The sequence below is a fragment of the Rahnella sp. RcJ3 genome (assembly GCF_009498575.1).
GTDB classification, from domain to species: domain Bacteria; phylum Pseudomonadota; class Gammaproteobacteria; order Enterobacterales; family Enterobacteriaceae; genus Rahnella; species Rahnella aceris.
In genome coordinates, this window is sequence record NZ_QSNX01000011.1 from 18,509 (window position 1) to 133,851 (window position 115,343).

Sequence of the window (115,343 nt, forward strand, 5' to 3'; positions counted from 1 at the left end):
TTTAATGGAATTTAAGTATTCGCAAAGAGATATATGAAGGGAGATGAAGAAAAAAGGCGCAGTTGCCCGCGCCTTTACGATCACTTTTTACGGAATCAGATTACAACGCGACGTCTGCCACTTGTTTCTGCTCTTCGCCCTTTTTAGGAGCTGAAGAATTGTCCGCCGCCGGAGCCGGTTCCGCCGCTTTCGGTTGCGGGTTGTCGAGCATCAGAACGCGGCTGGTGTCGCCCAGTTCTTTCTCGGTTGCCGCCACGTTGCCGTTCAGTTCAGTGCCGTAAGAAGGGATGATTTCCTTCAGTTTGGCCTGCCACTCCGGTGTGGCGACTTTGTCTTTAAACACTTTTTCCATCAGGTGCAGCATGATCGGTGCCGCAGTGGATGCGCCCGGAGAAGCGCCCAGCAGCGCGGTAATGCTGCCGTCTTTCGAGCTGACCACTTCGGTGCCGAGACGCAGAACGCCGCCTTCTTTCTCATCTTTTTTGATGATCTGCACACGCTGACCGGCTTCCCACAGACGCCAGTCTTCTTTCTTCGCATCCGGGAAGTATTCACGTAATGCATCGAAACGGTCGTCATCGGAGAGCATCACCTGGCTGACCAGATATTTCACCAGATCAAAGTTGTCGATGCCCACGTGGGTCATCGGCATGATGTTGGAGAAATTCACGCTGCCGAACAGATCCCACAGGGAACCGTTTTTCAGGAACTTGCTGGAGAAGGTGGCGAACGGCCCGAACAGCAGAACCTGTTTGCCATCCAGAATACGGGTATCGAGGTGCGGAACGGACATCGGCGGTGAGCCGACAGACGCTTTCCCGTACACTTTCGCCAGATGACGTTTCACCACGTCCGGGTTTTCAGTCACCAGGAACTCGCCCCCCACCGGGAAGCCGCCGTAGTTATCCGCTTCAGGAATACCGGATTTTTGCAGCAGCGTCAGGGACGCGCCGCCTGCACCGATAAACACGAATTTCGCTTTGATAACGCTTTCTTTGCCGTCGTTTTTCAGGTCAGCAACGGTCACGTCCCAGGTGTTATCCGGGTTACGTTTAATGTCGCGCACTTCATGACCGAGGCTCAGGGAGAAGTTAGGCTTCTTCTGCAACGAGGCCACCAGCTGACGGGTGATTTCGCCGAAGTTTACGTCGGTACCAATCGGAATGCGGGTCGCAGCGATTTTCTGCGCCGGGTCACGCCCTTCCATCACCAGCGGGATCCACTGTTTGATTTGCGCCGGGTCTTCTGAATATTCCATGCCACGGAACAGCGTGCTTTGCTGCAATGCCGCAAAACGTTTACGCAGGAAATTGATGTTGTCATCACCCCACACAAAACTCATGTGCGGCGTGCTGTTGATGAAGGAACGCGGGTTGTGCAGCACGCCGTTCTCAACCTGATAGGTCCAGAACTGACGGGAAATCTGGAAGGATTCGTTGATTTCGACCGCTTTGGAGATATCGATACTGCCGTCGGCTTTTTCCGGTGTGTAGTTCATTTCTGCCAGCGCAGAGTGGCCGGTACCGGCGTTGTTCCAGCCGTTGGAGCTTTCCAGCGCTACGCCGTCCAGACGCTCAACCATATCGATGGACCAGTCTGGCTCTAATTCCTGAAGGTATGTCCCCAGCGTCGCGCTCATAATGCCGCCGCCGATCAGTAACACATCAACGGGCTTTTCATCTTCTGCCAACGCTGACTGGCTGAAAGCAACCACGTTAAGGCAGAGGATCATGGCGAGTATCTTTCTCATGACGTCTGTTTCTCTGAATGTTTAGTTTTAGTTTTGCAGGTGAAAGCTATCCAGATTTCCTCTGGATAAACGAAATCAACAACCCGGCGGTGCGGTGGGAAATAAGCGATTATTTCCACAGAGTATGAAAGGACAATAATGGGGAGCAACGAAAACCGCGGCGAAGAACGACAAATCAACCACACAAATGTTACCGAATACTCATATTATCGAGATTTCGTAAACAATTTAACATTATCGTTACGTGCATTAAAAATAGTTTAATACTTTAAATAATTACATAAGTTAGTGACGTGACGAAATCATTCAGGCCAGATTCGCCTGTAAAGCCGCGGCATGCGCGGCCAGAGCCGGTGCCGGACTGTGGCCGATCAGCATGAAGTTGTAACCGGCATTGCGCCAGTAAACCACGTTCATTCCCCGGCGGATTTCTCGCTGCAATGCCGTATTGTCGCGGTGCTCGCTGCGCGTAATACACAGCGCCATCGGGCCGTACCGCGCGTCAAGATAGGTAATTTGCGCGATGTCATATTCGTCATAATGCAACATACGGGCATCTTTCAGATCCGCGCCCTGCACCGCCAGCGCCGCCGGGCTCAGTGCAATGCCTAAGGTGTTTTGCACCCGCGCGAGCTGGATTTTTTGTTGTCCGGCAGAATCATCCACATCCGCCAGCGTCTGCGCGGTATACAGCGACATGTAATCCGCCACGCGCGCACGCCAGTTATCGTCAGAAGCAAAAAGCGTGGAATAACGTCCACCCAGCAGCCCGACGGCCAGAAAACTTAACGACGCGGCGAGCAGTGCGCGACGGCTGAATCCGGACGAACCGGCAATCCGTGCATCAGGGATAGCATCGAGCGCAGCCTGTAATTTCCCGACCGGCGCTTCCTGCAACATCGCGCCAAAGGCGTCGTGGAACGGTAAATTGCTGCGTGACATCTGCGCCAGCCGCTGCGCCAGCACGTCGTCCTGCGCCAGTTGTGCATCAAATTTTGCACGCTGAGATTCGCTTAGCTGGTTATCGAGGTATGCCACCAGAACTTCATCGGCGTAAGGCGCAGCCGGGATTTCACGGGTCATTTTTTCTCTCCCTGCTGCGGTTGGGTGGCTGTACCGGTGTCTTTTGCCAGCGTCAGCCGGGCGGTCGCCAGACGGCTCATGATGGTACCGATGGGGACGGAAAGCGTCATTGCCGCCTCCTGATAGGTGAAACCTTCGACATACACCAGAAACACTGCGTTGCGCTGGGCTTCCGGCAGCCGGTTCACCCGCTGCATAACCTGCGTATGCCAGTGACGTTCCTCGAAAGACAGCGTATCGGCGGGCGCCTGCGTTTCATCAACATCAGCAAAACCCTGCCCCTGACGGACGTACTGCGCCCTGAGTTCGTTAACCCATATGGAGTGCAGGATAGAAAAGAGCCAGCGGTCCACACCGGTGCTGTCCTTAATCTGCGCGCAGCGTTCCAGCGCCCGCACGCAGGTGGATTGCACCAGATCGTCCGCCACATCATGCTTGCGCGACAGTACCATCGCGTAGCGCCACAGACGTGACAGGCACTGGCTCAGTTCAGAACGTAAGTCTGCCGGTGAGATTTATCGATTCTCCGTGATCAGGATTCCGGATGACCGTCGATGGCGGCGCTCAGGTCGCGGTATTCTTCGCAGCCGGTGCCGCACAAGCCTTTGATGGTCGCTAACTGGGCTTTGGCGAGATCAGGACGCCCTTTAATCATATAAGCCTCGCCGAGATATTCCCGGACTTTGGCGTACTTCGCGTCAATCGCAATCGACTTCTGATAATAGCTGATACCTTCGTCGGTGCGCCCGAGTTTACGGGTGGCATAGCCGCGATAGTTCCAGGCTTCTTTGGTGTTCTGATCTTTCAGCGTATTCAGCACCGTCAGCGCTTCCTGATAACGGCCGGTTTTCGCCAGATGATAAGCGTACTGCGTTTTATCCTGATCGGAAATCATGCTGCCTTTATCCACCATGCAGCTCTTAGTTTTGCTGTCGTAGATTTGCCCCTTCGGGCAGTCCGGCGTTTTTTTAGCGTCGGAATCATCACCCATCGCGTTAGCGGCGGCGCTGAAAAACAGCAGATTGCCCGCCAGACACACAACCGACAGCGCCTGTATTACCGTTTTTGTCTTCATAATGATGTCCTGTAGGGAATTAACTGATGACTTACGGGCGGCTTGTGCTGCCCGGTAACATGCGGCGCAAAATGCCGTCGCGGAGAACGTAATGGTGGAACAGTGCCGCCAGCGCATGTATACCCGCAATAATGATCAGCGCCCAGGCGACGTTGTTGTGCAACGAACCGAAAGTTCTGGTCATCACACTGTCGAAATTGAACACGTCAGGAATGGGGAACAAACCGAAGAAGTAGAACGGTTCGGCCTGCGACCAGCGGAATAAAAAGCCCAGAATGATTTGCGCGACCAGCAATAGATAGAGCGCCAGATGGGTCAGGTGCGCGGCGGCTTTCATCAGCGTCGGCATGGCGACCGGTTGCTGTTTACTGCGACCGGTGCTGACGGTAAACAAACGCCATAAAAGACGCCCGATAATAATCGCCGCCAGCAGGATCCCCACCGAGATATGCACCGATTGCAGCCCTTTGCGCAGCGGCGTGCCGCGCTCCAGCACTTCCCAGATATGCGCGCTGGCAAACAGGAAGATGACGGCCAGCGCCGTCAGCCAGTGCAGCAAAATAGTCAGGCCGTCGTAACGGCTGCGAAGAACAGAAGATGAAGTTTGCATAAAAACCGTGCCCGTCAGTGTTCGATATAAAGGTAAACACCTGAGCAGCGATTTTTATTCGCCGTGAAGGGAAATAATTTTCTCCGGTGAGGTTTTAAATGAAAAAATTGAGGAGAAAATAGGCATCAGAACGCGAAAAGATAGCCTATATATAAATCAGAGACGCGCAAACAGCGCCCTGCGCGCCCGGATTGTCCCTTTTTGCGGGTCAAAATAGACGTTATTGCGCGATAAAGTTTTGCTCTGAGTGGCCGATAATCCGTATTGGGCGCCTTATACGTCAACGGCTGCGCCATAATTTTGCATTTATTTCTTATGAGGTGTGGCAGGTGAGCGAAGTATCGAAAGAGTCGTTTGCGAAGCGGAACACGCTGGCAATTTTGTCCGTTCTGCGAGACTTAAAGAAGAACCAGACCCTGGTCATGGTCAGCCATTCCCGCGGACAATTTATCAGTAAAATTCTGGACGTTGATGCTGACAACCATCAGTTCCTGTTCGATCTGGGCAGTTCAGATTACGAGAACACTCTGGCCGCTGAAGCCGGCACACTGACGTTTGTTGCGGAACCGGCCGGTGCCAAGGTTGAGTTTTCCTGCAGCAGAGTCCGCCAGGTCAGCTATGAAGGTTTGCCGACATTTACCTGCGATCTTCCGCCCGTGTTGTATTTCATTCAGCGCCGTGAGTATTTCCGCGTGAGTGTACCGCGGATGTCGGATTTCCGTTGCAGCGGAATATTGCCTGATTCCTCTGAGTTTGCTTATCGCGTGCGTGATATCTCACTTGGCGGGCTGGGGCTGGAGATTGAAGGGGCTACACCGCCGGAAATCACCAGCGGGTCAATGCTGAAAGATTCGCTGATTCAGCTAGCGGAGCTGGGAACCTTTACATTAGATCTGCAGTATCTCGGCGCGATGGTGCGTAAATCGGTGAGCAATAAAGGCGAAACCGTGACGTCGCAGCGGCTGAGTTTTAAGTTTCCGAATTTATCACCCGCGCAGGAACGCGACCTGCAACGGGCGATTTTTGAGCTGGAAAAACAGCAGCATATGAAAGCGAAGCGTTTCCAGCACGATTAACGTTTAGATAAACATACCGCCTGAGGCCTCAACGCGCTGGGCGGTCATCCAGCCCGCTTCATCACTGAGCATCAGCGCCACCATATCACCGATATCATCCGGCAAACCGGCGCGGCCCAGCGCAGTATTGCTGGCAACCAGTCTGTTCACATCCGGATTATCGCGCACCATACCCCCACTGAAATCCGTTTCAATTGCGCCAGGAGCCAGCACGTTGGCGGTAATCCCGCGTGCGCCGAGTTCTTTCGCCTGATAGCGGGTCAGCACTTCGATGGCCCCTTTCATCATGGCGTAAGCCGATGAGCCCGGCAGAGCAAAACGCGCCAGCCCGCTGGAGATATTCAGGATGCGGCCACCGTCGGCCATCAGCGGCAACAGTTTTTGCGTCAGGAAGAACGGCCCTTTCAGATGGACATTCATCATCAGATCAAACTGTTCTTCGGTAGTATCGGCAAAAGACTGATGTAAACCTACCCCGGCATTGTTGATCAGAAAATCAAAAGTATCGCGCTGCCAGACCTGTTGCAGTTGCGCTTTTACCTGCACAACAAAGCCATCAAAACTGCCGGACTCACCGGTATTGAGCTGCAACGCAACGGCCTTTCCACCCTGTGCTTCGACAGAAATCACCACTTCCTGTGCCGCAGCGGCCTGATTGTGGTAAGTCAGAATCACGTCAACGCCCTTTTTTGCCAGCTTTTCAATGGCATTCTTACCTAAACCACGGCTTCCGCCGGTCACTATTGCGATTTTACGGTTCATATCTGACCTCATTGGCTTTTTGTACCTTCTGCATCGGATGAAACACAGCCTATTGGATTACCGCAGAGTGATAAATGAGCCATAATGATTTTCACTGTCTCATTCTCAACAACAATCAGGCAAATTGTGGATAAAATTCAATCAATGCAGGTGTTTGTGCGCGTCGCTGAACTGAGTAATTTTACCCGCGCGGCTGAAAGCCTGGGATTGCCCAAAGGCAGTGTGTCGCGGCTGGTGCAGCAACTGGAAACGCGGATGTCGGCACGTTTGCTGCACCGCTCAACGCGCCGCGTACAACTGACACAGGACGGACAGGTGTTTTATCAGCGCTGCAAAGAGTTGCTGGCCAGCATGGATGAACTGGAATCGATGTTTCAGTCGAATCCGGCCAGTGTCAGCGGACGTTTGCGGGTTGATATGACCACCGGTATGGCGACGCATCTGGTGTTACCGCGTCTGGCGGAGTTTCTTAACCGTTATCCGGCGCTGGAAATTGAACTGAGCTGCACCGATCACCGCGTGGATGTGGTGCGGGAAGGGTTTGACTGTGTGATCCGCTCCGGCACCCTTAAAGATTCCGGGCTGATTGCGCGTCCGCTGGGGCATCTCAGCATGATTAACTGCGCCAGCCCCGGTTATCTGCGCCGCTACGGCACGCCGGATCACCCTGACCAGCTGGCACAACACGCCATGGTGCATTATGAACAAATCCTCGGCAGCCATACGTCGGCCTTTGAATATCTCGACGGCAAACAGGTGAAAACGGTCAAAAGCGGCGGCGCGGTGACGGTTAACAGCACCGAAACCTACGTCAGCGCCTGTATCAACGGCCTGGGCATCATTCAGGTTCCGCTGATTGGTGTACGTGACGCGCTGGCGGGTGGTCAGCTGGTCAGTATTTTGCCGCAGTTCCGTGCACCGCCAATGCCGGTGACGCTGGTTTATCCCCATCGTCTGAATCTGTCACGCCGCGTTAAAGTGTTTATGGACTGGCTGACCGATATCACCCAAACGTTCATTGCCTGAGCTTTCAGACGCCTCTGGCTTAGCCCTCACCGCTCAGGCGTCTATACTTAAGGCCGGATGAATTTTTAAGGACAACATGGATCAATGCCCATCATTTCAAAACAAGAACCGGCCACACAGGAAAAACCGACCCCGCTGATCAACATCAAAACCGGCAATCAGACGGTGGATAAAAACATCGGCAGATTTTCACGACTCGTGGAATACGTGCAGTCCTGGGGCTGGGTGGCACATTTGCTGCGTGCCACGGAACGCTTTAACGATCGCCTTGGCAGCCAGTTTGGCGCGGCCATCACCTATTTCTCCTTTCTGTCGCTGATCCCGATTCTGATGGTGTCCTTCGCTGCGGTCGGTTTTGTGCTGGCCTCAAATCCTGATTTGCTGGCAGAACTGATCAACCGAATCGTCAACAGCATCAGTGACCCGAATCTGGCGAATACGCTGAAAAGCACGGTAAATACTGCCATCCAGCAGCGTACTGCCGTGGGGTTATCCGGTTTGCTGATTGCGCTTTACTCCGGCGTGAGCTGGATGGGGAATTTGCGCGAGGCGATCCGTGCCCAGTCGCGCGATGTCTGGGAGCGTAATCCGCAGGATCAGGAGAAAATTTACCGCCGCTATATTCGCGATTTTATTTCCCTGACCGGGCTGGTGCTGGCGCTGATTATCACGCTGTCGCTGACGTCGATTGCCGGTGCCGCGCAAAAAACCATTGTCGATGCGCTGGGTCTGGGTGGCATTGACTGGCTCCGCCCGGTGATGACCAGTATCACGCTGGTGATTTCCATTGCCGCTAACTATTTGCTGTTCCTGTGGATTTTCTGGATGTTGCCGCGCCACAAACCACGCAAAAAAGCGCTGCTGCGCGGGACGTTGCTGGCGGCGATGGGTTTTGAGGTGATTAAATTCGTGATGACCATGACACTGCCGAAGCTGGCGACCTCACCTTCCGGCGCAGCCTTTGGTTCAGTGATCGGCCTGATGGCTTTCTTCTATTTCTTCGCCCGCCTGACGTTGTTTGTCGCCGCGTGGATAGCGACGGCGAAATACAAAGATGACCCGCCGATGCCGGATCCGAAGCAAAAAGCCGCCAAACACGCGAAAAATGCCACGGAAAACGACAGTGAATACACGCCGGACAACCTCATCGTGCCAGACGAAATGCATATATCCACAGTTAATGCTGAAGATGAAGTTAAAAAGCAGTGAATAATGCTAAGTCAGGCATGGCACCGCCGTGAAAACCAGAATAACTGACTGAGAGCCGTACTTTTATTTTGCGGTTTTGCAGTCAGTTGCTCTGCCTTTTACCCATTCGCCAAACTTATGACTGGCGAAATCCTGCCCTGATAAAATAATCCCCCGATCCGGCTTTAAACGCCTTTTTTCGCGGCTTCCGCTGCGTTGAAATACCGCCGCGCTCTGCATAAGATGCCTTTTCGATATACATTTATTTACATTAGATCCCTCCCACTCATTACAAATAAGAAACACTTATGCAAGCCACTATCACTCCAGAATTAGAAGCTGACGCGCAATTGGTGAGTCAGAACTCCCGCAGCAAAGTCATCGTGGCATCGCTTATCGGTACGGCCATTGAATTCTTCGACTTTTATATCTATGCCACTGCTGCGGTGATTGTTTTCCCGCACATTTTCTTCCCGCAGGGTGACCCGACGGCGGCCACGCTACAGTCTCTCGCGACCTTTGCTATCGCCTTTGTCGCCAGGCCGATCGGCTCCGCGCTGTTCGGCCACTTCGGCGACCGCGTCGGACGTAAAGTCACGCTGGTGGCCTCTTTGCTGACGATGGGCGTGTCTACCGTGGTGATCGGCCTGCTGCCGACCTACGCAACCATTGGCGTTTTCGCACCGATGCTGCTGGCGCTGGCACGCTTTGGTCAGGGTCTGGGACTGGGCGGTGAATGGGGTGGCGCGGCGCTGCTCGCCACCGAGAACGCACCGGCGAAGAAACGCGCCCTGTACGGTTCTTTCCCGCAGCTTGGCGCACCGATTGGCTTCTTCTTCGCGAACGGCATGTTCCTGCTGCTGTCGTGGCTGCTGACCGACGAACAGTTTATTTCCTGGGGCTGGCGTGTGCCGTTCCTGCTTTCTGCGGTACTGGTGATCGTCGGTCTGTATGTGCGCGTTTCCCTGCACGAAACACCGGTATTTGCCAAAATTGCCAAAGCCGGTAAACAGGTGAAAGTGCCAATCGGCACGCTGTTCACTAAATATAAAAAGGCGACGATTCTCGGCACCTTTATCATGGTTGCGACTTACACGCTGTTCTACATCATGACCGTGTATTCACTGGGTTACGGCACTGCCGCAAAGCCGGTCGGGCTGGGCATTCCGCGCAATGAATTCCTGCTGATGCTGATGATCGGCGTGGTCGGTTTCGGCGTGATGGTGCCGGTTGCCGGTCAGCTGGCGGATAAGTTTGGCCGTCGCAAAACCATGATTTGTATTACGCTGCTGATGATCGTCTTCGCCCTGTGTTTCCCGACCATTCTGGGTGCCGGTTCACAGGCGCTGGTGATGGTATTCCTGCTGTGTGGTTTCATGGTGATGGGGCTGACTTTCGGTCCGATGGGTGCGCTGCTGCCGGAGCTGTTCCCGACAGAAGTTCGCTATACCGGCGCGTCCTTCTCCTATAATGTGTCTTCGATACTGGGCGCATCTGTCGCGCCGTACATCGCCACCTGGCTGGCAACCCATTACGGGTTGTTCTATGTGGGCGTTTATCTGGCTTCAATGGCAACGCTGACGCTGATCGCGCTGCTGCTGTCCAAAGAAACCGCCCATCAGTCATTGTAACTGACCCGGATACCGTGCCCGGTTTGCGCCCGGCACGGTGCCTTCTGCGAAGGTCTCTTATGCGCTTGCGTCGATTTATCCTGCCTGTTCTGATCCTGCTTATCCTTATTACTGCGGCCTTTTGGTATTTCTGGCCACACACCTCCAATCCCAACGCTCTGTGGAACATCATCAGCAAAAAATGCGTGCCGAATCAGCAAAGCACGGGCAAACCTGAGCCCTGCGCGCAGGTCGATGAACAACAGGGTTTTGTGGTGCTGAAAGATCTGAACGGCCCGCTGCAATATTTGCTGATGCCGACCGCGCGGATCACCGGTATGGAAAGCCCTGCGTTGCTGGAACCGTCAACGCCAAACTTTTTCAGCCAGGCATGGAATGCGCGGCATTTTATGGCGGATAAATACGGTAAACCGATTGATGACAGCAATGTCTCGCTGGCGATTAACTCGCAATACGGACGGTCGCAGAATCAGCTGCACATCCACATCTCCTGTCTTTTGCCACAGGTAAAAACCACGCTGAGCAAAGATGGCGGGCAGATGGGATATAACTGGCAGGAACTGCCGGATAAGCTGCTCGGACACACCTATCTGGCGCGTAAAGTGACGCAGGCTGAGCTGAATGAGAAAGGCGCTTTCCGGCTTCTGGCCGAAGGTGTGCCTGAAGCCGATAAAAAGATGGGACATTTCGGCATGGCGATGGTCAGCCTGCCGGGCGGCGATTTCCTGCTGCTCGCCAGCGAGCGTGACTTACTCAAACTCAATAACGCCTCCACCGAAGAAATCCAGGACCACAAATGTGCGGTACTGGATCCGATGCCTCAGCCTTAAAACCCCCTTCCGGCCTTCCCCTTCGCAGGGGGAGGCGTTAATCCAACACGATTACTTCTGTTTCATCTGCTGCAAGATCGGGCCGCACTGGTTTTCTTCATTATCACTTGGAGAGATCAACGCCAGCAGCGCGGCAGCCGGGGCAACGACAGCGCCAAGCGCGACGGCTGCGGCACCGCGGGCAATCAGCGGCCCTGGTTTCACGCCGGCATCCGGATTTTTATAGGTGCCGCGAACATACAGCGGTGAACGTAAGGTCAGGATACGCACGCCCTTGCTTTCAGGGTTGATCGACAGATCCAGCCGTTCGGTTGCCATATTGGTGTTGCCGGTAATGTTAATCACCGCATTCTCAGTATCGAACACAAACAGCCGTGGCGTGACCAGTCCGTTCTTCACATTGACGTTGGCGGCCGCGCAGTTGATCGCCACTTCATCATCGCCGAACAGTTTACTCACCACGTAATTACCGACATTCAGCCCCGCCAGTTCCATCAGGCCACGGCTGATCACGCCATCGTTAATAAGGATTTTCATATCACCGTTGCTGGTACCGAGCAGCGCTGCGACCGAATTCCCGGTGCCGGTCAGCGTGGCGTCACCGTTCAGGTCGCCCAGACTGCGCTCCATTGACTGTACGTTTGGCAGCAATTGTTTGAGCTTCAGTTTACGGGCATGGATATCGGCGCGCGCCTGCATCGGCGATTTGTCACCTTCGAGGCGGATGGTGGAATTCAGATTACCACCAGCCAGACCGAAACGCAGCGGGTCGAGCAGGATCTCGCCGTCGGTCAGTTTCAGGTGAGTGCTCAAATCGCTCAGCGGCAGGGATTTACCATGCTCGATACGTTTGGCGCTGAATTTCACATCAGCGTCCATTACCCGCCAGCTTTTGGTATCGAATTTCTCCACCGGCAATACTTTGTCGGCAGGCTGCCGGGTAGTTTCACCACGTTTGGCTTTGTCCTGGTTAGAATCGGCACCAATCAGCGGAGCCAGATCAGCAAAGCGCAGCTGTTTTGAAACTACCTCACCGGTCAGTTTAGGTCGCGGTTTAACGGCCTGATAAGTCAGTGAGCCGTGAATATCGCTGTCGCCGATTTCACCGTTAAAGTTCTGATAACGGTAAATTGCGCCGTCTTTATCATGCAACGTCGCCGATAAATGCCCGTCGGTGGAATACGGTGGCGTTTGCGGCAGCAGCACGCCGGTCAGGCCATACAAGTCAGACAGCGTCTGGCCGGAGAATTTCAGACGTAAATCCAGCCCCCCGAGATTCATCGGATCCTGCAATGTCCCCGCGACGGCCACCCGCGTATTCCCGGAACGGACATCTGCCTGTAACGGGAACAGCACATCCGGGTCTTTCAGCGCCAGCATGCCACCGATTTTGCCGCTGCCGGAAAGCGATTCACCGTTGTATTTACCGTCAACTTTCCAGCCAAACACATAAGGCGGGGTTTTGGTTTTCGGTGCATCTTTCTTATCACCGACCACTTCCGTGAACGGCAGCGGTTTGCCCAGCGGATCAATCACGGCGCGGAAATCAGCTTTCAGTTTCGCGTCTTTATAGTCAATTTGCCCGCGATCAAACACGATATCATTGAGCGTGAATGACCAGGCAGACGGCGGCTGCGCCGGATCCTGCGTATCGCTGTTGGCGAGATTGAACGTCCAGTTATTTTTGCCATTATCCAGACGCAGCAATGAAGCATCAGGCTGTTTCAGCCAGATGCGCGGGATCAGCACTTCTTTATGCAGTAAGGCGAGTGGCGCAATGCTGGCGTCAACGCGGGCGAGTTTCACCATCTGCGCGTCTTTTTCGCCGGTTTGCACATCGGAAGGGTTACCGAGCACGATATCTTCAGCATGAATGTGCGGCCACGGCACCCACGCGCGCCACCCCGCTTCGTCTTTCTGACGCGACCAGTCCACGCCTAAATCACCGCGGATCGCGAATGCGCGGTTCAGTTCGGTGCTGACTTTTTGATTGATGGTCGGTTTGAGGCGGTTCCAGTCGAATGTCGCAATGAAAATCACGACAGCAATCAACGCAATGATAATCACACCCACAACCCAGGAAATCACTTTACCTGTGCGCGTCATAAATCTGTTCCTTTCAGACAGTTAACCAATCCTAAGTTTTAACCATAGTAGAATTCTCAACAGCTTGCAGGAAGGGGCATTCGTGAAGGGGGCATATCAGGCAGGAAGTCGGAAGGTAATGCTTTTTAAATCAGTGAAATGAAAATGCATCACACCACAACGAGTCACCAGCAACTTTGAGAGTTTGCCTCAGCAGGTCAGGCGTGATCCATTATCCTTTGAAGTGTATGGGCAGATTATCCAGATTGTCGAAAATGGTGGGGCGCGCCAGATAATAGCCTTGTGCCGCCAGCGCATCAGAATTGCAGACCATCGCCCATTCAGAGGCCGTTTCAACGCCTTCAATAATCACGCCTTTGCTATAGCGGTTCATCAGCGTCACCAGCGTGTAAAACAGCCGCGACCCCTCTTCACTCTGGCCAAGCAAAATAAACAGATCGCGGGCGATTTTGATGTATTCGTAATGCCAGGTGGTGAAGGAAGAGAAGTTAGCGATACCCTGACCAAAGTCATCGAGCCACAACCGGTCAGATTGCTCGATTTGCGACAGCGGGATACTCAGCGCATTTTCGGCGCTTTCAACCAGTTCAAAACGGACATACGGCATCGCGCTGATTTGCGCGCGCAGCGCCGAATCAGATTGCAGCATTTCCAGTACCTGACCATCTACGTTAATCGACGCCAGTAATTCGTTTTCAATGAACAGATGCTGCCAGCGCTGCAACAGGTCGAGCTGCTCCTGCACGATTTGCAAACGTTTGCCCACAGCGATCGCGACAAAATATTCTTCCGGCGAAATGAATTTGTGCGGGCTCGCAGGGTGAAAAATCCCTGTCAGCAATTCAATTCCCAACAGCTTTCCTGTGGTGCGATAAATAGGCTGAAAACGGTACACTCTCTGACACTGACGCCAGTAAGACTGTGCTTTTACGCGCTCTATGGCGGTAAAAGAAGGCGTAATCAGCCCTAACATCATCTTAGTTATCATATTTTTCTGCCGTCATGAATAAGAATCAGATTATCAGGGGGACATGCGGCAACATGTGTCGCGTGACTACAATGTGATTCATGTCAACAGCGTGTGTTCGCAGAACACTGTGTTTCATGGAGGCAAAGTAGCCCGGTTTCCTGGCTTTCTTTAGTAGAGTTATCTATCGGCGCTGCGCGGGGAAACTTTAATCACTCGATATAACCTTACAATCTGTGCGCCTAAATCAGCCAAAAAGCCGGGCTGGAAGTTCTTTTACACAGGCTCTACAGTGGAAGCACTGAATATTTTATTGACGCCTCATTCACAAGCCGGAGAAAAAAATGCCTTACGTTAATATCAAAATCACCCGCGAAGGCGCGACAGCTGAACAGAAGAAAGCGCTGATCGCCGGGGTGACACAATTACTGGTGGACACGCTGGGCAAAAATCCGGCGACGACCGTGGTCGTCATTGACGAGGTCGACACCGATAACTGGGGAGTGGGTGGCCGTCCGGTGACCGAACTGCGTCAGGAAAATAAGTAACTGCCTCAGGTGGAAGTGCTGACGCTTCCACTTTTCCCCTCGTTTTTTCTTCGTTTTTTTGCCTGCTGCCTACAAAAATAAAACCTTGTTTTAATTTATTTGACTGACCGCATTCTTATGAAGAGACTAGAGCGCAATAATGACGGTCTTTTCTTTCCTTTCGTTTTAATGCTTCAGACATAGGCCAGGTACCATGACCAGCAAAAACATTGCCGTTATCGGCGAATGCATGATCGAATTATCTCAGAAAGGCGATGCGCTCCACCGCGGTTTTGGTGGCGACACGCTGAACACGTCTGTTTATATCTCCCGCCAGGTTTCCCCTGATGCGCTGAACGTGCATTACGTCACCGCGCTCGGCAATGACAGTTTCAGCAATGAAATGTTGCAGGCCTGGCAGCAGGAAGGGGTTCACACGGATCTGACCCAGCGCCTTGAAAACAAGTTACCCGGTTTGTATGTGATTGAAACGGACAGCACCGGCGAGCGCACCTTCTATTACTGGCGCAATGATGCTGCCGCGCGCTACTGGCTCGACAGTCCGCAATCCGAAGAGATTTGCCGGAAACTGGCAGAATTTGATTATCTGTATCTGAGCGGTATCAGTCTGGCGATCCTCAGCGACGCAAGCCGTGACCGTCTGATGACCTTGCTGAAAGCCTGCCGTTCACGCGGTGGCAAAGTGATTTTCGATAACAATTACCGTCCGCGGCTGTGGGCCAGCAAAGAACAGACGCAGGCCGCGTATAACGCCATCCTTTCCTGCACCGACATCGCCTTTCTGACCCTCGATGACGAAGATATGTTGTGGGGCCAGAAGCCGTACGACGACGTGATTGCGCGCACCCATGCGCTGGGCGTCAGCGAAGTGGTCGTCAAACGCGGAGCCGACAGTTGCATCGTCTCCAGCGCTGAAGGCGAGTTGCATGATGTCCCTGCGGTGAAATTGCCGAAAGAGAAAGTCATTGATACGACGGCAGCAGGAGATTCCTTCAGCGCCGGTTATCTGGCGGTGAGGCTCACCGGTGGCAGCGCGGTGGAAGCCGCAGTGCGTGGACATGAAACAGCGAGTACGGTTATCCAGCATCGCGGTGCGATCATTCCGATGGAGTTTATGCCGGGGCGGGCATAAGGGGAGTTTTTCTTTACTCCTCCCCCTGCGAAGGGGGAGGCTGGGAGGGGGTTTTAATGACTAACTCTTTGCTAAAGCACACTTAAACTTTTTGATTTAGACCTTAATACCCCACCCCAACCCTCCCCTTCGCAGGGGAGGGAGCCGACCGAATTCTTACTCAACGATCTACTTATTGCGCAGTCGTCGCCGATGCCGCCGGCACATCCCCCGCAGGGGCATCAACCACAGGCGCGGTTTCCACCGGTGCCATTATCTTGTCATAAACCGCCCGCAGCTCTGCGGCATTCACCTCAGGTTCCCCTTTTGGCTGCGCCACTAATAACGCAGGAGCGCGGGAAAGCTGTTGCTTCAGTTCCTGATTCAGCACCGGCAGGGTCAGCGTGGAAAGGAACTGCTGACGCAATTGCTGATACTGTTCTGGGGCGATATCTACCACACCGTTTTGCTGGGAACGCAAACGCTGGCTCATCAGCACATCGGTATCGGTACGGGCGTAAGTCGCGAACAGTTTGCTCAGCTGATCGTTTTTCTGCGCAATCAGTGCGTCAAATTCAGCCAGAGAAATGCCTTTATCGCGAACAGCCAGGAGTTCTTCTGACAAACGTTTAAACAACTCCGTCAGCTTAGCCTGCGGTGCTTCAATGCGGATTGCACACTGCGCGCGCTGATATTGCACATTACAGTCGAAACCCAGCCCCGGGCCAGGTGCCGGGGTGTCTTTTTTGGTTTCAAACGCACTTTTCAGTTGTTGCTGCAAATGCCAGAACAACGCTTCGCGGGCTAGATCACTGCGCCAGTATGCGGCAAGTGCCTGTGAATCCTGAATGGGCTGCCAGGCGTTATCCCACATTAATGAGACACGATCCTGAGTCAGATTTTCATCCATGACGGTCATGGATTTTGTCGTCACTTCAGACAGCGTGGGCAACGTCTGCGGCGTCTGGCGGCTGCCTTTGAGTGACGAGAACGTGCGATTGATTTGTTCACTCAGGCCACGACTGTCGACATTACCGACGACAAATAACGTCATCGCATCAGGCGTATACCACTGATGATAAAATTTGATTAATGCCTCGATATTGACAGGTTTGGTCGGTAAATGGTTTGGATTGTGACCAACCAGCGTCGAACCGGCCATCCGCGCACGCCACCAGGCATCCTGCGTATTTTGAGGCAGAGAACCTACCGGATCCTGAGATTCCTGACGGGCTGCACTCACCAGCGCCGGGGTGACAGACACTTTGCCCGCCGTATTTGCCAGCCAGTTCAGAGCATCTTTCAGAAGCTCAGGACGGTTATTGGGCAGGCTCAGGTTGTACATCGTGAAATCATAAGAACTGACCGCTGGCGGCAAGGGCCGCTGCGGATTGATACTTTGCTGCCACAGAGACTGGAGCTGAGCCGTGCTGAAGCCTTCGCTGTGCATCAGCGCAAGGCGGGGAAGGAAATGGGCATAGCCCGTTTGCTGGGCTGATTCCGCCAGCGAGCCGGTGCGAACCACCAGGCGTAATTCAATGCGATCGCTCGGGCGTTGCGGCGTGGTCAGCAACTGCCAGGTAAATCCATTGTCCAGTTTCCCCTGCTGCCAGGCCGGATCTGGTTGTAATGCTTCAGCTTGCACATGACTTGCGGCTGCTGCCAGCAGCAATCCACCAATGAGTAAACGGATTTTGGTGCCCTGCATGTGAACCCCTACGTAATGACAATCCAATTTTCAATATGCTGTCCTGCCGGTGTCGGTCGACTGGCCCACAGGAATTGAATGCGTAAGTTTAAGGACGGAAAATACAGCCCTTCGTTAGACCGCGCATTTTTCGCAATGTCACGCAGCCCGCAAAAATATTATGGGAACGAACGCCAGATGAGGCATTTGAGGGACATATTATGAAGATAATCCACCGGTTGCATCAAGTAACCGGTGGATATTAGGTGGGTTTGGGGCTAAATAAATGCGTTTTTAGAAACCTTTCTCAATATTTTCATCCATTCAGCCACCATTTTTCAGAAATTTCAGGCGGACTTTTCAGCTTCTGTCAGACCTTTCTGGCCGTTTAAGGTCGCTTTTAACTGCCCTTCGTCCAGCTGATCACACCATTTTGCGACCACGATGGTGGCGACGCCGTTACCCACCAGATTGGTCAGCGCACGCGCTTCGGACATGAAACGGTCAATGCCCAGAATCAGTGCCAGTCCTGCAACCGGTAAATGGCCCACAGCAGACAACGTTGCCGCCAGCACGATGAATCCGCTGCCCGTTACGCCTGCCGCCCCTTTTGAAGACAACAGCAGCACCACAATCAGGGTGATCTGATGCCAGATATCCATATGGGTATTGGTCGCCTGCGCGATGAAGACTGCTGCCATCGTCAGATAAATCGAGGTGCCGTCCAGATTGAAGGAATAGCCGGTCGGAATGACCAGCCCGACCACCGATTTCTTACAACCCAGACGCTCCATTTTATCCAGCATGCGCGGCAGCGCTGATTCAGAAGATGACGTGCCCAGCACGATCAGCAGCTCTTCTTTAATGTAATTCACAAACTTGAAGATGCTGAAACCGGTGAAGCGCGCGATAAGCCCGAGCACCACCACCACGAACAAAATACAGGTCAGGTAGAAGCACAGGATCAGTTGTCCCAGTTGCACCAGCGAACCGACGCCGTATTTGCCGATGGTAAACGCCATGGCCCCAAATGCGCCAATCGGTGCGAGGCGCATGATCATATTGATGATGCCGAAAATGACCTGAGAGAAGCTTTCGATCACATTGAAAATCAGCTGGCCTTTGTGGCCCAGACGGTGCAACGCAAAGCCAAACAACACAGCAAATAGCAGCACCTGAAGAATGTTCCCGCTGGCGAATGCCCCAATCACGCTGGAGGGGATCACGTCCAGAAGGAACGGAATGATGCCCTGGCTTTGCGCCTGCTCGGCGTAAACCGCTACCGCTTTGGCATCCAGCGCGGCAGGATCCACGTTCATCCCGGCTCCCGGCTGTACAATATTGACGATCACCAGCCCGATGATCAGCGCCAGTGTACTGACAATTTCAAAGTACAGCAGCGCAATCGCACCGGTGCGGCCGACCGCTTTCATGCTTTCCATACCCGCAATACCGGTGACGACAGTACAGAAGATCACCGGCGCGATGATCATCTTGATTAATTTAACAAAACCATCACCAAGTGGTTTCATTTGAGCGCCAATCTCAGGGTAGAAATGCCCCAGAAGAACACCGACGGTAATAGCCAAAAGCACCTGAAAATACAGGCTTCTGAAGAGTGATTTTTTCATGAATACCCATCCTGAAGTGATTGCGCCGACTTCTATTTTTTGTAAGGTCAAAGGTAATGAGTGGCAGCAGGTAAATAACACAAGCACAACATGATGGAAATATTTCGTTTCCCTCCGCAATCACGAGTCATGAAAAACCGGAGCGGAAAGGATTCAGCAGGAAGTAATGTAAGTAAAAAAAGCGTCAGAAGGGGGAAATGCCGGACAAGAAGAGGTTTTCCTGTCCGTGGTACAGGTCAGGAAGGCTGGCAGAATTTCCGTTCGAAGTCAGTTTTGGAAAGCGGCGCGGAAAATAAATAGCCTTGTCCCAGCTGAATATTTTCCTTAAGCAGCCACTGACGTTGTTCCTCAGTTTCAACGCCTTCGGCCACCAGCTGAATATTCATGGCGCGACCAATCGAGGCCACAATATTCACCATCACTTCATCCTGCGGCAGCACGCTGACGAAGCTGCGGTCAATTTTGATGACATCAATAGGCAATGTGCGCAGCCGGTTGAGGTATTCCAGCCCGGAGTAACCCAGACCAAAATCATCAAGCTCGATGGAAACACCCACGGCGCGAAGTTCGCTGAGCAACAGCAGCGCGCGATCGAGATCATCAATGCGGGCCGTTTCCGTGATTTCCAGCACCAGTTGTCCCGGATTAATTTTGTAACGGCTCAGCAGGCTGCGCAGTTCCGGCAGGAAGTTACGCTGCTGTACCTGCGCGCCGGAGAGATTGACTGACAGCGGCAGGGGAATGCCTCGTTGCTGCCAGTCCGCCAGGATCTGACAGCCCAGCTCAAGAATTTTGTAACCCAGCTGACTCATGACGCCGATTTCTTCGGCCAGCACAATAAAATCGCTTTCCAGGCCGTAACTTCCATCGGCCATTTTACGACGCAGCAGGGCTTCCGCCCCGACCACCGTGTCGGTTGCCATATTCACCTGCGGCTGGATAAACAGCGTGAAATCATTCTGTTCCATCGCATGCAGGATTTCGTTTTCCTGCAGTAAGCGTTTCTGAATTTTTTCGGTCAGTTCCGGCTCGAAGAACAGGATTTGGTTTTTCCCCTGCTGATAGGCCGAGACTCTGGCCGCACGACCATTCACCATCAGTTGCTGCGCACTCACCGGGAATTCGCCGGTGTATTGCACGATGCCGATGCTGCCGGTCGGATGCAGAGACATATTGCCAGCATGACTTTCCTGCGGCGCATTGATGCGCTCCATGATTTGCCGCGCCAGACGCATCGCCATAAAGGGCCGCGGAATATCCGCCGCCAGCAGAGCAAATTCGTTATAACTCAGGCGCGCCAGCAGGCAGTTCTCAGGCAACACATTCATGATGGAAGAGATCAGCGGGCAATCCACATGGCCGTCATCGCGCAGGCTTTCAATGCCGATTAACAGCAGGTGGAAACTTTTTTGCGGTTCAGCGCAATGCAGGCGGTGTTCCAGATGCTGCATAAACTGTTCTTCATTATTCAGCATGGTTTGAGAAGGCAGCAGTCCTTCACGGGCAGTGCATTGCGGCTTCTCCCGCTGTTGCTGATTGCGGTTGTAGCTGCGCACCAGCATGCCGATCTCATCGTCTTCGTGGCGTTGCGGCAGGGTTAGCTGATGGCCTGGCACCTCGCTTTCCGGCAGGGATTCCAGATCGCTGGCAATCGCGCGAAGCGGTTTCACGATCAAACGGTTGATAACCCAGCTCACGGAAATGGTCAGGATCAGCGCCAGCAACAGATATGTCGTCAGCATGGTCGAGAGCGCGCTGATGATGAACTGATACATGCGGTAGGAATCAGCCTGAAGGACCAGATAAGCCAGGGGTTTGGGGGCTTTAGGGCTGGCAGCCGCAGAATAGAGAGGTACGGAGATCGTCACCGGCAGATTGAAACCGCGGGTCACCCATTGCGGCACCGGGCGGCCTGGTGGGAAATGCGTATGCAGTGCGGCGATCTGATTGGGTAACACGACGTCGGCACGGCTCAGAATGCCCACCGGTTGCAGCGTATTCAGAATGTCCTGCGTTTCTTCCAGATCAACATCCAGCACGGCTTGCGAGAGCGGAACCCGAACAGAATGCGCAATATTCTCAAGTTGCTGGGCGTAATCGTCCCTCCGTTGCTGTACAAAGTGGAACAGCTGGATGACGATAAAAATACAAATGGTGATGGCCGCAATGCTCGACACGGCCGCCATCTGTTTAATCGTTAATGAACGCCTGACCCGCAACTTAATTCTCCATCAACCACCGACATGATTTTCCGCGCCCATCCGGGCATAAACGGTACTTGTGCGCAGTATACCTTATAACGTGTTATTTCGAGGTTAAAGACGAAGTTTTGGCTATAAAAAACAACATGTTTGCCGGTACACACCTACAATGAATATTCTTTATGTTGTTCAACTTAGAGAAAACATACATTACTCAGGTTAATCGAATAATTCACAGCATAAGAACATCCTGAGCCCGGCGCACCTGATGAATATTATGTGCTATTCATCACATAAAAAACCAAACATTATACTAATTTAACAAAAACGCATCGCAAAACAACATCAAAAACCTTTTGCGCCAGCCAGTTATGCCCGTGTTGTTTTTTATGCGGGTTAATCCTATTTTTTGTAAAAACTGCTCTATGCTGTAAAAGAACTGATATATTAAGACGAGTCCTATTCCCACATAAAACTTTAAAAATATTCATCTTTTTACACTCTTTGTTAACGGCCAATCACAGTCGTTTTGACGTCCAGAAAACACCGAAATATATAATCCTATCGGGCGGGATTTATGAATAAATATGATGACATTAAACGTTTTATGGATAAGACGAAGTTGGAAAATCTTGATTATAAAGAGCTTAATGAAAAATCAACGGGAGAATCCATAACAGGTTCAATGAATCAGTGGACGTTGATTAAACAAGTCTCAGCCAGCGAAGAGCCTGCCGGTCCACTTGATAACGGCCGTACCACGCAGCCAACGCCACAATCCATTTCTGCGGACGAGTTTTCGCTTTCTGCTTCTCAGTCTGTCAATGAGCAGCAGAAACCGCATGCTTCTGCCGCACAGCCTGTTATGCACACACCAGCCACGCCGATGTCTTCGGAGGTTACTCCTCCGCCAGCCGGTTTTGGTCTGCTTGATGCCCTGCGCGAAACGCTGCCGTCCGCACCCGTTCAGCCAGCCCCCGTGTCCGTGCAGCCCGCGCAACATCAGCCTGTTCACACAGCACCGACATTGCACGCCCAGTCAGTCATTCCTGACAGCGGCTCAGGTTTACTCGATTCATTGCGTAAAGCAATGCCCGAAGCGCCTTCAAAGCCTGCACCTGCGCCGGTTCAGACGCCTCAGCCAGAACAACACCCCGCCGCGCCGGTTTACCACCAGCCGCCGGTACAAAATCCAGCGCCAGTGGTGCCCGCATCCCCGGCGTCTGCTGAGGTTAACCAGCGCTTTAAACAAATGTTTAAACAGCGAGCGCCGCAGCCTGCCAGCGCTTATTTACATCGCGACACACCGCTTCAACCCCTGTTAGAGATGATTGCCTCATGCCGTTAGTTTGCGTTTGTTCACCGAAAGGTGGGGTAGGAAAAACCACGGTGGCCTCCAACCTGGCCTATTCGCTTGCCCGCAGTGGCAGTAAAGTGCTGGTCATCGATTTTGATGTGCAGAACGCCCTTCGCCTTCATTTCGGTGTGCCTATTGCCGATACCCGCGGTTTTGTCGCCGGTTCGGGTAATGAATCCGACTGGAGCCAGTTCATCCTGAAAGCGGGTTCCAATACGTTTGTCTTACCTTATGGCGAAGTGACGGAAGATCAGCGGCTGGAATTCGAACATCAGCTTGCCAGCGATCCGCATTTTTTACAGCGCGGATTAAATACCGTCCTGAATTATCCGGGATTAATTATTATCGCGGATTTCCCTCCCGGCCCGAGTCCGGCATTAAAAGCCGTTCAGGCCATTGCTGATTTACATGTGGTGGTAATGCTGGCCGACACCGCATCATTATCTTTATTACCCTTAATGGAAAAAAACAAATTAATTGGCACCCCTTTGAATAACAAGTTGGGTGAATATTATGTTGTTAACCAAAGTGACACCCGCCGGACATTAAGCCGCGACGTCACCCAATTTTTCGAACAGCGTTTAAATGAAAGATTATTAGGCACAATCCACAGGGATGAATGTGTGCCAGAGGCCAATGCCTCGCAGCGCTCTATTATTGATTTCAGTCCGGTATCGGCTTCGGCATTTGATATTGAACTGATCAGCAAAAAAGTCGCCGCCATTTTAGGGATTAAAGTCGGTGATGGTGAATTACACGCCGCGCCTAAATCTGGCAGTTATTAGCTATCACTGTTAACAGCGACCCCAAAAGCGATGAATAAATTCCTGTTTTCTCTTCTTGTACTTCTGCTGCTGCCGGTGGCAGCAGTCATCATCATTACCCCGATGGACAGCCAGAAGCAGTACATTTTTGGCCTGATCAGCATCGGTCTGTTATTCCTGCTTGGCATCAGTAAAAGCCGACGGATTAGCGTGGTGATGGTCATCATGTCCGTCATGATGTCGACGCGTTATATTTACTGGCGCGCGACGGAAACGCTGCATTTTAATTCAACAATAGAAGCTATTTTAGGGATCGGCTTATTCCTTGCCGAACTGTATGTCTGGCTAATTTTGTTGCTGGGTTATCTGCAAACCACCTGGCCATTAAAACGCACCATCGAACCTTTGCCGGATGACACCACGCTGTGGCCAACCGTCGATGTGTATATTCCGTCTTATAACGAAAGTCTCGACGTAGTACGTGACACCGTGCTGGCGGCGCAGTGCATCGATTATCCGAAAGACAAAATCAAAATTTATGTTCTGGATGACGGTAAACGGGACGAATTTGCGGTGTTCTCCGCTGACGCCGGCGTGGGATATATCACCCGTAACGACAACTCCCATGCCAAAGCCGGCAACCTGAACCATGCAATGAAACTCACCAAAGGCGAGCTGATTTGCGTATTCGACTGTGACCACGTGGCCACCCGCGCGTTCCTGCAGGCGACGGTCGGCAGCTTCCTGAAAGACCCGCGTCTGGCGCTGATCCAGACACCGCACTACTTCTATTCACCTGACCCGTTTGAACGTAACTTGTCTGCGGGCCGCACCATGCCCAACGAAGGTGCCCTGTTCTACGGCCCGGTTCAGCAAGGTAACGACAACTGGAATGCGACGTTCTTCTGCGGCTCCTGTGCGGTTATCCGCCGTGTGGCCCTGGAAGAAGTGGGGGGTTTTGCGGTTGAAACGGTTACCGAAGATGCACACTCCGCGCTGAAAATGCAGCGTCGTGGCTGGAATACCGCGTTTCTGGATATCCCGCTGGCCGCCGGTCTGGCGACCGAACGTCTGGGTCTGCACGTCATTCAGCGTACCCGCTGGGCGCGCGGCATGACGCAAATTTTTCGGGTGGATAATCCGCTGCTCGGCCGCGGTCTGAAATGGCAGCAACGCCTGTGCTACCTGAACGCCATGCTGCACTTCCAGTTTGGTCTGCCGCGTGTGGTGTTCCTGACCGCACCGCTGGCGTTCCTGCTGTTCAACCTGAACATTATTTCCTCGTCCGCCAGCCTGATTTTTGCTTACGCGCTGCCGCACCTGGTGATGTCGCTGTACATCAACTCCCGCATGAACGGGCGTTTCCGCTACACCTTCTGGGGTGAGATTTACGAGACCGTGATGGCCTTCCACCTGATCCTGCCCACGCTGGTGACGATGTTCGCACCAAAACGCGGCAAGTTTAACGTGACGGATAAAGGCGGTTTGCTGGACGTCGGTTTCTTCGACTTCAACATCGTCAAACCTCACCTGATTGTCGCCATCCTGATGATTATCGGCATCGGTTACGGCATCGTGCGCGCCATCTTCCACAATTACTTTGCCATCGACCCAAACGTTATTGCGCTGAATATCGCGTGGGGCAGTTTCAGTGTGCTGATTTTGCTGGCAGCGATTGCAGTAGCGAAAGAAACCCGTCAGGTGCGTAAAACTATCCGTATCGATGTGGCCATCCCGGCGATTATTCATTACGCCAATGGTATTTCACTGCGCACCACTACTATCGATATGTCGATGGGCGGCGTGCAGCTGGTGACGCCGGACGTGCGCTATCTGGATGAAGAAATTGAAGAAGTAGAAATTCAGTTGTCTTCCGGCGCGGAAAGTTTCCCGGTGACACAAATCAGCGGAGACAAAGAGCGGTTGCGTCTGCAATTTGAAAACCTGCCGTTATCGAAACGCCGCGAGCTGGTTCGCGTGGTCTTATGCCGTGCTGATGCCTGGATTGGCGAAGAATACCCGCCGGATAACCCGTTCAGATCGCTGGTAAGCATCATCCGTTGCGTGTTCGAGTTGTTCTATAACACGTGGAAGGAACGCCGTGCTAAAAATAAACCCGCTGACGCCACCAGCAAGAGTGAAGCAGCATGAACCGACCTTATAACCTCATGAGTAAGCGCCGTTTATTGGCTGCACGGGGCGCATCCCTGTTCAGAAAAATCACCACCGGTTTGTTGCTGACGTTCAGCAGTCTGCCGTTGTCACAGGCGGAAGACGCGCCGGCACCAGCCGTTGATCCGGCAACCAGCCTGCCAGCCGCGCCGTCATGGCTACCGCCGGTCATGCCGATGCCGGGTGAAACGGCGCCAGCCGGTGACACAACGCCAGCCCCGGCCGCAGATGCACCACAGACGGATACCACGCCGGTGAATAACAGCCCGGCGATGCCTGATGTAACTGCCGATCCTTCCGCTGCCCCTGCGCCGGTAATGCCGCTGGTTCAGCCGGTGACCAGCAACGTCACCGTTGCCGAAATGGGCCAGCCAAACGGGCTGACGCTCAGCGGCGGCCAGTTGCAGTCCGGTATCATTTTCACCCTGCCTGCCGATGAAGTGGTGACTAACGCGCACCTGTCGCTGGCACTGAAAATTTCTCCGGCGCTGATTGCCCGCGATACCACACTCGAACTGATGCTCAACGGCCAGCCGCTGGGTAACCTGCCGCTGAATCAGAGCAGCAACGGCGGCGATGTTTACGATCTCGATATTCCGGCAGCCATGGTGGTATCCAACAACAACCTGAGCTTCCGCGTGCATGACAGCAACACCATGACCTGCGAGAAAGATCAGTCGGATAAATATTGGGTCACTATTTTGCCCACCACCAGCATCGGGCTGGAAGGTCAGCAACTGAATATTGGCCGTAATCTGGGTAACTTCCCGCGTCCGTTCTTTGATGGCCTGCAGATGCAGGAGTCCAAAATCACCATGGGCTTCTCTGCTGCCATGAAACCGGGCGATATCAGCGCTGCGGCGATGGTCTCTTCTTATCTCGGCATGTTGTCCGATTATCGCAGCGTCGATTTCCCGGTCATCCTGAATGATTTGCCGGATCAGAATGGCATTCTGTTCGGCAAGCCGGGGGATAAAATCGGTTCACTGACGTTGCCGGCGAGCAACGGCGCATCGATTCAGATTATCGATAACCCGATCAATCCGGTTTACAAGCTGCTGCTGGTACTCGGTAATGACGATAACCAACTGCGTCAGGCTGCGTATCGCCTGATCAGTGGCGGGATGCCGAACAACACCGACCATCTGGATGTGGCCCAGCAAACCATTCCGTCCAGCAAACCGTATGACGCGCCGCGCTGGATTGACACCTCACGGCCGGTGACGCTGGGTGAACTGGCGGGTAAAGATCAAGATTCGCTGATTTCAAACGGCATTTATCACGACGGCATTCAGGTCGCCTTCCGCGCTGCGCCAGATCTGTTCATGTGGGACGGACACAATATTCCGGTGCGCATTGATTACCGTTTCCCCACCGAAAACTGGATTGATGAAGACAGTTCAAGACTCAACGTCTCCATCAACAGCAACTTCCTGCGCAGCCTGACCGTCAACAAAGTGGGTCTGGTGGAAAATATCTGGCGTCGCCTGGGCGGTGACAGCCGTCAGGAACGCTACACGCTGCAACTCGCGCCCTACCTGATTTACGGCGACAACCAGTTGCAATTCTATTTCGACATCAAGCCGAAAAAAGATGCGCCGTGCAGCATTCTGACCAGCGACAATATTAAGAGCCGTATCGATCCAAAATCTTTCATCGATCTGAGCGGAAGCTACCACTTCGCCCAGTTACCGAACCTGTCGTATTTCGTCGGCGCGTCTTATCCGTACTCCAAACTGGCTGATTTCTCCGACACCCTGATGCTGTTGCCGCAAACGCCGACGGCGGATGAAATCCACACCCTGCTGAACCTGGCCTCACGCGCCGGTAAAGCCACAGGCATGCCGGTGAATCATGTGCAGGTGGCCTTCGGCCTGAACGGTGATGAACAAAATAACCCGCTGTTTGACCGCGATATTCTGGCCGTCACCACGCTGGGCGACACGCCATTCAACCAGCAGTTACTTGCGGACTCTCCTTTCAGCATCAACGGTGGCTCAATGGGCGTAAAAACGCCGACCGAAATGCAGCGCGTTGTCGCCTGGCTGACCGGTGACTGGTACCGCCAGCCGGTCGATGCAGACCGTTATCTGTCCTCAACCGGCGCATGGCGTGGCTTCGTCAGCTACCGTTCGCGCTGGTCTGCCGACCATGTGGTCGTGCTGGCAACCGGTACAGACGATCAACAGTTGCTGAAAATCCATAACGATTTGAAATCACCCAAAATCAACGCCAACGTGCGCGGCGATCTGGCGATTATTACCGATGAAAATGGCATCCGCAGCTTCTCAGTGGGTCAGCAATTCCCGACCGGGCAAATGCCGTGGTACATGATGGTGCTCTGGTATGCCAGCAAACACATCGTGATCCTGTCGTTGATTGCGACCCTGCTTTCGCTGGTGGTTGGCCTGAGCCTGTTCGTTGTCCTGCGTCGTCACGCGGCCAAACGTCTGGGTCAGAAATGAAAAGCATCGGCTTTAAAACAAAAACAATGAAGATCGCCCCGATTTCGGGCGGCGACTCTCTGGCGATTACCGGAGCTGGAAAATGAAGAAACATAAACTGTCCCTGGCGGTGATCAGGGCTATTTATCTGGTAGGGATCGCCGGAGTAGCGAGTTTTAGTGCCACCACCTTTGCAGCGGATACCACCAATCCTGCCATGAAGGCGTTGTTTGATCAGGCCGCTTACTGGCATGAACGCGCCCATGACGACCTGGCGAAAGACGCCTTACAGAAAGTGCTGCTGGTTGAGCCAGACAATGCGCAAGCGCTGTACCTGATGTCGCTGTATTCCATGCAAAGTGGCGATAAAACCGCAGCCAGTCAGTGGCGCGAAAAACTGGCCGCTGCCTCGCCGGACGATCCGCGTCTGACATCGCTCAACAGCGCCAAAGCTATGCAGTCAATCCCGCCGGCTCAGCTGGCTTCTGCCCGCCAGATGGCCGCGCAGGGCAACGTCAGCGGTGCGCTTTCGGCGTACCGCACGATCTTTAACGGCAACCAGCCACTCGACAGCCTGGCGACCGAATACTATCTGACGATGGCGGGCGACAAGTCGCTCCAGCCGCAGGCCATTGCCGGGTTACAACAGCGTGTCGCCTCGCGTCCTGACGACACACAGGCGCGCCTTGGTCTGGGTAAGGTGCTGACGTATCAGGAATCCACCCGCCGCGACGGTATAAAATTACTGAGCACGATGGCCGGTTCCAGCACCGAAGCCGACCGCTCATTACGTCAGGCATTATTGTGGATGACGCCGCAGGAAGCTGACCGTGATTTTTATCAGGGCTATCAGGCGCGTCACCCGAACGACACCGGCGTGATGACTTACTTCCAGAAAAACATCGGCGGCGCGGCGAAAGGTCAGGGCTTCACGGCACTGAACAGCGGCGACGTCAACAGCGCGAAAGCTAAGTTTGAAAGCGTACTGGCCGATAACCCGAATGACGCCGATGCACTGGCCGGTCTCGGTTATATCGCGCAGCGCAGCGGTAACTTTGAGCAGGCGTCACAGTATCTGAGCAAAGCTGCCGCACAGGGCGGCCCGAACAGCGCCCAGTTGAGCAATCAGGCACAGGATTCCGCGTTTTACGCCCAACTGGCGAAAGCCAAAGACGCCGCCGGCTCCGGCAGTTACGACGCCGCACTGGCTGCCGTCACTCCGCTGACGCAGGTCGGTGGTGAGAAAGGTCAGTCAGCCAGCCTGTTGCGTGCGGATATTCTGCGCCGCAAAGGCGATCTGGCCGGGGCTGAGCAACAATACAGCGCGCTGGGCGATAATGCCGATGCCCGCGCCGGGTTGTATTACGTGCTGCGTCAGCAGAACAAAACCGCCGAAGCCAGTCAGGTGCTGAAAACGCTGCCAGCCGGGATTCAGGCCAAAATGAACCCGCCGACCGTGGCGGATGTTATCGAGCCAATGCGCCGTCAGGCCGCCCAGGCCGTAGCGAACAACGATCCGCAGCGCGCACTGAATATTCTTCAGCAGGCACGGGAACGTCAGCCGTCAAATGTCTGGGTGAAACTGGATATGGCGCGCATCCTGCAATCGCAGGGGCAAACCGCGCAGGCACAGTCAATCATGGCGCCGTCTGCGCGTCCGGGTGCCTCTTCTGCCGATCTGTACGCCGCGGCCCTGTTCGCGTCAGAAACCAAAAACTGGTCAACCGCCAACGCCCTGCTCTCGCGTATTCCGCGCAGCAGTCAGAATCAGGGGATGCGTGAACTGGCGCAGCGCGCCAACTTCAATGCGCAAATGGCCGATGCCGAAAGCTATCTGCAACAGGGCAATGCCGCCGCTGCGTCTAACACCTTGCGTGCGCTGGCACAGAATCCACCAGCCGCGCCTGCGGATGTCGGCGCGCTGGCGAAAAACCTGGCGGCGGCCGGTCAGCTTCCGCTGGCGGTGCAACTGGTTCGCCAGAATATGCGTCAGGGCGTCACCGGCAATGCCGGGGATTACGCCGATCAGGTCAGCGTGCTGAATCAGGCCGGTCTGAGCAATGAGGCGCAAGCCTTCCTGCAAAATCCACAAATCCAGTCCGGCACGTCACCGACAGCGCTGGCGAGCCTGCGTAACGGTTTCGTGATCACCCAGGCTGACCAGTTGCGCGAACAGGGTCAGTACGCAGCGGCCTACGACAAACTGGTCGTCGCGTTGCAGGCTGATCCGCAAAACCGCGACCTGATGCTGGCGATGGCGCGCCTGTATCAGTCCGGAAAACTCAATAAGCAAGCCGGTCAGGTCTATAACTACCTGATGAGCAACGACACACCGACACAGGATGCACGCGTCGGTGCGATTAACGTTGCGCTGGGCGAAGGCGATAACCAGCGTGCTAAAACGCTGATGGAAGGCCTGCGCGGACCGCGTACGCCGGACCGTCTGTTACTCGAAGCGCGCGTCGCCGAAGCACAGGGCGATCATCAGCAGGCGCTGGCGTTACTGCGTTCTGCGAAGGGCAAGATGATCGGGCTGGAAGGCACAGACAGTCAGGCGCAGGTGGCCGGATTGCAGATCAGCGACAACCCGTTCATCAACCGCTCAACACGCACCTCCGCCTCACGACCGGCGACACAATCTTCTTACGGTGCCGTATTGCCGTGGCAGGTATCAGATCAGGTTTCCACGCCGGGAAATATTCCGGCGGCAACGACCGAACCGACAGCGGTCACACAGCGTAATGCCACGGAAAAACAGATCGACGACATGCTCGACGAGTTGCAGGGCAAGACCGCGACCTGGGCGCAGGGTGATATGTCGATCCGTGGCCGTGACGGCGAAAGCGGTCTCAGCCAGCTGACCGAAGCCAAAGCACCGATGACCTTTGCCTTCGTGCCGTTTGATACGTCCCGTCTGAGTATTGGCGTCACGCCGGTTTCTCTCAGCGCAGGCAGCCCGTCCGGTACCGGAAATGCCCGCTTCGGTCAGGGCGCACTGGCTGCAGCACAGTCGGCGCAGAAAGATGTGGCTGCCGCAGCCGCAGCGGCCGGTCTGGATATCGCCAGCTACAGCACCTTTGCGAAATTGCAGGCGGCTGCAGCGGCGAATTCCAGCACCAACTGTACGTCAGCTAACGCAACCTCCGATCAATGCGTGGCCTACAACACCATTACGGGTACGGATCCAACGACTTACGCAGCGCCAGCCGCAGGCAATCAAAGCGCAACCGGCGTAGAAGTGAACGCTGCGCTGACCGGTGACAGCTATAAAGCCGATATCGGCAGTACGCCGCTCGGGCAGGATCTGAACTCGCTGGTCGGTGGCGTGCAATGGGCACCGAAACTGACTGACTTCACAACCCTGCGCGTGACAGCTGAGCGTCGTGCTGTCACTGACAGTATTCTGTCCTACGTCGGCACCAAAGATAATTACAGCGGCAAGGAATGGGGTCAGGTCACTAAAAACGGCGGCAGCGTCAATCTGTCGTACGACGATGGCGACGCTGGTTTTTACGCCGAAGCGGGTTATTACAGCTATCTGGGTAACAACGTGAAGAGCAACAAATCGGTGAACGCCAATGCCGGTCTGTATGTACGTCCGTTCCGTTATGACGATCGTGAACTGAAAACCGGCATCAACGTCGGTTACATGGATTTCGACAAAAACCTCAGCTATTACAGCTTCGGTCAGGGCGGTTACTTCAGCCCGCAAAACTATGTCAGCGTCTCCTTCCCGGTGGAATACACCCAGAAATATGACGACTGGGATCTGAAACTGTCCGGCGCGGTGGGCTATCAGTCTTATTCGCAGGATAAGAGCGCCTACTTCCCGAATAACCCGGACCTGCAGAAACAACTGGAAGATCTGGTGGCTGAGGGCTACGGCACAGAAGCTTATTACAGCGGTAAAACGCAAAATGGCATCGGCTGGAATGCGGGCGTCGGCGGCAACTATCATCTGAACAAAAGCATGCAGATTGGCGGACAGGTTGGCTACGATACTTTCGGCGATTACAACGAAAGTAAAGCGCAGGTCTACTTCCGTTATCTGATGGGCCAAAATTAATCGCGGTGAAATAAAACCATGCAAGAACATAACTATACCCAGGTCGCGCAGGAATATTACCGCCAGCGCCACACCACACCCGGCTGGCAAAGCCTGGTACAGGTGCTATTTTCAGGTATTCTGGCGTCCGCCGATGACGAAGATGGCCGCCGCTTTCTGACCCTGATGGGCAATAACCTGGCACGCCAGCATCCGCTTCCCGCCTCTGCGACCCTTGGCGAACTGGAAGACAATATCAATCATATTCTCAGCCGTTTTGACTGGGGTGTCGTGAAGCTGGAAGCGACTTCGCAACAACTGGCGCTGGTGCACATTGCCTGGCCGGCATCACCGCAAGGGCAGGATGATGCGTTGTGGCCTATTGCGCTCATCGCCCTGTTTGAAGGGCTGTATGCTGAGTGGTTGTTATCACAAGGCGGGCAACCCTATGTTCCGCTGCGCTGGCAGGAAAGCACACCGGAAGGCGCATTCGTTTTCCGTTATCAAAATGGTTTGTAAGGAATCTCTATGTCGTTATTTCGGCGCTACAGCCTGGTGCTGTGGTTCGGCCTTATTTTCGCGTTTTTCAGTTCCGCTGTAATGGCTCAGGATGCTGGCTGGTCTGCGTATAAAAGTCGCTTTCTGATGCCAGATGGACGAATCATTGATACCGCCAATAAAAACGTCAGTCACACCGAAGGTCAGGGTTTCAGTATGCTGCTCGCGGTGTTCAATGACGATCAGGCGACGTTCGACAAGCTGTGGCAGTGGGCAAACACGACGCTCTATCGCAAAGATATCGGCCTGTATTCATGGCGGTATGACCCGAACAGCACTCCGCATGTGGCAGATATCAACAACGCCTCTGATGGCGATACGCTGATGGCCTGGGCGCTGTTGCTGGCGGGTGATAAGTGGAACGACAGCCGTTACACCAAAGCCTCTGAAAAATTGCAGACGGCGCTGATCAAATACAATGTGATTGATTACGCCGGTTACAAAGTGATGCTGCCGGGCGTGAAGGGTTTCAATCAGACCAGCAACGTGACCGTCAATCCGTCCTATTTCATCTTCCCTGCCTGGCAGGCATTTTATGCGCACAGCCATTTGAAAGTCTGGAAAGATCTGGATGAAAGCAGCACCGCGATGCTCAGTAAAATGGCGTTTGGCGATTTCCGCTTACCGACGGACTGGGTGGATATGCAGGCCGATGGCACCCTGAAACCGGCCAGCCGCTGGCCAACGCGTTTCAGTTACGATGCCGTGCGTATCCCGCTGTATCTCGGCTGGGCGCATCCCGGCAGCCCGCAACTGGCACCGTTTATTCTGTGGTGGCAAAAATCCCCACGCGACGCCACACCCGCCTGGATTGATGTCATGACCGGCACCAAAGCGGGCTACAACATGTCACCGGGATTATTAGCCGTGCGCGATTTCACCATGGCCAACGCTGGCGCCATCAGCCCGAACCTGGCACCGAAAGACGATTACTACTCTTCCACCCTGCAACTGCTGAGCTGGTGGGCAAGTCATAAAGGGTAAGCGTACTCTGAAATAGTAAGGCCAGTCAGTGGATGCTGACTGGCCTTTTTTGTTGTAATCGATTGCATATATACAATCGATTAATTCTAAAATGATTGTATATATACAATTGATTTATCCAAATTTGATTGTATATTTAATATTGAAAATCAATAAATCTATTGTAAATATGCAATTAAAAGGTTTCTCTATGTGGGATAAAGAATTAAAAATCAAACAGGTAGACAACCTTCTCAATGAAATGAAACCTCGACGCAAAGCCAAGCGCCCAAAAAAAGGATGGATACAACTTCTCAGAAGCGCGCTGGGTATGAGCACCCGCTCCCTTGCCGAACGATGTGGTTTAAGTCAGTCGCGCATTTCGCTGATAGAAAAAGGTGAAATTGAAGGGTCGCTAACGCTGAATACACTGGAAAAAATCGCTGAGGGCTTGGATTGTGAGCTTGTATACTTTTTGCAGCCAAAGCAAGGGCGAACGCTGCAAGAACTAAGAGAGCAGCAGGCCGGGAAAAAAGCGAAATTCCTTAATCAGTACACTGAAATTCATATGTCACTGGAACAGCAATCCACATCATCAGCGTTCCAAGAATCGACACAAGACAAGCTTAAAAGCGACCTATTACAAAAATGGCCTCGGGATTTCTGGGATGAAAAATGAGCGAAACCATCAATAATGGCCTTCCTGAAGGGGCAACGGAACTTAGCCCTGACGATCTGGCCGGTTTAATTCCCGACTACATCTTTACCCGGGAAGACCTGAATCAATTTGAAAAAACGAACATACAGCAGGCATTAGCGCATCTCAGCCGTCAGAAGCTGATTTACACAGAGATCTTAACTGTCGATTTCTGTCTTCGATTACACCGCAACATGTTCAATAAAACGTGGGAATGGGCGGGGCAACTCAGACGCAGAGAAGTAAACATCGGGAATACGCCGCCTTATATGATCTCAATGCGTGTCAGAGATACTCTCGATAATGTAATTTTCTGGATTGAAAACGAAACTTACCCACCCGATGAAATCTGCCTGAGACTTCACAGAGACATTGTATGGATCCACCCTTTTCCCAATGGGAATGGAAGGCATTCCCGGATATTTTGCGACGTGCTTCGTCGCGCGCTTGGAAGGGGGTTCTTTCCCTGGGGGATATCAGCAGGCGAACTCGTTTCACCAGATGCACATCGCGCTGAATACATTCTCGCTCTGAGAGAAGCCGACAATGGCGATTATAGGCGCCTTATCAGATTTGCTTCTGACTAAATATTACCCAGAAAAAAGCCCGCTTTCGCGGGCTTCGTTATAACGGCGGGGGATTACTGATTTACGGCGACCGTCTGCGTCGTACCGGTTTCATCCTGATCGACGGCAAAGCAGGCGACGAGCTGATCGCCGTACTGTTTCAACTGCGGCTGGAACTGTTTGCAGGTGCCGAACGCACGGCGGCAGCGGGCGTTGAACGCGCAACCGGCTGGCGGATTCAGCGGGCTTGGCAGCTCGCCGGTCAGTTTGATGCGCTCACGGCGTTCGTCCGGGTTCAGACGCGGCGTCGCGGACAACAGCGCCTGCGTGTATGGATGGCGCGGATTGCTAAAGATGGCGTCTTTCGGCCCCTTCTCCACGCAGCGTCCCAGATACATCACCATCACTTCGTCAGCGATGTGTTCCACCACGGACAAGTCGTGGGAGATGAAGACGTACGACAGCCCTAAATCCTGCTGCAAATCCATCATCAGGTTCAGTACCTGCGCACGCACGGAAACGTCCAGTGCGGAAACCGGTTCATCGGCGATCACCACGTCCGGATCCAGCATCAGACCACGGGCGATAGCAATACGCTGACGCTGGCCGCCGGAGAACATGTGCGGATAGCGGTCGTAATGCTCGGTTTTCAGGCCGACTTTCGCCATCATCGCCAGGGCTTTTTCGCGACGTTCTTCGCGGCTAAGTTTGGTGTTGATCAGCAAGGGCTCTTCGAGGATCTGCCCGACTTTCTTACGCGGGTTGAGCGATCCGTAAGGATTCTGGAACACGATTTGGATCTTCTGACGGCGCAGCTTTTCAGCGGTTGCGTCAGGTTTCAGCAAATCCTGACCACGGTAATACAGCTCACCGCCGGTCGGCACTTCAATCATGGTCAGCAGGCGGCCCAGCGTGGATTTACCACAACCGGACTCCCCCACCACCGCCAGCGTTTTACCGCGTTCGAGGGTAAACGACACGCCGTCGAGCGCTTTCACCGTGCGTTCCTGGCCGAAGATGCCCTTCTTCACCGGGTAATGTTTTTTCAGGTCAATCGCGTGCAACAGCGGCTGCGGTTGGGTGTTATCAGGACTCATAAGTAGGTCTCCCGGCATCATCCAGCGGATAATGGCACTTCGACTGACGCCCGTTCGCGAGGTCACGCAGCGCAGGTTCTTCTTTACGGCAAAGATCGGTTGCATACGGGCAACGCGGATTCAGCAGACAGCCGTTAGGACGGTCATATTTACCCGGCACCACACCCGGCAAAGATTGCAGACGCGCTTTATCTGCGGCGAATTCCGGCAGTGAGCGCAGCAGCGCCTGCGTATACGGATGGCGTGGCGCACGGAAGATTTCCGTGGCTTTTGCCGATTCCACTACCTGTCCGGCATACATCACAATAATGTGCTGCGCGGCTTCGGCCACCAGTGCCAGGTCATGGGTGATCAGCATCAGCGCCATGTTTTCGCGTTGTTGCAGATCGAGCAGCAGTTCAATAATCTGCGCCTGAATGGTCACGTCGAGCGCGGTGGTTGGCTCATCGGCGATCAGTAATTTCGGGCGACAGGCAATCGCCATTGCGATCATCACGCGCTGACTCATCCCGCCGGAAAGCTGATGCGGATAGACATCGAGACGCGAAGCCGGATCCGGAATACCCACCAGATTCAGCAAATCGATGGTGCGCTGACGACGGGTCTTTTTGTTGCCGCCCTGATGCACCTTGATGGCTTCCATAATCTGGAAACCGACGGTGTAACACGGGTTCAGGCTGGTCATCGGATCCTGGAAAATCATCGCGACTTCGGCACCGACAATCTGGCGGCGTTCTTTTTCGCTGATGCCCTGCAGATTACGGCCACCAAACTCGAGTTTTTCAGCCATCACTTTACCGGGGAAGTCGATCAGCCCCATCAGCGCCAGTGAACTGACCGATTTACCGGAGCCGGATTCACCGACAATCCCGACCACTTCGCCCTGTTTCACGCTGTAACTGATACGGTCTACGGCGCGGAACGGCGTCCCTTCGTCACCAAAGTGAACGGAGAGTTTATCCACGGTCAGCAACGTTTTGCCGACCTGAACATCATTCGTTAATGTTGTTTCCATCTCCAACCCCTTACTGCTTAAGTTTAGGGTCGAGGGCATCACGCAGGCCATCACCCATCAGGTTAAATGCCAGCACCGTCAGCAGAATGATCACGCCGGGGAAGGTCACGACCCACCAGGCACTTTGAGCAAACTGTAAGACGTCCGACAGCATGGTGCCCCACTCCGGCGTTGGCGGCTGTGCGCCCATACCGAGGAAGCCCAACGCTGCCATATCAAGGATGGCGTTGGAGAAGCCAAGCGATGCCTGAACGATCAGCGGCGCTAAGCAGTTAGGTAAAATATTGATGAACATCTGACGGGCAGAACCGGCACCGGCCACGCGCGACGCGGTGACGTAGTCGCGGTTCACTTCCACCAGCACCGCAGCGCGGGTTAAGCGGACATAGTGCGGTAAGGCGACGAAGGTCAGCGCCAGCGAGGCGTTAACAATCGATGGACCAAAAATTGCCACCAGCACCAGGGCCAGCAACAGGCTTGGCAGGGCCAGCATGATATCGACCACACGCATGATGATGGCGTCAACCACACCGCCGTAGTAACCGGCAAACAGACCGAACACCACGCCGAGGATCAGTGAAAGTACGACGACCAGGCAACCGACCAGCAGCGATAAACGCGCGCCGTACATCAGACGCGACAGAATATCGCGGCCGACGTCGTCGGTGCCCAGCAGGAATTTCCAGCTCCCGCCTTCCATCCAGACAGGCGGGCGCAACAGCGCGTCACGGAACTGTTCGGCAGGCAGATGTGGTGCAATCACGTTCGCACCAATCGCAATGACCAGCATGATAATGATGTAAGCCAGGCCGACAACGGCCCCTTTGTTACGCTTGAAGTAATGCCAGAATTCGCGCAAAGGCGGCATCGGCACTGGCGCAGCCGTCACTAACTCGTTAGCGACCGGCTCAGTGGTTTGAGACATTGTGCGCCCCTTATTTCTTGTGGCGAATACGCGGGTTGACCACGCCGTAGAGCACATCTACCAGCAGGTTAACCACGATGATCAGAGTAGCGACCAGCAACACCCCGCCCTGCACGACCGGATAGTCGCGGCGCTGGAGTGCGTCGATCAGCCACCGGCCGAGTCCCGGCCAGGAGAAGATGGTTTCCGTCAGAATAGCGCCGCCGAGCAGCGTACCAACCTGCAAACCAATGATGGTCACCACCGGCAACAGCGCATTGCGCAGCGCGTGGATGACGATCACCCGCATACGGCTGACGCCTTTGGCGCGCGCGGTACGGATGTAGTCTTCGCCCAGCACTTCCAGCATGGAAGAACGGGTCATACGCACAATCACCGCCAGCGGAATGGTGCCCAGTACGATGGCCGGTAAAATCATGTGCATCACGGCATCCACGAAATCACCCGGTTCGCCCCAGAACAGCGTGTCGATCAGCATAAAGCCGGTCAGCGGCAGGCTGTCATCCAGGAAGACGGTATCGCTTATTCGCCCCGATACGGGCGTCAGATTAAGCTGCACCGAGACCAGCATCACCAGCATGATCCCCCACCAGAATATCGGCATCGAATAGCCGGTCAGCGAGATCCCCACAGCCGTGTGGTCGAATATCGATCCCCGTTTTACCGCCGCCAGCACACCCACCGGAATACCGACAATGATCGCGAAGATCATCGCGCAGATGCCCAGTTCCAGTGTCGCTTTGAAGCGCGGTACGAATTCCTGCCAGACAGGGGTGCGGCTTTTTAAGGACGTGCCCAGGTCGCCATGCAGCACACCGTTCACGTAGTGGAAATATTGTTGGTAAAGAGGCTTGTCGAGCCCCATATCTGCCATCAGCTGGGCGTGACGTTCGGGGGAAACACCGCGTTCGCCTGCCATGATGGTGACCGGGTCGCCTGGTATCATGTGTACGAAGGCAAAAGTCAGCAAAGTAATGCCGATAAACGTTGGGATAACTAACCCCAGACGTCGGAGTATGAACTGCAACATATCCCGTACTCTCTGTATAAAATGCCCGGCGAACCGTAGCTCGCCGGGCTTATTGTGGCTCACATTTCTTTCTTGAGAATCAAGGCTGTACTGAATGGCCCGCGAGCAAGGCGGAGGAGCACAGCAATCAAGACATACCTTCAGGCAGGCGAAGATTGCGAGCACCACACAACGCAGCTCCCGGGTTATTCAGTAAGCGATCACTCCATTGAGACGTTTTCGAAGTGGTGTTTGCCGAGCGGATCGACGACATACCCTTTGACTTCTTTGCGAACAGGTTCGTATACGGTGGAGTGAGCGATGATCAGCGCAGGTGCCTGGTCATGCATCACAACCTGAGCCTGCTGATACAGCGCGGCACGTTTGGCGTGATCAGATTCAGCACGGGCTGGCTGGATCAAATCTTCAAACGGCTTGTAGCACCAGCGGGAGTAGTTGGAACCGTCTTTCGCCGCTGCACAGCTGAACAGGGTAGCGAAGAAGTTATCCGGGTCCCCATTGTCGCCGGTCCAGCCCATCATCACAGACTGGTGCTCACCGTTCTTAGCACGCTTGAGGTATTCGCCCCACTCGTAAGTCACGATGTTGGCTTTCACGCCAATTTTTGCCCAGTCAGCCTGGATCATTTCAGCCATACGGCGTGCGTTCGGGTTGTACGGACGCTGTACCGGCATCGCCCACAGGTCGATAGCGAAACCGTCTGCGTGACCGGCTTCTTTCAGCAGCTCTTTGGCTTTCTCAGGATTGTATTCGTAATCCACAACGTCTTTGTTGTAGCCCCACATGGTTGGTGGGATCAGGTTTTTAGCCGGCTGGCCAGCACCCTGATAAACCGCATCGATGATGGCTTTTTTGTTCACAGCCATGGTCAGTGCCTGACGCACTTTCACTTCATCCAGTGGTTTCTTCTCAACGTTGAAGGACAGATAACCTACGTTCAGGCCAGGCTGTTGCATCAGGTTGATGGATTTATCTTTCTTCATTGCCGCGATGTCAGCCGGGTTCGGGTATGGCATCACCTGGCATTCGTTTTTCTGCAGTTTCGCGTAACGCACGGAAGCGTCAGGCGTGATGGAGAAGACTAAACGGTCGATCTGCGGCTTGGTGCCCCAGTAGCCCGGGAAGGCTTTGTAGAGAATGCGTGAATCTTTCTGGTATTGCAGAAGCTGGAACGGACCGGTACCGATCGGATCCAGGTCGACTTTCTCAGGGGTTTTCGCTTTCAGCATGTTGTCAGCGTATTCCGCAGACAGGATAGAAGCGAAGTCCATCGCGAGGTCAGCCAGGAACGGAGACTCCGGGCGGTTCAGCACGAACTGTACGGTGTTGTCGTCCACTTTCACGATCTTGTTAATCAGATCGCCCATACCCATGCCTTCGAAGTATTCGTAGCTGCCGCCGGAAACGCCGTGGTAAGGGTTATTTTTGTCCAGCTGACGTTCGAAGGAATACACGACGTCGTCCGCGTTGAAATCACGGGTCGGTTTGAATTCCTTGTTGTCCTGCCACTTCACGCCTTTGCGCAGATGGAAAGTGTAGGTTTTGCCATCAGCAGACACGTCCCACTTCTCAGCCAGACCCGGCTGGATTTCAGTGGTCCCGATCTTGAATTCAACCAGACGGTTGTAGATAGGCACGGAGCTTGCGTCATACGTGGTGCCAGAGGTGAACAACTGAGGGTTGAAGCCTTCAGGTGAACCTTCAGAGCAATACACTAACGTTTTTGCCTGGACACTGGCCGCAACGGTCAGCGCAATCAGGCCCATACTGAATTTCAGTAGCCCCGACTTACCTAAAGAGATTGTCATCGCTTCTGCTCCATCGATTAATGGTGATGTGGATGTGTGTGTTGTGTATACAGCTCACGTCACCCTTTATTTTTATTTGCGGGTGACTGTGTTTGCTCGTGTGCTGCAATAAGTCCAACCAGAGCATGGTGAACTGCCATTTTTTTCCTTCGATCTGTAAAGCTGTCTTTACAAAATCTTACCGGAAATAATCACTGGTCTTCCTTGGGGCTATCAATTTGGCAACTCCTTTCCTTGACGTCAATATAACCATCAGGCATTTACACAGACTGTGAGTTACAACAAACAAACATAAAAAAACATTTTGTTAACCAAATCAGGATGAATGTTCAGTTTGCGCAGTGAATAACCAGACAATCCCCTTTGTAAAAGAATATTCCTGGGGGTTTCGCCCATTTTAAATCCCTAAAAATTTCTGGCTAAATGATGAATATATGAACGGTTATTTTTGAGATAGGGGTGGAAACCAGCGGAAAATGCTGACAAGTGTAGCAAACGGCGTCGACTCATCAGCGAAAGCGTTTGCGCTGGCACCCGCAAAATACCCCAAAATAGCGCAATTGCACGCTGGTGGTGCAGGTGATTTAGCGTACTGATGTTGTCTGTTTTTCCGGCATAAGCCGGGTTGCGGGCGGACATGGATTGAAACTAATATGTTAAGCAGTTTTTAAACTCTGGCGCATTTATTGCTTGTTATTACGGGCTTATTACCCGCCAGAGGTTTTCTGATGGAACTGAAGTGGTTTGAAGATTTTCTCAGTGTGTCTCAGTGCTATAGCTTTACGCGAGCCGCCAGTGAAAGAAACATCACCCAGTCCGCGCTGAGCCGACGAATTAAGCAACTGGAAGAATGGCTTGGCGTGCCCCTTTTTGACCGCAAAACCTACCCGATACGCCTGACGCCGGAAGGCCAGGACTTCCTGCATACTGCGGCAGATCTGGTGTTTTCCATGACACAACTGCGCAGCGACCTGCGTGAGCGCCATGCGCAGAAGCACGCCATCGTGCATTTTGCCGCGCTCAATACGCTCTCCCTGACCTTTTTCCCCGACTGGATCAACCAGATCGACCCGTCGCATCAGTACGGCTACATTCGTTTGTGCGATCAGCAGCCGTCATTCAGCGGCAATATTTCCCTGCTGCTGGATGGCGAAACGGATTTTCTGCTGACCTACGCCCATGATTCCGTCCCGCTGATGAAACAGCTCGAACGCTTTCCCTATATCGAACTGGGAAAAGAGAATGCGCTGGCCGTCTGTGCACCAGACGATGACGGCAAACCCCTGTTCCCGCTGAGCCCCTTTGGCGGCACCCGCGTCCAGCTTCCTTATCTCAGTTACGGCAATCGGTCCTTTTTTGCCCACGCGCTGAGTGCCCTGTTTGCGTCGCGCCCGCTGCCGCTGAAGCCGGTGTATGAAAATCCGATGTGCAGCGGCCTGAAAGCGATGACCATTTCCGGCTGCGGCGTGTCGTGGTTGCCCACCAGCCTGATCTGCGAGGAACTGGCGAACGGCTCGCTTATCCGCGCCGGAGAACGAAGCTGGGATATTCAGGCCAGCATCCGTCTTTACCGGCTGGAAAAATTCCGTACCCCGCAGGCCGAACGTCTGTGGAATAAAGCCAGCCAGTTGCACCAGACCCGCGCCGTCGCCTGACCGGTTCCGGCGGTAAAAATGTTCCCTTTCCACGCCAGGCTCCCGCGTGAGGCTCCCCGCAACCTGTAATTTCTCCTTTCTATTCAGAGAGTCACGCTGACTATTCTGTTTTCGCATATCTCAAAATATCTATGCGGTTTTGGAATGGGTCAGCTGAAAGACTCATTGGATCTTTGCCTTTTCTGCACACATTCTGAACAGGTTCCTCCGACACACTGACCTCATAAAACCGTAGCCACTGGCACAAGGAGTCTCCGTTGAATAACGCATCTGCGCAGAATAAAGAAACCGTCTGGAGCCTGGTCGACGCCAAAAAAGCCCTGTTCACCGCCCTGAGCGATCGCGTCTGGGGCATGCCTGAAATTTGCTATACCGAATACCGTTCCGTTGCCGAACACACGGCGATGCTGAAAGAACAGGGTTTTCGCGTCACTGAAAATGTCGCCGATATTCCGACGGCCGTGATGGGCGAAGCCGGTGAAGGCGGTCCGATCATTGCGATTCTCGGCGAATACGATGCGCTGCCGGGGCTGAGTCAGGTGGCCGGGATTGCCCGTCCTGAGCCGCTGCCGGGCAACGGTCAGGGGCATGGCTGCGGGCACAATCTGCTGGGTTCTGCCGCCATGCTGGCAGCTACGGTGCTGAAAGACTGGCTGGCACAAACCGGCACGCCGGGGCGCGTGCGCTATTACGGCTGTCCGGCGGAAGAAGGTGGCGCCGCCAAATCCTTTATGGCGCGCGCCGGGGCGTTTGACGGCGTGGACGTCGCCATCACCTGGCACCCGAATGCCTTTACTGAAGTTGCCCGCGCCGAATCGCTGGCCAATACCCGCATGGATTTCGTCTTCCACGGCCGCTCCTCGCACGCCGCCGCCTCGCCGCATCTTGGACGCAGTGCGCTGGACGCCGTTGAACTGATGAACGTCGGCGTTAACTACCTGCGCGAACACGTACCGCAGGATTCCCGCATTCACTATGCGATGCTCGATTCCGGCGGCATCGCGCCGAACGTGGTGCAGGCGCGTGCCGCCGTGCGTTATGCCATCCGTTCACGCGACGTACATGCCATGTTTGAACTCAACGAGCGCGTGAAAAAAGTCGCACAGGGCGCGGCGCTGATGACCGAAACCACCGTCGATATCAGCATCATGAGCGCCGTGGCCAACCTGCTGGGCAACCGCCCGCTGGAAGAAGCCATGCAGCGTAACTTCGAACTGCTCGGTCCGCTGGAATTCGACGCGGCTGACAAAGCCTTTGCCGCTGAAATTCAGGCCACGCTCAGCCCGCAGGATTTGCAAAGCGCCTACCGCCGCATCGGCCTCAAAAAACCGCAGGACGCCTCACCGTTATGCGAATTCATTGTCCCGCTGGAAACCTCCGGCGAACTGATGCTGGGTTCAACGGACGTCGGTGATATCAGCTGGAAAATGCCGACCGTGCAGGCGCATGTCCCGACTTACGCCATCGGGACACCGGGTCACTCGTGGCAGCTCACCGCGCAGGGGAAAATGCCTGCCGCGCATAAAGGGCTGGCTTACGTCGCCAAAATCATGGCCGCCACCGCCATCGACACCCTGACCGACAGCGCACTGATGGCAGCCGCCAAACAGGCGCATCAGGAACTGACCGCTGAAACCCCTTATGTGTGCCCGATCCCGCCGGAAGTCAAACCGCCGGTTCAGCCACGTCCTGAATAAAAGTTTGAAGCACCCTCTCTGATGACAGGGAGTGGGTCTGCTCCTCCCCCTGCGAAGGGGGAGGCCGGGAGGGGGTTTAGCAGGCAACTCCGGTGATGCCATTAATACCCCACCCCAACCCTCCCCTTCGCAGGGGAGGGAGTTGACCGAATACGCCTTCTCTTTCTGCGAAAGGGGCTGACAGAGATTCACTATTTTACGCTCGTTTTTTTTTAATCAAAGGAACCCGATTTATGCTCAACACCAGAACAAAAATCCTCGCCACAATGATTGGTCTCACATGGGGAAGTACGGCTGCACAGGCCGCGACGCCTGCGGATTCGCTGGTGATGGCATGGAATATTGACGCAATCAGCACCTTTGACCCGGCGCAGATTGGCGAAGTGGTCACTAATGAAATCATCAAAAACACCTGCGACACGCTGGTGGATTTCGATCCGAAAGACGAATCCCGCGTTATTCCGCGCCTGGCAAAAAGCTGGGATATCTCGCCTGATCGTAAACAAATCACCTTCCATCTCAATACCGGCATGACGTTCCCGTCCGGCAATAAAGCCACAGCGAAAGACGTCGCCTGGTCGTTGCAGCGCGTGGTGCTGCTCGGTTTCGGCAATTCCGCCACCCTGACTGAATATGGCTTTACCAAAGATAACGTCAAAGAACGCATTACCGCGCCCGACGACAACACGCTGGTGATGAAATTCGACCAGCCGTACCCGACCAATCTGGTCTTACAGGCTATCGCCGCCAATAACGTGTCGACCACGCTGGATCAGGCGCTGGTGGAGAAAAATGCCGTTGGCGACGACATGGGCAACAAATACCTGACCACGCACACCGCCTGCGTCGGTGCCTATCAGCTGATGCGCTGGAATGCCGGTGAAGGCGTGGTGTTGCAGGCGAATAAAGATTACTGGGGCGAGAAACCGAAACTGCAACGCATCCTGATCCGCCACGTTGCGGAAACCGGCACGCAGCGCCTGTTGCTGACACAGGGTGATGTGGATATCGCCCGTGACCTGGCGCCGGACGATTTACGTGATCTGGACAAAGGCGGTCAGGTGAAGGTGGAGAAAGTCCTCAAGCCGCAATTGTTCTTCTGGACCTTTAACAGCGAAGACCCGATTTTCAAAAACCCGAAAGTGCGCCTCGCGATGCGTTATCTGATTGATTATCAGGGGCTGGCTTCCACCGTGATGCCGTATCTCGGTGTACCGCGCGCCAGTTTCGCCCAGCTCGGCGCCTTTGGTGCGCTGGATAAAGATGCCGGACAGCCGTTCAAACTGGATCTGGCGAAAGCCAAACAGTTGCTGACCGAAGCCGGTTATCCCGACGGTTTCTCCGCCAAACTGATCATCGGCACCCTGCCGCACTCGGCGCCTATCGCCCAGAGCACGCAGGAAAATGCCTCGAAAATCGGCGTAAAACTCTCCATCGAAAGCATGGCCAATGCCCAGTTATTCAGCCGCGTGCGCGGGCGTGAATTCCAGAGCGCCATGATGGCATGGCAGACCTCGGTGCCGGATGCGCACGGTAACGCCTCGCGTCTGGTCTACAACCCGGACAACAGCAAAGAAGCCAAGAAAACCCAGTATCCGAGCTGGCGTGCTTCGTATTTCGATCCGGCGATGAATAAAAAAGTCACCGAAGCGCTGCTCGAACCCGATGAGCAAAAACGTATTGCCCTCTATCACACCTTGCAGGAAGAGCAGATGCAGCAAGGCCCGATGGCGATCATGTTCCAGATGTACAACACCGCCGGGCTGACCAGACAGGTCAAAGACTGGACGTGGAACGGCTTCCGCGTTTATTACGCACTGGCATCCAAATAAGCCTTCCATAAAAAACCAAGGAGCGCCCGATGTCGCACCTCGATCCGACCACAGCAGGCATAGCGCATGCTGAACCTCTCTGGCTGCGGCTGCGCGAAAGCGCCGCCCGGCTGAGTAAATTGCTGGTTTCCGTGTTCTGCACGTTACTGGGGCTGGCGGCGCTGACCTTTTTTATCGGGCGCTTGCTGCCGATTGACCCGGTGGTATCAGTGCTCGGCGATAACGCCAGTCAGGAAGCCTATCAGAAGATGTATCACCTGCTCGGGCTGGACAAACCGCTGTGGGAACAGTTTCTGATCTACCTGAAAAACGTCGCGATGCTGGATTTCGGTAACGCACTGACCACCGGCAATCCGGTCACCACCGACATTGCCCGCGTGTTTCCGGCCACGCTGGAACTGGCGACGCTGGCGGCACTGATCGCCACCTGTCTGGGCATTCCGGCAGGCGTGTTATCGGCAATGTACCGCAATACCTGGTTTGATCACTGCATCCGCTTTATCGGCCTGCTCGGCCATTCTGCGCCGAATTTCTGGCTGGGTCTGATGGGGCTGGTATTGTTTTACGCCGGACTCGGCTGGATCGGCGGGCCGGGGCGTATCGACTTTATGTATGAATTCGACGTGCAGAAAGTCACCGGATTTTATCTCATCGACACCGCGCTGACCGGAAACTGGGAGGCGTTTCGCAACGTTTTCAGCCACCTGATTTTACCGGCATCGATTCTTGGCCTCAGCGGGCTGTCGTACATCAGCCGCATGACCCGCAGCTTTATGATTGAACAACTCGGACAGGAATATGTGATCACCGCCCGGGTGAAAGGGTTGTCATGGGCACGCAGTGTGTGGATCCACGCCTTTCGTAATGTGGCGGTGCAGGTGGTGACGGTCGTCGCGCTGTCTTACGCCTTTTTACTCGAAGGCGCGGTGCTGACCGAAACGGTATTCGCCTGGCCGGGTTTTGGCCGCTATCTCACCAACGCCATGCTGGCGGGCGACATGAACGCCGTGGTGGGTTGCTCGTTACTGATCGGCGTGATTTTTGTGGCGCTGAACCTTATCTGCGACCTGCTTTACCGCATCTTTGATCCGCGAACCCGTCAGGAGCAATCATGACCGACTCCGCTAAACCTCATCTCACTGCGCGCCCGGCGTTTTCCCTGCGGGCATGGCTCGACGCGCCGGTTCCGGCCACACCGTGGCAGGCGCGTGTGCAGCAAAGCCTGAATCAGTGGCGGCGCTTTCGCCGGAATACGTCGGCGCTGTTCGGGCTGATCGTCATCCTGTTTATCGTCACAGTGGCGATTTTTGCGCCGTGGCTGGCAACGCACGATATTTATGCCCAAAACCTGCAACTGCGTCTGGCGCCGGTGAGCCGCGAATACTGGCTGGGGACCGACGAACTCGGGCGCGATATTTACAGCCGCCTGATTTATGGCGCGCGTATCACGCTCTACATCACCGGCCTGACGGCGCTGATTGTCGGCCCGCTCGGATTACTGGTCGGCACGCTTGCGGGCACCGTTGGCGGCTGGACGGACACCATTCTGATGCGCATCGTCGATATCTTTCTGGCGTTCCCGAGCCTGATTCTGGCGCTGGGTTTTGTCGCCGCACTCGGCCCGGGTATCGAGAATGCGATTATCGCGATTTCACTTTCCGCCTGGCCGCCGATTGCCCGTCTGGCACGCGCCGAAGCCTTGTCTATCCGCAAAATGGATTACGTCGCCGCCGTGCGTTTGCAGGGTGCGTCGCAGATGCGCATCATCCTGCGCCACATCATTCCGATGTGTCTGCCTTCGGTGGTGGTGCGCCTGACGCTGAATATGGCGGGGATTATCCTGACCGCCTCCGGCCTCGGATTTCTCGGCCTCGGGGCACAGGCACCCAGTCCGGAATGGGGCGCGATGCTCTCTTCCGGCCGCCAGTTCATGATGACTCACTGGACGATTGCCGCCATTCCCGGCCTGTCGATTCTTTTCACCAGCCTGGCGTTCAACCTGTTCGGTGACGGCCTGCGCGACGTACTGGATCTGCGCCATGACTGAAACATTGCTTGATGTGCAAAACCTGAACATTACGTTCAAAGGCCACCGGCAGGAAAACCACGCAGTGCGCGGTATCTCCTTCTCAGTTGGCCGTGAAAAAGTGGCGATTGTCGGCGAATCCGGTTCCGGTAAATCGCTCACCGGCCGTTCACTGCTGAAACTGACGCCGCAGGGTGCCAGCGTCAGCGCCGACCGCATGCAGTTTGGCGATATCGACCTGCTCAGTACCGGCGAGCGCCAGATGCGCAAAATCCGCGGCAAACGGATTTCCATGATTATGCAGGACCCGAAATTCTCGCTGAATCCGCTGATGCGCGTCGGTCATCAGATTAATGAGGCATACCGCATTCACTTTCATGTCAGTGAAAAAGAAGCCCGCGTGAAAGCACTGGCGATGCTGGAAGCGGTGAATATCCGCGACCCGGAACGGGTGTTTGACCTGTATCCGCACGAGATTTCCGGCGGCATGGGGCAGCGCATCATGATCGCCATGATGCTGATCCCTGAACCCGATTTGATTATCGCCGACGAACCCACGTCGGCGCTGGACGTCACGGTGCGTCAGCAGGTGCTGAGCGTACTGGATGCGTTGCTGGCACGGCGCAAAACCGGCCTGCTGTTTATTACCCACGATCTCGGGCTGGTGTCGAGTTTCTGCGACCGCGCACTGGTGATGTACGCCGGACGTATTCTCGAAGAAATTTCGGCAGATCAGCTGCATAACGCCAGACATCCTTACACCCGCGCCCTGCTCGCCAGTCAGCCGGATTTACAGCATCCGGTGGACATGCTCGCTATTCCGGCACGCGACCCGGCGTGGCTGACCGGCCCGGTATATCGCTACGGAGAAGCCTGCTGATGACCACTTTCATGAATCCCACGCCGCCGCTGACCGCCGACCGGATGCTCGAAACCGTCGATCTGAGCATCGCTTTCGGCAAAGGCACTCACAGCAAAACCGTGGTCGATAGCGTCACAATGCACATCGCCAGAGGCGAAAGTTACGGGCTGATTGGCGAGTCAGGCTGCGGAAAATCGACCATTCTGCGCACGCTGACCGGCCAGAACACCCGTTACAGCGGCGCGATTTTGTATCAGAACCGCGAACAACATCCGGTGCGCAATAAAGACTATTACCGGCAGGTACAAATGGTGTTTCAGGATCCGTATGCCTCGCTGCATCCGCGCAAAATGGTCTACCACACGCTGCTGGAACCGCTGGTGATCCACGGCATGGACCGGCGTGAAGCACGCATCAGCGACGTGCTGAATGCGCTTGGCCTGAGCGATGCCTTTCGTTACCGCTATCCGCATCAGCTTTCGGGCGGTCAGCGCCAGCGTGTGGCACTGGCACGGGCGCTGATCATTGAACCGCAGGTGCTGCTGCTTGATGAACCTACATCCGCACTGGATGTGTCAGTGCAGGCGGAAATCCTCAATCTGCTGAAAAAACTGCGCCGCGAACGCAACCTGACCTATCTGATGGTGACGCACGATCTGGCGGTGGTCGCGCACCTGTGCGACCGCGTCGCCATCATGCATCAGGGAAAACTGCTGGAAGAACTGACCGCCGCCGAAATCCGCAGCGGTGCGGCCCGCGAGCCGTATACCCAACAATTTCTTGCTGCCAGCCGCCACTGAAGCCGTTGAAGGAAACATCATGAATGTGATTGAAACCATTGCCCGCTGGTGTTGCAGCCAGCCTGATTTCAGCACCACCGCGCGCCGCAAAGCCCGGGAAGCGATCACCGATACGCTGGCCTGCCTGTACGCCGGACAGGATGATTTCTCCAGTCGTGCCGTGCGTGCCGCCAGCGAAAGCTATTTTACCCCGCAAGCCCGTTGCCGTTTAGCCGGTGGCGGACGCGCACCTGCGGCCATCGCCGCGATGGTCAACGGCACGGCCGCGCACGCCATCGATTATGACGACAACTTCGCGCCGGGCATGAGCCATGCGTCTGCGGTGCTGGTTCCGGCGCTGCTGGCGGTCGCTGATGATATCCATGCCAGTGGCGAACAACTGGTGAAAGCCTATCTGATCGGTTTGCAGGCGCAGGCGTTTGTCGGTTCCGGCGTCGCACCATCACATTACACCGCCGGCTGGCACGGCACCTCGACCGTCGGCTGCATCGGCAGTGCGGCAGGTGTCGCCTGGCTGATGGGATTAGATCAGGCAGGTATCGCCAGAGCGTTAAGCAATGCCGTCAGTTTTGCCTCCGGCACCAAAGGTCAGTTCGGCACGCCGATCAAACCGCTGCACGCAGGATGGGCTGCCCGTAATGCAGTTGACGCGGCGAATTTTGCCCGGCAACACATGCAGGGACGCATTGATATTCTGGACGCGCCGCAGGGTTTTCTGGAAATGTTTGGCGGCCTGACGCCGCCGGGCTGGAATATTCCGGCTATTTTGGGCACCCATTTTCACGTCATAGAAACCACCGGCGTGATGCCCAAACGTCACCCGTGCTGCGGCTCGACGCACATGATTATCGACGCCCTGGACGACCTGCGTGCGCAGCATGATTTCAGTGATGATGACGTGCTGACCGTTGATACGCTGGTTGGCATCGCCAATCTGCGCAATCTGGCGTATCCGCTGCCGGTCAATGAAATGCAGGCGCGCTTTTCGATGCAATACTGCGTCGATACCTGGCTGCGCAACGGCTCGCTGAGTGTCGCTGATTTCACGCCAGCGCGGGTCGCAGAACTCACTGAACCGGCACGTCTGGCGCGCATATCCCTGCGCTGCTATACGCCGGAACAGGAAGCAGAAACACCGCCGGGCGATCGCCTGACACATGAAGTAACGCTTACCCTGCGCGATGGCCGCACGTTACAGGCAGCCCGCAAACTGGCGAAAGGCAGCAACAGCGAGCCGTTCAGTGACGCCGACAGACTGCGAAAATTCACTGATTGTTGCACCACGATGAGCAACGCCAGCGACCTTTTTCGTCAGCTCAACCGGCTTGAGGAGCAGGAGGATTTAGGTTTTTTAGCCCCGTTGTTGGGTGAATCTTTGCGGGACGGTGCGCAGGGTTGATTGCAGGAAAAACGGCGTGCCGGACATTTTTACGTGATGCCTCGCAGGGATGAAAATCCGGCGAAAATGCCCCTTTCTTACGTGTGAGGCAACGCCTATTCTCGCGGCTCAGGGAACTCAAGAAAGGCGATCTCAGTTACCTGAGGGTGCATAAATTTCCGCTGGAAAAGCAGCAGGCTTTGCTGGGTTATTGCTGGCGTGAAGAAAAAATTGAACTATATCTGCTCAGCCTGGATTCGCATGAGAATTTCTATCAGGATCATAAAAATCACCGCAAAGGCGATGTGAAGATGATGAAGTAAAAAGCAATGCATTTGCATTGGCAATGCAAATGCATTACGCTGACAAAATTGCTCAAATAAGCATCATTATGGAGTCTCATTATGTCAGCCTCGGCACTATGGGGAATAAAATTCGAAGCCGAATCCAAAGTCACCCGCCGCTTCCAGACCACCATTCCGGCCACTATCCGTAAGGCATTAAATCTCACCGAAAATGATCGGATCCAGTACAAGATTTTGCCAGACGGGCAGGTGGTTATTTCGAGGCAACTCGAAGAAGCGGAAGACCCTGTTATCAGTGCTTTTCTCGGTTTTGTGGCAAAAGATATGCTCAATAACCCGGAAAATATGCAGCCGGTAACATTATCCCTGCATGAAAAAATCAATGTACTGACCGCCGGGATGGCTATCGATCTTGAGAGCCCGCTTTCTGACGATGACGAGTAAAGGATTATGCACAATCAGGCCATGGAGATTAACGGATGGACCCTTCTCGCTCATCCTCTGATCCTGCAACAAATACAGGCACTCACTGATCAGGTTGTTTTACTGCGCCGCAAAGATCCGGCGGGCTATAAAAGTAAGAACGCCACCAAACGGCTGGCTGCGATCAATAAGCTGATGTTTGACGTTATCCCGCAGGATCCGGCGCGTGTTGAATTCCGTCAGGGCGATACGTCAGGCGGGGAATTCTCACACTGGTTCAGGGCAAAATTCTTCCAGCAGTACCGTTTGTTTTTCCGCTACAACCTGAAAAGCCGGATCATTATTTACGCCTGGGTGAATGATGATAAAGAATTACGCGCCTACGAAAGCAAAACAGACGCATACCGGATGTTTCGCAAGATGTTGAAAAGCGGTGAACCGCCAGACAACTGGCAGGCACTTTGCGAGGCGTCAGGGAAAATAATGGCTCAGGAAGAACAGCCGTAGTCGGGCAAACTACAGACGAAAAAAAACCTGCTTTAAAAGCAGGTTTTTCAAATGTGGTCGGCGAGAGAGGATTCGAACCTCCGACCCACTGGTCCCAAACCAGTTGCGCTACCAAGCTGCGCTACTCGCCGAATGGGGCGCATCTTACTGCGACCCCCTCAGAGCGTCAACGGCTTTTTATAACATCCGAACTGACTGCCCATAAATTATCCGATACGTCGCCAAAATAACCTACAGCTTCTGTTCTGTCTGCGGTTTTGCACACCAGTTATTCGCCGGATTAATACCACCGTCCGGCGACGTATAACCCAGACAGCCTAAAATCGAATCGAATAACTCAACGTGACGTTTCTTCGCACCGACCCGCTGCTGCGCCTGCAACTGCTCAAACGCCAGCTTGTGGTCCGGCTGTTCAAGGAAACTGTCAGAAGCCCACACCATCATCGGCACGCGGAACTGCTCCGGTGGTGCCATCTCGCGCGGCGTACCGTGCAGATGCGAGTTCTCATCGATAGATTCGCCGTGATCGGAAGCGTAAAACACCAGCGCTTTCTTATCACGCAGTTGATCAATTACGCTGTCAATAAAGGTATCGGTGTACAACACGCTGTTATCGAAGGCATTAATCAGTTCCGCTTTGGTGCAGGTGTTGCTCTTACATTCCGGGGTATAGCGGGCATAACTGCGCGGATAACGCTGGGAATACAGATAGTGCGAGCCTTTGGTATGCAGGATCACCAGATGCTTGCCTTTCGGATGTGTTTTCAGTGATTGCTCTAACTCATTGACCAGCAACATGTCATCGACCGGCTTGCCATCGTTGCGTTTTTCCGAGGCGATAATTTCACGGAAGGAGAAATTATTGGTGTCAGCATTATTGTAGAACCACAGCTCGCTTTGCATCGCGAACAGCTCAGAAGTGAAGCCCAGTGATTTCATCACCGCAAAAATATTCTGTTCTTTCAGCGTACGCTGCGGATTATCCGCCGTGCCGCCTTCACGCACGAACATACAACGCAGTGACAACTTGGTGGCCGTATCGCAGGATGTCCCGCGAAACGCCACCAGGTTCTTCTCTTTGGACAGGCGCGGTGTGGTATCCCGCTCGTAGCCCAAAATCCCCATATGATCCCAGCGGGTGGTTTCACCGATGATAAACACCACGTAGGTATCGTCGATGTCAGCAGGTGCAACGTAAGTGAAGTTCTTCGCCGGATCAAAGTAATTACCGGCATCCTGACTTTCATCCACCTGCGTATAGGCATACAAACCCAGTGCAGCCAGCCAGTTAGACGGCAGATAGGAGTGCGCGACAACACCGCCGTAGCTTGGCAAATCGACGTTAGTTTTCTTCTCATTCACACTCTGCGCGTGATCCAGGGAACGCAGCGGCAACCACACCAGCAATGCCGCCGCCAGCAGCACCGCTAAAGGCAGCACACGCTGCCCCGGCGTTTTCATTTGTTCGATCAATGTCAGACGCAGATTATTTTTCCAGATGAGGAACAGCGGTACCGCGCTGACCAGCGCCATCCAGATAAACAGGTGATAACCAACGATCTCTTTGCTCAGATCGATATCGGTGGTCATCACCGACACCACGATGCCGTAGCCGATCACCACGTTGAACATCACCATGTAATAACTGGCGGCAACGGAAATCAGCACCAGCAAACTGGCGATAATGCGGAAGAACAGCCGCCCGCCCAGCGAGAGCAAGCGCAGAACAAAGAAGGTAAATAAGACGATGGCACAGACTTCGGTGACGGCCTGAACCAGTTCAGCCGACGTGAAATGATTGACCAATGCAGCAAAGCGGCGCTGGAACACAGAGACATTCAGAAAAATGCCAATGTAAATCGCTAACAATAAAGAGATATTTTGCTGCGATAGAGTCTTCACTCTATTCATGAAAAGTGACTTTCCTAACGTATTTTGAAAGATTTGGAATCATTGTGACATGTTTATGGCGGACTGGTTCACAGATTATGCTGAGAATGCGGTTTTATGCAGCTTTCTGGATTATTCCGCATGCGCAGCGACGTCGTATTTTCTTTCCGAATATTTTCTGTTGGTCTGTGGATACGCGCTGGCAATGCAAAAAGGAGGCCGAAGCCTCCTGAGATTTTTTGCTTTTATACATCACAACATTCCCCTGGTGAAGGCGTTGTGTATCAGAACATTATTTAACGTTCAGCGTGACGTCGATATTGCCACGGGTCGCGTTGGAGTACGGGCAAACCTGATGCGCTTTTGCCACCAGCGCTTCGGCTTCGCTGCGTTCAAAGCCCGGCAGGGTAATATCCAGCTGTACTTCGATGCCATAGCCGCCCGGGATAGCACCAATGCCTACCGCACCTTCGATTTTAGCGTCAGCAGGGATCTTAATTTTTTCCTGCGCGGCCACGGCTTTCAGTGCGCCGAGGAAACACGCGGAATAACCGGCGGCAAACAGTTGCTCAGGGTTGGTACCGCCACCCATACCGCCCATCTCTTTTGGTACGCCCAGTTTGACGTCAAGAACGCCGTCATCGGAAGTCGCACGGCCATCACGGCCACCGGTAGCGGATGCATGAGCACGATACACAACTTTTTCAATAGACATATTTCGTTCCTTATCTGTGATAAATACTTATTAGTTTCAAACGATTTAATCGCACACTACTTAATTAACTTTACCTGACGACCCGCAGAAGCACCTTCGGACTCGTCTGGTTAACACTCTTAAGACAATCAGCGCTACGCTTTATCCTGAAGTTTAGCCCGTAATACTTCGAGCTGCTGTTTCAGCGCCACGAGTTCGCCGATATCACATTCCGTCGCACACACAATGGCTTCGGGAATGTCCTGTGCTTTTTCACGTAGTGCCTTACCCGCATCAGTCAGGGAAATAATCACCTGGCGTTCATCTGCTTTGGCGCGCTGACGCACCAGTAAACCTGCCGCTTCAAGACGCTTTAACAGCGGCGTTAAGGTCGCCGAATCCAGAAACAGTTTTTCGCCGATTTCAGACACCGTGACTTCATCACGTTGCCACAGCACCAGCATCACCAGATATTGCGGATAAGTGAGCCCGAGTTCCCCGAGTAACTTACGGTAAACTTTATGCAGTGCCAGATTCGCAGAGTAAAGCGCGAAACACATCTGTTGATCCAGATGCAGCATGCGGTGTTGTGTTGGGTCGCTGTCTGTTTTCATGTTCATGCCGCCAATATATATAGTGCGCGATATTATCGCAAGCTATTTCCGTGAATTTAATCAGCAGAAATCAGAAACCTTCAATTCGCTGCAACATATACGGATAAAACGGATTGGATGAAACCCGCATCAGTTGATCCATGCTCACCACCAGCGCGCCATTTTCTCCACGGGCAGCCAGTGTTCCCAGCCGGATGCCAAACTGCGCCGGACCTTGCGGATTGCGCCCGTACAGCGAATCGTCCGTCGGAAAAGGCAGCGAAACATGCGACAGCGAATAGAATTCCGACGGATAATTCAGGCCGAGTGGCGTAACTGACGTGCTGTTTTGCCCCGCCGCAGTGGTTTTCGCGACAGCGGCGGCATCGTCCGGCGAGGCATTGGTGATAACCGTCGTCTGATAAGCGCGCGGGGGCGCAGGCAACAGGCGCTCTGCTGCTGTTTCAGAGGAAGGACGCAGCAACGGGCCGACATAGGCACTGCGGTTGATATCAAACAAAACCAGCTGGCTGCCATTGGCGGGAAGCTGATTAAACAACGCCGTCACCACGGCGCGGGAACTGACGGTGGAGTCAACAACCGACTGAAACGCCAGCAACGGTGGCAACTGCGCCAGCTTGCCGGATTGCGCATCCTTGCTGATCTGCTGCTGCAAAACATGGGTGAGCAGATAGGACTGACGGGCGGCTTTCACCGGAAAAGAATTGTATTTAAACGGATTAAATTCCGGCATCAGGTTCAGCCAGGCGGTTTTGGCAAAGGCCGGGAAAATTGCCGGCCAGCCCGCATATCCGGCAAAGCGCGCAAAACTGGTCACGCCAATCATCGGGGAAATCAGCACCACACGCGAAGGTTTCGCCAGCGCAGGGTCATCAAGGGAATCCAGCGTGTATTTCATCGCCAGCGCCCCGCCGTTGGAGAAACCCACCAGTTGCAGCGGTACATCTGTCCCGGCTGCGCGACGCGCTTCACGTACCGCCAGCCGCGTTGCCGCCAGCCACTGTTCCCAGTCCACCCGCGTCAGGCCGCCGGGCACGGTGCCGTGACCGGGCAGGCGGATACCGACAACCACAAATCCGCGGCGACGATAATCCTGCGCAATATGCCGCAGGCTGTAAGGGGAATCGGTCAGACCGTGTAACAGCACCACTGCACCGGCTGGCTTACCGTCGGGCATCAGCTCATAAGAGCGGTTCCAGTCCTGTGCAAAATGCTCGGGATAAATCGGGCTGCGATCGTAATAGCGGTTAAGCGGAATACGATCTTCTCTGTCGAGTTTGTCCGTCACCTGCTGCTTCACTTCAACAAACGCCTGCTGCTCCGCGCGCAGATACGCCGGCCAGTCGCTTTTATCCAGTTGCTCCGTACTCAGTTCGTCCGGCACCAGTTTGTGCCACGGTTTAAGCGGCGGCCCTTGTAAGGCGTCATAAGTACGCACAGCCAAAAGCGTGATAATCACCAGAACCAGCGCCAGTAACAGCTTTTTCAGGCGTTCAGAGAGATGACGAAGTTGCATTAAATAGGGGTTTCCTCTGGCCAATGCTGAGCGCTATGCACCAGCCTGATGATTTGAATTTCGGTGTCAGTCACGCGATATACCATCCTGAAATGCTTACGGATAATACATTCTCTGGTTCCGGTAACGCGTCCTGCTGCATACATGTCGGGACTTAGTAAAATGCGCTCTGCTGCGGCATCAAAATCATCATCCAGCTCAATAGCAGCATGAGGATTCTCACCCGCGACATAACTGAATATATGCTCGCGATCATCCTGCGCGTGTGGTTTCCATACCAGCATTTTGGTCATTCGTTACTTTTCCTGTTCCTTAAGTAACGCGGCTTTCCGGGCTGCAAACTCAGCCTTCACTTGTTCGTGAGGAATGACGGGGCGCGGATCATCCAGTGATTCCTGAACCCGTTTCCTGAACCACAGATCATAGGTGGCTTCATCCATCGCGGCAGCTTCATGCGCCCTTTTTAGCGCTGCCGACCGGTCGGGGCGAGTTCCTTTACCGCTCCCTACAGGATCATAGTCGGTAATATCCACTTCGAACTGGTTTATGCCCATGTCTTTTAAATAAGCCGCCAGCGTGTCGAAGCGCTTGAAAACCCGCACTTTACCGCTACGTTGTGCGATAAGGGTCCGCTGATGTTCGCCGTATCTGATCATTATTATCCACCCTCCCTGTTGTGCGACCACGCTGAGCTGGCTGACCGCGCCAGCTTCTGCCAGACAAATTAATGTTGAATGGTCGATAGTTTCTTTAGACATATCCCTGCCAGCCTTTCTGCAAATAATAATAAATCATCGGTTCATACAACTATATACCGATACCTCTACTGAGCCAGATTTATCTTTTTGATGCGAGCCATCGCGCAAATTTTCGCCCCATTTTTGTTCAGTTGCATTCCGTCCGTGGTGCAACAAATATACAGACCGGTCATACAACGAAACATAAACCCAGCAAAATCAATAGATAATGATTTGGCACAGGCTTTGCTTAGATGAATTCAATCTTGTATACCAGATGGGATTCACAATATGGCTTCAGCTTCAGAAACAGTCGCATCACCTTTTCGCGGTTTTACCCTGCGGGAATGGCAGCAGCATTACCGCAGTGCGCCCGACAGCCTGCGCACTACGCTTTCCCTGGTGTTGGGGAGCCTGAGTGACACAGACAATGCCTGGATTTATCTCGCCACGGCAGAACAGCTTGAAGCACAAATCACCCGTCTTGAAACCCTGCGCGATCAGGCTGAAGGCTCCCTGAGCGCCCTGCCGCTGTTTGGCGTGCCGTTCGCCGTCAAAGACAATATGGATATCGCTGGCTGGCCGACCACGGCGGCCTGCCCTGCGTTTGCTTATACCGCAGAAGCGGATGCCACCGTCATCGCCAATCTGAAAGCCAAAGGCGCGGTGGTGATCGGTAAAACTAATCTCGATCAGTTCGCCACCGGACTGGTCGGCACCCGCTCGCCGTACGGCGCGGTGCGCAATACGTTCAATCCTGATTACGTCAGTGGCGGCTCAAGCTCGGGTTCGGCTTCCGTTCTGGCCCGCGGTCTGGTGGCGTTTTCGCTGGGCACCGACACCGCCGGTTCCGGTCGCGTTCCGGCGGGCTTTAACAATGTTGTCGGGCTGAAACCGACCAAAGGCTGGCTGTCGAATACCGGTGTGGTTCCGGCCTGTCGCCTCAACGATGCCGTCTCGATTTTCGCCCTGACCGTCGCCGATGCCCAAACCGTGGCCCATGCCGCAGGCGGATATGACGCCGCCGATGCCTATTCGCGTAAAAACCCGCATACCGCGCCGGTGGCTTTTTCCGCACAACCGCGCATCGCCATGCCTGACCGTCTGGAATTTTTTGGGGACGATCTGGCACAGGCCGCTTTCAGTGAGGCGCTGGATCGCCTGCGCCACCATGGTGTCACGCTGGAAACGATTGATTTCACGCCGTTCCGCGAACTGGCTGAGCAGTTGTATTACGGCGCGTGGGTGGCGGAACGCACCGTGGCGGTCGGCGAAATTTTTGAAGAAAGCCCGGAAGCTATGGATCCGGTCGTACGCGGGATTGTCGCCAATGGCCTGAACTACACCGCCTGCGATGCCTGGCGCGCTGAATACTTACGGGCGGAGCTGGCACGCAAAATTAATCTGGCACTGGAAGGGTTTGACGCACTGGTGGTGCCGACGTCGCCGACCATCCGCACCCAGGAAGAGCTGGTTCGGGAACCTGTGCTCTATAACTCGCAGTTCGGTATTTATACCAACTTCACTAATCTGGCGGATTTGTCGGCGCTGGCGCTGCCTTGCAGCCTGCGCGCCGACGGCCTGCCCGCCGGGATCACGCTGATTGCCCCGGCCTGGCATGACGACGCACTGGCCAGTTTTGGCCGTCAGTGGCAGCGCAGCCTGAGCCTGCCGCTTGGCGCGACCGGGCTTACGATGAAACCTGAAGAATTCATGACTGCCGCGCCGGCCAGTGCCGCCAGCGTGCGCGTTGCCGTGGTCGGCGCTCATCTGACCGGCATGCCGCTGAATTTCCAGCTCACCAGCCGCCACGCGGTACGCGTCGAACAAACCACCACTGCCGCCACCTACAAACTCTTCGCCCTCGCCAACACTAAACCGCCGAAGCCGGGGCTGGTGCGGGCTGAGAGCGGCAGCGCAATTATCGTCGAATTGTGGGATATCCCGCTGGCGCGCTTTGGGGAATTCGTCGCTGAAATCCCGGCACCGCTGGGGATCGGTTCTCTCGAACTGGCCGATGGCCGCATCGTGAAAGGCTTTATCTGCGAGCCATGGGCGACTGGCGGAGCCACGGATATCACCGCGTTTGGCGGCTGGAGAAGTTACATCCAGAGTCTGAATTCATCACCGGTAAAAAGCTGAGGAACGCACATGTTTACCACCGTTTTAATTGCTAACCGTGGCGAAATCGCCTGCCGTGCGATCCGCACGCTGAAGCGTCTGGGCGTCACCAGCGTCGCGGTATATTCCGACGCTGACCGCAATGCCCCGCACGTCACACAGGCGGATATCGCCATCGCGCTGGGCGGCGAAAAGGCCAGCGAAAGCTACCTGATGATCGACAAAATTCTGGCCGCCGCAAAAGAAACCGGCGCGCAGGCAATTTATCCGGGGTACGGCTTTTTATCCGAAAGCGCAGAGTTCGCCGATGCCTGCGAAGTAGCGGGCATTGCGTTTATCGGCCCGACCGCCGGACAAATCCGCGAGTTTGGCCTCAAGCACCGTGCCCGCGAATTAGCCGGTGCCGCGAATGTGCCGATGACGCCGGGCACCGGTTTGCTCGACAGCATTGATGACGCGGTGAAAGCTGCCGCCGAAATTGGTTATCCCATCATGCTGAAAAGCACCGCAGGCGGCGGGGGCATTGGTCTGACGCGCTGTGATAACGAAGAGGCATTGCGTGCCGCATGGGACAGCGTGAAACGTCTCGGCGAGCAGTTTTTCCGTGATGCCGGTGTGTTTCTGGAACGCTTTGTCGATCGCGCCCGCCACGTTGAAGTGCAGATTTTCGGCGACGGCAAAGGCCGCGTGGTGGCCCTCGGCGAGCGTGACTGTTCGTTGCAACGCCGCAATCAGAAAGTGGTGGAAGAAACCCCTGCGCCGGATCTGCCGCAGGCCAGCCGCGAAGCATTGCATCGCGCCGCCGTGCAGCTCGGCAAATCGGTGAACTACCGCAGCGCCGGTACGGTTGAATTTATCTATGACGCCGCGCGCGACGAATTTTATTTTCTCGAAGTAAACACCCGTTTGCAGGTTGAGCATCCGGTCACCGAAATGGTCACCGGTCTGGACTTGATCGAATGCATGCTGAACGTCGCCGCCGGTGAATCGACGGACTGGCCAGCAATGGAAAAAGCCCCGCAGGGCGCGTCGATGGAAGTGCGTATTTACGCAGAAGATCCGCTGAAGAATTTCCAGCCAAGCCCCGGCGTGCTGACCGAAGTGTTTTTCCCCGAAGACGTCCGCGTCGATGGCTGGGTGTCTACCGGCAGTGAAGTGTCGGCGTTTTATGACCCGATGATCGCCAAGCTGATTGTGCATGGCACCGACCGGCAGGACGCGCTGGCGAAAATGTCCGTCGCACTGGCCGCCACCCGCCTGCACGGTATCGCTACCAACATTGATTATCTGCGTCAGGTCGTCGCCACGCCGGTGTTTCGCGACGCCAAAATGTGGACGCGCATGCTCGACAGTTTTGACTACTCGCCCAACGCCATCGAAGTGATCGCGCCCGGCACTTACAGCAGTGTGCAGGATTATCCGGGACGTCTCGGTTACTGGGATATCGGCGTACCGCCGTCCGGCCCGATGGACGATTTTGCCTTCCGTCTCGCCAACCGCATTGTCGGCAATCATCCGGATGCCGCCGGTCTGGAATTCACGTTGCAGGGACCCACACTGCGTTTCCATTGCGACGCCGTTATCGCACTGACCGGCGCACGCTGCCCGGCAACGCTTGATGACGAAGCTGTTTCTTACTGGCAGCCGGTGGATGTGAAAGCCGGTCAGACACTGACACTTGGCCGCGCCACACAGGGTTGCCGCACCTATCTCGCCGTGCGTAACGGTTTCGACGTGCCGGTGTATCTCGGCAGCCGGTCGACCTTTGCACTCGGGCAGTTTGGCGGGCACGCCGGTCGCACGTTACGCGTCGCCGATATGCTGACTGTTTCACAGCCGGAACTCGCGGCCTGCACCACGCCCGCGCCGGTCGGTTTACCGCAGGCAGCCGAAAATATCGTGCCGCCTTACGGCGACATCTGGAATATCGGCGTGCTTTACGGGCCGCACGGTGCGCCGGATTTCTTCACCAAAGACGCCATCGATACGTTCTTCGCCGCAGAATGGCAGGTGCACTACAACTCCAACCGTCTCGGCGTGCGGCTGGTCGGTCCGAAACCACAATGGGCGCGGCAGGACGGCGGCGAAGCCGGTCTGCATCCGTCGAATGTGCATGACTGCGAATACGCCATCGGCGCGATTAATTTCACCGGCGATTTCCCGGTGATTCTGACCCGCGACGGGCCAAGCCTTGGCGGTTTCGTCTGTCCGGTAACCATCGCCAAAGCCGAACTGTGGAAAGTCGGACAGGTGAAACCGGGCGATAAAATCCGTTTCCATCCGATCAGTTTTGAACAGGCGCAGGCGCTGGAACGGGCGCAACAAGGCACGCTCGATTCGCTGATGCCAGTCAACGCGATGGCGTTGCCGGTGCCATCCCTGCTGCCGGACACCACCGCATCCGCCACCATTCTTGCGGCATTACCGGCCACGGCAGAACGCCCTTCGGTGGAATACCGTCAGGCGGGCGACGGCTACGTGCTGATTGAGTACGGCGACAACGTGCTGGATCTGGCGGTACGCATGCGCATTTATCTGCTGATGAACGCCATCAAAGCCGCCGGTCAGCAGGGCATTGAGGAACTGTCGCCGGGCGTGCGTTCGCTGCAAATCCGCTACGACAGCCGCGTGCTGCATCAGACGGCGCTGCTTCAGCATTTACTGACGCTGGAAAACAGCCTGGCCGATGTCAGCCAGCTCAAAATCCCGACCCGTATCGTGCACATGCCGATGGCGTTTGAAGATTCCGCCACGCTCGGCGCGGTCGAACGCTATCAGCAAACCGTGCGCGCAGAAGCACCGTGGCTGCCCAATAACGTCGATTTCATCCAGCGCACCAACGGGCTGGCGAGCCGTGAAGATGTGAAAAACATCATTTTTGACGCCAGCTATCTGATCCTCGGGCTGGGGGATGTGTATCTCGGCGCACCGTGCGCGGTGCCGGTCGATCCGCGCCATCGCCTGCTGAGCTCCAAATACAACCCGGCGCGCACGTTTACCGCCGAAGGCACGGTCGGTATCGGCGGCATGTACATGTGCATTTATGGCATGGATTCGCCGGGCGGCTATCAGCTGGTCGGGCGCACGCTGCCGATCTGGAACAAGTTCCTGAAAAACGAGCAGTTCAAAAACGGCGAGCCGTGGCTGCTGCATTTCTTCGATCAGGTGCGGTTCTATGAAGTCACCGAAGCCGAGCTGGACATTCAGCGCGAAGCCTTCCGCGAAGGACGGGCGCAAATCCGCATCGAAGAGACGGAATTTGATTTTGCGCACTATACGCAATTTCTCGCCGACAACGCCGCCGACATTGCTGATTTCCGCACCCGGCAAACCGACGCTTTTACCCGCGAAGTGGCGCACTGGCATGAGGCTGAAAGCGCCGCGGTGGAAGCAGCAGCCAATGCCGTGCAGTTAGAGGAAGACGACGCGGATCAGGACGGCCATTTAGTCAGCGCTGACCTTAACGGCAACGTCTGGAAAATCCTGGTACAGCCGGGCCAGCAGGTCGAAGAAGGCCAGCCGCTGATCGTCGTCGAAGCCATGAAAATGGAACTGTCGGTGAACGCGCCGTGCGCCGGTACCGTCCTGAAAATCAGTTGCCAGCAAGGCCGTCCGGTCGGGCCAGGTGATGCGTTGTTGTGGCTGGACACAGCCGTTTAAAACTATCGGGAACAACAGGGAATATTTCATGCAACTCACGGGACCTAAATCTTCACGCAGTAAAAGCCGCCCGGAAGGGCTGGCGGAACGCATTTATCAGCAGCTGAAAGACGACATTTTCAGCTTCCGCCTGCTGCCCGGTGACCGGTTCAGCGAAAACGACATCGCTGACCGCATGGAAGTCAGCCGCACACCGGTACGTCAGGCGCTGTTCTGGCTGGAACATGAAGGCTATGTCGAAGTGTTTTTCCGCAGTGGCTGGCAGGTTCGCCCGTTCGATTTCGACTTTTTCGAACAGTTGTACGATCTGCGTATCGTGCTGGAACTGGAAGCAGTGAAACGTCTGTGTGCGTTGCCGCCAGCCGCTCAGCCCTTACAACTGGCTGAACTGAAAGCGTTCTGGATCGATCAGCCGCAACTGCAAGATGGTCAGGTGGTCTCGCGTTATGACGAGGAGTTTCACATGACGCTGGTGGCCGCGGCGGGTAATGCCGAAATGGCGCGAATCCACCGCGAGCTGACGGAGAAAATCCGCATCATCCGGCGGCTGGATTTCACCAAAGGTGAGCGGGTTAACGCCACCTATAAAGAACACGCGAGCATTTTGCTCGCCATCATCCAACAACAAACCGAGGAGGCACAGCGCCAGTTACACGATCATATTGCCGTCAGTAAGGCCGAGGTACGCAAAATTACTCTGCACATGTTGCACCGGGCCAGGGCGGAGAGTGACGAGGGCAACCCGTCATGACTTTTTTAAATGTTTTTTCGACTTTCTACATACCAGCGTTCTCTTAACTTTTCTTCAGAGGGTACATCTATGCAACGTCGACGTTTTATTAAAGCCTTTGCTCTTTCCGCTACCGTAGTCAGCATGGGCTTAGCCTGGAGCGCGCAGGCAGCCGAGACCATCAAAGTCGGTATTATGCATTCGCTTTCCGGCACCATGGCCATTTCAGAAACTCCGCTGAAAGACATCGCGCTGATGACCATTGACGACATCAACGCCAAAGGTGGCGTGCTCGGCAAAAAGCTCGAGCCGGTGGTGGTCGATCCGGCCTCCAACTGGCCGCTGTTCGCTGAGAAAGCCCGCCAGTTGCTGACGCAGGATAAAGTCGCAGTGGTGTTTGGTTGCTGGACGTCGGTGTCGCGTAAATCTGTGCTGCCGGTGTTTGAAGAACTGAACGGCCTGCTGTTCTATCCGGTGCAGTACGAAGGCGAAGAAATGTCGCCAAACGTGTTCTACACCGGTGCCGCGCCTAACCAACAGGCGATCCCGGCGGTGGAATACCTGATGAGTGAAGACGGCGGTGCGGCCAAACGCTTCTTCCTGCTCGGCACCGATTATGTCTATCCGCGTACCACCAACAAAATTCTGCGCGCCTTCCTGCATTCCAAAGGCGTGAAAGACAGCGACATCGAAGAAGTCTATACGCCGTTCGGTTACAGCGATTATCAGACCATCGTTTCCAACATTAAGAAATTCTCCGCTGGCGGCAAAACTGCGGTGATCTCCACCATCAACGGCGATTCCAACGTGCCGTTCTACAAAGAGCTGGCGAATCAGGGCGTGAAAGCGACGGATGTGCCGGTGGTGGCGTTCTCCGTGGGTGAACAAGAACTGCGCGGTATCGACACCAAACCGCTGGTCGGTGACCTTGCGGCGTGGAACTACTTCCAGTCGGTTGATAACCCGACCAACAAGAAATTCGTGGCTGAATGGAAGGCTTACGCGAAGGCGCACAAACTGCCAAACGCCGATAACGCGGTGACCAACGACCCGATGGAGGCGACCTATGTCGGCATCCATATGTGGGCGCAGGCGGTGGAAAAAGCCGGTACGACGGATGTGGATAAAGTCCGCGCCGCGATGGCCGGACAGACCTTCGCGGCGCCGTCCGGCTTCACGCTGACCATGGATAAAACCAATCATCACCTGCACAAACCGGTAATGATCGGCGAAATCGAATCCAACGGTCAGTTCAACGTGGTCTGGCAGACCGACAAACCAATCCGCGCCCAGCCGTGGAGCCCGTACATCGCGGGTAACGATAAAAAACCAGATACCCCGGTAAAAACGACTAACTGATTGTTTTAGCTCCTTCTTGCGAAGGGGAGGGCTGGGGTGGGGTATTAATGGCAACTGTGTTGTTTGCAAAACCCCCTCCCCGCCTCCCCCTTCGCAGGGGGAGGAGCAAACCAGCATCAACTTTATGCGGCGAGAACATTATGAGAATCCTCATCCGATCACTGCTTTTCCTGCTTTGTTGCCTTCCGTTGCTGGCAGAGGCGGGTGCGGCGAATGACTTTGCTGCCGCCAGCCGCAGCCAGCAGGCCACGTTATTACAGCAATGGGCGGCAGACCCGCAGCCGGAAAGGCTGCCACTGCTCGAGGCACTGAAGCAGGAAAACGTCGTCATCGACGAAGCAAAACATGCGTTTGCGCAAAATGGCGATCAACTGACGCCGCTGGAAGGCGACGTTAAACCGCAGGGTGACACCAAAAAAGTCTGGCTGAACAACCGCCTGCGTATTCTGATTGCCAATGCGCTTTCCGCACACCGTCTGGTGAGCACCGACAGCGCGGTCCGTTTACAGGCTGCCAAAGCCTTACAGCGCGAAGCGCAGGCCGATCAGTTGCCGCTGCTGACCCGTCGTCTTGAACGGGAAAAAGACAGCACCGTTCACGACGCCCTTTCCATCGCGCTGGCAAATTTACAACTGGCTGATGCCAGTCCGCAGGTGCGCCTGAAAGCCGTTGAACTGCTCGGCACGTCGGGCGATCCGGATACTCAAGGCCGCCTGCAAAGCCTGACGGATCCGAAAACCGAGCCTGATGCCACGGTGCGTAATGCCGCGCTCGCCAGCCTGAAAGCGGTGCAGCATCGCCTGATGATTGGCGATTTACTGGGTCAGGCGTTTACCGGCTTATCGCTCGGCTCGATTCTGCTGCTGGCCGCACTCGGACTGGCGATCACATACGGTTTGCTGGGTGTAATTAACATGGCACACGGCGAGATGTTAATGCTCGGCTCTTACTCGACTTACATGGTGCAGTCGCTGTTTCAGCACTATGCCCCTGGCCTGCTGGCGCTGTATCCGCTGGTGGCGCTGCCGGTAGCCTTTTTCATTACGGCGGGGATTGGCATGGCACTGGAGCGCACGGTCATCCGCCATTTATACGGTCGTCCGCTGGAAACCCTGCTGGCGACCTGGGGCATCAGCCTGATCCTTATTCAGGGCGTACGTATGCTGTTTGGTGCGCAGAACGTCGAAGTGGCGAATCCCGGCTGGCTCTCCGGCGGTATTCAGTTGCTGCCGAATCTGGTGCTGCCGTACAACCGCATCGCGGTGATCATCTTCGTGTTGCTGGTGCTCGGCCTGACCTGGCTGCTGCTCAATAAAACCCGGCTGGGCATGAACGTACGCGCCGTCACCCAGAACCGCGCCATGGCGGCCTGCTGTGGGGTACCCACCGGGCGCGTCGATATGCTGGCGTTCGGCCTCGGTTCCGGCATTGCCGGTTTAGGTGGCGTGGCATTATCGCAGCTCAGTAACGTCGGCCCGGAACTCGGTCAGGGCTACATCATCGACTCCTTCCTGGTGGTGGTACTTGGCGGTGTCGGACAACTGGCGGGCACCGTGGTGGCGGCCTTTGGTCTGGGCATCGTGAACAAAATTCTTGAGCCGGAAATCGGCGCAGTACTGGGGAAAATCCTGATCCTCGCGCTGATTATCCTGTTTATTCAGAAACGTCCTCAGGGACTCTTCGCCTTCAAAGGCAGGGTGATTGACTGATGAGCCAGCCTCTGACGATTACCGGCGTACAAAAAGCGCCTAAGATTGCGATTTCGGTGGGCACGCTGGTGCTCATCTTCCTGATTGTGATGCCGTTTCTGGCGCTGTTGCCCGCCAGTAATCCGCTGGCGATCTCCACGTACACGCTGACGCTGATCGGCAAGATCCTCTGTTATGCGATCGTGGCGATCGCGCTCGATCTGGTGTGGGGTTATGCCGGTTTGCTGTCGCTCGGCCACGGGCTGTTTTTCGCCCTCGGCGGTTATGCGATGGGCATGTATTTAATGCGGCAGGCCGCAGGCAGCGGATTGCCGGATTTTATGTCGTTTCTGTCGTGGACCGAGTTGCCGTGGTTCTGGGCAGGTACGCAGCATTTCGCCTGGGCGCTGTGCCTGATTGTGCTGGTGCCCGGCGCGCTGGCGTTTGTGTTCGGCTATTTCGCCTTCCGCTCTAAAATCAAAGGCGTGTACTTTTCGATCATGACGCAGGCGCTGACGTACGCCGGTATGTTGCTGTTTTTCCGCAATGAAACCGGTTTTGGTGGCAATAACGGTTTCACCGGTTTTACTACCCTGCTCGGCTTTCCGGTCACCGCCACCGGCACCCGCGTGGGATTATTTTTAGCCACGGTTCTGGTGCTGGTCGCCAGTCTGGCGCTGGGCTTTGCGCTGGCGAGAAGTAAATATGGCCGCGTGCTGACGGCAGTGCGTGACGCTGAGAACCGGCTGATTTTCTGCGGTTACGATCCGAAAGGTTTCAAGCTGTTCGTCTGGACGATTTCCGCCATGCTGTGCGGTCTGGCGGGTGCGCTCTACGTGCCGCAGGTCGGGATTATCAACCCGGGTGAAATGTCGCCGACCAACTCTATCGAAGCCGCCATCTGGGTAGCACTCGGCGGACGCGGCACGCTGATCGGCCCGGTTATTGGCGCAGGCATCGTCAACGGCGCGAAAAGCTGGTTCACCGTCGCCATTCCCGAATACTGGCAATTTGTGCTCGGCGGCATGTTTATTCTGGTGACACTGTTCCTGCCGCAAGGCGTGATTGGCCTGCTGCGCAAGAGGAAATCCTGATGACCATGACCGAAGACCTGTTTACCCAGCCGCAGCGGGCGGACCGGCACCGCGAACAAACTGACCCGATTTTGCAACTGGAAAACATCAACGTCAGCTTTGACGGATTTAAGGCGCTGACCAATTTGTCGCTGAACATCGGTGTCGGCGAACTACGCTGCGTGATCGGCCCGAACGGCGCGGGGAAAACCACGCTGATGGACGTGATCACCGGCAAAACCCGACCGCAAAGTGGCCGTGTTTTTTACGACCAGCGTACCGATCTGACGAAACTGGATCCGGTGCAGATTGCGCAGTCAGGCATCGGGCGGAAATTCCAGAAACCGACGGTATTTGAAGCGCTGACGGTATTCGAAAATCTGGAAATCGCGCAGAAAACCAATAAATCGGTATGGGCGTGTCTGCGCGCAAAAATGAACAGCGAGCAGCGTGACCGTATCGATGAAATGCTTGGCACGCTGCGCCTCGCCGCTGAGCGCCACCGACCGGCGGGCCTGCTTTCGCACGGTCAGAAACAGTTTCTGGAAATCGGTATGTTGCTGGTGCAGGAACCGCATCTGTTACTGCTCGATGAACCGGCGGCAGGCATGACCGATGCCGAAACCGAATACACCGCAGAACTGTTCAAACAACTGGCTGGCAGGCATTCGCTGATGGTGGTCGAGCACGATATGGGGTTTGTGGAAACCATCGCTGACCACGTCACCGTACTGCATCAGGGTCAGGTACTGGCTGAAGGCTCGCTGCGTGAAGTGCAGGCCAACGAGCAGGTTATCGACGTGTATTTAGGGCGCTGAGGAGTCGCATTATGTTGCAGGTAAATGAACTGAATCAGTTTTACGGCGGCAGCCACATTCTGCGCGGCCTGTCTTTTGAGGCAAAAATCGGCGAAGTGACGTGCCTGCTCGGGCGTAATGGCGTCGGAAAAACCACGCTGCTCAAATGCCTGATGGGGCTGATACCGGCGAAATCCGGCACCATCACCTGGCAGGATCAGGTGATCAATTCCCGCAAACCGCACCAGCGTGTACAGGCGGGCATTGCCTATGTCCCGCAGGGACGCGAAATTTTTCCGCGTCTGACCGTGGAAGAAAATCTGCTGATGGGGCTGTCGCGTTTTTCCGGCAGCAATGCTAAACAGGTGCCGGATGAAATCTACCATCTGTTCCCGATCTTGCTGGAAATGAAGCATCGCCGCGGCGGGGATTTGTCCGGCGGCCAACAGCAACAACTGGCGATTGGCCGTGCGCTGGCCTGCAAACCGAATCTCCTGATCCTCGACGAACCGACCGAAGGCATTCAGCCGTCGGTGATTAAGGAAATCGGTGCGGTGATCAAACAGCTCGCCGCCCGCGGTGACATGGCAATCCTGCTGGTCGAACAATTCTACGATTTCGCCGCCGAACTGGCCGACAGCTATCTGGTGATGTCGCGCGGCAGCATTGTGAAACGCGGGCGCGGGACAGAAATGGAGGCGGAAGGCGTGCGCGGGCTGGTGGCGATTTAGTCCCTGATAAAGTAACGCTCGCTAATTCATCCCTTCAGGTCTACCATAAACCTAACTGCTAGGTTTATGGATAAACTCATGCCCACAATTCTCCGCTTTTCAGGATAGTTGATTATGGTTTACAGCCATGATCACCTGCCGCGCCATGTTCATTTACGACGCGGAGATCAAAGCTTTGTTTCGTTACTTAGAAGCAAATATCGTCACGCTCAATGCTGAATGGGAGAAGATCCATGGCACCAATGACACGATTTGATGCGGCGTTAAAGCGCGGGGAGCAAACGGCTAATGACCCTTCCCGCCCTGTTTCGGTCGAATACCGTCCTGAACAACATGCCTTTATGATCATGCACGGCAACGGCGTCGGGTATCTTATTAACATTGATTTGATTGAAGAACTTCAGCACGCGACGCAGGAACAACTGAACACCGCAGCAGTCGATGGTTTCAGCAAAGCACTGCGTATTCCGGCCTGTAATGTGGATATTTACCTGCCGGGATTACTTGCAAAAATTCTTTTTGATGCCAGCGACTTACAGAAAATTGTTGCCTCAATTAACGGTGCCATGCGCAGCGCGGTTAAAGCCAGTGCCAGCCGGGAAAATGGTAAAAAAGGCGGACGTCCGCGTAAAAATACAGAGTTACGTTAATGCCCAAAATCAAAAGTCAGGAAGCTCTGATGCGTCAGCGCAAGCGCTGGATCATGCTGGCGGTGCTGTTGGCGGTGATCGCCGCAGGCCATCAGTGGTGGAAACAAGGGAAACTCGTCTCCGAGCAATGGAGCCCGAACAAACAGTATGTGGTGCGCGAGTATAAAACTTTCGAATTTATTCCGCGCATGACCATGCCGGGCGACGGCGGGCATTATTCCGGCTATATGCGTGTCTACAACCGCGACGGCAAACAATTTTACGAAGAGTATTCCGGCCTGCTCGACTTTATCGAAGGACCGTTCTGGGCGAAGGAAGGCGTTTACTGGATGGGTAATGATAATCAGGACATCGTACGGTTGCCGACGTCGCCGGTGGAGTGATTAACAGACACAAAAAAGCCGCGACTTGCGCGGCTTTTCACATCTCAACCTAAGGTCGACACCTTAGCTTCTGACTTTACGGTAGATAAACAGTACGACGATCGCACCAATCACGGCGACCACGAAGCTGCCGAAGTTGAATCCGTCTACGCGACCAAAACCGAAGAAAGTACTGATATAACCACCCACAACGGCACCTACAACACCCAGGACTACGGTCAGAATGAATCCGCCGCCATCTTTGCCCGGCATGATCCATTTCGCCAGAATACCTGCAATCAGACCAAAGATAATCCAGGATAAAATTCCCATTTTCGACTCCTCCGAATAAATTTCCGTTACCGTGAATATTGTTCAGCCAAATTAGCCAAACAAGAGCAGAACGTTTCAGGCTCTGCGAGCAGAACGTGTGTTTTGCACGAACGCCCTCTTCTTGAACTGCAGATAAAGTCTAGCACCCTTTCTACAAAACCGCCCAAAATCAGCAGGAAGGGAAGAAATGCAGAGAAACCTAAGGCAGTTTCAGGCTGTGTCAGCACGAATGCGGTTTCGTCAGCTACCCGCATTCGCACGTAAAATTGCGTAAAAAGTAGACCGAATATTTTGAACAAGATACTCAAATCAATCCGTTTTTCATCTCCGGGTATCACGCCTATTATACATTCATCGAAAGGCAACCACCTTTCACTCTCATAACCTGAATGGATAAATCATCATGAAAAACGTCAAAATTTTTGCTGTAGCTGCAACCCTTTCCCTGATTTCTTTCGGCAGCTTCGCGGCTCAGCAGATTACTCAGCCATCAAGTGACATGCAGAAAATTGGGGTGATTTCCGCCGCCAACTCCACCTCTATCAGTGGCCTGGAAGCGAAACTTTCACAACAAGCGAAAGATGCCGGTGCCTCTTCTTACCGCATCATCTCCGTGACCGGGAACAACAAACTGCACGCTGACGCTGAAATCTACAAATAATCGTCTGCGAGAAAACCCTCTGAAAAGCCTGTGGAAGCCCGACTTCCACAGGCTTTTTTATTTGCCAGTATTTTTATGCCGAATTTCATTTAAATTCGCGATTGCATCTCTGCCGTCCGCTTCACTATTCTGGTTTTTTCGCTCATCAGGAAAAGCCAATGACCGTTACCGAATCCCTGCTTTCTTACGCGCTTGCCGCTGGCATTTTAACCCTCACCCCCGGTCTCGATACCGCACTGGTGCTGCGCACTGCCGCCAGTCAGGGCAGTAAAAAGGCGCTGTCCACCGCTTTTGGCATCAGCACCGGTTGTCTGGTCTGGGGCGCGATGGTAGCACTTGGCCTCGGCGCCGTGCTCGCTGCCTCTGAAATCGCCTTCAATGTCTTGAAATGGATCGGTGCCGCGTATCTGGCCTGGCTCGGCCTGCAGATGTTGTTCAAACCCCGCAACGAAATGAACATGGATGCGCCGCAAAGCCGCCGCACCGCCTTACGCATCGGGAACTCGCCGTTCGTTAAAGGCCTTTTTGGCAACGTGCTTAACCCGAAAGTCGGTGTGTTTTATGTCTCTTTCCTGCCGCAGTTCGTCGCCACAGGCTATCCGGTCGGGCCGTACATTTTCGGCCTCGCGGCCATGCATGCGGTGATCGGGACGTTATGGTCGGTCACCATGATTTCGGCCACCCGCCCGCTGTCGCGCTGGTTGCGCCGTCCGGCAGTGGTCAGAACGCTGGACCGGCTCACCGGCACCGTGTTTATCGCTTTTGCAGTTCGCCTCGCTACGACAAAACGTTAACGGAAAAAGGAAAAATGTCATGAAGACTCGTCTCACCCATGCCCCGACCGAAAGCGATCTCGAGGAGATCAAAACGGCACTGCGGGATTTCAACAGAAACTTTATCCCGAAACCGACCTTCCGCGAGTTAGGCATTTTCGTGGAAGATGAGAATGGCAAGAAACTGGCCGGTATCGTGGCTGAAACCGTCGGCTACTGGATGTACATAAAGATGCTGTGGGTCGATGAAACGCTGCGCGGCAAAGATGTCGGCACGCAGCTCATCAGGGAAGCGGAAGAGGAAGCCAAAGCACGGGGTTGCCGTTACTCGCTGGTTGATACGTTCAGTTTCCAGGCGCGGCCTTTCTACGAACGTATGGGCTATAGCATGCAAATGGCGCTGGAGGATTACATCCCTGATTCCCGCGCGCCGGACGATGCGCCCTCGACGCATACGCGGTTCTTTCTGACGAAAACGTTAAGCTGAAAGCGCCAGCCATTCCTTCACCGATGGCCGCTGCCATTGCGCCTCTGCGTAAGCGGCCAGTTTCTCCGGCAGCGGATCGCCGTTCAGATGCAGACGATTAAGCATCAGCGCCAGATCCACATCCGCAATACACCATTCGCCAAATAAATATTCTTTGTCGCCCAGCAAAAACGCGGCGGCGGCATACAGTTTTTCAGCCGCCTGCTGTCCGCTTGCACTGAGCGCCGGACGTTTCGCACCGGCAAAAACCACTTCCGTTGAACGCTCTTCGCGAATAGGCATCAGATCGCTGCGCAGCCATGCCTGTACTTCACGGGCCTTGGCGCGGTTTTCAGGGTCAGCCGGGTAAATGGCCGGGAACGTGGGCGCAGGGAACAACTCTTCGACATATTCATCAATCGCAGAAGACTCGGATAACACAAACGTGCCATTGGTTAATGTCGGTACGCGGCGGGTGACGGAAATCGCCGAATAATTTTCCTTCAGGTTTTCCGCGTTAGCCAGATCTACCTTTTCCAGTTCAAAGGGAATGCCTTTTTCGGTCAGCGCGACAAAAGCAGACATCACGTATGGGCTGAAAAAATTGGCATCGGAATACAAAATCAGCGAAGGCTGGCTCATGGCAAACTCCTGAAAGAAATAAAACAAAGGAAGAAAAACATAGCGCAGAAAACAGTTTGTGTCGCCCGGTCAGGTAAAAGAGTACCCCGCAAAGATAAACGTTCGCATCCTGCGCACGTCTCCCTATACTGCTGTTATGTCGGCTGATTCAGCACCTGTTCAGGAAACTCCTATGAAGTCATGGCTCTTACCTCTTTTGCTGCTTGCACCGCTCTGCTCGCAGGCGGCATCTACGCCGAAAGAAATCAAAGCGCGGTTCAGCCAGTTTAAGGTCGGCGATAAAACCATTTGCCTGGATGATGTGACTTACGCCAACAACAGCAAAATGAAAGTTATCGAGAACGGCTTCGTGGTTTCGAAACGCAAGAATGTGCTGGTTTATCAGAGCAACACCTTATTTCTGCTCGGTAATGACATCACGGTGAACATCAAGGCCGTGATTGAAAGCAAGGCGGGGAAAACAGGATTCCGTAATCAGTTTAAACAGGCGATGATCCGGGTCGACGGGATGGATGATCCGACGCGCGCCAGTGAAAAAGCCAAAATCATTCAGTCTTTTGAAGACGTGATTTCAGATAAAAATAATGAAACGCCCTACAGTTCAGTGGCGCTGACCGATAAAGGCTACATCATCACGCAGATGGAAAGTCATTCCACCACCATCAGCGAATGCTACGTCACGCCTTATAAGAAGCCGGAAAACAACAAATAAATCAGAGGGAAAGGATGACTATTTTAGCGCCGATGAGTGCTGCGTTTTACCAGGGTTTCGCAGAACAGCTGGCAAAAGATTATGCAGAAGAGAACGTAACAGCCGGTCTTTGGCAGGCGGATACCGCGCTGGAACGGGCTCGCAGTTCTACGCAAAGTGCACTGCCGCAAGGTATTGATACACCGGATCAGTATCTTTTTGAGATTAAAACCAAAGAGAACGGCGAAACAGCGGGCTATTTATGGTTTTCCAATGTGGAACGTTATGGCGTGCGCAGCGCGTTCGTGTACGAACTGACGGTGTATCCGCAATTTCGCCGTCAGGGTCATGCAGCGGCAGCGTTCAGATTGATGGAAGAACGCCTGCAGGAACAGGGTTGTGTGGCAATTGAACTGAATGTCTTTGCCAGCAATCCCGGTGCGCAGGCGCTGTACGCCAGCCTCGGTTACGTCACAACGAAAATGAATATGCGTAAACCACTTAACGGGAATATTTAATAAATTCGGTCAGCGTACCAATACGATCATACAGTTTGCGGGCAGTATGATTTGAGGTCTGGGTAGTCCAGTAGACGTTGGCTTTATTGTTTTCGTCGGCGTAAGCATAAACCGCTTCAATCAGTTTTTGCCCGATCCCCAGTTTGCGGGCGCGGTCGTCAACGTACAAATCCTGCAAATACACCACCTGCTGCATGTGCCAGCCATGATCGTGATTGATACAGTTCACCAGCCCGACCAGTTTTCCCTCGTACTCCGCCACATAGCCAAACATGCTGGCGTAATCAGGCTGTGATAAACGCTGGAAAGTGTAATCAAATTGCGCCGGATCGAGCTCCGACTGGTAAAAATCCAGATAATCACGCCATAACGCTTCCCAACCTTCGCGGTCTGCGGGGGTTAACAGACGGATCATCACATCGTGCGGCTGGCTCATCGGGCATTCTCCTCAGGAAATGAAAACGTTACGGGCGTGACTGCGGATAATGTATCAGGTCGTGGAAACGCACGGAATGACCGCTTTCATTGCGGTAAGCGTGCGGACAATCGGCAACAAAACGCAAAGCTTCACCGGCGCTGAGCACGCGCGTCACGCCGTCAACCGTCAGCGTCAGTTCACCTTCGATAACAATCACATGCTCAATCACTCCGGCTTCGTGTGGTGTGGATTCGCTGCATCCGCCCGGCTCGAGATCGATAACAAACATGTCCATACGCAGCGTGGTATCGAACGGAAACAGCGGCACCACGCGCATGCCCGAAGTGTCACTGTTGAACGTAGTCAGTAAGCCGTGGCGATGCAACGCCGCTGACTGCGCGGGCGGCGTTTCGAGAAATTCCGAGAACGAAACATTCAGGCCGCTGGCGATTTTCCACAGCGTCGCGACGGTCGGGCTGGATTCGCCGCGCTCGATTTGCCCGAGCATCGCCTTGCTGACGCCGGTATGTTCTGCCGTCTGGCTGAGACTCCAGCCGCGTTCGCTGCGCACGGCTTTCAGCTGGCTGCCAATATGGTGGGTGAGTTCCTGCATCCTGACTCCTCTGGCAATCGTTTTTACCGATCGCGATTGTGCGTTATAACGCACAGTGATATCTTGAGCGCAGCAGATGTGCGCTATAACGCACAACAGCATACCGCCAGCGTCCGCTAACCAGAAGGAATTTCGCCCATGGCCTCGCGTCTCAGTTTGCAGAATTTAACGTTTTCGGCGGTAATCGCCGGATTTGTCGCGGTTTTAGTCGGGTATACCAGCTCCGCGGCGATTATCTTTCAGGCGGCGGAAGCGGCGGGCGCCAGCGTAGCGCAGATTGGCGGCTGGCTGAGTATGCTCGGGCTGGGCATGGGCGTTACCAGCATCGGGCTATCGTTGTATTACCGCACGCCGGTGGTGACGGCCTGGTCAACGCCCGGTGCGGCGCTGCTGGTGACCAGCCTGCCCGGCACTTCGCTTAACGAAGCCATTGGCGTATTTGTGTTTGCCACCGGGCTGATCCTGCTGTGTGGCGTGACCGGTTTATTCGCCAGACTGATGCATTACATTCCTCAGGCGCTGTCAGCGGCGATGCTCGGCGGTATTCTGTTGCGTTTCGGGCTGAACGCCTTTACCTCACTGCAAAGCAATTTTGCCCTCGCAGGGACCATGTGTCTGGTGTATCTGCTGGCAAAACGCGCCCTGCCGCGCTATGCGGTGGTAATGGCGCTGGTTGCCGGGCTGATCGTCGCCGCATTACAGGGTGATATTGCCCTGCACGGTCAGACGCTGACCTTCGCCGCACCGGCGTTTGTGATGCCGCATTTCACACTTTCCACCATTATCGGCATTGGCATTCCGTTTTTTGTGGTGACCATGGCCTCACAGAATGCGCCGGGCATCGCCACACTGAAAGCGCACGGCTACCATCTGCCTGTTTCGCCACTGATTTCCTGGACAGCGCTGACTGCGTTAGTTTTAGCGCCGTTCGGCGGTTTTACCATCTGTATCGCCGCCATTACCGCCGCGATTTGTATGGGTGAGGATATTCATCCTGATCCCAAAAAACGCTATATGGCGGCCGTCTCGGCAGGCGTTTTCTATCTGATTGCGGGCGTGTTTGGCGGTTCCATCGGCATGGTCTTTACTGCGTTACCGGAGGCGCTGATCCACACCATCGCCGGGCTGGCGCTGCTCGGCACCATTGCTGGCAGCCTGTACCGCGCGCTGGAAAATGAGCGTCAGCGCGACGCGGCAATCATTACGTTTCTGATCACTGCTTCCGGCGTCACGCTGCTGGGAGTCGGTTCGGCATTCTGGGGGCTGGCCGGTGGTGTGATAACCCATCTGATCCTCAGCATTCCGGCGCGCAATCGTGATAAATCTGCCGGGAAAAGTTGAGTCCGTTCAAGTTATGGGTAACAGGTTTTCGTAACACGACGCAAAGTGACGACGATCACATTTTATGACCGGCAAACCCTCTTTACTGGGCGCAATCAGGCCCTTTAAAGAGCGAGAATTCCATGACTATTGCCACACAATCCTGCGTCGTAACCGGGAAAAAAGACGTTTCGGTGATCAACCAGACCCTCGACTACACCGGAGCAGGTACGCTGGTGAAAATCACCCGCGGCGGCATCTGCGGCTCGGATCTGCATTATTACGAACACGGCGCGGTGGGTGATTTCAAAGTGCGCGAGGCGATGGTACTCGGCCACGAAGTGGTGGGTGTGGTGGAGAAATCGGATACCCCGCGTTTGCAGCCTGGTCAGAAAGTGGCGCTGAACCCGAGTAAGCCGTGCAAAGCCTGCAAATACTGTCTTTCCGGCGACGAAAATCAGTGCACCACCATGAAATTCTTCGGCAGCGCGATGTATTTCCCGCACATCAATGGCGCGTTTACGCAGTATAAGATCGTCGACAGCGACCAGTGCATTCCTTACGACAATCAGGTCAGTGACCGTCTGATGGTGTTCGCCGAGCCGCTGGCCGTCGCCATTCATGCCGTCAATCAGGCAGGCGATATTCATGGCAAAACGGTGTTTGTTTCCGGCGTCGGTCCGATCGGTTGCCTGATCGTGCTGGCGGCGAAAGCCAAAGGCGCCGCGCAAATCGTGGTGACGGACCCGAGCGAACGTTGCCGCACGCTGGCACTGGCGGTGGGTGCAGGTAAAGCGCTGGACGCCGCACAGGGTGATTTCAGTGAATATCAGGCGGAGAAAGGCTTTTTCGATGTCTCCTTTGATGCCTCCGGCCATCCGTCTTCCATCCGCCGTTGTCTGGAAGTGACCCGCGCGCGCGGCACGCTGGTTCAGGTCGGCATGGGACCGGTGGTGAATGAATTCCCGCTGATGATGCTCATTGCCAAAGAAATTAACTGGGTCGGCAGCTTCCGCTTCACCGAAGAATTCAACACGGCGGTCGAATGGCTGGCGAATAAAACTGTCGATCCGATGCCGCTGCTGTCGGCGGAATTCCCGCAGGAAAGCCTGGTGGAAGCGCTGGAGTACGCTCTGGATAAATCCAAAGCCTCGAAAGTGCAACTGGTTTTCTAGTTCACTCTGCAACGCCACTCACAATATCAAAACACCGTTTCATTTTATTATGTCCTCTGATTTTTATCCTCAGAGGACATTTGCATTATGGTAAAGGACAACGCGAAAAAGCAGGTCGCTCTGCTGCTGGCCGACGGATTTGAAGAAGGTGAAGCGGTAATTGTGCTCGATATTCTCGAGCGGCTGGAGATTCAGGTCACCACATTAGCCTGCCAGAAAAGCCTGACGCTGCGCACCTATCACGGCATTCAGATGCAGGCCAACGAACTGCTGTCCGCGCAGGGTGATCGTTTATTCGATGCCGTGGTAATGCCCGGCGGGCCGGAAGGTTCAGTGGCGCTGGCGGCCAGTAAAGAGGTGGTGGAATTTGTCCGCCGTCATGACAACGCCGGGAAACTGATTTGCCCGCTGTGCTCCGCTGCCGCGCGCGTACTGGGCGGAAACGGGCTGCTGAAAGGTCGTCGCTATGTCTGTTCCGGCGATTTATACAAAGACGTGAAAGACGGCGTTTACCTCAATCAGTCGTTTGTAGAAGACGGCAACTTACTCAGCGGCAAAGGATTAGGGCTGGCGTTTGATTTTGCGTTTCAGCTTGCGTACCGCCTGACCGGCGATGCTGAAACGACCAATTTCCAGGCCGACCATATCGACTATCACCACTGGCGCGCCGATCAGAAGCTTTGATCAAAAAATTCTGAACCGACGGCGGATGGCGCAGGTCGTCCGCCCTGGTCAGCATCATGTCCGTTTTTGGCATTCTTCTCATTTCAATTCAGGCGCACACTGGCTTCACACTCACCAGATGGAGTCCGGAAATGACCCAAAGCGCCCTGTTAAATATCGACGTTCAACGTTCCTTCGAACATAAAGACTTCTGGCAGCAGGATGATTTACCGGCTTTCAGCGCAGCCTTAACCCGCCTGATTGATGGTTGTCAGGCCCGCAACGTGCCGGTTATCGACGTGTTTCACGTCAATCCTGATGGCGACTTTTCGCTGGCTTCCGGTCTGGTCACGCCGATGACGTTCCTCACACACCAGCCGCAACATGTCGTCCATAAACACGTCCACAATGCCCTGACGGAATCCGGCCTCGACGGCTGGCTGCGCGATAAAGGCATCACGCATCTGATTATCGCCGGTATGCGTACCGAGCAGTGCTGCGAAACCACGGCCCGCGTGGCGTCCGATCTCGGCTATTCAGTGACTTTTGTCACCGAAGCGACACTGACGTTCCCGATGATCCACGCCAGCGGACTCACGCTGAGCGCGCAGGAGATCAAATTGCGTACCGAACTGGTGCTCGACGACCGCTTTGCCACCCTCACCGACGTGACCGGTGCGCTGGCGGAACTTGACCGCGTTGTGTGAAGATAGCGTTTTCCCCTGCGGACGGATGAAGCACTATGCAGCGAAATGTCTACTTTGTGACGCTCCCCGGCGTGATGTCGTTAGATCTCACCGGCCCGGCGGAAGCGCTGCGCCTGAGCGGGCAATTCCGGCTGCACTACATCGGGCCGCAGCCGGAAGTCATGATGTCTACCGGCCTGATGGTCAGCCATTTACAGCCACTGCCGCAAAGCCTGCCAGAGGGCAGCATTCTGATCATGCCGGGCGTGGCGGAATCCGCTGAAAACTTCAGCTCAATGGTGGCGCAGACGACCTGCGACTGGCTGCATCAGCAGAAAAGCGCCATTGAAGCGGGGAATTTAACGCTGGTGTGTATCTGCTCCGGCAGCCTGCTGGCCGGAAAAGCCGGGCTGCTCGACGGCTATCAGTGCACGACACATCACGACGTGATCGGGCAGTTGCGCCAGCAGGTCCCCGCCGCACAGGTAAAAGATAACCGGATATTTGTTGAAGACCGTTCCGTGCTGACCAGCGCGGGCATCAGCGCCGGTATCGATCTGGCACTGCACCTGATCGCCACGCATCTGGGGCCACAGGCGGCGCTGGATGTCGCCCGCGAAATGGTGGTCTATTTTCGTCGTGGCGGTGATGATCCGCAACTCTCTCCGTGGCTGCGTTACCGTAATCATCTGCACCCCGCCGTTCACCGCGCACAAAATCTGATGGCCGCCGAACCGGAATCCGCCTGGCAGGTGGAAGAGGTCGCTGCCAGAGCGCACATCAGCGCACGCCACCTCACCCGTTTGTTCCGCCAGCATCTGGGTATCAGCGTGCGTGACTACCACGAGCAACTGCGTATCGCCGTGGCACAACAGCGCCTTCAGCAGGGATCAGGCATCGAAAAAGCCGCCCTCGCCGCCGGATTTTCATCCGCAAGACAATTGCGCCGTGCGCAGGAGCGGTGGCGTTAAACGCAAGGCTGATTGCAAGTTGAGCATTAATTGAGTAAAATTTTATCCGCTGACGATTTGTGGGACTGAATGGCTACGCTAAACAGTACGTCGGTGTCTGCCTGTAAAGGCCGCTGGCCGTGCCGCGATAAGATGAAAATCCAAAGACCTCCGCCTGAAGCTGTAAAAACAAAAAAGCGACCCCGTGTCGCTTTTTTGTTATCTGCGCCTTGTTGGTAATTTAAGACCTTTCATCCTCGCATCAAAAATATGCCAAAAACTGAACCATCCATTTACGCCCACCGGGCCAGCCCATTTCTCTCTCGGGTAACTTGTCATCACTTTTAATCGTATGTCACCCACCGGATGTTTATTTTTTGTTATTTCAAAAAACAAACAATAATCCACACCCATATAATGTGTTTCCAGATAATAAAATGTTTCCTGATGCTGATGCAACGCCCGGCCTAATAACGCATTTTCATTAATGAGTTTATTTATAAGCTCGGGTAAGCGGAATGAATATGAATGACGTTGCGGACAAAAATATCGCTGATGCTTTCCGGGAGCATGAGGATAAACCCACAACTCAGATTCTGCCTGATGCGCCGTGAAACAATGATCAGTGTAGACCACAAAAATCCGTAACTTACGGGTTGGAAAATCGTCACTGGCTGGCCTGACAGCAACAATTGTCGATGCCCGAAGATGATCAAGCGTATAAATCACACCATTTATTTGAAAGGGCGGCCAGAATGTCATGATAATTTGCCTGGATAAGTGAAGCGAAATAATATCCGGAACAAAATGACAAAGATAATGAAAGAGATTAATCGTGACGTGCCGATTTAATAAAATAAGGGGAAATAAATTGATAATATCATGCACAACCATTCATGATGTGTATAAATAATCAATATTGTTTTCAGCTCACCCAATTCCGCCGGTCTATTTTCCCCAACCCCATCGCCAGTAATAATCCGCCACCCAGTCCGCAGATAAACAAAAAGGCGATGTTCAGCAGCGGATATTGCGGAAAGTCGAGATGCTGGCTGCGCAGGCCAATGATGATCAGTGCATGAAAGCCGTAGATGGCCAGGGAATGACGGGAGATCAGGGCAAATCCCGGCAGCATGCGGTGTGTCAGCGCGTTTTTGAACACCACGAACAGCGCGATGGCGGAGATAAACACCAGCGGGCCGCTGTAGACGTAAAAAGTGTCGGCGAAATTCTGGTTAATTTGCATCTGCCGGTACGTACCCGTGGCAATCGCCAGCGTGCTGAGGATAAACAGGGCGCTGGCGGTAAGCGTGATTACCATTTTTTCAGTATTGAGCTGGCTGATGGCGCGGCCCATCAGGGCGTAAAGCACGTAATAGAAGGTATCGCCACTGATGTATAAATCCAGCGGCAAAAGATGGATTTTCTGCCATGTCACGGCAGGCATTTGCGGATTCGCCAGGACGCCAAGCAACGTCCCGGCGATCAGCAGGTATCTGCCGGATACGGCTTTAACGTTAATCAGCGGGGAAATCAGGTAAATCACGATAATGGCGTAGAAAAACCAAAGATGGTAAAACACCGGCTTTTCCACAATCAGACGCAAAGACGGCCAAAATCCTATTTTTGTCATCGTGAGGATATACATCAGCGAGACGGCGCTGTAGAACAGCAAACATAATGTGACGCGCCAAAAATGCCGTTTTTGCGCACTTTTTTCACCCAAAAATAGCGCACCGGAAATCATAAAGAACAGCGGCACACAGACGCGCGAGGCGGAATTGAGCAGGTTTGCCACTGTCCATTCAGCGGTATGGACCGCAGCGAAATTGACCACCAGCGAGGTGCTGGCGTGGATCATCACCACCATCATGCAGGCGAGCGCACGCAGATTATCTATCCAGCTGATTTTTTGGCTCATTCCCTGCAATTTCCTTCTTACCGATGGTTGTTGGCAGCGTAGCCAGCTTTTGGAGGGCTAACAAGGTAAAAGTGCCGTTCTCAGATTGTGCTGAACGTGAATCTGAAGATTGCGTTGCGCTCAAATAATCGGCAAAATAGCCAGCATTACTGCCTCGCTTGCGAAACCCGCCCGGACAGTCTCTTATTTTCTGCTAATTTTCAACCGATTAGCCTTACGTCTGTGAATAACTAAAATGCATAATTCTCCAAATACTGCGTCCCTTCTGGGTCGGCAGGCGCTTTTGTTCCCTCTGTGCCTGGTGCTGTTCGAATTCGCGACTTATATCGGTAACGATATGATCCAACCGGGCATGCTGGCCGTCGTGGCTAATTTTAATGCCGGGGAAGAATGGGTGCCAACATCCATGACCGCTTATCTGGCTGGCGGCATGTTCCTGCAATGGCTGCTCGGGCCACTGTCAGACAGGCGCGGGCGTCGTCCGGTCATGCTGGCGGGCGTGAGCTTTTTCATCATCACCTGTCTGGCCATTTTGTTCGTACAAAACATTGAACAGTTTATGGTGATGCGTTTCCTGCAAGGCATCAGCCTGTGCTTTATCGGCGCCGTCGGCTACGCCGCGATACAGGAATCCTTCGAAGAATCGGTGTGTATTAAAATCACGGCCATGATGGCGAATGTCGCGCTGATTGCCCCGCTGCTCGGGCCGCTGGCCGGTGCGGCGCTGATCCACATTGCCCCGTGGCAGTCGATGTTTGTAATTTTCGCCGTGCTCGCCGCTATCGCGCTATGGGGATTGTGGAAATCGATGCCGGAAACAGCTTCCCGCCTTGGCGAACCGTTCTCGATGCCAAGCCTGCTGCGCGATTACAAGCACGTGCTGAAGAACCGTCAGTTCGTATGCGGCGCGCTGGCGATTGGTTTTGCCAGCCTGCCGTTGCTGACATGGATTGCACAGTCGCCGGTGATTTTAATCAGCGGCGAAGGCTTAGCCGCTTACGATTATGGCCTGTTACAGGTGCCGATTTTCGGCGCACTGATTATCGGTAACGTTACGCTGGCGCGCCTGACGGGCAAACGTACCGTCGAATATCTGATTAAACTGGGCGCAGGCCCGATGGTGGTCGGTTTGCTGATCGCTGCGGTGGCTACGATGTTTTCTGCGCATGCCTATCTGTGGATGACCGCCGGTCTGAGCCTGTATGCGTTCGGAATTGGTGTGGCGAATGCCGGTTTGTACCGCCTGACGCTGTTCTCCAGCGACATGAGCAAAGGGACTGTCTCCGCCGCCATGGGCGTTATCAGCATGATGATTTTCACGGTTGGGATTGAGCTGGCAAAAGTGGCTTATGTCGAAGGCGGTGCGGGGATGTTTAACATGTTCAACCTGATCAGCGGCCTCGCCTGGCTGGCGCTGGTGGTGGTTTTCCTGCGCAGCCGTCAGGTGGTGCTGCCGCCGAACAGCGTGGTGTGATTTCGTACTGAGTCGCCTGCAAAACCCCCTCCCCGCCTCCCCCTTCGCAGGGGGAGGAGTAAAAACGCCGACCTGCCCCCTCCCCTGCGAAGGGGAGGGCTGGGGTGGGGTATTAATGGCAACTCAGAATCAGAAAAGCCCCATCGGTTTACTCGAATAACTCACCAGTAAACATTTCGTTTGCTGATAGTGATCCAGCATCATCTTATGGGTTTCTCGCCCGATACCGGATTGTTTGTAACCGCCGAACGCCGCATGTGCCGGATAGGCGTGATAGCAGTTGGTCCAGACACGGCCAGCCTGAATGTTGCGCCCCATATGATACGCCACGTTGCCGTCACGGCTCCAGACACCCGCCCCCAGCCCGTAAGCCGTATCGTTGGCGATTTGTAACGCCTCATCCATATCTTTGAATGTCGTTACCGCCAGCACCGGTCCGAAAATTTCTTCCTGGAAGACGCGCATGTTGTTTTTACCCAGCAAGATGGTCGGTTGCAGGTAATAACCCTCGTTCAGCGAACCTTCAAGTTTCTTCTTCGCACCGCCGGTCAGCACTTCCGCGCCCTCATTTTTACCGATTTCGATGTAATCCAGAATGGTTTTCATCTGTCCGGCAGACACCTGCGCGCCCATCTGGGTTTCCATATCCAGCGGGTTACCGGTTTTGATCGCTTCCACGCGTTTGATTGCCCGTTCCATAAAGCGTTCGTAGATGGACTCCTGCACCAGCGCACGGCTCGGACAGGTACAGACTTCGCCCTGATTGAAGGCAAACAGCGCGAACCCTTCCAGCGCTTTGTCGAAGAATTCGTCCTCTTTATCCATCACGTCGGCGAAGAAAATATTCGGCGATTTACCGCCCAGTTCCAGCGTAGCCGGGATCAGGTTTTGTGCAGCATAGCCGGCGATCCGCTGGCCGACTTCCGTCGAACCGGTGAAAGCGACTTTGGCGATACGTTTGGAGGTCGCCAGATATTCGCCGATTTCCCCGCCCGCGCCGTTGACCACGTTAATGACGCCAGCAGGCAGAATGTCCTGCACCAGTTCCATCAGCAACAGAACCGACAGCGGCGTCAGTTTGGCCGGTTTGAGTACGATGCAGTTACCTGCCGCCAGCGCCGGTGCCATTTTCCAGCACGCCATCAGCAGCGGGAAATTCCACGGGATAATTTGTGCCACCACGCCCAGCGGTTCGTGGAAATGATAGGCCACGGTTTCGCTGTCGATTTCGCTGATCCCGCCTTCCTGTGCGCGTACGCAGGAGGCGAAATAACGGAAATGGTCGATGGCTAACGGCACGTCTGCGCCACTGGTTTCGCGGATCGGTTTGCCGTTATCCCAGGTTTCGGCATTTGCCAGCAGTTCAAGATTTTGTTCCATGCGATCGGCGACTTTCAGCAGTAAGTTTGCACGCTGCTGCACCGGCATTTTTCCCCACGCGTCTTTGGCTTGATGGGCGGCATCCAGCGCCAGATCGACGTCATCGGTGCTGGAACTGGCCACTTTACACAGCACTTCGCCGGTAACCGGCGTCAGGTTGTCGTAATACTCTTTTTTTACCGGCGCGACCCATTCACCGCCAATAAAGTTGTCGTATTGTTTTTTGAGTTTCAGCGGGAAACCGTATTCTTCCGGTTTGACGGCATGAGGATTTTTATCATAGGCCATGATGGAACTCCTTTATGCAACAGGGATTAGCAGAGCGCTGCACAAAGCTTAGGCTTTAAAAATCTCACCGGCAGATTGTAAAGAGAAGTCTTCGAGCGGCCTCACACCTTTTTCGCTGCAAAGCTGGCGTTACCACTTCCGGGGGGTGTGGTGCGCGCAAAACTCTCGCGCTGGAACAGGCGTTCAACCAGTTTTACCAGTTCGGGATGCTCGACACACCAGCCCGGCGCAATACGCCGGAAGTTGAGATAGCCCAGACAACAGGCGACGGCAATATCGGCCACGTTGAGGCTTTCAGAATTGAGCAATGTGCGGTTTGCCGCATGCTTTTCCAGCGCATCCAGCCCGCGCAGCAGTTTTTCCCGCTGGCGCAAAACCCAGGCTTCGTTACGTTTATCGGCATCGCGGCGGCCTTCCAGCACCAGCGCCACGGCAGCATCAGTGACGCCGTCGGCCAGCGCTTCAATTTGCTTCACGCGTAACGCTTCCAGCGGCTGCCACGGCAACAGCGTGGGCGCGACATTCATCAGTTCGATGAACTGCACAATGATCGGGGAATCATAGAAAATTTCGCCATCATCGGCGACCAGTGCGGGGACTTTTCCGAGAGGATTGTACTGCGTGATTTTGCAGCCAGGTTCGTGGGGGGTGTCATTAATGAAATCAAACGGGATGCCTTTTTCCAGCAACATCACAGAAATTTTGCGTACATACGGGCTGGTATAACTGCCGATCAATTTCATCAGACCCTCCTCGTTTTCGCCGGAACCTCTTTTAAAGCTAGCAGCCATGCCGGGGTTTACCAGTCACGGCTGCCAGATTTACAGGTTACCCGGCGGGAAACAGGAACGGGTTGATACCGCTGCCGGAAAAACCTTTATCTTCCATCCGGTCATCGAGCAGCAGCGTGGCGAGGTCGTCCGCCACAGCGTCAGCCTGCGGGTCTTTATCCTGATAAATCAGTTTCAGATACGCGCCGCAATCGTCACAGGCTTCGGCTTTCACCGTTGCCTGCTCATCGTCGATAGACCAAAGGTTCAGATGCTCCATTTCATCACAGTTGCTACATTTGGCGCGCACCACATGCCACTGGCTTTCACACAGATTGCAGTGCAGATAGCGCAGGCCACCGGCATTGATCACCGCAGACACAGGAATACTGCCGCAGACCGGGCAGAACTGACGATTTTCGCCATAATCCGCCCGCCCGACACCCCGCAACTGCGCCGCCATCTGCGCCCAGTACAGCGACAATGCGGCCCAGATAAACGGGGCTTCATCGGCCGGAACGTGTTTGAAATCCTGATTCAGCAACTGCGTCGCCATCATTTCCCGCTGCAGGCTCGGGGAATGTTCGAGGCGCTCAAGTACGCCGGACACCGGCTCTGATGCGCCATGTTTGAGCACCAGGATCAGCGCATCCAGCAAGGTCAGCCAGTGCGGCGTGCGCGGAAACAGACGGCAGTCGAGTGGCGGTTTACCGGCAGCTTTTTCTAATTCGCCACTCAGGTCGATACTGAGCGGAAACTCTTTCAGCACGCGCTGCTGGGCGTCGCAAATCGCCGCAGCAAAGTTCAGATATCCGTCGAGCGGGCTGTTTTCAGCCAGCGCGCGCAGACGATCGGCGCGGCGCTGATACCGTGTTTTCAGGTTGGCGAACAGTACCGGCGGGATGTTCCCCGCCGTGGTTTTACCGTCTGTCAGTTCGTCCTGTTGAACAATCTGGATGCTCATCCGGCTTTCCTCTTATCTTGTTCTTTTTTCAGCTCTTCAGCACGCACCTGACGATACCAGCGCGGATGGTGATACTTCGCCCATGACGCGGGCACTTTGCCGCCGGTCATGGCCGAAATCGACCCTTTCGCCCAGGTCGCCGCGTAGACGTGCATGATGATCACCAGAATCAGGCCAATACCGGCCAGTGAATGCACCAGCAGCGCCAGACGGATCAGCGGGATCGGGAAGTAACCAGCAAACCACGGACGCCAGATCATGACGCCGCTCGCCATCAGCAGCACAAGGCAACTGATCGCCGCCCAGAACACGCATTTCTGGCCGAAGTTATAGCGGCCTGTGTCGCCGACTTCATGATTGGTCAGCACTTTGCCGATATTTTTCGCCCACACAATGTCATCTTTTTCCGGCAGGTTGTGCTTCCAGTAGCGGAAGAACATACCGAGGAAAGAGACGAACATCACCACGCCGAAAAACGGGTGCAGGATACGCGCCAGTTGCGGGGTGCCGTAAACGTTCATCAGCCAGTTAAACGACGGGAAAAAGAAGCCGATGCCGCTGAGCGCGAGCGTCACAAAACAAAACGCCACGATCCAGTGATTGAGACGTTCCACCAGGTTATAGCGCTGGATTAACTTCTCTTTTTTCATGAGCGTTTCTCCTCATCGTCATGTTTATCTTCCCCTTCCGTATGCTCTTCCTCTTTCACGTAATTCGGCCCCACGCCGAGGAAGTGGAATGCCGCCGCGGCGAAGGTCACTGCAAAGCCGACGGCGGCCAGCGGTTTCCAGACACCTTTCCACAAGGTAACCGCCGCGCTGATGGCCGGATCTTTTGGCAGGCCGTGATACAGCTCAGGATTGTCGGCGTGATGCAGCACGTACATCACGTGCGTGCCGCCAACGCCCTGCGGATCGTATAAACCGGCATGTTCAAACCCGCGGCCTTTCAGCTCGCTGACGCGTTCTGCGGCCAAATCCTGCATCGCGGTTTTAGTGCCAAAATGAATCGCACCCGTCGGGCAGGTTTTCACACAGGCCGGTTCCTGGCCGACGCTCACACGGTCAACGCACAGCGTGCATTTGTAGGCACGGTTATCCTGTTGGTTGATGCGCGGAATGTTGAACGGGCAACCGGCGATGCAGTAACCGCAGCCGATGCAATGTTCTGACTGAAAATCGACGATGCCGTTGGCGTACTGCAAAATCGCGCCTTCCGCCGGACAGGCTTTCAGGCAGCCCGGATCGGCGCAGTGCATGCAGCCATCTTTGCGGATCAGCCATTCCAGCTTGCCGTTTTGTTCCACTTCGGAGAAACGCATCACCGTCCAGGATTTCGCACTGAGATCCATCGGGTTATCGTAAACGCCAGTATTAAACCCGACGTCATCGCGCAGGTCGTTCCATTCGGAACAGGCGACCTGACAGCCTTTACAGCCGATGCAGGTGGTGACATCGATGAGTTTCGCCACTTCCTGCTGATGATCACGGGCACGCGGCGCTGGCGTGAACCCGTTGGTTGCGGACTTACGAAGTATGTCCTGTGATTGCATTGCCATAATTCGCCTCCGTTAGACCTTTTCCACGTTAACCAGGAACGCCTTAAACTCCGGCGTTTGCGAGTTAGCGTCACCGACTGACGGCGTCAGCGTGTTGGCTAAATAACCTTTACGCGTCGCGCCTTCAAAGCCCCAGTGGCAAGGGATGCCAATGGTATCAACGTGCTTACCGTCGATGGTCAGTGGCCGGATGCGCTTGGTCACCACGGCTTTCGCCACGATGAATCCGCGCTTCGAAGACACTTTCACTTCATCGCCCTGCGCAATGCCCTTCGAGGCGGCCAGACCTTCGCCGATCTCGATAAACTGTTCTGGCTGCGCAATGGCGTTCAGCAACGCGTGTTTGGTCCAGTGGCGGAACAATTCGGTGATCGAATAGGTGGTCGCCACATACGGGAAGTCTTTGGCGGTGCCCATATTCGGCAAATCGCTGGCAAAAATGCGTGCGACCGGATTGGAAATCACCGCCGGATGCAACGGGTTAGTGCCAATCGGCGATTCGATCGGCTCGTAATGCTCAGGGAACGGGCCGTCGGCCATTTTGTCAGTGGCAAACAAACGGCCGACGCCTTCCTGTTGCATGATGAACGGCCCGACGCCGGAGCCCGGTGCGGCGGTGCTGTAATCCGGGACATCAAAACCAATCCACTTCGCGCCATCCCAGCGGATGATTTCGCGTTTCGGATCCCACGGCTGGCCCTGCGGATCAGCGGACGCACGGTTATACAGAATGCGGCGGTTGAGCGGCCAGCACCACGCCCAGCCGGACGTACAGCCCAGACCGGAAGGATCGGCGTTATCGCGGCGCGCCATCTGGTTACCGGCTTCCGTCCAGCTTCCCGTGTAAATCCAGCAGAAACTGGCGGTGCTGCCGTCATTTTTCAGATGGGCAAACGTCGAAAGTTGCTGGCCTTTTTTCGCCAGCAGATTGCCCTGGTCATCATGAATATCAGCCAGCGCATTGCCGTTGGCTTCGCGGGCGATTTCTTCCGGCAGCGGGTCGAGCGGATCCTGATAATCCCACGCCATATTCATTACCGGCAGCGGATTGGCACCGCCCTCTTTCTGGTACAGCTCACGCAGTTTCATAAACAGACGGGCGATAATTTTGCCGTCGTGCAGCGCTTCACCCGGTGGCTCAGAGGCCTGGAAGTGCCATTGCAGCCAGCGACCGGAGTTCACAATCGAACCGTTTTCCTCTGCAAAACAGGAAGACGGCAGACGGAACACCTCGGTCTGAATATCGGCGGTCTGCACGTCGTTCATTGCACCGTGGTTTTGCCAGAAGTTTGAGGACTCAGTCACCAGCGGGTCGATCACCACCATGTATTTGAGTTTTGAGAGTGCACGCGAGGATTTGTTTTTGTCCGGGAAGGCCGCCAGCGGGTTGAAGCCCTGCACGATATACCCGTTCAGCTTGCCTTCGGTCATCAGCTCGGCCTGTTGCAGCACGTCGTAGCTTTTGTCCCATTTCGGCAGCCAGTCAAAGCCCCAGTCATTTTCCGCCGTGGCGTGATCGCCCCAGAAGCTTTTCATCATACTGACGAAAAAGTTCGGCGTGTTTTTCCAGAAATTGACCTGTCCATCCACCAGCGGTGCGGGCGTAATCTGATGCAGATAATCAGTGAAATTAGTCTGTTTTTCCGACGGCAAAGGCATGTAACCCGGCAGATTCAGCGACAGCAAACCGAGGTCGGTATAGCCCTGAATATTGGAGTGACCACGCAGGGCATTCACGCCGCCGCCCGGCATACCAATGTTGCCAAGCAGCAACTGGATCATCGCCGCACAGCGGATGGTTTGTGCGCCGCCGGTATGGTGCGTCCAGCCCAGCGCATACAAAATGGTCGAGGTTTTATCGCGCGCGCAGGTTTCCGCCAGAATGGAGCTGATCAGCAGGAAATCTTCTTTCGAGGTACCGCACAGACGTTCCACCAGTTCCGGCGTGTAACGGGAAACATGCTCTTTCAGCAAGTTCCAGACACAGCGCGGGTCCTGCAACGTTTTATCCTGTTTCGCGAAGCCTTTTTCATCCAGCTGATAGTGCCAGCTTTCTTTGTTATAGGATTTTTTCGCCGCGTTAAAACCGCTGAAAAGACCGTCGTTGAATTCATAATCTTCACGTACCAGCAGGCTGGCATTGGTGTATTCCAGGACGTATTCGGTCTGAATTTTATTGTGGGTGATCAGATAGTTGATCATGCCGAGCAGGAAGGCCGTGTCAGAACCAGCGCGAATCGGCGCGTAGATATCGGCCACCGCAGCACTGCGGTTAAAACGCGGATCGACGACGATGACTTTAGCGTTATTTTTGGTTTTGGCCTCAATCACCCATTTGAATCCGACCGGATGCGCTTCTGCCGCATTTCCGCCCATAATTAAAATCACATTGGCGTTTTTGATGTCGACCCAGTTGTTCGTCATCGCACCGCGACCAAAGGTTGGCGCTAATGCCGCCACGGTCGGGCCATGACACAGACGGGCCTGACAGTCGATCGCCACCATACCCAGTGCGCGGGTGAATTTCTGATCCAGCAGACCGGTTTCATTACTGGCCGCAGAAGAACACAGCATGCCGGTGGTCAGCCAGCGGTTGACCGTCACGTTGTTTTCATTTTTCTCGACGAAATTGGCGTCGCGGTCATCTTTCATCAGGCGGGCGATACGGGAAATCGCCTCGTCCCACGTGATGCGCTGCCATTTATCGGAACCGGGAGCGCGGTATTCCGGATATCTGAGACGGCCTTCGCTGTGGATGTAATCCAGCACGCCTGCGCCTTTCGGGCACAACGAGCCACGACTGACCGGATGATCGGCGTCACCCTCTACGTGGAAGATATTTTCAGTGACGTTTTTCGCGCCATCGCCCTGGCTGTAAATCAGTATTCCGCAACCTACGGAACAGTAAGTGCAGTTGTTGCGGGTTTCACGGGAGCGAAGCAGTTTGTATTGGCGGGTTTCCGCCAGCGCCATGGTAGGAGTAAATCCTAATAATGCCGCCGTGGTGCCGGCCATACCACCCGCACATATTTTGAATAATTGTCTTCTGCTGACTTGCATGAAAGACTCCTTCCCATCATCTGTTAACACATTGCTTTTCAAATTGGCGCTTTCCGCAGCTGATGCGGAAGCGTTAAAATTAAAGCCAAGTACCCATAGTTTTTGTACGGCTTATGTAGCCGGAATGTTTATAAGGTTATTGCTAATGGATGTCCATCAAGTAAACGAACTGGGCGAAAAAGATGACAAAAAAGTGACTCAGATCATCGGAGCCAGCCAAAAAACGGTGATGCAGCGCGCACATCTCAATGAGCCGGAAGATGACTGGATTGCTCAGGAAGTGCCCGTTGCGCTGGTTTATAACGGCATTTCGCATGTGGTCATGATGGCTTCACCGAAAGATCTGCAGGCCTTTGCGCTGGGCTTTTCGCTGTCAGAAGGGATTATTGAATCGGTCAGTGATATTTACGGGATGGAGGTGACACCAAACTGTAACGGGATTGAGGTTAACATCGAATTATCGAGCCGCCGTTTCGCCGGGCTGAAAGAACGCCGCCGCGCCATGGCGGGCCGTACCGGGTGCGGCGTCTGCGGCATCGAACAGTTAGGCGATTTATTCCGCCCGCTCGCGCCGCTGCCGTTCAGTCAAACCTTTGATCTGGCAAATCTGGACAACGCGCTGCACCAGCTGAAATCCGTGCAGGAAATCGGCCAGCTCACCGGCTGTACCCACGCCGCCGCGTGGATCACGCCGGAAGGTGAATTACTGGGTGGCTGCGAAGATGTGGGCCGTCATGTGGCGCTCGATAAAATGCTCGGTATGCGTGCCAGACAAAACGACTGGATATCCGGCGCCGCGCTGGTATCAAGCCGCGCCAGCTATGAAATGGTGCAGAAAGCCGCGATGTGCGGCATCGAAATCCTGTTTGCCGTCTCCGCCGCCACCACGCTCGCAGTCGACGTTGCCGAAAAATGCAATCTGACGCTGGTCGGTTTCAGTAAACCGGGACGGGCAACGGTGTATACGCATCCGCAGCGGTTACGTTAACTCTCTCTAAGCACCGCGTGCCTTTAGACAATTTAGGATTGTTTGCGGTTATCTGGTTCTAAGCCCCGTATAACAGGCGCTTACGAGTACCCGCACAAAGCATGGAGCATAGATAATCATTTTCAATATCATTTAATTAACTATAATGATCCGACTGATTACGCGGTGCTCACAATGACGGTGCCGCCCTACACTATGGAGACGATGAACATGAGTTATTCACTGCCATCACTGCCTTACGCATACGACGCACTCGAACCGCATTTCGACAAAGAAACGATGGAAATCCATCACACTAAACATCACCAGGCTTACGTGAACAACGCTAACGCTGCGCTGGAAAGCTTGCCGGAACTGGCTGCACTGCCGGTTGAAGAACTGATCACCAAACTGGATCAGGTTCCTGCAGACAAGAAAGTTGCACTGCGTAACAACGCAGGCGGCCACGCTAACCACAGCCTGTTCTGGAAAGGCCTGAAAACTGGCACCACCCTGCAGGGCGAACTGAAATCTGCGATCGAACGCGATTTCGGCAGCGTTGACGCTTTCAAAGAAACTTTTGAGAAAGCAGCGACCACTCGTTTCGGTTCAGGCTGGGCATGGCTGGTGCTGAAAGACGGCAAACTGGCGGTTGTTTCTACTGCTAACCAGGACAGCCCGCTGATGGGCGAAGCCATTTCCGGCGCTTCCGGTTACCCGCTGCTGGGCCTGGACGTGTGGGAACACGCTTACTACCTGAAATATCAGAACAAACGCCCTGACTACATCAAAGCCTTCTGGGCTGTTGTAAACTGGGACGAAGCAGCAAAACGTCTGGCTGAAGCGAAGTAATTTCGCCCTGCCGCCCTTTGCGGGCATGATGATGTTTTCGCCAATGGCGGGTCAGTGACCCGCCTTTTTTATGTCCTGAATTTGTATGCATGATCACTGTTTTACAGCGAATTATTCTTCCGTTTCCCACCATTATTAGACCCCGCTCGCATTAATCAAAAATACGCCACAGATCCTATAAAGTTTATTAAACAACCTACCGATAGATTGTTCACAAAGGCGTCACAAAAACGCATGTCTATTTAAAAGGGATGTTTGACGGAGAATGATTATGAGTAACGGATCGGGTCTTTCGCAGTGGATGAACAATCTCAAGGTCGGCACCAAACTGGGTCTGGGTTTCGGGCTGGTGCTTTTGATCGCGGCCGTCATTACCACTGCGGGAATGATTAAATTTAACGACATCAGTCAGCGTGCGGAAAAAGTCGATTTCAGTAATCAGATGAACGCATTACTCAATGATGCCCGCCTCAGCCGTACGCTTTATCAGCTCAATTACAATCCGGCGTATCTCAAAAAAAATCAGGACAACATTGACGCGCTGTCGCAACTGATTGAGCAGTCGAAAGACAAGCTGAAATGGGATGCCGCTGGCCAGGCAGAACTGGAGCAGGTGCCGGTAAAAATTCATGAATATCAGCAGGCACAAGCCGCGTTTAAAGAAGCCGTCGACCGCAAAGATGCGGTACGCGCCAGCTGGAATCTTTCCGAAACCGAAGCCGTTGTGAAACGTTTACAAGATCAGCTGCGTGTGGAAGATGCCGATCCTTCCATTCGTCTTTCACTGGCCGAAGTCATTCAAAAACTGATCAACGTGCGTTATGACGTGCGCGGCCTGTTGCTCAACATCAACAAGGAATCGGAAGCCAGGCTGTTAAAGTCAATTGATGATACGCAGGCCAATGCTAAAAAGCTGAACGCATTACTGTTGCCGGATCAGCAGGCCACACTCGCCCCGCTGATGAGTGCGCTGGCGACCTATAAAGATCACGTTATGGCCTACATGCCGGCTTACGAAGATGAACAAAAGAACTCGCAGCTGCTGACAGTAAAAGCCGCTGAGATGAACACACTGGTCGCAAAAATATTCAAAAATGAACTGGATAACACGCATAAAGACATCACTAATGCGCAGATGATCATGATGGTGATTACGCTGATCGTAATGCTGGTGGGGATTATCATTGCATGGCGAATCACCCGCCAGATTGCCCAGCCGCTGCGCGATACGCTGAAAACGGCGGAGGCGATTGCGCGGGGCGATCTGACTGTCGCGCATCCAACCACACGTCGCGATGAGCTGGGTATGCTGATGAACGCGGTGTCCGCGATGAGCCAGAATCTCAGTACGATGATTTATGAAATCCGCTCCGGCGTTTCACAGGTTTCTCACGCGGCGGCTGAAATCGCCGCCGGGAATACCGATCTTTCCTCACGCACCGAACAGCAGGCCGCAGCGGTTGAAGAAACCGCCGCCAGCATGGAAGAACTGAGCGCGACGGTGAAACAGAACGCCGATAACGCCCATCACGCCAGCAAACTGGCCAGCGAGGCTTCGGGCACCGCAACGCTCGGCGGCAAACAAGTCGGCGAAGTGGTCGACACCATGCAGCAGATTTCCGGCAGCTCAAAACGTATCGCCGAAATTACGTCCGTCATCAACAGCATCGCGTTCCAGACCAATATCCTGGCGCTGAACGCTGCGGTTGAAGCCGCGCGTGCCGGTGAACAGGGCCGCGGATTCTCAGTCGTCGCCTCGGAAGTCCGCATACTGGCACAGCGCAGTGCGCAGGCAGCGAAAGAGATCGAAGGGCTGATTGCCGAGTCGGTTGAACGTGTTAACACCGGCGCGAAGCTGGTGGAAAATACCGGACGCACCATGCAGGACATCGTGAAATCCGTCTCGCATGTGCGCGATATCATGGGTGAAATCGCCTCTGCTTCTGACGAGCAAAGCCGTGGTATCAGCCAGATTTCGCAGGCGATTGTCGAAATGGACAGCACGACACAGCAGAACGCCGCGCTGGTTGAGCAGTCATCCGCTGCCGCCGATTCACTCGAAGATCAGGCCGCGACGCTGACGCAGGCAGTCTCGGTATTCCGCCTGGCCGATAACGGCGATATGCTGGCCGCACCGGCATCCGCCGCGCTGCGCCGTCCGGCCCTGCCGCTGCCAGTTCAAGGCAAAACCAGTCAGGATAACTGGGAAACGTTCTGACTGATGAACCTGCGCACCCCGCATGTGCGCAGGTATTCCTTCTACTCCCGCTGCCGAATGCAGGTTATGCTTGAGCGAGTGACATTTCAGCAGCGGAGAGCTTATGCATTATCCCGACGTGTACATCGGTACCATCGAGCATTATCCCGACTTTTCACCCAGTGCGATTGCCAAACGTCAGGTTGATGGCGCTGTCGCTCTGACGCCTCTCGGGCTGGAGAACGATCAGCAGGCCGAAAAGTCTTATCACGGTGGCGCTGACCGCGCGCTGTGTCATTTTCCCCGCGAGCATTACGCCTGGTTGCGCCAACAGTTTCCCGAAGAAGAGGACCGTTTTCATCCGCCTGCGTTTGGGGAAAACCTTTCGACACTCGGCATGACCGAAGATAACGTGTATATCGGCGATATTTTCCGCTGGGGCGACGCGCTGATTCAGGTCACGCAACCCCGTGCGCCCTGCTACAAACTGAACCATTTTCTCGACTGCAAAAACCTGTCGCCGCTGTTACAACAAAGCGGCCGCTGCGGCTGGTTATATCGGGTGGTCAGTACGGGGAATGTCAGTGGCGACCGGCCGCTGGAACTGCTGACGCGCAACAGTGAGGTGTCCGTCGCAGAAGCGATTTCTATCGCCTTCAACATGCCGTTTGATGAGGAACAGTATCGCCGTCTGATGTCTGCTGCAGGGATTTCAGCGAGCTGGAGTAAAACCATGCAGATGCGGCTGGTAAATCGCAAGATCGAGGATTTTGGGCGGAGATTGTTTGGGAAGTAAGAAACAGAACGGGTATGGCTGGAGGGGTTTTTCTTTGCTCCTCCCCCTGCGAAGGGGGAGGCTGGGAGGGGGTTATAAAGACAAAACCCGAGTCAAAGCACACTTCAACTCTTTGATTCTGCTTTAATACCCCACCCCAACCCTCCCCTTCGTAGGGGAGGGCGTGTTAGTTCAGAATTCTTTCTTAGCGAAACCGGTCACCGCTTTCAGGCCCATTTCGCGGCCCAGCGCAGTCATCGGGTGAACCACCACGATACCGCGAACGGTTTTCTTCAGCGTGCCCATATCAGCCTGTTCTTTCTTGGTGATTTCACGGCTGAACAGCTTTTCCAGCTTCTGCGCTTCGGTGCTGAGTTTTTTCTCACGCACTTCTTTCAAACGCGCGATCTCGGCAGCCAGTTTTTCTTTCTCTTCTTCGTGCTTGGCGATTAACTCAGCATTACCTGCCTGAATCACGGTCGCATCTTTGTGATTAAGTGCATCCAGCATGTCGCTGAGGCGTTTAATCTCGGCTTTTTCGACTTCTTTCATGGTTTCAGATCCGTTCATGCCGCAGCGGGCACGACTGTAAATTGGGAATAATAAACGTCAGTGTATCAGGAAGTGTGCGATTCTTCAGCTTGCTCCTGCGTTTCTGCCAGCCCCGGCGGCAAACCACACATCTCACACGCCCGCTCACCGATGCGGATCATCGCCGAAATATAGCGGGTATCGAAAACATAACAGCACGATAAACGCAGGCCATTGGCGTAGCGACCGCTCGGTGAATACAGTTGTCCCGGCGTCATGCAGATTTTATCTTTCAGTAACTGGCGGAACAGCGTGACGCAATCGACGCCCGGCGGGAAATCCACCCAGATAACAAAGCCGCCTGCCGGTTGCGTGGCGCGGGTGCCCTGCGGGAAGTGACGGGCGATCAACGCGCGCGCCTGTTCCACCTGCGACGCGTAGCGTTTGCGTAAAACCCGCAGATGATGATCGTAACCGCCCGATTCCAGAAACAACGTCAGCGTTTGGGAAAGCAAGGCGGACTCTGCCATTGACGATACCGCTTTCAGTTTATGCAACTTATCGGCAAAGCGTCCGCCGTCCACCCAGCCGATGCGAAAATCAGGTGCCAGCGTTTTGGTAAAGCTGGTGCAAAACAGGATCCAGCCGTCCCGGTCAAAGGCTTTTACCGCCGGAGACAGCGTCGCGCCAAACTGAATTTCTGCGTAAAGCCCGTCTTCAATCAGGGGGACCTGGTGATCGTTCATCAGCCGCGCCAGCCGTTTTTTCGCCGCCAGTGGCATGGTAAAGCCCAGCGGATTTTGCGCCGTCGGCATAGCGATCACTGCATTCAGCCGTTTCTCGGTCAGCAGCATTTCCAGCACATCCAGCGACAGGCCGGTTTGCGGATCGGTGGGGATTTCCACTGCTTTCAGTCCGAGACTCGCCAGCATCGGCAGCAGATAAAAATAGGTCGGCGTTTCCAGCCCGATACTGTCGCCGGGTTTGGTGGTAACGCGCAATGCCAGCTGTAACGCCTCCATACAACCGTGCGTAATCGTGATATCCGCAGGCTCTAAAATCATGCCGAGCGTCAGTGCACGGCGCGCAATTTGCTGGCGTAACGCCGGGCTGCCCGGCGGCAGCGCGTATTGCCCGATCAGATTGGGCTGACGACGCAGCAGTGACGACATAATCCGCCCCAGTTTTCCGGTCGGGTAAAAATCGTTCGACTGCGGACAGGCTAGCGATAAGTTGGTGTAGGTGGGGTCAATTTGCGAGGCGAACACTTTGTCGATCAGATCCAGCACTTCATCTGCCGGTTCTGCGGCGGGCGTCTGCGGCTGTTCCTGCGGCTGATGGTCCAGCGCGGGCAACGCGGCACGCACATAAAAACCGGACTGCGGACGTGCCTCGATAAAGCCGCGATCTTCCAGCCGCCGGTAAGCAGCTACCACGGTGTTGATACTGACTGACCAGGTTTGTGCGCTGCGTCGCACGGACGGCAAACGACTGCCCGGTGCGAGTGTGCCACGGCGGATAGCGTCCGCCAGTTGTTCCGCCAGTTGGTTATATCGCGTGTCGCTGAAATCCGCTGTATCAGTCATGGTGTCAGTTCCGTGAAAAGTCATGGGTACAGTTTTTGGTAATGCTATCTGTAACCATAACAATAGCGTATTTCTGGTTCTGTTACCTTTCCTGTGCAGTGTTTACTCTGGTTATCTGGAAAACAGGGGATGCAGGAAAACAAAATGATCGATACCGCTTTTGTCAGTTACGTCACCGTGATGTCAATTACACCCGGCCCGAACAATCTGTTGCTGGCGGCTTCCGGGGTGAATTTCGGGCTGCGCCGCAGCGTGCCGATGATGCTGGGAATTACGCTGGGCTGCGTGGTGCAGTGTGCGCTGATGACCTCCATGCTGGCGATTCTGCTGAGCTGGATGACCGTTGTGCGTCTGCCAATGGCGGCAGTGGGCTGTGCGTATCTGTTCTGGCTGTCGTGGAAAATTTACCGTTCCGGCTCGCCGAAAGAAGGCGCAAAACAGCAACCGATGAACATGATTAATGGCGCGTTATTTCAGGCAGTGAACCCGAAAGCGTGGCTGATGGCGACCAACGTGGCGATTCTGTTTACCCCGCCGGATGGCAACATGCTGCATCACACGCTGCTGATTTGTGTCGGCTTCGCGCTGATCAATCTGCCCTGCATTCTGGTGTGGGTCGTGATGGGTGACAGATTACGTCAGGCATTACGTGTGGAATGGAAGCTGAAAATGTTTAACACAATCATGGGCGGCATGATGGCATTAACCGCGCTGTGGTTGCTGGTCGGCGAAGTGCGCCATGCGCTTAACTAAATCCCCAAAATAGTTCGGGTTGCAGGAAGGCGGCAAGTGATGGAGTCCCGATGAGCTTACTCATGTAAGTGATTCGGGTGACTGAACGCAGCCAACGCATCTGTGGCTCGAAGTATGACGGGGATTTATTTTTGCACCGGAGAAAGCCTGGAAGGCTGCTGATTACTGATATGGGCGATCAGCCCTGTCACGGAAAGGACCATGGTGGAGCGGACGATTTGTTGATAGCGCTGACGTTGCATGGCGATCAGCGACTCGTCGGCTTCGCCCGGTTTCAGGAAAGTGGGCGCTGGCGGCAGTTCTGTCACGCAATGCAATTCACCGAACGGGCCGAGAATTTCATCATCGGTAAAACGATACTCTTCGCCGTCGTAATTCAGCTCTTCACGCAGCGCCATCAGTAATTCTGCATCTTCGTATTCATGACGGCTGATCACGCCCAGCGCATAAATCAGTTTGAGACGTACAGACAAATCACCGAGCGGTCCGGTGCCGGTCAGTAACGGTTCGACTGCATATTTCACCGCATAATCATCTTTACGGAAAACCTGCACCACCAGAATATCCAGCGCTTCGGCCAGTAACTCCACAGCGGTCATTAAAAAGCTGCGCACGGTTTTACCCGCATTAAGCTTTTCAAGTACACGGTTTTCAAACGCCTGAGCTTTTTCCATAGGGCTTACTTGCATTAAAGAGCCGATGCTGACAGCGCCCCTGGCGTCATCCATGATGCGCGCATGTCGGGCAGAAACATCCCGCCCGACAGGGCTTTCTTTGCCTGGTGTTGGCGAAATCAAAATAAACGCAGTATCAGTGCATCGATTCGTAGAGAGCGACGGCTTTCGCCACAACTTCGCCATCTTCTGGCAGACCTGAAATCTGGGCAAGGGCGGCTTTTGGCCCGACTTTCTCCAGCAATTCTACCAGTTCTTTAGCTTGCGGATCTTGCTCGCTGCGATAATGCATCGCGGCCGCAATCCCTCTCACCAGATTGTCGTTCGGCAGGCGATATTCCTGCGTGCCCAGCAAGGGTTTGATCAGACGATCACCCGCACTCAGTTTACGCAGTGGCTGACGGCCAACGCGCTCAACATCGTCATGCAGGTACGGGTTTTCGAAACGGGTCAGGATTTTTTCGATGTAAGCGAAATGTTTTTCCGGGTCAAAACCGTAACGGCGGATCAGCACTTCCCCGCTTTCTTCCATGGCACCGCGAACCACCAGACGCACTTTCTCGTCGAGGATCGCATCACGAATTGTCGCGTGGCCTGCCTGCTGGCCGAGATAGGCGGTGATGGCATGACCGGTGTTGAGGGTGAACAGTTTACGTTCAACAAACGCCATCAGGTTATCCGTCAGTTCCATGCCTGCGATTTCCGGCAATTCTCCTTTGAACTGGGTTTTATCCACAATCCATTCGCTGAAGGTTTCAACGGTGACTTCCAGCGGATCGGTGGTGCCCGCTGCCGCAGGGGGAACGATGCGGTCTACGGCGGAATCGACAAAACCGACGTGCGCTTCAACCCAGGCTTTTTCATCTTCCGGCAGGGCGTTGAATACGTGCTGTTTAAACTGGCTGGTACCGCGCACCATGTTTTCGCAGGCGATAATGTTCAGCGGCTTTTCGTTGCCTTGCTGATGACGCAGCACCAGACCTTTAGCGACGTTCGGCGCGATTTTTTCCAGCACGGTCGGACCGACGGCGGTGGTCACCAGATCGACTTCAGCGATCAGGTTGATTGCCTCCTGACCGGCGCTGTTCACGGCATTCACATTACTGACAGGCTCAACGGTGGCCTGTTCACCGACCACGTGCACGTCGTAACCTTTACGGCTGTTCAGCGCATCCAGTAAGGCAGGGCTGACATCCGCAAACGTCAACTCAATCCCGGCATCAGCAAGTAATTTACCGATAAAACCGCGACCAATGTTACCTGCACCAAAATGTAATGCTTTCATAATATTTCCTTCAAATCGGGGGCCATACTTTATGGTAAAAAGCTTTGGGTAAAGCTGGGAGCCGCCCGGCTCCGAATCAACAAGCGGGTCTTTTATCAAGACCCGCTTAGTAACGCTCTACTGATTACTCAACCTTAGCCGCGAAGAATAGTCAGAACTTCTTCAACGCTGGTGGTGTTCGCCAGACGTTCGATAACACCTTCTTCGTCCAGCGCCGTGGTCAGTTTGGTGATCACGTTGATGTGCTCATTATTGCGCGCTGCGATACCGACGACCAGGCGTGCACGGTCATCTTCATCATCGCCCCAGCGGATACCCGCCGGATACTGGCAGAACACGATACCGGTTTTCAGCACGCGATCTTTCGCTTCGATGGTACCGTGCGGCACAGCGATGGATTCGCCCAGATACGTCGAGGTCAGCTGCTCACGAGCCAGCATCGCGTCGACATATTCTGCCTGAACATACCCGCCTTTCACCAGTTGTTCACCGGCAAAACGAATCGCGTCTTCTTTGGTCGCCGCGTTCAGGCCGAGGAAGATGTTGCTTTCGCTAATGCGGAACAGGTTTTCGTTTTCATTGTCAGTCACGATGCTGTCGCCCAGCGTGGTGGTCACTTTCTCTTTGTACTGGCTGGCTTTGTTCACTTCAACCAGACGTGAAGTCAGGTCCGTGTACAGGCCGCTATCGAGGAAGTTGGTCAGCGAAATGTGCTGTGCGTGTGGCACCTGGCGCATGGCGCGTTCAGTCAGGTCACGGTGAGTAATCACCAGATCCACATCATCAGGCAGGTTGTTGATCGCGCTGTTGGTGACGCTGATGTTGGTCAGCCCGGCATCCTGCACTTTTTTGCGCAGCACACCGGCACCCATTGCGCTGGAACCCATACCGGCGTCACAGGCAACGATGATTTTACGTACGGTAGACAGGTCGCCCGCCACGCCTGCAACAGCAGGTTTGCCGCCTTTAGACTGGGCTTTCATATCCTGCATACGGCGTGTTGCTTCGTCCAGATCGTCGCCGTCTTTCGCTTTGGTGGTTTTCAGCAGGAAAGAAGAGATAACGAAGGACACCGCAAAGGCTGCCACGATAGCCGCGATGTTAGCGAAGTACGCACCTTTTGGTGTCATCGCCAGAACCGCCAGGATGGAACCCGGAGACGCCGGAGACACCAGACCGCCGTTCAGCACAGTCAGGGTGAACACGCCAGTCATACCGCCCAGAATGACTGCCAGCAGCAGACGTGGGTTCATCAGAACATATGGGAAATAAATTTCGTGGATACCACCCAGGAAGTGGATGATTGCCGCACCGCCAGCTGATTGTTTAGCACTGCCACGACCGAAGAACATGTACGCCATCAGGACGCCCATACCCGGACCCGGGTTCGCTTCGATCAGGAAGAAGATAGATTTACCGGTTTCAGTCGCCTGCTGGATACCCAGCGGAGAGAAGATACCGTGGTTGATAGCGTTGTTGAGGAACAGGATTTTCGCCGGTTCAACAAAGATAGACGCCAGCGGCAACAGGTTATGAATAACCATGATGTGCACGCCTGCAGCCAGCACTTTAGACAGTGCTTCTACCAGCGGACCGATTGCCAGGAAGGCCAGAATGGCCAACAGCATACCGATAATACCGGCCGAGAAGTTGTTGACCAGCATCTCGAAGCCACTTTTGATTTTACCGTCAACCCAGCGGTCGAAACGCTTGATGCACCAGCCGCCCAGCGGACCTACAATCATTGCGCCGAGGAACATTGGCATATCCGCACCAACGATAACACCCATTACGGTGATTGCGCCGACCACACCACCGCGATCACCACCGACCAGACGACCACCGGTATAACCGATGAGCAATGGCAGAAGATAAGTGATCATCGGGCCAACCAGTTTCGCTAATGTTTCATTAGGGATCCAGCCGGTAGGAATGAACAGAGCAGTAATGATACCCCAGGCGATAAACGCGCCGATGTTGGGCATTACCATGTTACTCAGGAAGCGACCAAAGTTTTGAACTTTGATCTTAACGTCTGGTGAAAACATAAAACGCACCCCTATTGATACGCGCTGACAATAGAGCGCGTGATATCAGTTAATTATCGGTGACGGTTGTTTCGGTTTTTGTGCCACTGCTTTAAAAATCCGTCCGTCGAATTGCTGTCTGCGAGGCGGACTCTACCACGTGATTATAGGCCTCGCGTAGCCACCCGACAGCCCGTGACGCAGATCACACGTATACAGCCTTCACCCCCTGCATTTTGGTGATCATCATCACAAAAACAGCCTGTAACCGAGCTACACTGACGATTATTTGAGCGTGACCCTGCCAAATATGTGACTTAAGTCACTTTTTGTTAACGAGTCTTTATCATTAAAACGTGATATTGATCACAAAGTATTTTTCGCCGGACTTGTGTATTTCGCTTAAAAAGCATTCAGACGTGTCTGAGGAAAGGAAAACTGAGTTTACGGGAGAGATGTTGAAAGAAAATTACAGGGGGAGCGGGTATCCGGAATACCCGCTTCTTCTTTAATCGGGGACAGGTTCATCACGAAGCTTATGAGTAACATTCAAAATCACTTTTGATTCAGAATCACCATAACTATCCAGATATTGTGGATCAACGTGATGGGAAGCAGGGATTTCATAAGAAATTGGCTTGCCTCTGTCATCTTTTCTCGGACGGCTATAACCGAAAAATTTTGTATACCGTCTCGGTGCCGTTCCCTCAAAATTCTCGAAAATAACCTTTTTAGTTTTATCCGTACTGTCGGCATGAGCTATCGAATCACCGTGAAGGTCTTCAGCCAGACTCTTGGCATAAGGTTCGATATAAACCACCCTCTTCAATCCAGCGGCAACAATATGTCGTGCACAGTTGTGGCAAGGATAAGTTGTGCAATAAAGTGTCTTATCACAAGTACTTGCATTCGCAAGACGCGCCATCGTAGTAATTGCATCCATTTCGGCATGAATAGCACGCGAGTATTCAATCAGGGACTTTATTTTTGGGGTTTTCATAATCTGTATTGCAAGTTCATTCGCCCGTGACGGATCACTACGGGCGATCACTGCTTCGACCTCACGCCTGACTAAATCCTTGTGCATATCACTATGGCAGCCATCGTTGTTATAACAGCGTTTATCGCTCTTGCTTTCACAGGAATAGAGCCCACCACCTGCAGCAGGTACATCGTTGCAGCCAGTGGAGAGGATATTGCAATTATCATCCGTAATAGCAGCCCCCACCTGACGCGATAAACAGGCAGAGCGTAATGCGGCTGAATTCGCGGTGAACATGCCGGTTTCATCCTGGCTGGGACTCACATTATTTGCGCCATGTACAAGGTCGATAAATCGGGCTATCGATTTTTTAATCTGATCATTATTTATGTTCCTGATAAAATAATCGGCACACTGCAATGTGTCCTCGACATGTTGACCATAAGGGTACTCGGAACGCCTGTCGCGCCTGATTATTTCGGCAATCTGATGATCGTTAAGAAAATCCTTTTTCAAATTAATAACTCTTTCATTAATCGTTCTCACTAAGCCGATCAGATAAAAATTATTACGATACACCTCACGAAAGAGATCAACTTCTTCAGGATGTTTTAATTGATCGACAATGTAAGCTATTTTACTGGTTGATTTTCCTGAGGCTCCTTTAAAATCTCCCGTATTTAAATTTGCCGTCCTGATAACTTTTATTTTCCGGATAACCAATTCGGAGTTAATGATATTGCCATGTTTTTCACGCAGAGTATTACCGAGATTTTGCAACTGGATAAAATGCTCATAACCTTCAAGTTTCTTTAACTCTGCCGCTTCAGCAGCTGACAGGGTGTCTGCCATTAAATCGCTAATTCTTATATGCACAACATGATAATTACAGGCTTTAAGTTTAGTGATGATTTTTTCTTTAAGGGTTTTAACCCCTGATCCACTCGCCCCACAAAGTCCGATGACCAGTTCTTGTGAGCGGCGCTCACGAATATCATCAATGCTGTTATTGTTGCCGAATGATTGATTTGATGCAGGTAATGAAATGATTTTTTTTGCCGGTTCAGCCATAGACACTCCAATGACTGGACAGCCTGAATGTTACCAGTCTAGCTTGGCTGCTTCTTCCAAAACCTGAGCCATGGCCTTTTTATATGCAGCAGACTGACGCCGGGCCGAAAGATCAATAACGTGCTCTGATCCCGTGCTCTCCACTGCTGAGAATTCGGAATGCTGTTCATCCGTTTTCAACGCAGCATAATCAGCGAATTGAACAATCATAAGCTATCCATTTAATCAGTAAAAAATTGAGTAAACTCTGCTGGCAGATCCCAGAATCAGAGATTGTTTCATTGGATGAATATCCATGAAGAAAAGAAGGTTACCACGTCAAAACCCACGAAGTGAGTAAAAATTTACTCAGTTTCAGCCGTTACATTCGATACTGAGAAGTGCTTTCCAAACTATACCTGAGAAGAAAATCCGACAGCACAGGCTGCCGGATTGAAACAAAAATTACTTCCCGCCCTGCGCCTTCATAATGGCTGCCTGCAATTCTTCAGCAGACACAGCACCAGGCAGAACGCTGGTGTTTTCAGCGGTCGCGCCGCTGGTTGGCATCACCACGAACCCTGGCGTACCGCTGAAGCCCAGCGTACGGGCCAGCTCATCGTTAGCGGCGATGGCTTCGTGCGTCGCTTTACGCTGTGCATCGGTTGGCGCTGTCGCTTTCGCGGCTTTCACTGCACCGGCGATATCGGCATCCGTAAGCTTACCTTCGTCATGACCGGTGCGGTAAATGCTGTTGTGGTAATCAAAGTACGCCTGAGCGCCTTTTTCTTTCCAGATAGCCATACCGGTTTCAGCCGCAGTGATGGACGCTTTCCAGCGGTCACCAAAGATTGGCCATTCTTTGAAGACGAAACGTACGTTCGGATTGGCTTTCACGGTCTGCTCAACAACCGGCGCCATGTGGCTGCAATACAGGCACTGGTAATCGAAGAATTCCACGAACGCGACTTTTGCATCTTTCGGGCCGTAGCTTGGGGTCGCAGGGTCGTTCAGCAGAGCTTTAGAATTTGCCAACACCGCGCTCAGGGTTTGCTGTTGTTGCTGATCAGCCTGCTGTGCCTGCAATTTCTGGCTGACCTGCACCAGAATTTCCGGGTGCTGCAACATGTAATCCGCCGCAATTTTACCAATGGCTTCCTGTTGCGCCGGGGTGAAATCTGCGGTTGCGCTGTCGGCAGCAACCGCCAGCGTCGGTGTCAGCACAAGGGAAGCCAACAGAGTCATCATCTGACGTTTCATCAAAAATCCTTAAAGTGAAAGACGGGAAAAAACTGACAGTTACCTTCAAAAGTAGAGGAACTCAGCCGGATTTGCAGGCAAAAAATTGTCATTTTTTATAAACAGGCGGACAGGATCTCAGTCAATAAAAAAGCCACGTACAAGATGACGTGGCTTCGTTGCTGATATCAGTCAGGCTTAGTTGCTAAAATCGCCCTGTGCGACTTTTTGCGCCTGAAGCAATGTCTGCTGTTTACCCACCAGATTCGACATCATGGTGTTGTACTGCGTGGCCTGTTGCTGCGTCGGGAACTGCACGCCGCCGTTGGCGAAAGCAACCTGCGTGCCCTGCTGTTGCAGGAAATCACCCACAGACGCGATATCCTGCGTGAAGCTTTGCAGCGCAGGCACCAGTGGTGTCAGCACGTTAGCAGGCTGGGTCACCACGCTGTTGTATACCTGGCTATAAACCGCTTTCAGATCGTCCGGTTGTTTCAATGCCGCCATCGCGGTGTCGGCTTTCACTTTTGAGTCACGCAACTGCGCATTCAGCAAGCTCAGCGTGCTGGCCGCCTGTTGCAACGCGCTGCGCTGAGTCATGTAATCCTGCGGTGTACGCACCTGACCAATCGCGCTCACCACCGGCACCAGGCTACCTTCAACGGCACCTTTCATCTGGCGGGAGAATGACAGAATGATGCCGTAGTCATTCGCGTAATTACCAAAACGTTGTTTCTGATCTTCACTCAGCGACGGCAGATTTTGCCCGCTACGCATCACGGTATTTTGCAAATAATCGATAAAGGCTTTGCGTTGCTCCGGTTCTTTATCGCCGCATGCAGTGAGCTGAAACACCACCAGCAGTGCGATAAACGGCGCCAGCCAGCGAGAAAATGCACCGCTTCTGATCCCTACAGCCATGAGTCCTGACTCCTGATTTCAATGTTCTTCTTCCGGCCAGTTCCCTGCCGATGCTGTGCATTCCATGCGGGTTATAGGATAGAACAATTGGGGGGAGAACGCTTTTTAAAAAAGCGTAGAAATTGGCATCCGATAAGCTGCCTTGCTCCTCCCCCTGCGAAGGGGGAGGCCAACCCTCCCCTTAGCAGGGGGAGGGAGCAAAAACTTAACTTACTGAAGCAGCGAAATATCCGCCACCTGCAGGAACAACTCCCGCAGTTTGGAGAGCAGCGTCAGGCGGTTGATACGCACCGCTTCGTTCTCATCCATCACCATCACGGTATCAAAGAACGTATCGACGGTTTCACGCAATGCAGCCAGTTCCACCAGCGCTTCTTTGTACTGACCGGCGGCAAACAGCGGTTCCAGCTTGTCGCGCAGAACCACCAGATGCGTCGCCAGTTTCAGCTCAGCAGGTTCTTTCAGTACGGACGCGTGGACGTGATCCAGCAGAACATCCGTGGATTTCGCCAGAATGTTGGACACACGCTTGTTGGCCGCCGCCAGCGTGGCCGCTTCATCCAGCGTACGGAAGTAGCTCACCGCTTTCACGCGCGCATCGAAATCAGCCGGTTTGGTCGGACGACGTGCCAGCACAGCCTGAATGGTATCAACTGCGTGACCTTCTTCCTGATACCACGCGCGGAAACGACCGAGCATGAAATCAACCACATCATCTACTACCTTCTCGTTAGTCAGCTTGTCGCCGTACAGACGCACCGCTTCTTCGGTCAGGGTTTGCAGATCAAGTGGCAGGTTTTTCTCAACGATAATACGCAGAACACCCAGCGCGGCACGGCGCAGTGCGAACGGGTCTTTGTCGCCTTTCGGATGTTGACCGATGCCAAAAATACCGGCCAGGGTGTCCATCTTGTCAGCGATTGCCAGCGCGCACGCTACCAGCGAAGCCGGTAACTCGTCGCCCGCAAAGCGTGGCTGATATTGCTCGTTCAGCGCAACCGCGACTTCTTCCTGCTCGCCGTCGTGACGTGCATAATGCATGCCCATCACGCCCTGCGTGTCGGTGAACTCGAAGACCATGTTGGTCATCAGGTCACATTTAGACAGCAGACCGGCGCGTTTTGCGTTCTCAACGTTGGCACCGATTTTCTCAGCGATCCAGCCAGACAGCGCCTGAATACGGTCGGTTTTGTCGCGCAGCGTACCCAGTTGCTTCTGGAACAATACGGTTTCCAGACGCGGCAGGTTATCTTCGAGACGTTTCTTGCGGTCGGTATTGAAGAAGAATTCGGCATCGGCCAGACGCGGACGCACCACTTTCTCGTTACCGGAAATGATTTGCTGCGGATCTTTCGATTCGATGTTGGCGACAAAGATGAAGTTCGGCAGAAGTTTGCCTGCGGCGTCGTACACCGGGAAATACTTCTGGTCGCCTTTCATGGTGTAAACCAGCGCTTCAGCCGGAACAGCCAGGAATTTCTCTTCGAATTTCGCGGTCAGCACCACCGGCCATTCAACCAGAGACGCGACTTCTTCCAGCAGACTTTCACTCAGATCAGCGATACCGCCAATTTCTTTTGCCGCTTTTTCCGCGTCACGTTTGATCAGCGCTTTACGCTGCTCGTAATCGGCAATGACTTTGCCGCGTTCCAGCAGAATTTGCGGATACTGATCGGCATTATCAATCGTGAATTCAGGCTCGCCCATGAAGCGGTGACCGCGAAGAGTGCGGGCAGAATCGATACCGAGAATTTTCGCCGGGATCAGCTCATCGCCTAACAGCAGGGTGACAGTATGCACCGGACGCACGAACTGCACGTCGGAATCGCCCCAGCGCATCAGTTTAGGAATTGGCAGTTTAGACAGTGACGTGGCGATCATCGCAGGCAGCAGTTGTTGCGCGCTTTCACCTTTGACGTGCGCACGGTAAACCAGCCATTCGCCTTTGTCAGTGACCAGACGATCGGCCTGATCAACGGTGATACCGCAACCGCGAGCCCAGCCTTCAGCGGCTTTGCTGGGTTTGCCTTCGGCATCGAATGCCTGCGCCACAGCCGGGCCGCGTTTTTCGACTTCGCGGTCAGCCTGGGATTCATGCAGACCAGAGACTTTCAGCGCCAGACGGCGCGGTGCGGCAAACCATTTTACGTCGCCGTGTGGCAGATTCGCCGCATCCAGCTCCGCAGTCAGGTTAGCGGCAAAAGATTCAGCAAGGCTGCGCAGAGCCTTCGGTGGCAGTTCTTCCGTGCCGATTTCCACCAGAAATGTTTTTTCAGTCATGGACTTTTCTCACTTCTCGTTCTTTTTGCACATCGGGAAGCCCAGCACTTCGCGGGAAGCGTAATACGCCTCAGCTACCGCTTTAGTCAGGGTACGGATGCGCAGAATGTAGCGCTGACGTTCAGTCACAGAAATCGCTTTACGCGCGTCGAGCAGGTTGAAGCAATGGGCCGCTTTCAGGATGCGCTCGTAAGCAGGCAAGGCCAGTGGATTTTCGAGTGCCAGCAGGGTTTGCGCTTCTTTCTCGTGCTGTTCAAAACAGGTGAACAGGAAATCGACATCGGCGTATTCAAAGTTATACGTCGATTGTTCCACTTCGTTCTGATGGAACACGTCGCCGTAGGTGGTTTTACCCAGCGGACCGTTGCTCCACACCAGATCGTAAACGCTGTCCACGCCCTGAATGTACATCGCCAGACGTTCCAGACCGTAGGTGATTTCACCGGTCACGGGTTTACACTCCAGACCGCCGACCTGCTGGAAGTAAGTGAACTGCGTCACTTCCATGCCGTTCAGCCACACTTCCCAGCCAAGACCCCAGGCGCCGAGCGTCGGGTTTTCCCAGTTGTCTTCAACGAAGCGGATATCGTGGATCAGCGGATCAAGACCCAGCTCTTTCAGTGAGCCGAGGTACAGCTCCTGAATGTTTTCCGGTGAAGGTTTGATCATCACCTGAAACTGATAATAGTGCTGCAGGCGGTTCGGGTTCTCGCCGTAGCGGCCATCGGTCGGACGGCGTGATGGCTGAACATAGGCTGCCGCAAAAGGCTCAGGGCCGAGTGCGCGCAGACTGGTCATCGGGTGCGAGGTCCCCGCGCCGACTTCCATATCCAGCGGTTGAACAATGGTGCAGCCCTGCTGCGCCCAATAATCTTGCAGTGTCAGGATCAGGCCCTGAAATGTCTTGGTATCAAACTTTTGCATGTTGGATTCGCACGCGAGAAAGTGGGTGTAAAGAGAGTGCGACAGTATACCCGCTGCACGGAAGATAATCAGCCAGAATGACACATCAGTTCAGCCGGATTTGCTTTCGGGACGCCAGTATTTAGCGCTTCTCAGCCAGTTTATACGCTTCGTTGCCTTCGCGTTTACCCACCGCGACAACGGTCACGATGATTTCCTGATCTTCTACCTGATACACCAGGCGATAACCAAGACTCTTTAATTTGATTTTATAGCGGTTATTTTTGGGGCCACATAAGCGGGCAGAAACCACGTGAGGATTCTCCAGCCGCTCGGCCAGTTTCTTTTTAAATTGCTCCTTGATCGTTGGGGCAAGTGCTTTCCATTCTTTTAAAGCTGATTTGAAAAAATTGAGTTTATAAGTCATCCAGTGTCAACCTAATCCTTTCTTCACCCTGCCGCGCATCCATTATGCGGTTCAATTCAACGTCTTCTGCAAGACTCAGAAAATAGGCGTAAACATCGGGCGGAACGCAATAAAAAGCGGGCTCGTTACGATTGAGTATCGCCACCGCTTCGCCTTCGCCTGCACTAAATGTTCCCATCGGGTCGCGTTTTAGTTCAGTAATACTGGCGGCTGAGGAAGTGAGTATTTCAAACGGCATAGTTTTTCTCCTTTTTTCATACTATGCCGTCAGTATAGCTTTTAAAGACATCCTTTAAAGCACTCTTAATAATATCTTTTAAAACCGCGCACTCAGCCCGGCGTTGTAGGAGGTTTGTTCGCCGGAATCCAGTCCGGTGGTTTGTGAAATAGCCGCAAATGCTGAAATGCTGTGGGTGATTTGCACGTTTAAGCCTGCGGTCATATCCACCCAGTCGTCGTCCTGTTCGCCGGTGGTGCGGCTGAACCGCGTGCGGGTGGATTTGATCGCGCCGGTGGTGGTGTAGGTTTTATCGCCAAACTGGCGGTCATAGGTGACCTGCGCATACGGATTGACGATGCCGAGTTCGGCATTCACCCGCCAGCCGAGCGCACCGATTTGTGAATGAGAAGTCTGATCGCCAAAACGCATCGAGGTACTGTTGTTCCCCTTCTCGCTGTAACCTTCAACACTGCTGTAATCCCAGCTGTATTGCGCCACCGGCCCGGTTTTCAGCACCGGCAGAACCGGGAAGTCCCAGCCTGCGGTGACGCGTCCGCCGATCTGTTTGCCGTCCGTTTCACCGCGCTCCGTCCGGGTGGTGGGCCCGAGCGTAATGCGGCGTTTGATATCGTCATAATTGAGCGAGCCGTAGTGCACATCGCCGTTGATCCAGCCATTTTCGGCGATTTTAATGCCGGTGAAGGCGGTCGCCATCCAGCCGCGCGTACGGTAGCTGTAATGATCTGTCGGATCGTCTTTATCATCGGAGCCGGAAAGCATAAGCCCCATCATCCAACGATCGGTCATCTGATAATCCATGCCGATATTCAGCGAGTTAGCTGTCAGGTCGCCATCACCCAGCCCCATCGACGGGCTGAATTTGCTGTCCGCACTTTGCCCGGCATAACCGCCAAACATGCCGAAGGTTCCCGCATCGTTATCCTGCGTACGCAACTGCTGATAACGGCTGTCGAGCAAGCCTTGTGTATTTCGCGCCAGCGCCAGTGAACCCTGACTCAGCGCAGAAGCTTCCAGCGGGCCGTCGAGCACCGACTGCATATATTGCGCAATCAGCGCGTGCGCCTGAGGCGTCGGGTGGAAATGGTCTGAAAACAGGAAAGCTTTGCTGCTGTCGAAACCCGGCAGATTCGAAGTACATTCCGAGGCGGATGTCCCGACCGGACAGGCCGTACCGGCAGTATTGGCAAAACCGTACCGCGCCGGATCGGCAACCACTTCGTTGAACAGCCCGTTGATATCCACGCGCGCAATATTGCCGCCGGTTTTCGCCAGCGCGATATCTTCGGTGGTGTTGTAGGTGTCGGTCAGGCCGCCCGCCACGTCTTTCAGCGCGTCATACGCGGCCGCCAGCCCTTTGGCGATCACGTCCTGTACCAGCGGAATGCCCGAGCCTTCCGCCGCAGCGGCCGCCAGCGCATTGTGAATGGCCTCGGTGCGGGCATCGGCATCCGGCGTATTTTGTGCATTCAAATACTGATACGCCGCTGCCAGCGCCTGTTGCTGCACCGGCAGCAATCCGACCTGGATCACGCCTTCCATCAGCACCGGTGTCAGACCGATATTCGGCACCGTCGGCACCACAACCGTGCCAGCACCGGCTTTCAGTAAATCGTTCACCTGTGAGGCCGCCTGCGTGGCGCTGTTGGTGGCAATTTCCACCGCCGTAACCGGATTCAGGCTCAGCGCCGCAGCGGCCAGATCGTTGCCGCCAATCCAGTGAATATACAGCCCGTTCGGATCGGCTTTGCCGCCGGTCGACGTCAGATAGCTTTTAACCTGATCCTGCGTGGTGTAATCAGAATCCAGCCCCGGCACCGCCACACCGCCACCTTCGGCATAGTTCAGGCCGCCTTTTGAAGAAGGAGCTAAGGTTGTGCCGATGTTGTTCGCCAGGATCTCGTCATAAAGCGGATGCGTGCTGCTGTCGAAGGTCCAGCGACCAATGTTACCGGTGTCGCTCAGGCTGTCGCCGAACACATAAAGCTGGTCAAAAGCCTTCGCGGGAGCCTGTAAACCGAGGCACAGTGCCACGGCAAATGCTCCCTGAGAGAGTCGTAAAATCGACGAATTCTTGCCTGCCATAACGGTGATTTCCCTCAATAATGACGCTCAACGCAAGGATTAAACGTAAGGATTACGTAATGATTGGCTTTAAATATTGTTCAGATCCGACCAGCGTCAAGGTGGGGATTTAGAAATTGCGACGTTGCAGAGTTATCCGAGAAGCCACACACTGACACCACGCATTTAAGCCTCTTATAAGGACGACAGAATGGCGACTACCCGATGCAACTGGGTTTCGAAAGAACCGATTTACCTCGAGTATCACGATAAAGAATGGGGCGTGCCGGTTAAAGATGGCCGCGAATTGTTTGAAATGTTGTGTCTGGAAGGCCAGCAGGCCGGTCTGTCGTGGATCACCGTGCTGAGAAAACGCGAAAACTATCGCCAGAATTTTCATCACTTCGACCCGGTGCGCATTGCGAAAATGACCGATGACGACGTGGAGCGGCTGGTGCTCGACGCCGGGATCATCCGCCATCGTGGCAAAATCAAAGCCATTATCGGCAACGCACAGGCGTATCTGGCGATGCAGGCCGGTGGCGAAGACTTCTCTGAATTCATCTGGAATTTTGTTGGCGGCCAACCGGTCATCAATAATCCGCTTGGCCCGGAAGGGGTTCCGGCGACCACCGCAGTATCCGATGCCATGTCCAAGGCGCTGAAAAAGAAAGGCTTTAAGTTTACCGGTTCGACAATTTGTTATGCCTTTATGCAGGCAGCCGGGCTGGTGAACGATCATCAGTCATATTGCTTCTGCCATCCGGCGAATCAGCCGTCATGATCCGTGCAGCGCGGCCCGCCGACACCGAAGCCATTCTGATGCTCTGGCTGCGCAGTTCTTTGCTTTCACATGCGTTCATCGCCGAATCCTACTGGATTGAAAGCCTGCAAATGGTCAGAGAAGATTTTCTGCCCAAAGCCAGAACCTGGGTCGATTGCGACGAAGATGATCAGGTTTGCGGATTTATCAGCGTGATGAATCAGCAGTTTATCGGTGCGCTGTTTGTAGAAGCCTCACACTACGGCGATGGCACCGCGCAGCGTCTGATGGCGGCGGCAAAGGAGGAATATCCGGTGCTGCTGCTGGAGGTTTACCAACAAAATGATCGCGCCGTCTCGTTCTATCGCAAGGAAAATTTTGAGATAACCGCGAACACCCGCCATCCCGGCACGGATATGCCAACGTACATTCTGCGCTGGCATCATCCCCTTTCTGAATAAGTTCCAAAAATCCGTAAAAATACAAAAACGGATATCCGGAATTCTCCTACTGCTTAACGTGCCGAAATTGCGCATAAAGAGCGCCAGAACGCCGCAGGACTGATGTCCTCCCGTTGCATTTGTTTATGTTTTGACACCTTTTTCTGTGCAACTTCTCAGAAAGCGCGAAGTCATAATGCAGCGGTTAAGTTCTGAATAATAAACATCCTGAAGG

General features: G+C 54.3%; 102 protein-coding genes, 1 tRNA gene and 1 pseudogene. 55 read left to right on the plus strand and 49 right to left on the minus strand.

Annotation, left to right across the window (positions count from 1 at the left end; translation table 11 throughout):
- Positions 1-100: 100 nt before the first annotated feature.
- From DXU84_RS15340 to DXU84_RS15360, 5 genes are all read right to left on the minus strand, one after another.
- Positions 101-1,750 (minus strand): malate:quinone oxidoreductase, encoded by a 1,650-nt coding sequence (locus DXU84_RS15340; RefSeq protein WP_013573476.1) that lies wholly within the window; start codon positions 1,748-1,750, stop codon positions 101-103.
- A gap of 306 nt (positions 1,751-2,056) precedes the next feature.
- Positions 2,057-2,833 (minus strand): anti-sigma factor, encoded by a 777-nt coding sequence (locus tag DXU84_RS15345; RefSeq protein WP_037033789.1) that lies wholly within the window; start codon positions 2,831-2,833, stop codon positions 2,057-2,059.
- Positions 2,830-3,285, minus strand: coding sequence for a sigma-70 family RNA polymerase sigma factor (locus DXU84_RS15350; RefSeq protein WP_232829691.1), 456 nt, complete (start codon positions 3,283-3,285; stop codon positions 2,830-2,832). The genes DXU84_RS15345 and DXU84_RS15350 overlap by 4 nt, the downstream gene beginning before the upstream one ends.
- Positions 3,286-3,365: 80 nt before the next feature.
- A complete protein-coding gene (locus DXU84_RS15355) occupies positions 3,366-3,908 on the minus strand; it encodes a tetratricopeptide repeat protein (RefSeq protein ID WP_121020016.1) in 543 nt (180 codons plus the stop codon).
- Between the two features lie 31 nt (positions 3,909-3,939).
- The gene (locus tag DXU84_RS15360) at positions 3,940-4,518 is read right to left on the minus strand and encodes a cytochrome b (RefSeq protein WP_013573472.1); all 579 of its coding nucleotides are present in this window, start codon (positions 4,516-4,518) and stop codon (positions 3,940-3,942) included.
- 329 nt (positions 4,519-4,847) lie between these two features.
- Between DXU84_RS15360 and DXU84_RS15365 the strand changes: the two genes are divergently transcribed.
- Complete coding sequence (locus tag DXU84_RS15365; protein WP_013573471.1) at positions 4,848-5,594, plus strand: flagellar brake protein; 747 nt, start codon at positions 4,848-4,850, stop codon at positions 5,592-5,594.
- 3 nt (positions 5,595-5,597) lie between these two features.
- Here the strand turns inward: DXU84_RS15365 and DXU84_RS15370 are convergent, their stop codons facing one another.
- Positions 5,598-6,356, minus strand: a complete 759-nt coding sequence (locus DXU84_RS15370) for an SDR family NAD(P)-dependent oxidoreductase (RefSeq protein ID WP_112151969.1) — start codon at positions 6,354-6,356, stop codon at positions 5,598-5,600.
- 126 nt (positions 6,357-6,482) lie between these two features.
- On the opposite strand from DXU84_RS15370, the gene DXU84_RS15375 reads away from it, so the two are divergent.
- The 4 genes from DXU84_RS15375 to DXU84_RS15390 all read left to right on the plus strand — a co-directional run bounded on the left by DXU84_RS15375 (position 6,483) and on the right by DXU84_RS15390 (position 11,031).
- The gene (locus tag DXU84_RS15375) at positions 6,483-7,382 is read left to right on the plus strand and encodes a LysR family transcriptional regulator (protein WP_217244457.1); all 900 of its coding nucleotides are present in this window, start codon (positions 6,483-6,485) and stop codon (positions 7,380-7,382) included.
- An 84-nt stretch (positions 7,383-7,466) separates the two neighbouring features.
- The gene (gene yhjD / locus DXU84_RS15380; protein ID WP_013573468.1) at positions 7,467-8,591 is read left to right on the plus strand and encodes an inner membrane protein YhjD; all 1,125 of its coding nucleotides are present in this window, start codon (positions 7,467-7,469) and stop codon (positions 8,589-8,591) included.
- 287 nt (positions 8,592-8,878) lie between these two features.
- The gene (locus DXU84_RS15385; protein WP_013573467.1) at positions 8,879-10,201 is read left to right on the plus strand and encodes an MFS transporter; all 1,323 of its coding nucleotides are present in this window, start codon (positions 8,879-8,881) and stop codon (positions 10,199-10,201) included.
- A gap of 59 nt (positions 10,202-10,260) precedes the next feature.
- Complete coding sequence (locus DXU84_RS15390) at positions 10,261-11,031, plus strand: CDP-diacylglycerol diphosphatase (protein ID WP_153376169.1); 771 nt, start codon at positions 10,261-10,263, stop codon at positions 11,029-11,031.
- 51 nt (positions 11,032-11,082) lie between these two features.
- On the opposite strand, the gene DXU84_RS15395 is transcribed toward DXU84_RS15390, so the two are convergent.
- Both DXU84_RS15395 and pdeH read right to left on the minus strand, forming a co-directional pair.
- Positions 11,083-13,137, minus strand: a complete 2,055-nt coding sequence (locus DXU84_RS15395; RefSeq protein ID WP_013573465.1) for an AsmA family protein — start codon at positions 13,135-13,137, stop codon at positions 11,083-11,085.
- A gap of 211 nt (positions 13,138-13,348) precedes the next feature.
- The gene (gene pdeH / locus DXU84_RS15400) at positions 13,349-14,125 is read right to left on the minus strand and encodes a cyclic-guanylate-specific phosphodiesterase (RefSeq protein ID WP_013573464.1); all 777 of its coding nucleotides are present in this window, start codon (positions 14,123-14,125) and stop codon (positions 13,349-13,351) included.
- A gap of 323 nt (positions 14,126-14,448) precedes the next feature.
- On the opposite strand from pdeH, the gene DXU84_RS15405 reads away from it, so the two are divergent.
- Both DXU84_RS15405 and DXU84_RS15410 read left to right on the plus strand, forming a co-directional pair.
- Entirely contained in the window at positions 14,449-14,652 is a 204-nt protein-coding gene (locus DXU84_RS15405) for a 2-hydroxymuconate tautomerase family protein (RefSeq protein ID WP_013573463.1), read from the plus strand.
- 193 nt (positions 14,653-14,845) lie between these two features.
- Positions 14,846-15,784, plus strand: coding sequence for a sugar kinase (locus tag DXU84_RS15410; RefSeq protein WP_131638490.1), 939 nt, complete (start codon positions 14,846-14,848; stop codon positions 15,782-15,784).
- Positions 15,785-15,956: 172 nt separating this feature from the next.
- Here the strand turns inward: DXU84_RS15410 and DXU84_RS15415 are convergent, their stop codons facing one another.
- From DXU84_RS15415 to hmsP, 3 genes are all read right to left on the minus strand, one after another.
- Entirely contained in the window at positions 15,957-17,471 is a 1,515-nt protein-coding gene (locus tag DXU84_RS15415) for a pitrilysin family protein (RefSeq protein ID WP_153376170.1), read from the minus strand.
- Positions 17,472-17,797: 326 nt separating this feature from the next.
- Positions 17,798-19,081: a dicarboxylate/amino acid:cation symporter gene (locus DXU84_RS15420; RefSeq protein WP_013573460.1), complete on the minus strand. Its 1,284-nt coding sequence runs from the start codon at positions 19,079-19,081 to the stop codon at positions 17,798-17,800.
- 236 nt (positions 19,082-19,317) lie between these two features.
- Complete coding sequence (gene hmsP / locus DXU84_RS15425) at positions 19,318-21,300, minus strand: biofilm formation regulator HmsP (RefSeq protein WP_119261076.1); 1,983 nt, start codon at positions 21,298-21,300, stop codon at positions 19,318-19,320.
- 559 nt (positions 21,301-21,859) lie between these two features.
- Between hmsP and DXU84_RS15430 the strand changes: the two genes are divergently transcribed.
- From DXU84_RS15430 to DXU84_RS15470, 9 genes are all read left to right on the plus strand, one after another.
- A complete protein-coding gene (locus DXU84_RS15430; protein WP_013573458.1) occupies positions 21,860-22,630 on the plus strand; it encodes a hypothetical protein in 771 nt (256 codons plus the stop codon).
- Positions 22,621-23,424 carry a cellulose biosynthesis protein BcsQ gene (gene bcsQ / locus DXU84_RS15435; RefSeq protein WP_013573457.1) on the plus strand — a complete coding sequence of 268 codons (804 nt, stop codon included), beginning with the start codon at positions 22,621-22,623 and terminating at the stop codon, positions 23,422-23,424. Before DXU84_RS15430 ends, bcsQ begins: the two co-directional genes overlap by 10 nt.
- 30 nt (positions 23,425-23,454) lie before the next feature.
- Positions 23,455-25,554: a UDP-forming cellulose synthase catalytic subunit gene (gene bcsA, locus DXU84_RS15440; protein ID WP_013573456.1), complete on the plus strand. Its 2,100-nt coding sequence runs from the start codon at positions 23,455-23,457 to the stop codon at positions 25,552-25,554.
- Complete coding sequence (gene bcsB / locus DXU84_RS15445) at positions 25,551-28,040, plus strand: cellulose biosynthesis cyclic di-GMP-binding regulatory protein BcsB (RefSeq protein ID WP_112151975.1); 2,490 nt, start codon at positions 25,551-25,553, stop codon at positions 28,038-28,040. The genes bcsA and bcsB overlap by 4 nt, the downstream gene beginning before the upstream one ends.
- Before the next feature lie 82 nt (positions 28,041-28,122).
- Complete coding sequence (locus DXU84_RS15450) at positions 28,123-32,085, plus strand: cellulose biosynthesis protein BcsC (protein ID WP_153376172.1); 3,963 nt, start codon at positions 28,123-28,125, stop codon at positions 32,083-32,085.
- A gap of 18 nt (positions 32,086-32,103) precedes the next feature.
- Positions 32,104-32,583: a cellulose biosynthesis protein BcsD gene (gene bcsD / locus DXU84_RS15455; RefSeq protein WP_013573453.1), complete on the plus strand. Its 480-nt coding sequence runs from the start codon at positions 32,104-32,106 to the stop codon at positions 32,581-32,583.
- A 9-nt stretch (positions 32,584-32,592) separates the two neighbouring features.
- On the plus strand, positions 32,593-33,606 hold the full coding sequence (locus DXU84_RS15460) for a glycosyl hydrolase family 8 (protein WP_013573452.1): 1,014 nt from the start codon (positions 32,593-32,595) through the stop codon (positions 33,604-33,606).
- Between the two features lie 190 nt (positions 33,607-33,796).
- Positions 33,797-34,264, plus strand: coding sequence for a mobile mystery protein A (locus tag DXU84_RS15465; RefSeq protein WP_013573451.1), 468 nt, complete (start codon positions 33,797-33,799; stop codon positions 34,262-34,264).
- On the plus strand, positions 34,261-34,869 hold the full coding sequence (locus tag DXU84_RS15470; protein WP_153376174.1) for a mobile mystery protein B: 609 nt from the start codon (positions 34,261-34,263) through the stop codon (positions 34,867-34,869). The genes DXU84_RS15465 and DXU84_RS15470 overlap by 4 nt, the downstream gene beginning before the upstream one ends.
- 53 nt (positions 34,870-34,922) lie before the next feature.
- Here DXU84_RS15470 and dppF read toward each other — a convergent pair whose 3' ends face one another.
- The 5 genes from dppF to dppA all read right to left on the minus strand — a co-directional run bounded on the left by dppF (position 34,923) and on the right by dppA (position 40,723).
- Positions 34,923-35,945, minus strand: a complete 1,023-nt coding sequence (gene dppF / locus DXU84_RS15475) for a dipeptide ABC transporter ATP-binding subunit DppF (RefSeq protein WP_013573448.1) — start codon at positions 35,943-35,945, stop codon at positions 34,923-34,925.
- Entirely contained in the window at positions 35,935-36,960 is a 1,026-nt protein-coding gene (dppD, locus tag DXU84_RS15480; protein WP_013573447.1) for a dipeptide ABC transporter ATP-binding protein, read from the minus strand. Before dppD ends, dppF begins: the two co-directional genes overlap by 11 nt.
- 10 nt (positions 36,961-36,970) lie before the next feature.
- On the minus strand, positions 36,971-37,885 hold the full coding sequence (gene dppC / locus DXU84_RS15485) for a dipeptide ABC transporter permease DppC (RefSeq protein WP_013573446.1): 915 nt from the start codon (positions 37,883-37,885) through the stop codon (positions 36,971-36,973).
- 10 nt (positions 37,886-37,895) lie between these two features.
- Positions 37,896-38,915 carry a dipeptide ABC transporter permease DppB gene (gene dppB, locus DXU84_RS15490; RefSeq protein ID WP_013573445.1) on the minus strand — a complete coding sequence of 340 codons (1,020 nt, stop codon included), beginning with the start codon at positions 38,913-38,915 and terminating at the stop codon, positions 37,896-37,898.
- A 200-nt stretch (positions 38,916-39,115) separates the two neighbouring features.
- The gene (gene dppA, locus DXU84_RS15495) at positions 39,116-40,723 is read right to left on the minus strand and encodes a dipeptide ABC transporter periplasmic-binding protein DppA (protein WP_037033811.1); all 1,608 of its coding nucleotides are present in this window, start codon (positions 40,721-40,723) and stop codon (positions 39,116-39,118) included.
- 728 nt (positions 40,724-41,451) lie between these two features.
- Here dppA and DXU84_RS15500 point away from each other — a divergent pair.
- The 11 genes from DXU84_RS15500 to DXU84_RS15550 all read left to right on the plus strand — a co-directional run bounded on the left by DXU84_RS15500 (position 41,452) and on the right by DXU84_RS15550 (position 52,208).
- Positions 41,452-42,378 carry a LysR family transcriptional regulator gene (locus DXU84_RS15500; protein WP_013573443.1) on the plus strand — a complete coding sequence of 309 codons (927 nt, stop codon included), beginning with the start codon at positions 41,452-41,454 and terminating at the stop codon, positions 42,376-42,378.
- A 257-nt stretch (positions 42,379-42,635) separates the two neighbouring features.
- Entirely contained in the window at positions 42,636-44,075 is a 1,440-nt protein-coding gene (locus DXU84_RS15505; RefSeq protein WP_121020024.1) for a M20 family metallopeptidase, read from the plus strand.
- A 233-nt stretch (positions 44,076-44,308) separates the two neighbouring features.
- Positions 44,309-45,907 carry an ABC transporter substrate-binding protein gene (locus DXU84_RS15510; protein ID WP_153376176.1) on the plus strand — a complete coding sequence of 533 codons (1,599 nt, stop codon included), beginning with the start codon at positions 44,309-44,311 and terminating at the stop codon, positions 45,905-45,907.
- A gap of 29 nt (positions 45,908-45,936) precedes the next feature.
- Positions 45,937-47,022, plus strand: a complete 1,086-nt coding sequence (locus DXU84_RS15515; protein WP_037033815.1) for an ABC transporter permease — start codon at positions 45,937-45,939, stop codon at positions 47,020-47,022.
- Positions 47,019-47,954 carry an ABC transporter permease gene (locus DXU84_RS15520; RefSeq protein ID WP_112197519.1) on the plus strand — a complete coding sequence of 312 codons (936 nt, stop codon included), beginning with the start codon at positions 47,019-47,021 and terminating at the stop codon, positions 47,952-47,954. The genes DXU84_RS15515 and DXU84_RS15520 overlap by 4 nt, the downstream gene beginning before the upstream one ends.
- Positions 47,947-48,813, plus strand: coding sequence for an ABC transporter ATP-binding protein (locus DXU84_RS15525; protein WP_014411456.1), 867 nt, complete (start codon positions 47,947-47,949; stop codon positions 48,811-48,813). The genes DXU84_RS15520 and DXU84_RS15525 overlap by 8 nt, the downstream gene beginning before the upstream one ends.
- Positions 48,813-49,595, plus strand: a complete 783-nt coding sequence (locus DXU84_RS15530) for an ABC transporter ATP-binding protein (RefSeq protein ID WP_014411455.1) — start codon at positions 48,813-48,815, stop codon at positions 49,593-49,595. The genes DXU84_RS15525 and DXU84_RS15530 overlap by 1 nt, the downstream gene beginning before the upstream one ends.
- Before the next feature lie 19 nt (positions 49,596-49,614).
- Positions 49,615-50,994 (plus strand): MmgE/PrpD family protein, encoded by a 1,380-nt coding sequence (locus DXU84_RS15535; protein WP_131638497.1) that lies wholly within the window; start codon positions 49,615-49,617, stop codon positions 50,992-50,994.
- A gap of 83 nt (positions 50,995-51,077) precedes the next feature.
- On the plus strand, positions 51,078-51,296 hold the full coding sequence (locus DXU84_RS15540) for a type II toxin-antitoxin system RelE/ParE family toxin (RefSeq protein ID WP_112197517.1): 219 nt from the start codon (positions 51,078-51,080) through the stop codon (positions 51,294-51,296).
- 81 nt (positions 51,297-51,377) lie between these two features.
- Positions 51,378-51,722, plus strand: a complete 345-nt coding sequence (locus DXU84_RS15545; protein ID WP_013573435.1) for a type II toxin-antitoxin system PrlF family antitoxin — start codon at positions 51,378-51,380, stop codon at positions 51,720-51,722.
- Positions 51,723-51,728: 6 nt separating this feature from the next.
- Complete coding sequence (locus tag DXU84_RS15550) at positions 51,729-52,208, plus strand: type II toxin-antitoxin system YhaV family toxin (protein WP_153376178.1); 480 nt, start codon at positions 51,729-51,731, stop codon at positions 52,206-52,208.
- Positions 52,209-52,262: 54 nt separating this feature from the next.
- Here DXU84_RS15550 and DXU84_RS15555 read toward each other — a convergent pair.
- The 7 genes from DXU84_RS15555 to DXU84_RS15585 all read right to left on the minus strand — a co-directional run bounded on the left by DXU84_RS15555 (position 52,263) and on the right by DXU84_RS15585 (position 57,680).
- Positions 52,263-52,339: transfer RNA gene (locus DXU84_RS15555), tRNA-Pro, on the minus strand.
- A 100-nt stretch (positions 52,340-52,439) separates the two neighbouring features.
- On the minus strand, positions 52,440-54,119 hold the full coding sequence (gene eptB / locus DXU84_RS15560; protein WP_013573433.1) for a kdo(2)-lipid A phosphoethanolamine 7''-transferase: 1,680 nt from the start codon (positions 54,117-54,119) through the stop codon (positions 52,440-52,442).
- Positions 54,120-54,390: 271 nt separating this feature from the next.
- Positions 54,391-54,813: an organic hydroperoxide resistance protein gene (locus DXU84_RS15565; RefSeq protein WP_013573432.1), complete on the minus strand. Its 423-nt coding sequence runs from the start codon at positions 54,811-54,813 to the stop codon at positions 54,391-54,393.
- A gap of 134 nt (positions 54,814-54,947) precedes the next feature.
- Positions 54,948-55,406, minus strand: a complete 459-nt coding sequence (locus DXU84_RS15570; protein ID WP_013573431.1) for a MarR family winged helix-turn-helix transcriptional regulator — start codon at positions 55,404-55,406, stop codon at positions 54,948-54,950.
- Between the two features lie 70 nt (positions 55,407-55,476).
- Entirely contained in the window at positions 55,477-56,922 is a 1,446-nt protein-coding gene (locus DXU84_RS15575) for a carboxylesterase (RefSeq protein WP_153376181.1), read from the minus strand.
- Complete coding sequence (locus DXU84_RS15580; RefSeq protein WP_013573429.1) at positions 56,922-57,215, minus strand: type II toxin-antitoxin system mRNA interferase toxin, RelE/StbE family; 294 nt, start codon at positions 57,213-57,215, stop codon at positions 56,922-56,924. The genes DXU84_RS15575 and DXU84_RS15580 overlap by 1 nt, the downstream gene beginning before the upstream one ends.
- Before the next feature lie 3 nt (positions 57,216-57,218).
- A complete protein-coding gene (locus DXU84_RS15585) occupies positions 57,219-57,680 on the minus strand; it encodes a hypothetical protein (protein ID WP_119261071.1) in 462 nt (153 codons plus the stop codon).
- Between the two features lie 270 nt (positions 57,681-57,950).
- Between DXU84_RS15585 and atzF the strand changes: the two genes are divergently transcribed.
- The 10 genes from atzF (at position 57,951) to DXU84_RS15635 (ending at position 70,851) form a co-directional block, all read left to right on the plus strand.
- A complete protein-coding gene (gene atzF, locus DXU84_RS15590) occupies positions 57,951-59,801 on the plus strand; it encodes an allophanate hydrolase (protein ID WP_112151981.1) in 1,851 nt (616 codons plus the stop codon).
- A gap of 9 nt (positions 59,802-59,810) precedes the next feature.
- Positions 59,811-63,440, plus strand: coding sequence for an urea carboxylase (uca, locus tag DXU84_RS15595; protein WP_153376183.1), 3,630 nt, complete (start codon positions 59,811-59,813; stop codon positions 63,438-63,440).
- Positions 63,441-63,468: 28 nt separating this feature from the next.
- Positions 63,469-64,191: a GntR family transcriptional regulator gene (locus DXU84_RS15600; protein ID WP_013573425.1), complete on the plus strand. Its 723-nt coding sequence runs from the start codon at positions 63,469-63,471 to the stop codon at positions 64,189-64,191.
- A gap of 69 nt (positions 64,192-64,260) precedes the next feature.
- A complete protein-coding gene (urtA, locus tag DXU84_RS15605) occupies positions 64,261-65,529 on the plus strand; it encodes an urea ABC transporter substrate-binding protein (protein ID WP_153376185.1) in 1,269 nt (422 codons plus the stop codon).
- A gap of 140 nt (positions 65,530-65,669) precedes the next feature.
- Entirely contained in the window at positions 65,670-67,238 is a 1,569-nt protein-coding gene (gene urtB, locus DXU84_RS15610) for an urea ABC transporter permease subunit UrtB (protein WP_119261067.1), read from the plus strand.
- Positions 67,238-68,311, plus strand: coding sequence for an urea ABC transporter permease subunit UrtC (urtC, locus tag DXU84_RS15615; protein ID WP_013573422.1), 1,074 nt, complete (start codon positions 67,238-67,240; stop codon positions 68,309-68,311). The genes urtB and urtC overlap by 1 nt, the downstream gene beginning before the upstream one ends.
- Positions 68,311-69,108 (plus strand): urea ABC transporter ATP-binding protein UrtD, encoded by a 798-nt coding sequence (gene urtD / locus DXU84_RS15620; RefSeq protein WP_013573421.1) that lies wholly within the window; start codon positions 68,311-68,313, stop codon positions 69,106-69,108. The genes urtC and urtD overlap by 1 nt, the downstream gene beginning before the upstream one ends.
- Positions 69,109-69,119: 11 nt before the next feature.
- Positions 69,120-69,818, plus strand: coding sequence for an urea ABC transporter ATP-binding subunit UrtE (gene urtE / locus DXU84_RS15625; protein WP_013573420.1), 699 nt, complete (start codon positions 69,120-69,122; stop codon positions 69,816-69,818).
- 233 nt (positions 69,819-70,051) lie between these two features.
- Positions 70,052-70,468 (plus strand): DUF2442 domain-containing protein, encoded by a 417-nt coding sequence (locus tag DXU84_RS15630; protein ID WP_013573419.1) that lies wholly within the window; start codon positions 70,052-70,054, stop codon positions 70,466-70,468.
- 29 nt (positions 70,469-70,497) lie between these two features.
- On the plus strand, positions 70,498-70,851 hold the full coding sequence (locus DXU84_RS15635; protein WP_225444971.1) for a hypothetical protein: 354 nt from the start codon (positions 70,498-70,500) through the stop codon (positions 70,849-70,851).
- 63 nt (positions 70,852-70,914) lie between these two features.
- Here the strand turns inward: DXU84_RS15635 and DXU84_RS15640 are convergent, their stop codons facing one another.
- Positions 70,915-71,163, minus strand: coding sequence for a GlsB/YeaQ/YmgE family stress response membrane protein (locus DXU84_RS15640; RefSeq protein ID WP_013573417.1), 249 nt, complete (start codon positions 71,161-71,163; stop codon positions 70,915-70,917).
- Between the two features lie 403 nt (positions 71,164-71,566).
- Here DXU84_RS15640 and DXU84_RS15645 point away from each other — a divergent pair, with 403 nt between their 5' ends.
- The 3 genes from DXU84_RS15645 to DXU84_RS15655 all read left to right on the plus strand — a co-directional run bounded on the left by DXU84_RS15645 (position 71,567) and on the right by DXU84_RS15655 (position 73,084).
- Complete coding sequence (locus tag DXU84_RS15645; RefSeq protein ID WP_013573416.1) at positions 71,567-71,824, plus strand: YdgH/BhsA/McbA-like domain containing protein; 258 nt, start codon at positions 71,567-71,569, stop codon at positions 71,822-71,824.
- A gap of 158 nt (positions 71,825-71,982) precedes the next feature.
- Positions 71,983-72,618 (plus strand): LysE family translocator, encoded by a 636-nt coding sequence (locus tag DXU84_RS15650; protein WP_013573415.1) that lies wholly within the window; start codon positions 71,983-71,985, stop codon positions 72,616-72,618.
- A 19-nt stretch (positions 72,619-72,637) separates the two neighbouring features.
- Positions 72,638-73,084, plus strand: coding sequence for a GNAT family N-acetyltransferase (locus DXU84_RS15655; protein ID WP_014411441.1), 447 nt, complete (start codon positions 72,638-72,640; stop codon positions 73,082-73,084).
- Here the strand turns inward: DXU84_RS15655 and yfcF are convergent.
- Complete coding sequence (gene yfcF, locus DXU84_RS15660) at positions 73,076-73,705, minus strand: glutathione transferase (protein ID WP_013573413.1); 630 nt, start codon at positions 73,703-73,705, stop codon at positions 73,076-73,078. The two genes, DXU84_RS15655 and yfcF, sit on opposite strands and share 9 nt — an antisense overlap.
- A 172-nt stretch (positions 73,706-73,877) precedes the next feature.
- Between yfcF and DXU84_RS15665 the strand changes: the two genes are divergently transcribed.
- On the plus strand, positions 73,878-74,417 hold the full coding sequence (locus DXU84_RS15665) for a hypothetical protein (protein WP_013573412.1): 540 nt from the start codon (positions 73,878-73,880) through the stop codon (positions 74,415-74,417).
- 14 nt (positions 74,418-74,431) lie between these two features.
- Complete coding sequence (locus tag DXU84_RS15670) at positions 74,432-74,914, plus strand: N-acetyltransferase (RefSeq protein ID WP_013573411.1); 483 nt, start codon at positions 74,432-74,434, stop codon at positions 74,912-74,914.
- Here the strand turns inward: DXU84_RS15670 and DXU84_RS15675 are convergent.
- Entirely contained in the window at positions 74,898-75,350 is a 453-nt protein-coding gene (locus tag DXU84_RS15675) for a GNAT family N-acetyltransferase (protein WP_112151985.1), read from the minus strand. The genes DXU84_RS15670 and DXU84_RS15675 overlap by 17 nt on opposite strands.
- 28 nt (positions 75,351-75,378) lie before the next feature.
- On the minus strand, positions 75,379-75,945 hold the full coding sequence (locus tag DXU84_RS15680; protein ID WP_013573409.1) for a helix-turn-helix domain-containing protein: 567 nt from the start codon (positions 75,943-75,945) through the stop codon (positions 75,379-75,381).
- A 138-nt stretch (positions 75,946-76,083) separates the two neighbouring features.
- On the opposite strand from DXU84_RS15680, the gene DXU84_RS15685 reads away from it, so the two are divergent.
- The 5 genes and pseudogenes from DXU84_RS15685 (at position 76,084) to DXU84_RS15705 (ending at position 80,760) form a co-directional block, all read left to right on the plus strand.
- Positions 76,084-77,286, plus strand: coding sequence for a benzoate/H(+) symporter BenE family transporter (locus tag DXU84_RS15685; RefSeq protein WP_013573408.1), 1,203 nt, complete (start codon positions 76,084-76,086; stop codon positions 77,284-77,286).
- Positions 77,287-77,408: 122 nt separating this feature from the next.
- Positions 77,409-78,440 carry an L-idonate 5-dehydrogenase gene (idnD, locus tag DXU84_RS15690; protein WP_112151986.1) on the plus strand — a complete coding sequence of 344 codons (1,032 nt, stop codon included), beginning with the start codon at positions 77,409-77,411 and terminating at the stop codon, positions 78,438-78,440.
- 87 nt (positions 78,441-78,527) lie between these two features.
- The gene (locus tag DXU84_RS15695; RefSeq protein ID WP_112197276.1) at positions 78,528-79,124 is read left to right on the plus strand and encodes a DJ-1/PfpI family protein; all 597 of its coding nucleotides are present in this window, start codon (positions 78,528-78,530) and stop codon (positions 79,122-79,124) included.
- Positions 79,125-79,255: 131 nt separating this feature from the next.
- Positions 79,256-79,798: pseudogene (locus DXU84_RS15700) on the plus strand (isochorismatase family protein); the annotation flags it as partial.
- Positions 79,799-79,845: 47 nt separating this feature from the next.
- Positions 79,846-80,760, plus strand: a complete 915-nt coding sequence (locus DXU84_RS15705) for a GlxA family transcriptional regulator (RefSeq protein WP_013573404.1) — start codon at positions 79,846-79,848, stop codon at positions 80,758-80,760.
- Positions 80,761-80,958: 198 nt separating this feature from the next.
- Here DXU84_RS15705 and DXU84_RS15710 read toward each other — a convergent pair whose 3' ends face one another.
- Positions 80,959-81,501 carry a hypothetical protein gene (locus DXU84_RS15710; protein ID WP_071823615.1) on the minus strand — a complete coding sequence of 181 codons (543 nt, stop codon included), beginning with the start codon at positions 81,499-81,501 and terminating at the stop codon, positions 80,959-80,961.
- A gap of 163 nt (positions 81,502-81,664) precedes the next feature.
- Entirely contained in the window at positions 81,665-82,660 is a 996-nt protein-coding gene (locus tag DXU84_RS15715) for an acyltransferase (RefSeq protein WP_153376187.1), read from the minus strand.
- Positions 82,661-82,895: 235 nt separating this feature from the next.
- Here DXU84_RS15715 and DXU84_RS15720 point away from each other — a divergent pair, with 235 nt between their 5' ends.
- On the plus strand, positions 82,896-84,134 hold the full coding sequence (locus DXU84_RS15720) for an MFS transporter (protein WP_013573401.1): 1,239 nt from the start codon (positions 82,896-82,898) through the stop codon (positions 84,132-84,134).
- Between the two features lie 129 nt (positions 84,135-84,263).
- Here DXU84_RS15720 and DXU84_RS15725 read toward each other — a convergent pair whose 3' ends face one another.
- The 6 genes from DXU84_RS15725 to fdnG all read right to left on the minus strand — a co-directional run bounded on the left by DXU84_RS15725 (position 84,264) and on the right by fdnG (position 92,154).
- The gene (locus DXU84_RS15725; protein WP_013573400.1) at positions 84,264-85,802 is read right to left on the minus strand and encodes an aldehyde dehydrogenase family protein; all 1,539 of its coding nucleotides are present in this window, start codon (positions 85,800-85,802) and stop codon (positions 84,264-84,266) included.
- A gap of 101 nt (positions 85,803-85,903) precedes the next feature.
- Positions 85,904-86,545 (minus strand): glutathione S-transferase, encoded by a 642-nt coding sequence (locus DXU84_RS15730; protein ID WP_013573399.1) that lies wholly within the window; start codon positions 86,543-86,545, stop codon positions 85,904-85,906.
- Between the two features lie 85 nt (positions 86,546-86,630).
- Positions 86,631-87,536: a formate dehydrogenase accessory protein FdhE gene (gene fdhE, locus DXU84_RS15735; RefSeq protein ID WP_153376189.1), complete on the minus strand. Its 906-nt coding sequence runs from the start codon at positions 87,534-87,536 to the stop codon at positions 86,631-86,633.
- Entirely contained in the window at positions 87,533-88,186 is a 654-nt protein-coding gene (gene fdoI / locus DXU84_RS15740) for a formate dehydrogenase cytochrome b556 subunit (protein WP_013573397.1), read from the minus strand. The genes fdhE and fdoI overlap by 4 nt, the downstream gene beginning before the upstream one ends.
- Positions 88,183-89,094, minus strand: a complete 912-nt coding sequence (gene fdxH, locus DXU84_RS15745) for a formate dehydrogenase subunit beta (protein WP_013573396.1) — start codon at positions 89,092-89,094, stop codon at positions 88,183-88,185. The genes fdoI and fdxH overlap by 4 nt, the downstream gene beginning before the upstream one ends.
- Before the next feature lie 12 nt (positions 89,095-89,106).
- Complete coding sequence (gene fdnG / locus DXU84_RS15750) at positions 89,107-92,154, minus strand: formate dehydrogenase-N subunit alpha (protein WP_153376191.1); 3,048 nt, start codon at positions 92,152-92,154, stop codon at positions 89,107-89,109.
- A 145-nt stretch (positions 92,155-92,299) separates the two neighbouring features.
- Here fdnG and fdhD point away from each other — a divergent pair, with 145 nt between their 5' ends.
- The 4 genes from fdhD (at position 92,300) to yiiM (ending at position 96,966) form a co-directional block, all read left to right on the plus strand.
- A complete protein-coding gene (fdhD, locus tag DXU84_RS15755) occupies positions 92,300-93,142 on the plus strand; it encodes a formate dehydrogenase accessory sulfurtransferase FdhD (RefSeq protein ID WP_112151992.1) in 843 nt (280 codons plus the stop codon).
- 210 nt (positions 93,143-93,352) lie between these two features.
- Positions 93,353-93,973, plus strand: coding sequence for a superoxide dismutase [Mn] (gene sodA, locus DXU84_RS15760; RefSeq protein ID WP_013573393.1), 621 nt, complete (start codon positions 93,353-93,355; stop codon positions 93,971-93,973).
- 271 nt (positions 93,974-94,244) lie between these two features.
- On the plus strand, positions 94,245-96,191 hold the full coding sequence (locus DXU84_RS15765; RefSeq protein ID WP_134706462.1) for a methyl-accepting chemotaxis protein: 1,947 nt from the start codon (positions 94,245-94,247) through the stop codon (positions 96,189-96,191).
- A 103-nt stretch (positions 96,192-96,294) separates the two neighbouring features.
- Positions 96,295-96,966, plus strand: a complete 672-nt coding sequence (yiiM, locus tag DXU84_RS15770) for a 6-hydroxyaminopurine reductase (RefSeq protein WP_013573391.1) — start codon at positions 96,295-96,297, stop codon at positions 96,964-96,966.
- 171 nt (positions 96,967-97,137) lie between these two features.
- Here the strand turns inward: yiiM and DXU84_RS15775 are convergent, their stop codons facing one another.
- Together DXU84_RS15775 and DXU84_RS15780 are read right to left on the minus strand one after the other, a co-directional pair.
- Entirely contained in the window at positions 97,138-97,497 is a 360-nt protein-coding gene (locus DXU84_RS15775; RefSeq protein ID WP_013573390.1) for a YibL family ribosome-associated protein, read from the minus strand.
- A gap of 65 nt (positions 97,498-97,562) precedes the next feature.
- Positions 97,563-99,062: a PLP-dependent aminotransferase family protein gene (locus DXU84_RS15780; RefSeq protein ID WP_013573389.1), complete on the minus strand. Its 1,500-nt coding sequence runs from the start codon at positions 99,060-99,062 to the stop codon at positions 97,563-97,565.
- Positions 99,063-99,206: 144 nt separating this feature from the next.
- Between DXU84_RS15780 and DXU84_RS15785 the strand changes: the two genes are divergently transcribed.
- Positions 99,207-99,815, plus strand: a complete 609-nt coding sequence (locus DXU84_RS15785; RefSeq protein ID WP_013573388.1) for a LysE family translocator — start codon at positions 99,207-99,209, stop codon at positions 99,813-99,815.
- Positions 99,816-99,940: 125 nt separating this feature from the next.
- Here DXU84_RS15785 and DXU84_RS15790 read toward each other — a convergent pair whose 3' ends face one another.
- The 12 genes from DXU84_RS15790 to DXU84_RS15845 form a co-directional block, all read right to left on the minus strand.
- The gene (locus DXU84_RS15790) at positions 99,941-100,489 is read right to left on the minus strand and encodes an MltR family transcriptional regulator (protein ID WP_014411435.1); all 549 of its coding nucleotides are present in this window, start codon (positions 100,487-100,489) and stop codon (positions 99,941-99,943) included.
- A 136-nt stretch (positions 100,490-100,625) separates the two neighbouring features.
- Complete coding sequence (locus DXU84_RS15795) at positions 100,626-101,774, minus strand: mannitol-1-phosphate 5-dehydrogenase (RefSeq protein WP_013573385.1); 1,149 nt, start codon at positions 101,772-101,774, stop codon at positions 100,626-100,628.
- A 134-nt stretch (positions 101,775-101,908) separates the two neighbouring features.
- On the minus strand, positions 101,909-103,822 hold the full coding sequence (locus DXU84_RS15800) for a PTS mannitol transporter subunit IICBA (RefSeq protein WP_013573384.1): 1,914 nt from the start codon (positions 103,820-103,822) through the stop codon (positions 101,909-101,911).
- A 487-nt stretch (positions 103,823-104,309) separates the two neighbouring features.
- Positions 104,310-105,854, minus strand: a complete 1,545-nt coding sequence (locus DXU84_RS15805) for an anti-phage dCTP deaminase (protein WP_013573383.1) — start codon at positions 105,852-105,854, stop codon at positions 104,310-104,312.
- Between the two features lie 30 nt (positions 105,855-105,884).
- Positions 105,885-106,064, minus strand: coding sequence for a hypothetical protein (locus DXU84_RS15810; RefSeq protein WP_013573382.1), 180 nt, complete (start codon positions 106,062-106,064; stop codon positions 105,885-105,887).
- A 234-nt stretch (positions 106,065-106,298) separates the two neighbouring features.
- Complete coding sequence (locus DXU84_RS15815) at positions 106,299-107,093, minus strand: DsbA family protein (protein ID WP_014411434.1); 795 nt, start codon at positions 107,091-107,093, stop codon at positions 106,299-106,301.
- Between the two features lie 177 nt (positions 107,094-107,270).
- Positions 107,271-107,993, minus strand: a complete 723-nt coding sequence (locus tag DXU84_RS15820) for a DUF3053 domain-containing protein (RefSeq protein ID WP_013573380.1) — start codon at positions 107,991-107,993, stop codon at positions 107,271-107,273.
- A gap of 210 nt (positions 107,994-108,203) precedes the next feature.
- Entirely contained in the window at positions 108,204-110,273 is a 2,070-nt protein-coding gene (gene glyS, locus DXU84_RS15825; RefSeq protein WP_013573379.1) for a glycine--tRNA ligase subunit beta, read from the minus strand.
- A gap of 9 nt (positions 110,274-110,282) precedes the next feature.
- Complete coding sequence (gene glyQ, locus DXU84_RS15830; RefSeq protein ID WP_095924009.1) at positions 110,283-111,197, minus strand: glycine--tRNA ligase subunit alpha; 915 nt, start codon at positions 111,195-111,197, stop codon at positions 110,283-110,285.
- 121 nt (positions 111,198-111,318) lie between these two features.
- Positions 111,319-111,603 carry a type II toxin-antitoxin system RelE/ParE family toxin gene (locus DXU84_RS15835; protein ID WP_013573377.1) on the minus strand — a complete coding sequence of 95 codons (285 nt, stop codon included), beginning with the start codon at positions 111,601-111,603 and terminating at the stop codon, positions 111,319-111,321.
- Positions 111,593-111,841 carry a type II toxin-antitoxin system Phd/YefM family antitoxin gene (locus tag DXU84_RS15840; RefSeq protein ID WP_013573376.1) on the minus strand — a complete coding sequence of 83 codons (249 nt, stop codon included), beginning with the start codon at positions 111,839-111,841 and terminating at the stop codon, positions 111,593-111,595. Before DXU84_RS15840 ends, DXU84_RS15835 begins: the two co-directional genes overlap by 11 nt.
- A 78-nt stretch (positions 111,842-111,919) precedes the next feature.
- Positions 111,920-113,926 (minus strand): autotransporter outer membrane beta-barrel domain-containing protein, encoded by a 2,007-nt coding sequence (locus tag DXU84_RS15845; RefSeq protein WP_153376194.1) that lies wholly within the window; start codon positions 113,924-113,926, stop codon positions 111,920-111,922.
- A gap of 190 nt (positions 113,927-114,116) precedes the next feature.
- On the opposite strand from DXU84_RS15845, the gene DXU84_RS15850 reads away from it, so the two are divergent.
- Together DXU84_RS15850 and DXU84_RS15855 are read left to right on the plus strand one after the other, a co-directional pair.
- Positions 114,117-114,689, plus strand: a complete 573-nt coding sequence (locus DXU84_RS15850) for a DNA-3-methyladenine glycosylase I (protein WP_037033862.1) — start codon at positions 114,117-114,119, stop codon at positions 114,687-114,689.
- Positions 114,686-115,129: an N-acetyltransferase gene (locus DXU84_RS15855; RefSeq protein ID WP_013573373.1), complete on the plus strand. Its 444-nt coding sequence runs from the start codon at positions 114,686-114,688 to the stop codon at positions 115,127-115,129. Before DXU84_RS15850 ends, DXU84_RS15855 begins: the two co-directional genes overlap by 4 nt.
- The last annotated feature ends 214 nt before the right edge of the window (positions 115,130-115,343 follow it).

Bases quoted from the DNA above. Each gene is read 5' to 3' on its own strand.
- DXU84_RS15370 (WP_112151969.1), bottom strand. From the start codon at position 6,356: ATGAACCGTAAAATCGCAATAGTGACCGGCGGAAGCCGTGGTTTAGGT.
- DXU84_RS15820 (WP_013573380.1), bottom strand. From the start codon at position 107,993: ATGGCTGTAGGGATCAGAAGCGGTGCATTTTCTCGCTGGCTGGCGCCG.
- DXU84_RS15415 (WP_153376170.1), bottom strand. From the start codon at position 17,471: ATGCAGGGCACCAAAATCCGTTTACTCATTGGTGGATTGCTGCTGGCA.
- DXU84_RS15720 (WP_013573401.1), top strand. From the start codon at position 82,896: ATGCATAATTCTCCAAATACTGCGTCCCTTCTGGGTCGGCAGGCGCTT.
- DXU84_RS15450 (WP_153376172.1), top strand. From the start codon at position 28,123: ATGAAGAAACATAAACTGTCCCTGGCGGTGATCAGGGCTATTTATCTG.
- glyS (WP_013573379.1), bottom strand. From the start codon at position 110,273: ATGACTGAAAAAACATTTCTGGTGGAAATCGGCACGGAAGAACTGCCA.
- DXU84_RS15360 (WP_013573472.1), bottom strand. From the start codon at position 4,518: ATGCAAACTTCATCTTCTGTTCTTCGCAGCCGTTACGACGGCCTGACT.
- DXU84_RS15430 (WP_013573458.1), top strand. From the start codon at position 21,860: ATGAATAAATATGATGACATTAAACGTTTTATGGATAAGACGAAGTTG.
- urtB (WP_119261067.1), top strand. From the start codon at position 65,670: ATGAGAATCCTCATCCGATCACTGCTTTTCCTGCTTTGTTGCCTTCCG.
- DXU84_RS15765 (WP_134706462.1), top strand. From the start codon at position 94,245: ATGAGTAACGGATCGGGTCTTTCGCAGTGGATGAACAATCTCAAGGTC.
- DXU84_RS15340 (WP_013573476.1), bottom strand. From the start codon at position 1,750: ATGAGAAAGATACTCGCCATGATCCTCTGCCTTAACGTGGTTGCTTTC.
- DXU84_RS15580 (WP_013573429.1), bottom strand. From the start codon at position 57,215: ATGACCAAAATGCTGGTATGGAAACCACACGCGCAGGATGATCGCGAG.
- DXU84_RS15800 (WP_013573384.1), bottom strand. From the start codon at position 103,822: ATGTTTTCACCAGACGTTAAGATCAAAGTTCAAAACTTTGGTCGCTTC.
- DXU84_RS15535 (WP_131638497.1), top strand. From the start codon at position 49,615: ATGAATGTGATTGAAACCATTGCCCGCTGGTGTTGCAGCCAGCCTGAT.
- DXU84_RS15810 (WP_013573382.1), bottom strand. From the start codon at position 106,064: ATGATTGTTCAATTCGCTGATTATGCTGCGTTGAAAACGGATGAACAG.
- DXU84_RS15790 (WP_014411435.1), bottom strand. From the start codon at position 100,489: ATGGAAAAAGCTCAGGCGTTTGAAAACCGTGTACTTGAAAAGCTTAAT.
- DXU84_RS15680 (WP_013573409.1), bottom strand. From the start codon at position 75,945: ATGCAGGAACTCACCCACCATATTGGCAGCCAGCTGAAAGCCGTGCGC.
- dppF (WP_013573448.1), bottom strand. From the start codon at position 35,945: ATGAGTCCTGATAACACCCAACCGCAGCCGCTGTTGCACGCGATTGAC.
- DXU84_RS15530 (WP_014411455.1), top strand. From the start codon at position 48,813: ATGACCACTTTCATGAATCCCACGCCGCCGCTGACCGCCGACCGGATG.
- urtA (WP_153376185.1), top strand. From the start codon at position 64,261: ATGCAACGTCGACGTTTTATTAAAGCCTTTGCTCTTTCCGCTACCGTA.
- DXU84_RS15510 (WP_153376176.1), top strand. From the start codon at position 44,309: ATGCTCAACACCAGAACAAAAATCCTCGCCACAATGATTGGTCTCACA.
- bcsA (WP_013573456.1), top strand. From the start codon at position 23,455: ATGAATAAATTCCTGTTTTCTCTTCTTGTACTTCTGCTGCTGCCGGTG.
- DXU84_RS15780 (WP_013573389.1), bottom strand. From the start codon at position 99,062: ATGACTGATACAGCGGATTTCAGCGACACGCGATATAACCAACTGGCG.
- DXU84_RS15725 (WP_013573400.1), bottom strand. From the start codon at position 85,802: ATGGCCTATGATAAAAATCCTCATGCCGTCAAACCGGAAGAATACGGT.
- DXU84_RS15465 (WP_013573451.1), top strand. From the start codon at position 33,797: ATGTGGGATAAAGAATTAAAAATCAAACAGGTAGACAACCTTCTCAAT.
- DXU84_RS15350 (WP_232829691.1), bottom strand. From the start codon at position 3,285: ATGGTACTGTCGCGCAAGCATGATGTGGCGGACGATCTGGTGCAATCC.
- DXU84_RS15815 (WP_014411434.1), bottom strand. From the start codon at position 107,093: ATGAAACGTCAGATGATGACTCTGTTGGCTTCCCTTGTGCTGACACCG.
- bcsB (WP_112151975.1), top strand. From the start codon at position 25,551: ATGAACCGACCTTATAACCTCATGAGTAAGCGCCGTTTATTGGCTGCA.
- dppB (WP_013573445.1), bottom strand. From the start codon at position 38,915: ATGTTGCAGTTCATACTCCGACGTCTGGGGTTAGTTATCCCAACGTTT.
- glyQ (WP_095924009.1), bottom strand. From the start codon at position 111,197: ATGCAAAAGTTTGATACCAAGACATTTCAGGGCCTGATCCTGACACTG.
- DXU84_RS15345 (WP_037033789.1), bottom strand. From the start codon at position 2,833: ATGACCCGTGAAATCCCGGCTGCGCCTTACGCCGATGAAGTTCTGGTG.
- dppA (WP_037033811.1), bottom strand. From the start codon at position 40,723: ATGACAATCTCTTTAGGTAAGTCGGGGCTACTGAAATTCAGTATGGGC.
- DXU84_RS15775 (WP_013573390.1), bottom strand. From the start codon at position 97,497: ATGAAAGAAGTCGAAAAAGCCGAGATTAAACGCCTCAGCGACATGCTG.
- DXU84_RS15795 (WP_013573385.1), bottom strand. From the start codon at position 101,774: ATGAAAGCATTACATTTTGGTGCAGGTAACATTGGTCGCGGTTTTATC.
- DXU84_RS15410 (WP_131638490.1), top strand. From the start codon at position 14,846: ATGACCAGCAAAAACATTGCCGTTATCGGCGAATGCATGATCGAATTA.
- DXU84_RS15695 (WP_112197276.1), top strand. From the start codon at position 78,528: ATGGTAAAGGACAACGCGAAAAAGCAGGTCGCTCTGCTGCTGGCCGAC.
- dppC (WP_013573446.1), bottom strand. From the start codon at position 37,885: ATGTCTCAAACCACTGAGCCGGTCGCTAACGAGTTAGTGACGGCTGCG.
- DXU84_RS15655 (WP_014411441.1), top strand. From the start codon at position 72,638: ATGAAGACTCGTCTCACCCATGCCCCGACCGAAAGCGATCTCGAGGAG.
- yhjD (WP_013573468.1), top strand. From the start codon at position 7,467: ATGCCCATCATTTCAAAACAAGAACCGGCCACACAGGAAAAACCGACC.
- DXU84_RS15730 (WP_013573399.1), bottom strand. From the start codon at position 86,545: ATGAAATTGATCGGCAGTTATACCAGCCCGTATGTACGCAAAATTTCT.
- DXU84_RS15715 (WP_153376187.1), bottom strand. From the start codon at position 82,660: ATGAGCCAAAAAATCAGCTGGATAGATAATCTGCGTGCGCTCGCCTGC.
- DXU84_RS15600 (WP_013573425.1), top strand. From the start codon at position 63,469: ATGCAACTCACGGGACCTAAATCTTCACGCAGTAAAAGCCGCCCGGAA.
- fdhE (WP_153376189.1), bottom strand. From the start codon at position 87,536: ATGAGCATCCAGATTGTTCAACAGGACGAACTGACAGACGGTAAAACC.
- DXU84_RS15845 (WP_153376194.1), bottom strand. From the start codon at position 113,926: ATGGCAGGCAAGAATTCGTCGATTTTACGACTCTCTCAGGGAGCATTT.
- eptB (WP_013573433.1), bottom strand. From the start codon at position 54,119: ATGAATAGAGTGAAGACTCTATCGCAGCAAAATATCTCTTTATTGTTA.
- DXU84_RS15515 (WP_037033815.1), top strand. From the start codon at position 45,937: ATGTCGCACCTCGATCCGACCACAGCAGGCATAGCGCATGCTGAACCT.
- fdhD (WP_112151992.1), top strand. From the start codon at position 92,300: ATGGATGTCCATCAAGTAAACGAACTGGGCGAAAAAGATGACAAAAAA.
- DXU84_RS15470 (WP_153376174.1), top strand. From the start codon at position 34,261: ATGAGCGAAACCATCAATAATGGCCTTCCTGAAGGGGCAACGGAACTT.
- atzF (WP_112151981.1), top strand. From the start codon at position 57,951: ATGGCTTCAGCTTCAGAAACAGTCGCATCACCTTTTCGCGGTTTTACC.
- DXU84_RS15855 (WP_013573373.1), top strand. From the start codon at position 114,686: ATGATCCGTGCAGCGCGGCCCGCCGACACCGAAGCCATTCTGATGCTC.
- DXU84_RS15405 (WP_013573463.1), top strand. From the start codon at position 14,449: ATGCCTTACGTTAATATCAAAATCACCCGCGAAGGCGCGACAGCTGAA.
- DXU84_RS15500 (WP_013573443.1), top strand. From the start codon at position 41,452: ATGGAACTGAAGTGGTTTGAAGATTTTCTCAGTGTGTCTCAGTGCTAT.
- uca (WP_153376183.1), top strand. From the start codon at position 59,811: ATGTTTACCACCGTTTTAATTGCTAACCGTGGCGAAATCGCCTGCCGT.
- dppD (WP_013573447.1), bottom strand. From the start codon at position 36,960: ATGGAAACAACATTAACGAATGATGTTCAGGTCGGCAAAACGTTGCTG.
- DXU84_RS15785 (WP_013573388.1), top strand. From the start codon at position 99,207: ATGATCGATACCGCTTTTGTCAGTTACGTCACCGTGATGTCAATTACA.
- DXU84_RS15585 (WP_119261071.1), bottom strand. From the start codon at position 57,680: ATGTCTAAAGAAACTATCGACCATTCAACATTAATTTGTCTGGCAGAA.
- urtE (WP_013573420.1), top strand. From the start codon at position 69,120: ATGTTGCAGGTAAATGAACTGAATCAGTTTTACGGCGGCAGCCACATT.
- DXU84_RS15420 (WP_013573460.1), bottom strand. From the start codon at position 19,081: ATGAAAAAATCACTCTTCAGAAGCCTGTATTTTCAGGTGCTTTTGGCT.
- DXU84_RS15385 (WP_013573467.1), top strand. From the start codon at position 8,879: ATGCAAGCCACTATCACTCCAGAATTAGAAGCTGACGCGCAATTGGTG.
- pdeH (WP_013573464.1), bottom strand. From the start codon at position 14,125: ATGATAACTAAGATGATGTTAGGGCTGATTACGCCTTCTTTTACCGCC.
- idnD (WP_112151986.1), top strand. From the start codon at position 77,409: ATGACTATTGCCACACAATCCTGCGTCGTAACCGGGAAAAAAGACGTT.
- DXU84_RS15685 (WP_013573408.1), top strand. From the start codon at position 76,084: ATGGCCTCGCGTCTCAGTTTGCAGAATTTAACGTTTTCGGCGGTAATC.
- DXU84_RS15705 (WP_013573404.1), top strand. From the start codon at position 79,846: ATGCAGCGAAATGTCTACTTTGTGACGCTCCCCGGCGTGATGTCGTTA.
- fdoI (WP_013573397.1), bottom strand. From the start codon at position 88,186: ATGAAAAAAGAGAAGTTAATCCAGCGCTATAACCTGGTGGAACGTCTC.
- DXU84_RS15390 (WP_153376169.1), top strand. From the start codon at position 10,261: ATGCGCTTGCGTCGATTTATCCTGCCTGTTCTGATCCTGCTTATCCTT.
- DXU84_RS15675 (WP_112151985.1), bottom strand. From the start codon at position 75,350: ATGAGCCAGCCGCACGATGTGATGATCCGTCTGTTAACCCCCGCAGAC.
- DXU84_RS15835 (WP_013573377.1), bottom strand. From the start codon at position 111,603: ATGACTTATAAACTCAATTTTTTCAAATCAGCTTTAAAAGAATGGAAA.
- fdnG (WP_153376191.1), bottom strand. From the start codon at position 92,154: ATGCAAGTCAGCAGAAGACAATTATTCAAAATATGTGCGGGTGGTATG.
- DXU84_RS15520 (WP_112197519.1), top strand. From the start codon at position 47,019: ATGACCGACTCCGCTAAACCTCATCTCACTGCGCGCCCGGCGTTTTCC.
- DXU84_RS15355 (WP_121020016.1), bottom strand. From the start codon at position 3,908: ATGAAGACAAAAACGGTAATACAGGCGCTGTCGGTTGTGTGTCTGGCG.
- DXU84_RS15640 (WP_013573417.1), bottom strand. From the start codon at position 71,163: ATGGGAATTTTATCCTGGATTATCTTTGGTCTGATTGCAGGTATTCTG.
- DXU84_RS15665 (WP_013573412.1), top strand. From the start codon at position 73,878: ATGAAGTCATGGCTCTTACCTCTTTTGCTGCTTGCACCGCTCTGCTCG.
- fdxH (WP_013573396.1), bottom strand. From the start codon at position 89,094: ATGGCAATGCAATCACAGGACATACTTCGTAAGTCCGCAACCAACGGG.
- bcsD (WP_013573453.1), top strand. From the start codon at position 32,104: ATGCAAGAACATAACTATACCCAGGTCGCGCAGGAATATTACCGCCAG.
- DXU84_RS15840 (WP_013573376.1), bottom strand. From the start codon at position 111,841: ATGCCGTTTGAAATACTCACTTCCTCAGCCGCCAGTATTACTGAACTA.
- sodA (WP_013573393.1), top strand. From the start codon at position 93,353: ATGAGTTATTCACTGCCATCACTGCCTTACGCATACGACGCACTCGAA.
- DXU84_RS15525 (WP_014411456.1), top strand. From the start codon at position 47,947: ATGACTGAAACATTGCTTGATGTGCAAAACCTGAACATTACGTTCAAA.
- DXU84_RS15570 (WP_013573431.1), bottom strand. From the start codon at position 55,406: ATGAAAACAGACAGCGACCCAACACAACACCGCATGCTGCATCTGGAT.
- DXU84_RS15545 (WP_013573435.1), top strand. From the start codon at position 51,378: ATGTCAGCCTCGGCACTATGGGGAATAAAATTCGAAGCCGAATCCAAA.
- DXU84_RS15850 (WP_037033862.1), top strand. From the start codon at position 114,117: ATGGCGACTACCCGATGCAACTGGGTTTCGAAAGAACCGATTTACCTC.
- DXU84_RS15395 (WP_013573465.1), bottom strand. From the start codon at position 13,137: ATGACGCGCACAGGTAAAGTGATTTCCTGGGTTGTGGGTGTGATTATC.
- DXU84_RS15575 (WP_153376181.1), bottom strand. From the start codon at position 56,922: ATGCAACTTCGTCATCTCTCTGAACGCCTGAAAAAGCTGTTACTGGCG.
- DXU84_RS15565 (WP_013573432.1), bottom strand. From the start codon at position 54,813: ATGTCTATTGAAAAAGTTGTGTATCGTGCTCATGCATCCGCTACCGGT.
- DXU84_RS15645 (WP_013573416.1), top strand. From the start codon at position 71,567: ATGAAAAACGTCAAAATTTTTGCTGTAGCTGCAACCCTTTCCCTGATT.
- yfcF (WP_013573413.1), bottom strand. From the start codon at position 73,705: ATGAGCCAGCCTTCGCTGATTTTGTATTCCGATGCCAATTTTTTCAGC.
- DXU84_RS15670 (WP_013573411.1), top strand. From the start codon at position 74,432: ATGACTATTTTAGCGCCGATGAGTGCTGCGTTTTACCAGGGTTTCGCA.
- bcsQ (WP_013573457.1), top strand. From the start codon at position 22,621: ATGCCGTTAGTTTGCGTTTGTTCACCGAAAGGTGGGGTAGGAAAAACC.
- yiiM (WP_013573391.1), top strand. From the start codon at position 96,295: ATGCATTATCCCGACGTGTACATCGGTACCATCGAGCATTATCCCGAC.
- DXU84_RS15650 (WP_013573415.1), top strand. From the start codon at position 71,983: ATGACCGTTACCGAATCCCTGCTTTCTTACGCGCTTGCCGCTGGCATT.
- urtD (WP_013573421.1), top strand. From the start codon at position 68,311: ATGACCATGACCGAAGACCTGTTTACCCAGCCGCAGCGGGCGGACCGG.
- urtC (WP_013573422.1), top strand. From the start codon at position 67,238: ATGAGCCAGCCTCTGACGATTACCGGCGTACAAAAAGCGCCTAAGATT.
- DXU84_RS15805 (WP_013573383.1), bottom strand. From the start codon at position 105,854: ATGGCTGAACCGGCAAAAAAAATCATTTCATTACCTGCATCAAATCAA.
- DXU84_RS15630 (WP_013573419.1), top strand. From the start codon at position 70,052: ATGGCACCAATGACACGATTTGATGCGGCGTTAAAGCGCGGGGAGCAA.
- DXU84_RS15710 (WP_071823615.1), bottom strand. From the start codon at position 81,501: ATGACATTCTGGCCGCCCTTTCAAATAAATGGTGTGATTTATACGCTT.
- DXU84_RS15550 (WP_153376178.1), top strand. From the start codon at position 51,729: ATGCACAATCAGGCCATGGAGATTAACGGATGGACCCTTCTCGCTCAT.
- DXU84_RS15460 (WP_013573452.1), top strand. From the start codon at position 32,593: ATGTCGTTATTTCGGCGCTACAGCCTGGTGCTGTGGTTCGGCCTTATT.
- DXU84_RS15635 (WP_225444971.1), top strand. From the start codon at position 70,498: ATGCGTCAGCGCAAGCGCTGGATCATGCTGGCGGTGCTGTTGGCGGTG.